The organism is Nonomuraea salmonea (genome assembly GCF_042428605.1).
Lineage (GTDB): Bacteria > Actinomycetota > Actinomycetes > Streptosporangiales > Streptosporangiaceae > Nonomuraea > Nonomuraea salmonea.
This window is the reverse complement of sequence record NZ_JBHMCF010000008.1, coordinates 385,939-496,185: the sequence shown is the minus strand read 5'-3', so window position 1 is coordinate 496,185 and position 110,247 is coordinate 385,939. Positions and strand designations below refer to the sequence as shown.

Sequence of the window (110,247 nt, the reverse complement as noted above, 5' to 3'; positions counted from 1 at the left end):
CCCGCCGAACATCATCATCGCCAGCCGTGCCGGGCTGAGCTTCAACGATTTCCTCGTTCACATGGCGCCGCTGGTCGTCGTCCTGATGATCGTTTTCATCGGGTTGTGCCGGGTCCTGTTCCGCAAGTACTTCCGCTACGACCCCGAGCGGGCGGCCGAGATCATGGCCCTGAACGAGCGGGAGGCGATCACCGACCGGCGGCTGCTGTGGCAGTCGCTCGTCGTGCTGGCCCTGGTCATGGTCGCGTTCGTGCTGCACCCGGTGTTGCACTATGAGCCGTCCGTGGTGGCGATCCTGGGCGCGGGCATCCTGGTGGCCGCCACCAAGGTCACCACCCAGGACGCGATCGCCGAGGTGGAGTGGCCGACCCTGGTGTTCTTCGCCGGGCTGTTCGTGATGGTCGGCGCGCTGGTGGAGACCGGCGTGATCGGCCAGATCTCGCAGGTCGCGGCCGAGGCGACGCAGGGGCAGCTCGGGCTGACCGCCATGGGCCTGTTGTGGGCCTCGGCCGGGCTTTCGGCGATCGTGGACAACATTCCCTACGTCGCCACCATGAGCCCGATCGTCGCCGAACTGGTCCAGGCGGCCGGCGGTAACGGTCCGGCCCAGGTGCTGTGGTGGGCGCTGGCGTTCGGCGCCGATCTCGGCGGCAACGCCACCGCCGTCGGCGCGGCCGCCAACGTGGTCATCCTCGGCATCGCCGCCCGTAACGGCACTCCGATCAGTTTCTGGCAGTTCACCAGGTACGGCCTGGTCGTCACGGCGGTCACCATCGCGCTGTGCGTGCCGTACCTGTGGCTGCGCTACCTGTGAGTCACGGCGGCCGAGGTCCGGCACGCCGCGCGGAGCCGCGAGGGGTTACGCCCCAGGGGTGCCGGCCCCGGGCTCCGGCTCATGGGTGCGTGGTGGGCGAGGGCAGATGCGGCGGCCGCCACCGCCAGGTGGCGTTGCCGTCGGCGGCGATGCCCTTGCGCCACAACGACGCGGGCATCAGCCGGATCATGGTCACCATCGCCCGGTAGGCGGCAGCCGAGGTGGTGCGCCGCCCGTCGGCGCGAGCGCCGCGAGCGGTGGCCTGGGTGCGGGGGCGGCGTTCGGCGTCGTAGCGGCGCAGCGCGGCCTCGATCGCGGGTTCGCCGGCGAGGGCGGCGGCGAGCACGACGGCGTCTTCGAGGGACTGCCCGGCACCCTGGCCTCGATCGGGGCTCATCGCGTGCGCGGCATCGCCGAGCAGCGCCACCCGGCCGCGGACGTAGGTGGGCAGCGGGGCCAGGTCGCGGATGTCGATATGGATCACCGCCTCGTCCGGGGTGGCCTCGATCAGCGCCGGGATCGGCTCGTGCCAGGTGGCGAGGCGGCGGGCCGCTTCGGTCTTCTCCTCCTCGTAGCGGATGCCCGGTCGGCCGGCGGTGGTGACGTAGGCCCAATACGCGCGGCCGCGGCTGATCGGATGGATGAGGACGTAGCCGCCGGGGCCGAGCGTGATGCTGCCCGGCAGGTCGGCCATCTCGGCGATGCCCAGCCAGGCGGTCCGGCCCAGGAAACGCGGCGGCGGCGCGTCCGTCCACAGCAGCCGGCGCACCGTGCTGTGGACGCCGTCGGCGGCGACGACCAGCTCGCCGCCGAGCTCGACGCCGCCGTAGGTCACTGTGACACCGCTGTCTTCCTGCCGGACCGCGGTGACCTCCGCCCCGGTGCGCACCCAGCCGTCCGGCAGCGCATCGAGCAGCACCTGGTGCAGGTCGGCACGGTGGAAGGCGAGCATGGCGGCCGCATCGTCCGGCCGGGCGCGCTGCAGGTAGCGGCCATCGGGCAGGCGCAGGTTGCCGGCCGCGTGGGTGGGTGCGCCGACGGCTCGGGCCTGGGCGCCGACGCCGAGCTCGTCCAGCGCGCGCATGGCGTTCGGGGCCTGGGACATGCCGGCGCCGATCTCGCGCAGCTCGGCTGCTCGCTCCAGCACGACGGCGTGCCACCCGATCCGGTGCATGGCCAGGGCGGCGGCCAGCCCGCCGATGCCGCCGCCGATCACGATCGCGTGTCTGCTCACGAGGTCACCTCATCGTCAAGATCGTTGGCAGGGTCGTCGTTGGCCGGATCGGGGCGCAAGGGTGGCGCGTTGTCGAAGATCGTGGCCATCCATTCGAAGGTGGCGTGCGCCTGGCGGATGCGCGCGGCCCGCGAATCGCCGGGGCCGACCAGGTCAAGGCCGTCACGGGTGATGTCGAGGAAGGAGGTGATGCCGGCGATCTGCCTGCGGACCACCACCGCCCAGGCGTCGTCGGCCATCCGGTAGAAGACGGTCCGCTCGCCTGGCCGGGTGCGCCAGGTGAGGAACCCCATGCTGGTCAGCAGCCGCAGATTGGAGGTGAGCGAGGCGCGGCTGGCACCGATGGCCTGGCTGATGTCCGCGGCGGACTGCTCCGGCGGATCGCACACCATCAGCCAGCCCAGCACCCGCCCGGCGATCGGCGGCACTCCGTCACGCGCCAAGTACATGGCTACCCGCTCCACCCATTCCAGCAGCGGATCCTGTTGCGTCATGCCGGTGTCATCCTCTCTTCCAGTTATTTCAGCATAAGCTAAAATAGCTGTACCACGCGAGAGGGGGCCGGGATGGTGACGGGAATGCCTGGCTCGCCGCGGAGGGCCGCGTGTCAGCCGATGATCACCTTCTCCTCCGGCAGTTCGTAGCGGCGGGTGCGCTGTTTCAGGGTGAGCGCCGAGCCCAGGGTGAGCAGCGCGGCGCGCGAGCAGTACAGGCCGGCCAGTGGGCTGCGCGACCGTGACCCGCTGCGACCCGCCTGATCACGACTGACGGCGCCGGCTTCCGTTTCTGCTGACCATATGGTTAGCATCCTGTCCATGCGATCAGCTGAGGATGATTTGACGGCGCGAGCCCGGATCAGGAACGCCGCGCTGGAGTTGTTCGGCGCCGAAGGGGTCGGCCGGGTGAGTCTTCGTGCGGTGGCCCAGCGGGCCGGCGTCTCGCACGCCCTGGTCCTGCATCACTTCGGCACCAAGGAAGGCCTGCGCCAGGCGTGTGACGACTACGTGATCTCGCTGGTGCGCGATGCTCCGGACGCCGACCTGGGCGACACGGCAGGACTGGCCGCCATGCTGGAGGCGGGCACAGCGGTACGCCGCTATTTGGGACGAGCGTTCCTGGACGGCACCCCGGAGGCGGCGGCGCTGTTCGACGAGCTCGTGGCCTCCACCGGTCAATGGCTGGAGCAGGGCGTGAGCGAGGGCTGGGTGCAGCCCAGCGACGACCCGCCCGCGCGGGCCGCGATGTACGTCACCTGGCTACTGGCACCGCTGGCGTTCGGCGAACATCTGGCGCGCTCACTGCGCGTGACGGACGTGCACGACATGCGGACCATGCTGCGCGTCTCCCGCGCCGGCATCGAGATCTTCACCCGCGGCGTGTTCGCCGACGACCGCGCCCTGGACGCATGGGACGCCACGCGTGACGAACGAGGGCCACAACGCGGCTCGCGGTGAGCGCCGCGCCTCCTGTCGAGAAAGGAAACATCCGTCATGAGCATCGCCGCCAGGGTGCTGGCCAAGAGGGCGAAACTGGCCCCGGCCGAAACCGAGAACGTGACCATCGACAAGGACCTGCCTGTCCCGATGCCGGACGGCGTCGTGCTGCTGGCCGACCACTACGCCCCCCAAGGACTCGGCGACCGGCCGACCGTGCTGATCCGCTCGGTCTACACCGACAGGACCAAAGGCGGCATGGTCAGCCGCCTGGTCGCCGAACGCGGCTTCCACGTCGTGGTCGTCAGCGGCCGGGGGACCTGCGGATCCGGAGGGACGCTCACCCCCTTCGTCTCCGAGCGCGACGACGGCCTGGCCGTCCTGGAGTGGCTACGGAAACAGCCGTGGTTCACCGGCGAACTGGGCACCCTGGGACAGAGCTACAACGGCTTCACGCAATGGGCGATCGCCGCCGGCGCCGGGCCCGAACTGCGAGCCATGAGCACCTCGCTGATCGGTTCCAACGTCTACGACCTGGTCTACCCGGGCGGGGCACTCGCTCTTGAGCTCTTCCTCGGCTGGATCAGCATGGTCGCCAATCAGGAGAAGCCGCTACCCGTCTACCTGTCCACCGTGGCGGCAGGCGGCAAGAAGCGGGCGCGAGCCGCTCGCCTCCTCCCGCTCGCCGAGGCCGACACCATCGCCGCCGGCACCGTGGCACCGTACTGGCGGGACTGGCTCGCACACCCCGACGCCGGCGACCCGTGGTGGTCGCCCGGCGACCACAGCCAGGCGGTCCCGGCGGTGTCCGCCCCCAACCACCTGGTCAGCGGCTGGGACGACATCGCGCTGCCCGGCCTGGTCCACGACTACCAGGCGCTGCGCAAGGCGGGGCGCGAGCCGTACCTCACCATCGGGCCATGGCGGCATTGGGACGCCGAGCTGTCGATGACGGCCCTGCGGGAGAGCCTCGTCTGGCTGCGCGCCCACCTGCTGAAAGACCGCAACGGGCTGCGCACGGCGCCGGTGCGCATCTACGTCAGGGGCGCCGAGGAGTGGCGCGACCTGCCGGCCTACCCGCCCGCCGAGGTACGACCGCAGCGCTTCTACCTGCACCCGAACGGCGGTCTGGGAGGTGAACTGCCTGCTGAGTCCACGCCTGACCGCTACCGTTTCGACCCCGCCGACCCGACCCCGGCGGTGACCCGGATGTCCCGCATGATCGGCATCTCGCGCAGGACCGGGGAGAGCGTGCTGGCCGGACGTGCCGACGTCCTGACCTACACCGGCGAGCCGTTGCCGGCCGATCGCGAGGTCATCGGCGTCCCGGCCGCCGAGCTGCACGTGACCTCCAGCCTGGCGCACACCGACTTCTACGTGCGCGTCAGCGACGTGGCGCCCTCGGGCGCGATCACGCACGTCTCCGACGCGCTGCGCCGGTGCGCCGCCGACCGGCCGATCGCCGGGATGGTCGAGATCGAGCTGGCGCCGGTGGCCCACCGGTTCAAGCGCGGCCACCGTATCCGGGTGCAGGTCGCCAGCGCCGCATATCCGCGCTGGGACCGTAACCTCGGCAACGGTGAGCCGCCCGCCACCGCGAGCGCGATGCGCGCAGCCGACCAGCAGGTTCATCACGACCCCTGCCGGCCCTCCGCGCTCATCCTGCCGGTCTGCTGACGGGAAAGGCGCCATCGTGTCGCGCCATCGCGGCAGCGGCCGGTGTCGCGCCACCGGCCGCTGCCGCGAGCGTGCGCCCCCTGTGCGCCTCGTTACCGCTGCGGGCGGGTGAGGCCGGTGGCGACGATGTCGATGAGCCTGTCCAGGATCTTCGGGTACAGGTCCGGACGGGCCAGCCGGTCGCGGTGCAGTGGCATCATGAGGACGGCCTGCAGGACGCCGATGATCACCTCTGGGTCGTCGCCGGCGAGGTCGTCGCTGTGCTCGGTGAGGTAGGCCGCCAGCGCGGTGACCGGGTTGTCCGGTGCGGAGGTCACCCGTTCCTGGTCGAGCTTCCTGACCACCGCCTCCATCTCCTCGGGGTGCGTCATCAGCCTGCCGTAGAGGGGGTTGCCGTCCAGTTCGGCCAGCGTGGCGTGCAGGAAGGCGCGCAGCCCGGCGCGGGTGTCGCTCTCCTCGCGCAGCGCTCCGTCGACGACCCTGCTCTTGACCTCGGCCATCTGGGTGAGCATCAGTTCAAGGTAGAGCGCCTCCTTGGAGTCGAAGAAGACGTAGAAGGTGCTCTTGGCGATGCCGGTCCCGGAGACCAGGTCTTCCAGGGAGGTCTTGCGCAGGCCCTGCGTGGTGAACAGCTTCAGGCCGTTGTCCAGGAGCAGCCGCGTGATGCGCGCCTTTTCCGTGGCCGAGAAGGCGGGAGGCATGAGGTGCACTTTCCGATGGGTCCGAACAGATCAATCGCATGTTTTCACGTGGAGCGGCGAGATCGGACCAGGTCCAGGACGCGCTGCTCCTGGGCCGGGTCGAACCACTGGGCCGGGGACGGGGTGTCAGGGCGGGGTACGGGATCACCTTCGCGCCGCAGCCAGGCCCAGGTGTCGGCCAGGGTCTCGCGCAGGGGCCGGACGGTGAGCCCGGCCGCCAGGGCGGCGCGGACGTCGGCGTCGTGCAGGCCCGTCGGGTGGGGGCTGCCGGGGTAGCGCAGCCCGAACTCCATGCCGAGCGGGAAGTTCTCCCGCTCCAGCAGCTCCGGGGACGCCCACACCAGCTCGGAGTCTGAGCCGATCACCTGCGCGGCCGTGGTGAGCAGGTCACCGATCGTGGTGTGCCCGGCCGGTCCGGCGACGTTGAACACCCCGCCGGTGCCGCGTTCGGCCGCCGCCAGCATCCAGGCCGCCAGGTCGATCGCGTCGATGTACTGCAGGGCCGCGTCGGCCGGTCCCGGGGCGAGCACGGGGCCGCCCCTTTCGAGCCGCCGCAGCCACCAGGGAATCCGCCCGACGTCCTCGTACGGGCCGAGGATCATGCCCGCCCTGGCCAGCAGCGCACGCTTCCCGAACGCCTCCAGCACGGCCAGCTCGCCGCCACGCTTGGCCGCGGCGTAGTCGGTGCCGTCCTGCATGCCGGGATCACCGGCCACGAGCGGCGCGCTCTCGTCGGCTCCGGCCGGCCAGGGCCTCGCGTAGACGGCGCGGCTGGAGACGTAACCGTAGTGCCCCGTCCGTCCGGCCAGCAGCCGGGCGCTGTCCCGGACCACGCTCGGTGCCCACGCCCAGGTGTCGATCACCGCGTCCCAGGAACGCTCGCCGAGCGCCTGTCGTACCGCGTCGGGGTCGGTGCGATCGGCGACCAGCGCTTCCACCCCTGGTGCGGGCGGGCGGGACAGCCCGCGATTGAGCGTGGTGACCGTGTCGCCGCGCCGCAGAGCGACCTCCACCACCGCGCGGCCGACGTGGTGGGTGCCGCCCATGACCAGTACACGCATTGCCGTCCCCTCAACCCGCCAGCTGGAAGCCGCGCTCGATGAGCCTGCGCACCGGCCCCCACGACGACAGCCGCAGGGGAAGCTGGGTCAGCTCCAGCACCAGCGGGTTGCGCGGGGCGTACACTTCCTTGACCCGGCGGCCGAGTTTCTGCTTCTTCTCCGCTTCCGGCCGTAGCTCGGCCTCCCAGTTCGCCAGCGCGGCCGGGACGTCGTGGCCGTGGCGTTCCAGGGCGGCGCCGAACTGGTCGGCGCCGCCGACTGCGAGTGAGGAGCCGTAGCCGGCGAACAGCGTCACGCACCACGCGGCGTCGCCGAGCAGCACGATCCTGCCTGTGCTCCACCGGTCGACCACGATCTGGCTGATGCTGTCGAAGTAGACCGAATCAGCCGTCTTCAGCCCTTCCAGGGCGTGGGGGACCAGCCACCCCATGTCGCCGTAGAGCTCGTGCAACTCCTCCAGCGACGCCCCTGCCCGGCCGCCGTCGGTGCGGTAGCCGAAGAAGGCGGCGGTACGGCCGTCGCCGACGCTCATCATCGCGAACGTGCGTCCGCCCGCGCTGATCGAGCCGGTCGTCTGGGCGGGCAGGTCGGCCGGCGGCTCCTTCAGTATGTAGACCGCGACCCGGTGTTCCAGGTCGAGCCGGTAGTCCTCTTCCGGGCCGAACGCCAGCGCGCGCGTCGCCGAGTGCAGCCCGTCGGCGCCGATCAGCAGGTCGGCGTGCTCGGTGCTCCCGTCGCTGAGCGTGACGTGCACCGCGTCGGCGTCCTGCTCGACGGCGGTGATCGTGGTGCCGAACCGGATCGTCGTGTGATCGGCGACGGCCTCGTACAGCACGGCCTCGATGTCGCCGCGCAGGATGGTGAACGACCTTTTGCCCATGGTGGCGGCGATCGTCGCGGCGTCGAGGGAGAAGCGGCGTGCCCCGTCGGGCTTGCGGTAGACCAGCTCGCGCGTCACGAACGCGCGCCGCCGCAACTCCGGCAGGACGCCCATCCGCTCGGCCCCGTCATAGCCGATGCCACCGAACGTCACTCCGTAGCCGCCACCACGACGCTGCGGCGCGCGCTCGATCACCAGCGTCTCCCAGCCCGCTTGATGCAGCCGCAGCGCCGCCGCCAGCCCGGCGATCCCCGCCCCGATGATGATGGCCCGCATGTCCCAGCTCCCCTTGTGTCTATAAAAACAAACCGGGAATATGTTCTCACGGTTTCTCGCGCACGTCGAGACCCGCTGGTCCCGGCCCGCGGGTCTCGACGTGCCTGCGCCATGCCCGCGGCAAGGTCGCCGCGAGCGTTGTGCCAGATCAGCGTTGACGCTCTGCCCTCCGGGCAGGGGCGCGGAGGACGGCGGCATCGCGGGCGGCCATCGCATCCAGCAGGCTGGTGCCGCGCCGTTGGAGCAGCCGTACGGTGAGCGCCGGCGTGGCGTACAGGACGGTGCCGGCCAGGAGGATCCCGGACAGGACGGTCACCCACGGCGAGCCGCCGGACACCGCGCCGATCACACCTGGCAGGAAGGCGGCCGGCAGGACCAGAGAGAAGATCGTCATCTGCGCTCCGGTCGGATCACCCGCCTGCTGCCCGGGATAGACGCGGTCGCGGGCATCGGTGCCAACGGCCGGCATCACGAGCGCGAGCAGCGGCGCCAGGGCGCAGGCGGCCGCCGCCGCGGCGATGGCGCCGCCGACGGCGGCACCACCCGCGGGCGAGCCGGTCGCGGCCCACAGCACGGCCGCGAGCGCCAGGGACGGGACCCCGAACAGCAACGCCCACGCGACCATGCGCCCGCGCACGTCAGCCCTGGCAGCGCCCGGTGTGGTGACAAGCTGCCACAGGGCGGTGCCGTCCAGGGCATAGGTGTTGATCGCGACCATCCCCCCGAACACCGCCGCCGACGGTCCCACGAAGGGCAACGCCCAGCTCCAGCCGGTGAGCGCGATGATGCCCGCCATCAGCAGCGGCGTCAGCCAGGCGCTGCGCAGTTCCACTCCGCGCGCCGGGTCGCGCAGCCAGGTGGCCAGCTCTCGCGACACGACCGCCGACACCTGCGGGCCGATGAACGGCAACGACAGCGGACGTCCCGGTACGGCCGGCCGCTGAGGTGCCGCCCGGCGGGGTGGGCGGCGCAGGGCGCGAGCCGTCAGCGCGATCCAGCCCAGGTGCAGCAGGGCCCCCGCGGCCAGCAGCGCCGCCAAGGGCAGAAGCGCCGTGCCGAAGCCGGCACCGTCGCGGGCGGCGAGCGCCGCGCGGTAACCCCAGCCCGTGGGCAGGGCGGCGAGCACGTCGATGACCTGAGCGGGCAGCCGGCCGAGGGTGATGGTGGTGTCTCCCTCGCCGAGACGCGGCGCCAGCCAGGCGGCGATCGGCACCCAACCGGCGAACGACACCGCGAGCATGATCGCGGTCTGCGTCGCCGCCATGGTCATCCCGGCCCGGGTCTGCAACAACCAGGCCATCAGCGCCGCCACCGTCTTGCCCGCCCAGACCAGCAGATACAGCTGCGCCACGAGAGCCCCGACGGCGCTCGCCACCGCCGCGGGGTCTCTCGGCGCGGCGAGGATGACCAGGGACGACAGGCACGCCAGCGTGATCAGCGGGCCGACGCCGAGCAGTTCGGTCCACGACAGCGCCCGCGCCAGCCGCCACGGCGGCAGTGGATAGCCGCGCAACCACTCGCGCGAGATGACCGATGGCTCGTGGCGAGGCTGGGCCAGAGGCCCGAACACCCACATACCTCCCCACACGGTGAGCGCCACGGCGATCCAGCCCTCGTCGATCACGCCGCGCGAGGCCGCCACCGAGCCCGCGGCCACCAAGGCGGCCAGGACCAGGCCGGCCGCCAGGCTGAAGGCGCGCTCGTTGTGCGGGCCGTTGCGGAACAGGCGCAGTTTGAGCGCGAACAGGGTGCCCGTCATCGCAGCCACTCCAGCGGGCGTACCGGGTCGGCGCCCACCAGCTCAACGAACCGCTCGTTCAGCGTCGAGCCCGCGGCCACCTCCTCCACCGGTCCCTCCGCCAGCACCCGTCCGCCGGCCACCACCGCCACCCGGCTGCAGTTGCGTTCGACGAAGTCCATGATGTGGCTGGACAGGAGCACGGTGCCGCCCGCGCCGACGTATTGCTTGAGCACCTGCTCGATGGCGTGGGCCGAGACCGGGTCGATGGCCTCGAACGGCTCGTCCAGCACCAGGACACGGGGCCGGTGCAGCAGCGCCAGCGCGAGGTTGATCTTCTTGCGCATGCCGGTGGAGTACTCCACGATCAGCGTGCGCGGGGCCGCGTCCAGCCGGAGGATCTCCAGGAGATCGCGCGCCCGTGCCTGCCAGCCGTCGTCCAGGCCACGCAGCCCGGCGCTGTAGCGCAGAACCTCGGTGGCGGTCAGCCGCTCGGGCAGGGACAGCCCGTCCATCATCATGCCGAGCTGGGCGAGGGCGGCCTCCCGGTCGGTTCGCAGATCATGGCCGGCGATCCTGATCGTCCCGGAGGTCGGCTCCCGTAGCCCGCATACGGCTGTCAGGGTCGTGGTCTTACCGGCGCCATTGGGGCCCACGATGCCGTAGAACATCCCCGGCGGGATGCTGAGGTTGAGCCGGTCGACGGCGAGCACGGTGCCGAAGCGCTGCGTCAGGTCCGTCACTTCGATGGCGGGGGTGCAGGGATCTGGCATCGAACGTCGTCACCTGGCCGTGTGCGTGAGGATGGCGGCGGCCAGCTCATCGTGAACCTCGGGTGGCAGGGTGTGGCCCATGCCCTGGACGATCATCAGGCGCGCGTCGGGGATCTGGTCGGCGATGAGCGCGCTGTGGCCCGGCTTGACCGGTTCGTGGCTGCCTTCGATGACCAGCGTGGGGGCCTTGACCTGGTGGAGCACGCCCACCGGCTCGAAGTTGGGTTCGGCGGCGGCGGCCAGCCGGTGGTTGGCCGTCGCGGTCAGGTCGCGGGCCCGGTCGTAGATGCGTTCTTGCAGGCGGCGGGCGGCTTCCTCGTCGAACGGCAGTCCGGTGCCGTGCAGCAGGCGCTGTTCGGCGATCATGGCGTCGATCTGCGCTCGGCGGCCGGCCGGGGGAGGGGTGGCCATCAGTGTGCGGTAGAAGGCGACGAACTCCGGTGTCGGTTCGGGCAGGCTGTCCTCGGGCTGAGGCTCGCCCATCAGCGCTCGCATGATCACCGCGCCTTCGCCGCCGCCCAGCGGGGAGGAGCCGATGACGGTCAACGAGCGCACCCGCTCGGGCGCTTCGACCGCGATGTACTGGCCGAGCAGGCCGCCCGCCGAATGGCACACCAGGTGGGCGCTGTCCAGGCCATGGGCGTCCATCACGCGGTAGACGTCATTCTTGATGTCGTCCCAGGTGTACGGCGTCTTCTCGAAGTCCACGGTGTCGGACCCGCCGGTGTCGCGGTGGTCGTACCGGATCACCCGGCGGCCCCCGGCGGTCAGCAGGCCGACGAACTCCTCCGGCCACAGCACGCCCTGCGACATCGAACCCATGATCAACAGGATCGGCTCGTCCGTGGCGGCGCCGAACTCCTCACTCCATATGTTCACGTTCTGCATGGCCCAAAGCATGCCGTAACCCGCTATGGAGGGCTTCCGTAGGACTACTGGCCGCGCCCGTACAGGCTCCGGCTACCACCGGGGCCGGCGCGGCACCCCTGCTGATAGGCGCTCATGCATGATCGAGAAGTTCATCCGTCTTCGTCACAGCTGAAGCGGTCTGCCCGCCCGGTCGTTCGGCGATCGGCGAGATGTGAGCGCTGAGTGATCTGCAAGGCGACCTGGTGGCCACCTTCACCACCAGCGTGCAGTCCTCGACCGCCTACGACCCGTTCGGCTCGGTCATTGCTCAGCCCGGCACCAATACCGGTCTCGGCTACCAGGCGAATACACCGACCCGGACACCGGCAAGCCGCCCTGGCGATCGGCCTTCTGTTCCTCCGGAGGCGCTTGTTGAGGACCGCACCGGCGGCAGACCGTCCTGCTCCCAGACCTTTCTGGCCCACCGGCCTCGACCCGTCAGCTCTGGCCCTCCTGGCCCCGCACGCGATGGACGCTGGCCAGGGACGAGTTACGACTCTTGTTCTTCCCGGCCGGGATGACCAGCCGTGGCGGCCACGCTCGCGTGCCGAGGCCTGGTCTGCGAGGGACCTCTCCCGGAGGTACTCCCGTCCCAGTTCCGCCATCCCGGCGAAGAACGCGAACAGCGCCGCCCCGTGCCCGCTCGGGTCGTACACCCCCTGCAGCGGCGCTCACCCGACGCCGATGCGGCGATGCAGGTCAATGCCTCCGTCGAGGCCACCGGAACTCGACCCGGTGGCCTTGTGGGTCCGCCTTGACCTTGACCCGAGGTCAAGGCGGATGCTGACCGCATGACGCATTCACACGCTTCCTCATGGACCGGCATGGTGGCTGTCGACGACACGGCCCTGGCGGTCACCGATACCCGCGGCCCCGGTCAAGCCGTCGTGTATCTCAACGGCTCCTATGCGAGCCAGCGCTCCTGGCGACGGGTGATCGCCGAACTCGGCCACCGGTGGCGACACCTCACCTACGACGAGCGCGCCCGCGGCAAGTCGAAGCGGTCGGCCGACTACTCCTTCGAGGGCTGTCTGCGCGACGTCGACGCGGTCATCGAGGCGACCGGGGTGGAGCGGCCGCTGCTGGTCGGCTGGTCCTATGGCGCGGCGCTGGCGGTGCACTGGGCCGATCGCAACCCCGGCCGGATCGCCGGCGTGGTCTCGGTCGACGGCGCGGTCCCCTGGGGGCTGACCGGCGAGGAGAACCGGGAGCGGATCCGGCGCGCGTTTCGCAACATGCGGCTGGGGCTGCCGCTCGCGCGCCCCTTCGGCCTGGCCGCCTCGATGAGTGCCGCTCAGCACGCCCAGGTCAACATCGAGATCAACGAGGTCTGCGCCGCTCTCGAACCCGTCCTGGACCGGTTGTCCTGCCCGGTGCGATACATTTTGGCCTTCGGAGCCAACCTCGGCGGCGGCGCGGAGGAGATGGAGCAGATGCGCGCCTCTCTCGATCCGGTGCTCCACCGCAACCCCAACCTGCGGGTCAGCGCCAAAGTCGAGAGCAACCACACCCAGATCCTGCGCAAGGACTTCCGAGCGATCGCCGCCGCGGTGCGGGAGACCGCCGCCGCCGCGCAGGCGCGAAAGGATCGCTGAGCCCATGGCCGCAGGGGTGACCATCGGCCAGGCGGCCGCGTTCGCCGGCATCACGATCAAAACGGTGCGGCACTACCACAAGCTCGGGCTGGTGGCGGAGCCTGCGCGCGACAGTTCGGGGTACCGGCGCTACGGCTCGGCCGAGCTGTTGAGACTGGTGCAGGTCAAAACGCTCGCCGGCGCCGGGGTGCCGCTGGCCGACATCGGACCGCTGCTGGACTGCGACGCCGCGCCGTTCGCCGCGGCGCTCGCCGACGTCGAGCAGCAGCTCACCGCCCGGATCGCCGCGCTGGCCGCACAGAGGGACATGCTCAACCGGCTCTCCAGCGGCGACCGGACCTTGCTGCCCGACCGCGCCGTGGCGATGCTGGAGGCAATGCCGACCCTCGGCTTCACACCGGAGGACGTACGCACCGCCCGGGAATCCTTCGTCCTGGCCAAGGCTCTGGTCCCCGAAGGCTTCGAGGACTACCTCGCCGACATCGAACACGCGCTGCGCAACCCCCGATTCGTGGAGCTGACCAAGCGCAGCGCCGAAGTCATCGGCTGGGCACCGGATGATCCCCGCGTTGTGGAGCTGGCCACCGACATGGCCGAGCACTACCTCGCCCATCCCGACCACCTCAGGATCGTGACCGGTCTGCAAGCCCATACCGAGACCGCGACCCGCTACCGGTTGATCGCCCACCACGGCGAAGAACGCGACTCCGCCGCGGCCCGCCTGGCCTCGCTCGTCGAAGCGAGACTCCGCGCCGGCGGTATCGACCTCCCCCGACCGGATCGAGGCTGAGACCGACAGGAGCCGCTGGCAAAGATCCCGGTCCCCGGGCAGTCGGGCGGTGGGCGGCGGGCCCTGCATGATCCTGATGCCGATGGCGCCGACGATGAGGATTGACGGGCGCCGCCGGAGGCGAACGGCCTGCTCCGGAGCGTGCGGGCGGGCACCATCGGGGGTGGGCCGGTTCCGGACGCCGACGCCCCTTCCATGCCGTCATTGTCGTAGCCGACGATCTTGAAGCCCCTGACCTCCTATAGGTCACGGTGCGTGAGGGCCGCCGTGGGGGGTAGGCGCATATGACTATCACCAGTACGACAAGGGAGGCGCCATGAGCGGCGTTCTTTCCTCCGCCACCAAGACGCCCGTTCAGATGGCGGCGCTCATCGTCGGCGCCGTGTTCCTCCTGATCGGCATTCTCGGGTTCATCCCCGGCATCACCACCAACTACGGTCAGATGCAGTTCGCCGGCCACGAGTCGGGCGCGATGCTGCTGGGCCTGTTCCAGGTGTCGGTCCTGCACAACATCGTCCACCTGGTGTTCGGGGTCGCCGGCGTCCTGCTGGCCAGGACGTGGGCGGCGGCACGCGGGTTCCTGCTCATCGGCGGCATCATCTACCTGGTGCTCTGGCTCTACGGGCTGTTCGTCCCGCACGGCGGCGGGGCCAACTTCGTCCCGTTCAACACGGCCGACAACTGGCTGCACCTGGTGCTGGGGGTCGTGATGATCGTGCTCGGAGCGGTAGCGACGCGTGCGCGGCTCCAGCACCGCCTGGACACTCGCTAGCCGAGCGTGGCGCGCGCGGCCCGGTACGCCGATCCACAGCTACCTGATCATGTGGGGCGCGACGCGATCGACAGGGGCTTGGCTGAGTACCCCGCCGAGCTCAGCGACTCGCCGCCTTCCGGGGCCGGCGGGCGGCCAGCTCGACCCGGGCGAACAGGAGGGCCAGCGCGGCCAGCACCGCAGAGGGGGCCAGGAGCCACAGCCAGCGCTGCGCCCACCAGCCGGCGGTCGGCTGCGCGAGCAGGGTGCCGCCCAGCCCTTCATAGGCCCAGAGCACCCCCAGGTACGCGGTCATGTGCCAGAGGAAGATGGTCAACGCGACCACGTTGAGGGCCACCACCGGCTTCCAGACGGCCGGCCGGCGTAGCAGGCGCTCGACGGCCGGCGTGATGAGGACGAGCAGCCCGAGCTGGAACACGGCCAGGGCGGCGATGGTGGCGTTGGTCGGGAAGATGTTGGATTCGGCCTCGCCGGCGGTGGACACCATCGAGAGGGGATAGCCCGCTCCCACGGTGAGTCCGGCCAGCGCGGCCAGACCTGCCGCGGCGATCGCGAGCCGCTGCGGCAACGGCCGGTGCCCGAGCTGCCAGGTGCGCCAGGCGTAGCCGAGCTGGTGGCAGAACACCCACACCAGGGCGGCGGTCGCCCAGCCCGCCCAGTCCAGGCCGGCGCCGCGGTGCGCCACGCTGCCGAAGGCGATCAGCAGCACGAGCGCTGCCAGGACCCGGGCCCCGTAGCGGGCGTGCAGGCTCGTGGTGATCGGCACCGCGGCGATCAGCAGGCCGTACACGCCCAGGAACCACAGCGGCGTCAGGTAGCCGGGAAACCACTCCCACATCCATCGGTGCGGGCCGGGCAGGGCAGCCGCGATCAGCTCACCGGCCAGCCAGAGCAGGGCCCAGGCGGCCGTCGGCCAGAACAGCCGGCGCAGCCGGTCCAGGACGAACTGGCCGGCGGTGGTCCCGCGCGCCCGGGCCCGCTGCCAGCCGACCAGGTTGGCGTACCCGCCGACCAGGAAGAACACCGGCATGATCTGCAGCAACCACGTGGCCAGCCAGCCGCCGGGCACGGTGTGGATCGGATTGGGCATGGACAGGCTGCCGTCGGCGGTGCGGTGGGTGACCGACAACGTCCAGTGCCAGAGGGTGACGACCACGATGCACAGCGCCCGGGCGGCGTCGACCACGCGGTCGCGGGACGCGGGCGTGGCCGAGACCAGCCGGTCGAGCGCCGATGGTGCGCCGCTCAGCGGTACAGCTCCTCGATGTCGGCCGCGAAGTCCTTGTGGACCAAGGCACGCTTGACCTTCAGGGTCGGGGTCAGATATCCGTTCTGCTCGGTCAGGTCCACCGGAAGGATCCGGATCCTGCGGATCGACTCGGCCCGGCTCACCGTCGTGTTGGCCTCGTCCACGGCCGTCTGCAGCCTGGCCAGCAGATCCGGGTCGTCGCGGAGGTCGGCCGGGCCGGCCTGCTCGGGCTTGCCGGTGGCCCGCTTCCACGACGCCAGCGCCGCGGCGTCCAGAGCGATCAGCGCGGCCGTGTACGGCCGCCGGTCGCCGACGACCACCGCCTGGCTGATGAGCGGATGGGTGCGCAGGCGGTCCTCCAGCGGCTCCGGTGCGAGGTTCTTGCCGCCGGCGGTGACGATGATCTCCTTCTTGCGGCCGGAGATCGTCAGGAACCCGTCCTCGTCCACGGCGCCGACGTCGCCGGTGCGCAGGAAACCGTCGGTGGTCAGGCTCTGCCTGGTCGTCTGCTCGTTGCGCCAGTAGCCCTGGAACACCATCGGGCCCTTGATCAGGATTTCGCCGTCGTCGGCGATCCGGAGGTCGACCCCGGGCAGGGGCGGCCCCACCGTGCCGATCTTCAGTGCGTGGGGCAGGTTCACGGTGGCGGCGGCACTGGTCTCGGTCAGTCCGTAGCCTTCCAGCACGGTGAGGCCGATCCCTCGGAAGAAGTGGCCCAGCCGGGTTCCCAGCGGCGCTCCGCCGGAGATGGCGTAGCCGACCCGGCCGCCGAGCGCGGCCCGCAGCCGCCGGTACACCAGCCGGTCGGCCAGGCGATGTGCCAGGCGCAGGCGCCGGCCCGGCCGCCCATCGTCCAGCGCCTGGCTGTAGGTCACGGCGGTCCGCTCGGCCCAGGCGAAGATCCTCTCCTTGCCCTGAGCCCGGGCCTGCTGCTGAGCGGCGTTGAAGACCCGCTCGAAAACCCTGGGCACCGCCAGCAGGAACGTCGGTTGCAGGGCGGCCAGGTCCTCGGTCAGCGTGGCCCGGTCGGCGTTGTGCGCCAGGCACACACCCCGCTCCACGCAGGCCACCTGGATCACCCTGGCGAAGACGTGCGCCAGCGGGAGGAACAGCAGGGTCGAGGCGTGCCGGCCGAAGATGCCCTCCAGGCTGTCGATCGCGGCGCGGGCCTCGTACAGCAGGTTGCCGTGACTCAGCATGCAGCCCTTCGGGCGGCCGGTGGTGCCCGAGGTGTAGATGATCGTCGCCAGGTCGTCGGCCGACACCATCCGGCGCCGCTCGCGCAGCTGAGCGTCGCTCACGCCGTGCCCGCCCTCGCGGAGCCGGTCCAGCCCGCCGCCGTCGATCTGCCACACCCGCGGCGGTCCGGACGAGAGGCCCGCGGCCGCCTCATCGACCAGGCGGCGCTGTGCCTCGTTCCCGGCCACCACGGCGACCGGGCCGGCGTCCTCCAGAACCCAGCGGACCTGCTCGGCCGAGGAGGTCTCGTAGATCGGGACCGGCAGCGCCGCCACCGCCCACAGGGCGTAGTCCACCACCGTCCACTCGTAGCTGGTGGCGGCCAGCAGCGCGACGCGGTCTCCTGGCTGGATCCCGGCGGCGAGGAAGCCGGCCGCCAGGCCGCGGACGTCGGCCGCGAACCGCCTGGCCGTCACCGGACTCCAGCCTCCGGCCGACCGGCGCTGGAACAGGACCATGTCACCGTTCACCCGGTCGTCGCTGAACACCATGTCGGCGAGCTGGGTGTCGGGGGCGATGGTCACCGGGGCCGGGGCCTCTTGGACACGCATCGTCCATCTCCCTGTGACGAAAAGGCCGAATGAGGCGGAATGCGGCGCCGGGCGCCGCGTGAATGGCGGCGATAAGCAGCCGAATGTGTTGTTTCCCCAGGTCAGCGGGCACAAACACGGAGATTCGTACGACGGTGCGACCGGGTTCATGCCGAACGTGCCCGGCACGGGCTCGTTGCCGGGGCGGGCCGAGCTGCCCGGACAAGGATCCCTCATCAACCGGGAGACATCCGACAAGTGGTCACAAAACGTCCATGGCCGGGGGCTACCTGATGGCAGAGCCCTTGGAGAACAACGCAAGAGCAATCAGATAAAGGTGATGAGGTCCCCACGGAGTCCTGGAGGTGGGGGAGTGGGCCGGGCAGGGCTGAGGGGCGCTCGCGTACGCCGCTGAACAGGGACTATGGGCGCCTCGGTTAAAATGGGGCAACCCCCTCCGCTGGTGCCCGTGCAGGGCGCCCAGCCTAAGGAGGTGAGCGTGCCATGGTGTTCGACCAGACAGATCTGCGCGAACTGGCCGCGTTCGGTGACGAGGTCGGTGTGCTGTCGCTCTACACCACGATGGAGCCCGGCACACAGGCCGGGCGGACCCGGCTGCGCAACGAGATCGCCGCGTTGCGCCAGGAACTGGCCGCAGGCCCCGACCAGGAACGGGCCAGGCTCGTGGGCCTCCGTCTGGACTTGCTGGAGCCGCGGATCGACGAACTGCTCGACCCGGCCGGTCCCGGTCTGGGACGTGCCCTGTTCGCGCAGGTGGCCGGTGACGAGGTGCGCACCGCGTGGCTTCAGCTCCCGGTGGGTGGCCTCGCCACAGTCAGGGAGCACGCCTACCTGCTGCCGCTCGTCGCCGCCGTACAGGCCGACAGGCCCGCAGGGATCGCCAGGGTGGGGCGTGACGGCGTGCGCCTGTTCGACAGCCGGTACGGCCTGGCCGACGAGCTGGAACCGGTGATGTTCCAGCTGGCGACCGCGGGCGGGTCCGCGCAGGGATCGGCGACGCTGCCGAGCCTCTCCCGGCGCGGCATCCACCCCGACCGCTTCGACCAGCGCATCGAGGAGCACCTGGCCAAGTACCTGCGCGAGGCGGCCCAGCACGTGGCGGGCCAGGCCCGGCGGCTGGGTTGGGAGACGCTGCTGCTGGTGGGCGACCCCCGCGACACCGCGGTTCTGGGTGAGGCGCTGCCGGCAGGCCCGGAGATCGCCCACATGGACGCCGTGCTCGACCCCGCCCTGTCGCCGTCGGAGGTGCTGGAGTTCGTCCGCCCCGCTCGCGAGGAGGCGCGGGCCAGGCATGACGCCGCCCTGGCCGTGCGCGCCCGGGACCTGGCCCTGTCGGGCGGCAACGGCGCGGTCGGCCTCGACGACATCCTCTCCCTGCTGCGGCAGGGCCGCGTCGAGCACCTGCTGCTCGACGAGGCGGGCCCGCGCAACACCGAGCCCGTGGGCGTCACCCCCGAGGAGCTGGAGGAGGAGATGATCGAGCTCACCTTCGAGCACGGAGGCGAGGTCACCGTGCTGGAGACCGGAGCGGCGGAGGAGCTCGCCGAGGCGGGCGGAGTGGCCGCGATGCTGCGCTGGTGAGCCCCACCCAGGTCGACGCCGGTTCTGCGGTGCTCCGCCGCGCTCAGGGGCCGGCGTCCGACCGGACAGACCGGTCCCGCGTCACGCGCAGAACGGCGGCGCCGCACAGGTACGCGAGCACCCCGCCCCACGGGAGACCCGTGGGGCCGTGGTAGCCGGGGCCGGCCACGGCGACGATCAGCAGCCCGGCCAGCACGGCGGCCGACCCGAGCACGGTCGCGCCGTCACGCCACGGACCGCGCTCGACGGAATGCGTCAGCGGCCGGCGCAGCTCGATGCGCGCGAACAGCGCGACCAGCACGATGAGGACGAGGGCGCAAGCCGCCAGCCATGGCACCCGCCACAGCAGCCACGCCGTCGAGTGCAGCGGGGGCTGCGGCAGAATCCCGGTCGGAACCAGCACGACGGCCGCGATCACCGCCGCCGCCATGTGCCACAGGAACACGGTGAGAATGACCGCGTTGGTCGCGATGACCGCACTCCACGGGCCGATCCGGCGAAGCCACCGGTTGGCCGCCGGCCGCAGCGCCAGGACCAGTCCGATCTGCGTGGTGGCCAGCGCCATCAGCGCCAGGCTCGGCGGCGCCGTGTTGTAGCCGACCATGCCGACCGGGTAGGGGCCCACCACGGTCAGCCCGATCAGGGCGGCCAGGCCGCCGGCCGCGACCGCGAGCGCTTGCCTGCGGCTCAGCCGCAGGAGCCCGTCCCGCCAGCAGAATCCGAACTGGTAGATCGCCATCCACGCGAACAGGTAGGTGCTCAGACCGACGACCGGCACGTGCAGGCCCCGCCCCAGCAGGTCGGCGACGGCGACGATGACCACCATCGCCACCGGGGCGGCAAGCCCCGCTCGGCGGTGCAGCGCGTACAACCACGGCGTGAGTACCACCAGGACGAGGTACGCCAGCAGGAACCACAGCGGGATGGAGGCGAGCCACGCCGCGTGGCCGAGTAGGTCGGTGTTCACCCCGGCCGCCACGATGACCAGCGAGGTCAGCGGCAGCACCAGGAACAGCGCGGTCGTCGGCCGGAGCAGCCGGTCGGTCCGCCTCAGCACCCAGCCGATGCCGTCGCCTCCGGAGGCGCGGTGCGAGGCCATCGAGGCGCCGCCGGCGTAGCCACCGACCAGGAAGAAGATCGGCATCACCTGGAACAGCCAGGTCACCGGGTCCATCCAGCTCAGGACGTCGAGCGCGTTGTACCCGGACAGCCGGCCGTTCCGGTAGGTCACGGCGACGACGAACCAGTGCCCGAACACCACCAGGCAGATGGCCAGTGCGCGCCACATGTCGGCGCTGCGCTCGCGGTTGCCGGGCGTACGCGCCGCCAGGTCGCGCACCATCGCCGCCAACCCGCGCATGACGTCAGCCCTCGCTCACCGTGGATCGTCCCGTGCCCCGTTCGCCCTCAGGTCGGAGGCCATGGTGACGCTGTCCCCAACCCGCAGCGATGTGAAACGGTGACGCCTGCCCGCCCCACCATGTGGGCCTGGCCGGCCAGGTGCCGGGCAGTCTGCCGGGCAGTCTGCAGGGCCTTCTCGGCGGCGCCGGCGATAGCCGACGCGGAACGCCCCGCGGACCGGGCGGCCGGCGGTGCCAGGCGGTCAGCGGTCGGGGCCACGTGCCGTATGGCCACGAGTGTCACCAGAGGGCGTTGGAAACGTACAGGCTCAGATCAAGCATCCACGATCCGCCTCAAGACAGGCGATCTCTGGGATCGTGGTCGGGCCGGAATTCGGCGGTCAGGTGGGCCATGAGCCGCCCAGGAGCGTCTTCTTGAAGGAGGTGGCCCGCGCCCTCGATCCAGTGCAACTCGGCGTGCGGGATGCGCTCGTGCAGCCATTCGCCGTACTCCGGGGGAAGGATGCGATCCTCGCGGCCCCAGATGAGACGGATCGGCAGCGACAACTCGCCCAGCAGGTGCTCGTACGCGAAGGTGTCGTTCTGCCTGATCTGGCGGTACTGACGGTAGAAAGCGGCCTGACCTGCCGTTCCCCGCCACGGTGCGAGGTATGCGTCGAGCACTCCCGGCCGGAGGCCGACGTGTGTGGCGTGGCGCAGGTGGCTGGCGACCAGTGCTTCGTGCGCATAGTCCGGAAGCTGCTGGAAGACCTCCGTGTGTTCCAGGATGAGCCGGAAGAGCCCTCGCTCCCACTCGCCTCCGCTCACCGCGTCGAAGAGGATCAGATCCCGGTAGCTTCTCCCCTCCAACAGCAGCGTTCGCAGCGCCACGGCCCCGCCGATGTCGTGGGCGACGACGCTTGGGGAGGAGAGTTCCCAGTGGTCGAGGAGCCGGGCGAAGTTCCTCGCGTGAGCCGCCAGGCTGAGGTCCTGGCCCTCGTGCTTGTCCGACTGGCCGAAGCCGAGATGGTCGAAGACGAAGACTGTGCGGGTACGGGCGAGCGCTGGAGCGATGTCCCGCCAGAGGAAGGAGGAGTACGGGGTGCCGTGCAGCAGCACGACCGGGTCCCCGCTGCCCATGCGGCTCCACCGGACATTTCCGTCAGGCGTCTCGAACACCTCGCTCAGTGTCCAGTTCACCTTCACCCCCCGTACCTGTCACCACCCTCTTGACGCTAGCAGGGCTGATGCGTTCTCAGCGGACGACAGGGCGGCCGGATGCCCCTGATCGTCATCCCTAGGACCTGACCGGCGCGCGGTGGGAGCTGATCGAGGGAGAAGCCGCCGGCGTCACCGAGACGCTCCTGATCGAGCTACGCATCTGGACCCGCAGACTGGCGGTAACACACCATATCCACACGATCACATAACGACATCACGGGTAGAGGCTCACGTAGGCACTCTCAGGGGCTCGAGGGCGGCCAGGACGAGGTCGAGGCCGAAGGTGAACTCCTCCGCCGGGTCGTAGCCGGCAGCGGCGAGCACCGCCGCGGACTCGTTGAGGTAGGGGAACTCGTCAGGAGGAAGCTGGGGAAGATAAACGTCCTCGGCCATGTCCGCGAACTCATCGGCGGTGTCGAACGGCAGGCTGGCTTCCTGCAGCGCGAAACCGTAGACATAGCTGTCGAGCAACCAGTTGGCGTGCGTCGCCATCATGACCGTGAAGCCGGCCTTTCGCAGGCAGGCGGTGACCGCTTCGCGGTGGCGGAGGTTCGCGGGCCCCGGCGATGTCCGCGACTCCATCAGGCCGATCGCCCACGGGTGGCGTGCGAGAACCTGCCGGGCGGATGCCGCCCGACGTCGCATCGCTGACTGCCAGTCGGTCTCTTCGGGCGGGAGCTCGATCTCCTCGAACACGACGTCGATCATCGCGTCCAGCAACTCCTCCTTGTTCGCTACGTAGTAGTAGAGCGACATCGCGCCCGCGCCGAGCGCGCCGGCCAGCCGGCGCATGCTCAGCCCTCCGACCCCCTCGCGGTCGGCGAGCCGGACCGCCTCGGCCACCACCCGTTGCTTGCTCAGCGCCGTGTGTGACGTCACCTGGCGTCTTTCCCTCGCAGACACGGGTCTCCTCTCGCTCGCTCGAGCCGCTTGACGATCGTTGAGCGCACATTCTTGGTACAGCGTACTAGTCGTAGTACATCGTACGACGTACGATGTACGAACCAGCGGCGGTCGCAGCTCGGACGTGAGGAGGCTGCTGCGGGAATCGAACAGCGATCGAGTGCCGGAGTACGCCTGGCGCCGGGGGCGAGTCCGCTGGGGCGACGACGATGCGGCCCGCCGACCAGCGCCGCTACGGCCTGCCCTCAGCGCTCGATTCATCCGAAGTCCGGGCTACCGCTGCCCGGTCGAGGCGATGTGCTCGTCCAGGTGGGCGCGGCCTCGGTACATCCCTGCCGCCACTCCGGCGGAGGGACCGCTCCTTTGGAAAGAAGAACCGATGACCAGCCGAACGAAAACCCCGAACCTGCTCGACAACCCGCCGGTCCCCGTGCAGACCAAGCTCGCCGCCGCATGGACCAGCTTCATGTTCCTCTACATCTACGTCGACTACTTCGCCCTCTACAAGCCCGGCGTCATCGACGGCCTCCGCGCCGGCGTCGTCTTCGAGTTCGACATCAGCCCGACGTTGTTAACCATGATGCTCGCGTCCGTGGCGATCCCGGCTCTGATGGTGATGGTCTCCATGACGCTGCCCGCCCGGGCGAACCGCGCCACGAACCTCGTCGTCGCATCGATCTGCATCCCCTACTCGGTGTTCAACGCGGCAGGGGAGTCCTGGAACTGGGCCTCCTTCTACGGCCTCTCCATCGGAATCGAGGTGCTGCTCCTGGCCTTCATCCTGCGCTCCGCCTGGACCTGGCCCCGAACCCCCGCCGTCCCAGCCGCTCCCGCCACGACCGGCCTTCGACAGTAGGTATCCGGGTGGTCGAGCTCGCGGAGCCGCTCCAGCTACAGCGACACAGACAGTCCCCGGTGCCCGCACGCCTTCACCATCCGCCCGGCATGGCACCCCCACCGTGCGTCCTTCCCGTTGCGAGATCGCAACGGGAAGGACGCACGCACGCACGTGCCGACGCCACAGAACCAGTCGCCCCGACCCGCCCGCCGGGTCGGGCGGTCGCCGCGTAGGTTGGGGGCATGGAGGTCGGGGAGCTGGTGGGTGCGGGACGCAGCGCCGACGTGTACGCGATCGGCGACGGACGGGTGCTGCGCCGCTACCGGGTGGACGCCGACGCCAGGCGTGAGCTGGAGATCATGGCGCACGTGGCGGCGCACGGGTTCCCCGTGCCGGAGGTCTTCCCCGGCGAGAGCACCGCCACCGACCTGGTGATGGCCCGGTTGTCCGGCCCGACGATGCTGCATGCCCTGCTGGCCGGGCGGATCGGGGCCGAGGAGACGGGGCGGACTCTCGCCGCGCTGCTGCGTCGGCTCCACCGGATCCCGGCCCGGCTGTCCCGCGAGCCCAGTGACCGGATTCTGCACCTGGACCTGCATCCCGACAACGTGATGCTGACGCCGGACGGGCCCGTGGTGATCGACTGGTGCAACGCCCGTGAGGGGCGGCCCGCGCTGGACTGCGCCCTGTCGGCACTGATCATCGCGCAGGCGGCGGTGGACGGTGAGAGCGAGCTGGCGCAGGCGGCGCGGGCCTTGCTCGCCGTCCTGGCGAGGGAGCTGGACGAAGACCTGGACGCGGGCGGCCCGCTCGACGACGCCAAGGCCCGGCGCGCCGCCGACCGAGGGCTCACCGCGCACGAGGTGAGCCTGCTGGACGAGGCGGTGGCGCTGATCAGGCGACTTGCCGGGCCGAGCTGAGACCGCTGGCGCCGTTGTGGTGTCTGCTCTCTGGCCGAGCCGCACGGCAGGGGCTCAGGACACGCCGCCCCGAGGAGGTGGCGCGTAGCAGTCCTTCCCTGCGACCAGAACGCTGTCGAAACCTGCCTGATCAGGATCCGTCGGGTGGCTCACTCCGGCAACCGCCAGTCCAGCGGCTCGGCCCCTGGCTCCTGGCCGGTCACAGGCCCAGGAAATGTGCGTCGAGGCAAAATTTAGCAAGAGATCACCCTGTATCGCGTTATCTGGGATGTCTCGCTATACATGCCCTGTTGTCCTGATTGATGGCCGAAGAGAAGAGGCCGGAAGAAACGGTGCAACAACGGGGGGACATCATGCGGAGCAGGCAATATCTCGGGCTACTCGGGGTGAGAGCCCCGTCGGTCCCGTATCCGGAGCCGCGCACGCCCAGCGGGAGCGGAACGGACAGCAGCCGTAGTTCGCGTCGCCGGAGGCGTCGCCGCTGACGTCGGTCACGACCTGGGCGGCGAGCACGGCGCCGAAACGCTGAACCAGATCCCTCACTTCGATGGCGGGGGTGCAGGGATCTGGCATCGAACGTCTTCACCCGGCCGTGTGCGTGAGGATGGCGTCGGCCAACTCCTCGTGCACCTCGGGTGGCAGGGTGTGGCCCATGCCCTGCACGATCATCAGCCGCGCGTCGGGGATCTGCTCGGCGATGAGCGCGCCGTGGCCCGGCTTGGCCGGCTCGTGGCTGCCTTCGATGACCAGCGTGGGGGCCTTGACCTGGTGGAGCACGCCCATCGGCTCGAAGTCGGGTTCGGCGGCGGCGGCCAGCCGGTGGTTGGCCACGGCGGTCAGGTCGCGGGCCCGGTCGTGGATGCGTTCTTGCAGGCGGCGGGCGGCTTCCTCGTCGAACGGCAGTCCGGTGCCGTGCAGGACGCGCTGTTCGGCGATCATGAGGTCGATCTGCGCGCGCCGGCCGGCAGGGGGTGGGGTGGTGATCAGTGTGCGGAAGAACGCCACGAAGTCGGGCGTGGGTTCCGGCAGGCTGCCTTCGGGCTGGGGCTCGCCCATGAGCGCCCGCATGATGACCGCGCCTTCGCCGCCGCCGAGCGGGGAGGAGCCGATGACGGTCAGCGAGCGCACCCGTTCGGGGGCCTCGGCCGCGATGTACTGGCCGAGCAGGCCGCCTGCGGAGTGGCAGACCAGGTGGGCGCTGTCGAGGCCGTGGGCGTCCATGACGCGGTAGACGTCGTTCTTGATGTCGGTCCAGGTGTAGGGGGTCTTCTCGAAGTCGACGGTGTCGGACCTGCCGGTGTCGCGGTGGTCGTAGCGGATGACCCGGCGGCCTCCGGCGGTCAGCAGGCCGACGAACTCCTCCGGCCACAGCACGCCCTGCGACATCGAGCCCATGATCAGCAGGATCGGCTCGTCGGTGGCGGCGCCGAACTCTTCACTCCAGATGTTCACGTTCTGCATGACTCACAGCTTGCCGTCGCCGGTTACAGGTGCCTTCCGTAGGACTACTGGCCTCATCCGTACGGGGCCCCGGCGCTCGAACTACCACCTGGGCGAGCTAATCCGCGTAGTAAATCTCCAGGTGGTAGTGCGACGAGGTGTGCGACCAGTGCGGGCCGTTGATCGCGCGGCACTGCCACGTCCCGCCCCACAGCTTGCCTGCGGATCTGCAGGATGCGGAGCCTGCCGACGTCAGCGGGTAGGACGCGACATACTCCCAGTGCCCCGCTGATTTGACCGTGGCGCCGACCGTACCCGGGACGAGGGCGGCGGCGATCACACCAGTCAGCGCGACGGCACCCAGACGCTTCGTAAGCATTCTCATGGTGCTCCTCGAAGAGAGGGGTTTCCCGCATTGTCGCGGATAAGAAGCGACCGGGGAACGCCGACCCGATGCCGGTGGTCCGCCCACTGCCAGGTCGTCGCTCCAGGCGGCCGAGGCGCTGAAGGTGCGGCTCGACGATGGACAGCTGGGGAACCGCCCCCAATGCCGCAAGCTTCTGGGGCAAGTCCGTCACCATGGGGATAGATATCGGGAAGGACCTCTTCGTCCGATGAAATGCCAGGTCGATCCCAACTCCAGCAGCGGGACCCGGACTCATACCCTACGCGAGTGGGACGATGGCGTGGAGAAGTCGATAAGCGTGCGCTTCCTCTCACCATCCACTGCAAGTAGCTCTGAGACCCCAGCCGAGCACTGGGATTACTGCTAAGTGGGTTTCTGGTTCAATTCGCCCTACGCGATCAAAGAGGATAACCCGGCGAGTGCCGGACCGCTCCGCCTTTCGTCTGTGCAACCGATCCGGTGCGATAGCGCCACATATATACGACTGCACCAGCAGGGTGGTTGTGTCTTCACGTGGGTCATTCCTCACTTCGGGATCAACTTTCATCAGCATTTCGCTGGCGATGAAGAGAGCATGGAAGAAGCGGCCGCGCTGGGAGTGAACATTCTCTGGAGACGTATGCAGGCGATTGCCTTGTCATCTCGCCCGCGAATGTTCGGCGAAAAGCGAATCGATGCCCTCCTGCATGTGCGTATGGCGCTTGGCGCCGAGTGGGATGACGCGGCGAGAAGAATGGTCGAAGCGTTGCCCTCGGCGTCGCCTGATCGCTCCACAGGATGAATGCGTAGAGTCTTGGCGTCGCGCGGATCGCTTCGGGTGAGGTACGACCGGAGCATGCGGTATGCGTCCGTGGGGCAGCAGCCACGGCTCTCGACCACAACCCTCCGCTTGAGCCGTCATGAAGGGCTCATCCGGTCGGCAGTGCGCTGGAGGTGTTCCATGGTGCGGACGAGGGCGAGGTTGGCCGCCGTCAGCGTACGGACCTGCTCTTCCAGGGCCGTCACCCGCTTCTTGAGCGCCAGTAGCTCCGTGTCCACGGGTACTTCCATGATCATGCGCCTGCCGGTCATGACGGCTCGCCTCCCCTGACAGTGATGCCCCCATGGTGGCGCGGCTCGTCTCCTGCGGACACCGGCGAACGGCCCCGCCGCCAGGGGCCAACGGCCCTGCTCGCGGTCGTCGCGCCGGCGGACGCTCAGGGGTGAAAGGAGGTGGCACGATGAGACTGACCTGGAAGGACGCCCTCACCACCGTGGTAGCGGGGGTGAACGTCGCCATCTACGTCGCCGCCACCCAAGGCGCGGACCTGCCGGTGGTCGGCGATGTCCGCGGTGCCGCCGGGGCCATTGTGCTGCTGGGGCTCGTGGGCGGTTGCGCGCTGTGTCCTGACACCGGGTCAGTACGGCGACAGCCCGCAGTTCCGGCGAGTGCTCGCCACCATCCGCATACCCCGGGTCGCGATCAGGGCTGGGATCTGCGCTGGTAGTGGCAGCGTCGGGCTGTGGTCTGGTGACGGCGGCGCCAATCTGACCAGTGCAGAACGTCCATGATCGAGCGGTGCCGGGTCAGCAAGAGTGCGGCCAGCAGCCGGGGCGGCCTCGGGCGCGACGGTGCGCAGGAAAAGGCTTCCTCCTCCTCCAGGTGGAGCTCGGCAGGCGGCACCCCGCTGTGGACGAGGACGGCGGCGACCTGCTGGATGAGCAGATCGGGGGCGTGCATCTAGGGAATTGGCCAGGGCCAGGCGCTGCAGTGCGCCCCTCGTCCGTCCGTCGGTGGTGATGAGGTTGGGCTCTTGGGGCGCGATCAGCCCAACGCTGCCGTTCGGCATGCCTCGCAGGGATGGTGAAAGCTTTCCGGCACATCGGGCAATCAGGGGTGACCGCCTTGTCGAATTTGGACGGAGAGCAGTGCGTGACCCAATCACGAATGCCAACGGGGCCGCTCGCATGAACGTTCCCACCCATCTGGGACTGGACCTGGATCAGATCTTCGATGCGCACTTCGCCGAGATCCATCGCTACATCGCTCAGCGGCTTTCCAGAGACGACGCCGACGACCTGGCGGGCGAGGTCTTTCTCATCGCTGCCGGAGGGGGATATGAATCCTCGCGCGGTGAGGTCAGACCTTGGCTGTACGGCATCGCCACGAAGCTCATCTCGAGACACCGCCGTAGCGAGATCCGCAGATGGAGAGCGCTGAGCCGGACATCCGAACGCGAGGCACAAAGCCACGAGGACACGACGCTCACGCGTGTCACGGCTGGAAGGCTCACTGGCAGGCTCGCGGGGGCGCTTGCCGGTCTGAACAGCGGCGACCGGGACGTGGTGCTGCTGGTGGCGCTGGGCGAATTGACCCACCGGGAAGTCGCAGCCGCCCTGAAAATCCCCTATGGCACCGTCGCGTCCCGGCTCAACCGGGCACGCAAGCAGCTTCGCAAGGCACTAGGCGACGTCAACCCGCTAAAGGAGGCGCACGATGGATGAGATCACGCTGCTCGCCCAGGCGATCCCGGATGAACCGCCGCCTTCAGCCGAGACCGTGGCCAGGGCCCGTGCGCGGCTGATCGCCCGCAGGGCTGCGGTACGTCAGCCCCGCCCGCGCCGGCAATGGGGCTGGGGCTGGACGGCGGGCGCCGCCGTCGTCACCGCGGCGGTCGTCATGACAGTGGCCATGCTGGTGTCGAACCTGATCGGCATTCCCGAACCCGCGCCGCTGGCCCCGCCCGCGACCCCGCCGGCCTTCGAAGAGCCACCACGCTCCTATAAGGGGCTGAACCGTCTATCGGCAACGACGGTGCCGCGGTCGGCGACAAAAGAGCGCCTCCGCTTCCGTCCCACGAGCGAAAACATCAAGATCGTGATCTTCTGCCAGAAGCCGGGCTCGATTTTCTTCACCAATGAGGGAACGAGCAGCGCCGGCGGCATATGTGGCCCGGACGGCGGGCTCAGCATGCTCGCGGACAAGGCGCACGAGCCGGGTTGGCTCGGCCGCGATCACCAAATCACTATCTGGGTCTTCCCCCCAGATGCCCCCGTCGCGCGCGGACGCGGTTCGTGCCCACGCAAGGATGCATGCAAGGGGAGGTACGACCTTTCCGACCCGAAGACAGCCGACCGGCTGGCCGCCAAACTCGGCAAGCGTCCCGGGGCTTGGTCGATCGCGGCGTACGACGCCCCGGCCGCGCCCACGGTTTCATCCGTGGATTAAGGGCTGTTTCTCAGAACCTTCCGGCCCAGGCGCCGAAACCGGCCTTGCTGATGTTCATGTCCCCAATGTTCACGACCGGCACTTTGTCGCCCCGATGATCGGGCACCCAGTGGTCGGCGCTGCCTAGGACTCCATTGACACTTAGCGATCTTGGGCTTTGAGGTGGCATGAAGACGGCCACCACGTGATCACTCGGAGTTTGTGAAGACATCTGAAGATCGCGTGATGGCCGTGGCCGACAGCGTAGACCCTGAAGGCTGGATGGTCACCTTCAACGACTTGATGAGCCGGATCGCCGTCCACTTCGGACGAGTCGAACCCCGGCGCACGGCCACCGCATACGTGCGCGGCCTGCTGGCCGACATCGACCGCAAGAACTGCTGGAACCTGGCCGAGCACGCCGGACTGACCGGCCCGCAGGCCATGCAGCGCCTGCTGCGCAGCGCCCGCTGGGACGCCGACGCCGTCCGCGATGACGTACGCGCCTACGTCATCGACCAACTCGGCCACGACGGCGTGCTCATCGTGGATGAGACCGGCTTCCTGAAGAAGGGCGCCGGCTCGGCCGAGGTGCAGCGGCAGTACACCGGCACCGCGGGACGGATCGAAAACAGTCAGGTCGGCGTGTTCCTGGCCTACGCCACCCCGCGGGGCCGCGCGCTGCTTGACCGGCGGCTCTACCTGTCCGAACACCCCTGGCTGGCCGACCCCGACCGCTGCCGGTCGGCCGGAGTGCCCGACGAGGCCACCTTCGCCACCAAGCCCACCCTGGCCGCCGCAATGATCGCCGCCGCGTTGGAGGCCGGATTGTCGACCCGCTGGGTGAGCGGTGACGAAGTTTACGGCCAAGATCCTCATCTGCGCCTTCTGCTGGAACAGCGCCAGGTCGGCTACGTACTGGCCATCGCCGGCAACCGGAGCGCGTCAACCTGGACGGGATCGATCACAGCCCGGCCCAGATCGCCGCCGGCGTGGCCGATCGGCACTGGCACCGCTACCGCGCCGGCCAAGGCGCCAAAGGTCCGCGCTGGTACGCCTGGGCCTGGGCGCGCATCGACGAAGCCACCGCCGAGGGGTACCGGTGGCTGCTGATCCGCCGCAACCTGAGCACCGGCGAGCTGGCTTTCTACCGCTGCTACGCGCCCACGCCCATGCCCCGCATGGCTCTGGTGAAGATCGCCGGTATCCGCTGGGCCGTGGAGGAGTCCTTCCAAGCGTCCAAGGGCCAGGTCGGGCTGGACCATTACCAGGTGCGCACCTGGACTGCCTGGCACCGGCACATCACCCTGGCCATGCTCGCCCTTGCCTTCCTCGCTGACCTCGCAGCGCTCCAACCTCCCTGCGGCGATGAGCACATCCCCCTGACCATGCCCGAGATCCGCCGGCTGCTGGCCGCCCTCATCCTCACCCGGCACCGCCCCGTCCACCATGTCCTGCACTGGTCACAGTGGCGCCGCCGCCATCAAGCCACCGCCCGACGCTGCCACTACCAGCGCAGATCCCAGCCCTGATCGGGACTGTAAGAACAACGGCTCTGTCCCGTAATCGGTGGTGGCGTTGGACGCTTTGGGCCGGCGACCTCGAGAACGCGGTGGCGGGGCTGACACAACTCCTCGATCATTGCCGGTCGACTGGGGTGATCGGGCTGCTGCCCCGGGTTTGTCTGCACCTCGGCCGAGGTCACCTCCTTCTTGGCGGCACCGCGATGCGCGGGCCGCCTCCGAAGAAGGGCTCAAGATCGCTGAGGATACCGATCGGCCACACTTCGCGGCACATCTGTCGGGGCTGCTGGCGTGCGTGGCGGCGATCGAAGGGGACGAGGCCGGCTGCCGGGAGGCGATCGGTGATGTGCTCGTCGGCGAGCCGACCGAGCGCGGTATTGAGTCCCGATACGCGATGGACCTGCTCGATCTGGGATTCGGCCGATACGAGGCCGTGGTGCGTCGGATGGCGGAGACACTGCACGATCCCGCCATGTATCTGACGAATACGCTGGTCAACCAGGTCGAAGCGGCGGTGCATGCCGGTCGGCGGGACCTGGCGAAGAATGCCGCCGCCCGCTTCGGTGCCTGGGCCGAGGTCGCCGGCCGCCCCTGTGCCGAGGCCATGGAGTTGCGCTGCCGGGCTCTTCTGGCCGATGGTGCCGAGGCCGGACGTTTGTACGCGCGAGCCGTACAACTACATCGCGAGGACCGGGCGCAGCCGTTCGAGCGGGCGCGCACCGAGTTGCTTTATGAGACGTGGCTGCGACGGGACCGGCGCCGCAACGACGCGCGTGAGCCACTGCACTCGGCCCTGGAAATCTTCGAACGGCTCCGGGCCAAACCATGGGCCGAGCGGGCGGGAGCAGAGCTGCGGGCCGCGGGCGAGGCGCGCCAGGCCCAAGCTGCCGCTCCGGATCTCCTCGACCGCCTCACCCCGCAGGAGCTCAACGTCGTGCGGCTGGCCGCGAAGGGGCTGTCCAACCGGGACATCGGCGCCCGGTTGTTCGTCAGCCCGCGGACCGTCGGCTATCACCTCTACAACGCGTATCCCAAGCTCGGCGTGGCCTCCCGGACCGAAATCCGGCGGCAGCTCGAACTGCCGCGTCGTGAGCTTGAAGTACTTCGCGCTGTCGGCGGGCTGGAACGTGTCGCTCGACACCGAAAAGCGGGGGATCCTCACCCGCACCACACCACCGCCGACGACCACCTGTGTGTTCGGATCCTGCGCGGTATGCTCGCCGCCCGTTGGGACCGGCAGGCTGACCGTCCTCCACAGAGCGGGGTCCAGGTCCGGCCCGTTGAACTCGTCATAGGTCACGAAATCATCGCGGTCCGCCTGTGTCACTGCTTCCACCTCCGGGCGGATCGGGCAGGGCACCTTGCCATGATCAGCCTCCTTTTCGTTGCCGGGATCGGCATTGCTCTGTTCGATGGACGCTATGAGCCTTTGGCTCAATCCGGCATCTGCCGCGTGACTGGGTGCTCTCGGAAAGGCGACGACTGTGCGGGGCTGGTCGCGGAGAAGATGATGCCCGGCACAGGAAGGGGCACCGGTCATTTCGCGGTGGCCCATCCGGTGGTCGTAATACCACAGCAGCGCCGGCCGCGTCCGAATGCCGGGCAGCACCTCCACGCTCACCTCACGCTGGATGATCTCGTAACGGTCGGCCGAGCGGGAACTGCGCCGGCGCATCGTCACCGGCGCCTTGCTGTCCGCCGGGACCCACGTGGAGATGCTCGCACCCGCCGAGCCGGCACAGGACGGCGTGCTGACCGGTATGTCCGGGGCGGCCGGGCAGGCGACCGGCGGGGCACGGGTGATCCGCGAACCGGCCGGCGGTGAATCCTTGACTGGTCAATGGCGTAGGCATCCCTAGGAATCGGGCATCGCGCATCGGGGGGTGGCGATGCCGACGATGGAACAGGTGCTGCGGCTGGTGTCGCAGGGACACGACGACACGGGGAGCGCCGCGGCGCTCGGTATCCCCGCCGGACAGGCGTACCTCATCGTGACCGGCGTGGCCGCGGACGGCTGGGACGGCTCAGACGGCGTGGACGGCGGGGACGGCGGGGACACCGTCACCCGGGCTGAGCGCCAACGTCTAGACATGTTGCCCTCGCGCGACTTTGCCTGCACCGTCGAAGCGCGGCGTGCGCGGCTCGCCTGCGAGAAGAACCCGCAGGGACGGTGAGCCCCGTCGAGCCGGTCGAGGACCCGCGATGGATCTGAAGCCCGTCATCGAGATGGCCGGACAGGCGGTCGATCTGGCCGGCGTCGCCGCCATCGTGGTGGGGGCGCTGGCGGCGACCTGCCGGTTCGGCTACCGGCTGCTGCTGCGGCATCCCGCTCACGACGCCTACCAGAGGTATCGCAAGGGGCTCGGGCGGGCCATCCTCCTGGGGCTTGAGTTCCTCGTCGCGGCGGACATCATCCGGACGGTCGCGATCTCCCCGACGTTCGCGAGCGTCGGCGTCCTCGCGGTGATCGTCTTGGTGCGGACGTTTCTCAGCTTCTCTCTGGAGGTGGAGCTGGAGGGCCGCTGGCCGTGGCAGCAGGGGCCTCCGGCCGCGCGGAGGAGGCAGGCATGAGGTGGGGATCCTGGCGCCGTGCTCACCGGCCGGGCAGCTCACGGGCGGAGTTGTGGACGTGGCCGGTCACCGGGGCCATTCCGGGACGACGAGCAGGGCGAGGAGATCGGACGCCAGGTGGGCCACATCGTCGCCGAGATCCCGTCGTCCACCCCTGGCCACGACGTCGAGCCGATCCACGACGTGGCGGAACGCGTTCGGCTGGTCCTGGCCGGACGGGTGTCAGGCGGGAAACGGTGGTCGACGTGGGCCTCACCAGGGGATGTATCGGATCTGATACGTTGAGCGCTGTCTCTGTCCTTGGCAAATAGTGCCGTACAGAAAGGCGGAATGTGCGCGCCGACAATCAGATCTCTGACCAGAAACTGATGAAGGCCGACTTCAACGACATCTACCACCAGCCAGATCCCCGCCCCTACTACGATCGCCTCGGCAGCCTCGACTATGCCGTCCCCCACCATGGACAACGCGTCTTCCGCAAGGTACTCGACGCCCTCGACGTCGACACCCCGACCGTGGTGGACCTGTGCTGCTCCTACGGAGTGAATGCGGCTCTGCTGAAATGCGATCTCACACTCGACCACCTCTACGACCACTACCGCGACGAGGACATGGCCTGCCTGGCGAGCGAGGAACTCGCCGATGCGGACCGCGCCTTCTACGAGGACCGGCGCCGGCGCACTCCTCCCCGGGTGGTCGGCATCGACACCTCCGCACCGGCCGTCGAGTACGGCCTCCAGGTCGGCCTGCTGGACGAAGGTTTGATCGAGAACATGGAGTGCGACGACCCGTCACCCGAACTGGCCGCGGCTGTGAGCGAGGCCGACCTGATCACGGTCACCGGCGGCATCGGCTACATCACTGACCGGTCGATCGACCGGCTGCTCGACTGCACCCTGCCCGGCCAGCGCCCGTGGTTCGCCGCACTGTGCCTGCGGACCGTCGATTTCACTCCCGTGGCCGACACACTGGCCCGCCACGGGCTCGTCACCGAACAGCTGCACGACACCACCTTCCCCCAGCGAAGATTCGCCGACGACCGCGAACGCGACTTCGCCCTGGACAGCCTCGCCGCGCAAGGGCTCGACCCCGCCGGCAAGGAGGACGCCGGCGAGTACCACGTCAACGTGTTCCTTGCCAGGCCCAGCGAACACATCGCCGCCGCACCCATCGACACCGTCCTCGACGACATGACCTCCAGCTCGTCAGGCAGCCCTTTGCCCGGGTGAGCCGAACTTTCGGACCTTCCGGGGCCGGCGTACAGGGCCGGCCTCGGAAGGTCCCGCTCTCGCCTGGCAGACCTGGTGCCAGAAGTGCTGGACCGTCTGCCACAACGCCACAGCGTCACGGACGTTCGTGCGTGGCACAGAACGCCTGCCACCACCATTCCAAGCGAGCCACGCACGGCTGCCCGTTCAGGGTTGCCGGTCCTGCCGGATGAAGCACTCGGCCAGCCGCTCCGCCGGCCGAACGCGGCCGGCGAGGACAGCCCGCACACGACCTGGTTTCCTCGGCGTTTTCAGCGCTGTTCCGGAGGCGGGGGTCAGGGCGGGGTGAGGATGCCGCGGGCGATGGCGGTGGTGACGGCGGCGGTGCGGTCGGTGACGCCGAGCTTGTCGAAGATGCGCATCATGTGGCTCTTCACGGTCGCCTCGCTGATGAACAGCTCCCGGCCCGTCTCCGGGTTCGACAGGCCCCGGGCGGCGCACTCCAGCACCTGGATCTCCCGGCTGGTGAGGGAGGGAACGTCGCCGCGCATGCGGGTGGCCAGCTTGGCGGCGACCGGGGCGGCGAGCACGGTGCCGCCCGTCGCGGCCGTGCGGATGCCGGCGACCAGTTGTTCCGCCGAGGTGTCCTTCAGCAGGTAGCCGGTCGCACCCGCGGCGACGGCGCGCAGGATGTCGCCGTCGGAGTCGTAGGTGGTGAGGACGACGATCGCCTTCGCGGTCCCGGCCGCGACGATCCGCCGGGTCGCCTCGACGCCGCCCATGCCGGGCAGCCGCAGGTCCATCAGCACCACGTCGGGCTCGACGGCCGCCGCCAGCGCGACCGCCTCCTCGCCGGTGCCACACTCGGCGACCACCGAGAGGCCCTGCTGGGCGGCCAGCACGGCGCACAGGCCCTGCCGGACGATGGGGTGGTCGTCGACGATGAGGACGCGTACGGTCACGACGGCAGCTCCACCTGCACGAGCGTTCCCGAGGGCCGGTTGGGGCCGACGGTCAGCGTGCCGCCGATCTCGGTGACGCGCTCGCGCATGCCGCCGATGCCGTACCCGGCGCCGGGTGCGCGGTGGTCGAAGCCGTGGCCGTCGTCGCCGATGCTCAGGGTCACGTCCGTGTCCTCGTACGTCAGCATGCCCTCCACCCGGGCCGCGCCGGAGGCGTGCTTGCGGACGTTGGCCAGGGCTTCCTGGGTGACGCGTAACAGCACCACTTCCTCGTTGGGGGTGAGCCGGCGGGGTGTGCCGGTCACCGTGAAGGCGGCGTCGAGCGCCGTCTCCGCCGCGAACCGCTCGATGAGCCCGCGCAGCGCGTCCGGGAGCGAGGAGTCGCGGAGCTGGGGCGGTGGCAGCGCGGCGACCAGGGCCCTGGCCTCGGCCAGGTTGTCCATGGCGGTGCGGCGGGCCTGGTCGAGGTGGCCGCGGGCGGCCTGGTCGCGTTCGCAGGTGCCGGCCTTGGCGGCTTCGATCAGGAGCAGCACGCTGGTGAAGCCCTGCGCGAGTGTGTCGTGGATCTCCCTGGCCAGCCGCTCCCGCTCGGCCAGCACCCCGGCCTCCCTGCTGACCTCGGCCAGCTCCGTCCGCGCCGCGGCCAGCTCTTCGACGAGCCTGGCCCGCTGCCGGCTCTGCTCGATGATCCGGGTGATCCAGACACCGAGGACGAGTGCGGTCAGCAGCGCCACCGCCGCCATCAGGAGCACCGAGGCCGGCTCCTGCCCGTACGCGTCGCTGCGGACGATCATGACGGCGGCCATCGACGTCACGCTCGCGACCGTCACGGGGATGGCCCTGCGCAGCGGCAGCAGCGCCCAGATGTGCGGGTACAGCATGAACGACATCAGCGGGCCGGACGGCGCCGCCGCCCACAGCGCCGCCGACAGGGGGAGGGCGCCGCACAGGTAGACGACGCCCAGCCGGCCGTGGGTGCGGTGGAGTGCGCGGGCGCCGGTGACGGCGTACCAGCCGCACAGCAGCGCGAGGATGACCAGGGCGGCGGGCCGCTCGACGGTGGGCGGACCGGCGTCGCCGATGATGATGAGACCGGCGGTGAGCAGGGCGAACACGGCGAAGGCGAGATGCCAGCCGGGAACGGTCCGGTGCCAGTCGTCCCGTCCGGGATCGACCGGAGCTGTGAGCGTGCCGCCAGCCATCCCGCCAGTATGGACCGGCGATGCCTCCGCCGGGTATCCGACTGTCGTCGGAATCGGGGTCCCGTCCTCCGGTGACTGTCCGCGTGCCGTCGTGCTCGGGAAGACTCACCGGCCATGAACGCGAAACTCTCCGCACGGATCCTCGTCGCCCTGTCCGTGGTCTACGGCCTGACCGTCGGCCTGCTGGCCCTGCTCGGCGTCGCCCAGACGGCCATGATGACCTTCCTCATCGCCGGCGCCGTGGTGCTCGGCGGCCTATGGGTCGTGCGCGGCCTGTTCACCGGCCGCGGATAGCGGCTCCCCCCGCCCACCTCAGCCGCCCGCGGTCATAGCGGGGCACGGGCACGGCGATCGAGCGTCGCATTGGGGGTGCCCACCGGCCAGCGGTCACCAGGGCAGATAACTGAAGGCGGGGCAGCGGGTCAAACGTTTCGGGCCTGATAGGCCTCTCGGCTGGCCTCGATGTGCGGGACGTGTTCGATGGCCCAGCCGGCGAGGGCCAGTGCGGGCGGAATGAGGCTCTTTCCGGTGGGGGTCAGCGCGTATTCGACCCGTGGCGGAACCTCGGCGTGCACCGTCCGCGATACCAGGCCATCGCGTTCGAGGTTCCGGAGTGTGAGGGTCAGCATCCGCTGGGAGATCCCCGGGATTTGCTGGTGCAGGTCGGTGAAGCGCAGGCTTCCCTGGTCCAGGGTCGCCACGATCAGCAACGTCCACTTGTTGCAGATGCGGTCGAGGATGGCGCGGATGGTCCGTCCTCCGTCCCCTCGGATCATGCAGGTGTGCTCGTACTCCGACATGACAGCCCCCTGTGCGCAACGCACACGTATGTGCCTTTTGTAAGGCATCCAATAGTGACGCATCATGAGGCTACTTACGACTGGTAACCATCCTGAGCCAGCCCTGCGTCACCCTATTCCGAGGTGCCTTCATGGAGATTTCCTACACGATCGTCGCAGTCCTTCTGGCCCTCTTCTACCTCTACGCCGGAGGCAAGAAGGTCGTGCAGAGCCAGGAGCGACTTCAGCCGATGATGGGCTGGGTCGACACCGTTCCCATGCCGCTCGTCCGCCTGATCGGAGTGCTGGAAGCCCTCGGCGCGGCCGGGCTGATCCTGCCGCCGCTGACCGGGATCGCGTCCTGGCTTGCCATCGCCGCAGCGGTCGGCCTGGTCCTGATCCAGGTCGGTGGCATCGCAGTCCACCTGACCCGCGGCGAGGCCCGGCTGATCGGACTCAACGTCGTCCTCCTGGCAGCCGCTGCGGCAACCGCCTGGCTCGGCACAACGTGGCTCTGAACCGTCCGCCCGGTCCCGGCCCGACCTCGTCGAGCGCTTGCGCCGCATGAGGAGAGCTGGTCACGGGAGGTCCAGGGCCAGACAGAGGTGGCGCGCTCGTGTGGGCTGACCGGCCCCCCGCCACGCCGTCGACCCTACCGAGACGTCAGGAACGTTCGGCGAGGGCGGCGCGGGTCAGGAAGGCGACCGCGACGAGGGGGATGGCACTCAGGCCCTGCATGGTGGCGTACCAGGGCGGGCAGAGGCCGGGGATCAGGTCCACGCCGACGATCGCGATCGGCATGATCGTGGTGATGGTGCGTACGCGTTCCAAGCTCGTTCGCGAGCCTCCCTCAGCCCGGGTGAGGAGGCGGTGCAGGAGCGGGGCCACGGCGAGGAGGATGACCGCGCGTACCCACATGAAGGTGCTGGCGGTGTCGCCGACGATCGTCAGTACGGCGACCGTCACGAGGGTGAGGGCGCTGAACACGCCGTAGATGTAGATGCACTTGAAGGCGTTCTTCGTCATGCCGGCGACGTTACGGACGGTGAGGGTGTGTCCGGTATGAGGCTGTGCGTACGGCCGGGTGGGGCCAGACCCACTCCCTAGAGCCCGTGGATGCGGCGGCCGGTGACCTGGTGGGGGACGATGCGGATGTAGAGGTGGCGTTCGCCGCCCGCCCACGGGGTGACGTCGGCGTCGATCGGGGCCTCGTCGTCGGTGACGTGGTGGGCGGGGCCCTGGACGAGGACGCTCCAGCCCTCGCGGCGCGCCTCGTCGATCCTGTCCACCTCGAAACCGATCTTGATCTCCACGCCTTTCAGGCCGGTGCGCAGGTCCTGGTCCATGGGGCCGCCGTGCTGGGTGCGGAAGACGATCGCGCCGTCGTGCACCGTGTAGTTCACCGGCAGCACCGTCGGGCCGTGCGAGCCGTTGAACGCCACCCGACCGATGCCACCGGGCGCGATCAGGCGCAGGCACTCCCCGGGCTCCAGCCGCTCCAGCTCGGGCTGCCCGGCGGTGGCGCCCCGGCCGGGCGGGCGGTCGAAGCCGCCGCCCAGCAGGTCCTCGGGCGTGGTCTCCAGCGCCTTGGCCAGCCGGGTCACCGTATCCCTGTCGGGGGTGCCCAGGTGGTCCTCCAGGTACTGGACGTATCCGGGCGACATGTCCGCGCGACCGGCCACCTCCTCCAGCGTGAAGCTCAGCTTGGTGCGGTGGTGGGTGATGCGACGTCCGAAATCGCCAGGATTCTTCATAAGGCTCTCCATACGTCAGAAGTTACCGATCCGTACGGCGCGGCCGACAGGGCCTTTGGTCCCTGATCGCCGGCCGGACCGGAGGGACTTCCGGCCCTGTTCGCCGGCCTCGCGCTGGGGTCGGATGGCGGTGAACCCGAGCACCCCATCGAGAAGAGGACTGTGCTCATGACCCCAGTCATGGAGCTGCTGGCCGCGCCGGAGGAGAAAGAGGCCGAGCAGCTGGACCCCTCGTGGCGGGCGGCCAACGGCCGGTGATCGTGCTCCGATCGCCCAAGGGCTGAGCTGTTCGACGGCACCGGCGCGCCCGCCGAGACCGTACGAGCGCTCCCGCCGGAGCTCAGTCAGCCACGCGCTGCTGCACCACGCGCCGTGCCCGCTCGCCTTCGTCAGGGTCCCGCGATGACCCCGCGCGGTGCCTGGACGAGCAGACAGGCGGCTCGGAGACTGAGGGTCACCGAACGACGTCGAAGGGTGAGGGCGAGATGACGGAGACCGGCGGACGGCAGGCGATGCTCATGCTGTCCCTCGCGACCGTGGGGTTCGCGGTGAACTTCTGGGCCTGGGCCCTGCTCAGCCCGCTGGGCCCGCGTTTCAAGGAGCTGCTCGGCCTCTCGGCGCCGCAGCAGGCGCTCCTGGTGGCGGTGCCGGTGATCGTGGGCTCGCTGGGCCGGATCCCGGTGGGCGCGCTGACCGACCGGTACGGCGGACGGGTGATGTTCCCCCTGGTGTCGGCCGTCACCATCGTCCCTGTGCTGTTCATCGGCCTGGCGGGCCAGACGTCTTTCGCGGCGCTGCTGGCCGGCGGGTTCTTCCTCGGCATCGCGGGCACCGCGTTCGCCGTCGGCGTGCCGTTCGTCAACGCGTGGTTCCCGCCACAGCGGCGCGGCCTCGCCGTGGGGATCTTCGGCGCGGGCATGGGCGGCACCGCCGTCAGCGCCCTGACCACGGTCGGGCTGGTCGAGTGGGGTGGCGCGGCGGCTCCGTTCGTCATCACGGCGGTCGTGCTGGCGATCTACGCGGTCGTGTCGTGGCTGGTGCTACGGGACGCGCCGGGCCGCAGCATCCCCGGGCAGCCGCTGATGACGCGCCTGGCGGCCACCGCGCGGCTGCCGATCACGTGGCAGGCCTGCCTGCTGTACGCGGTCGCGTTCGGCGGCTACGTCGCCTTCTCCGTCTACCTGCCCGCCTACCTGCAGACCGGGTACGGCCTGGAGCAGGCGGACGCCGCGTACCGGATGGCCGGGTTCGTCGTGCTGGCGGTGCTGATGCGGCCGCTCGGCGGCTGGCTGTCGGACCGGATCGGCCCCGTCCGCGTCCTGGCCGGGGTGTTCGCCGTGGTCGCCGTCATGGCCGCGATCCAGGCCCTGACGCCGCCGCTGCTGCCGGTGGGCACGGTCGCGTTCCTGTCGATGGCGGCGGCGCTCGGCGCGGGCAGCGGCGCCACGTTCGCGCTCGTCGCCCAGGTCGCCCCGGCCGACAAGGTCGGCTCGGTCACCGGGCTGGTGGGGGCGGCCGGCGGGCTGGGCGGGTTCGTGCCGCCGCTGGTCATGGGCTTCATCTACGGCCGGCTCGGCTCGTACGGACTCGGCCTCGCCCTGCTGGCCGTCACCGCCGCGCTCGCCGTCGTCCTGACCCTGACCGCGGTACGGGCCCACGCGTGAGCGTCAGCGCGACGGCTCCCAGCCGCGCCGGGGCCGCCCCTCGTCCCTGCTGCGATAGACGATGTACGGCCGGGTCAGGTAGCCGACCGGCGCGGTGAGCATGTGCACCAGCCGGGTGAACGGCCAGATCGCGAACAGCACCAGCGCGCTCAGTGCGTGCAGCTGGAACAGCAGGGGCACGCCCGCCATCAGGGCGGGTTCCGGCTGGAAGGAGAAGATCGACCGGAACCAGGGCGAGACGGTCGTCCGGTAGTCGTAGCCGCCGCCGGTGATGTTGGCCAGGACGGTGGCGGCCAGGCCGAGGGCGATGGTGAGGGCGAGGACGGCGTACATGAGCTTGTCGTTGCGGGTGGTGGCGGTGAAGACGGGGCCGACCGTGCGGCGGCGGTAGATGAGGATGGCCAGGCCGCCCACGGTCGCGACGCCCGCGATCGTGCCCAGGACGACGGCGAGCAGGTGGTAGAGCCCTTCCCCGATGCCGACGGCCTCGGTCCAGCTCTTGGGGATCACCAGGCCGCCGACGTGGCCGAGCGCCACGACCAGGATACCGAAGTGGAACAGCGGGCTGCCGACGCGCAACAGCCGCGACTCGTACAGCTGGGACGAGCGCGTCGTCCAGCCGAACTTGTCGTAGCGGTAGCGCCACACGTGCCCGAGCACGAACACGGTCAGCGCCACGTACGGCAGCACCACCCACAGCAGGACGCTCATCGGCCCGCCTCCATGATCGCGTACGGTTCCAGGCCGACCGCCTCGGCGGGCGGGCCCTCGGCGGCCAGCCGCAGCGCGGCCTCCCGCTCGCGCGCGCCCGCCGGCGGCAGCGTGGCCAGCACGGCGGCCACCACGTCCGCGTACGGCGAACCCTCCTCGCGCAGCGCCGCGTGCAGCACCTCCACGCCCGCCCGGTGCTCCAGCAGCAGCCGGCGGGCCTCGCGGACGGCGCCGCGCGCCGACAGCTCGCACACCACGGCCAGGTGGTCGGGCAGCTCGCCGTCGGCGAGCTCGAAGCCGGCTGTTTTCAGCGCGTGCTGGAAGCGCAGCAGCGCGGCGCCGCGCTTGCGGGTGTCGCCGTAGGCGTAATAGGTGAGGTAAGGGCAACAGCGCCGCTTCATGTCGAACGTGGCCACGTAGTGCGCGGCCAGGGCGGCCTGGCCGGTGGCGGCCACGTGGCCGAGGAAGGCGGACAGCCGCTCGCGTGCCTCACCGGCCGGCAGCCCGCCGACCGCTTCGCGCAGCACGGCGAGCCCGTCGTGCAGCCGGTCGTCGGGGTAGCCGAGCAGCACAGAGGCGACCATGTGGACGGTCCGCACGCTCACTTCTTCCTCCTCGGGAACAGGCCGTCTGGGACGCCCTTGCCGTCCCAGTTGAGTAGGTTGACCCGGCCGCGCAGCTCGTCGGCGTCGTCCAGGTCGTCGCCGGTCTGGCGCTCGCGCAGGGCGTGGAAGTTCTCCACCGCGACCGGCGCGGGCCGCCCGGACGCCTCGCCGAACGGGCCGTTCATGCCGGGGCCGCCCTCGTAGTCCAGGCTGCAGCCCAGCTCCTCCAACTGGGCGGCCTGCTCGGCGTGGGCCTTGGGGATGACGTACCGCTCGCCGTAGGGGGCGAGCGCGAGCAGCCGGTGCATGGCCTCGACCTGCGCGCCGCTCATTCCGACCGCCTGCGCGATCGACGTGTCGGGCTCCTGGCCGAGGTTGAGCCGGCGCATGTACGAGCGCATCGCGGCCAGCCGGCGCAACACCGCCCGCACCGGCTCGGGGTCGCCGGCCGTGAACAGCTCGGCGAGGTAGCCGATCGGGATGCGCAGCGCGTCGATCGCGCCGAACAGGTTGCCCGCGTCCTCGCCGTCGTGCCCGGTGCCCGCCAGCACGTCCACCACGGGGGACAGGGGCGGGATGTACCAGACCATCGGCATCGTCCGGTACTCCGGGTGCAGCGGCAGCGCGACACCGTACTCGAAGATCAGCCGGTGGATCGGGGAGTCACGGGCGGCGTCCAGCCAGTCGTCGGGGATGCCCTCGGCGCGGGCGGCGGCGATCACGCCGGGGTCGCGCGGGTCGAGTAGCACGCCCTTCTGCGCCGCGAACAGATCCCGCTCGTCCGGCACTGAGGCGGCCTCGGCGACGCGGTCGGCGTCGTACAGGACGAGGCCGATGTAGCGCAGCCGGCCCACGCACGTCTCCGAGCAGACCGTCGGGATGCCCACCTCGACGCGCGGGAAGCAAAACGTGCACTTCTCCGCCTTGCCGGTGCGATGGTTGAAGTACACCTTCTTGTACGGGCACCCCGTCACGCACATCCGCCATCCCCGGCAGCGGTCCTGGTCCACCAGCACGATGCCGTCCTCCGACCGCTTGTACAGCGCGCCGGACGGGCAGGAGGCCACGCAGGAGGGGTTGAGGCAGTGCTCGCAGATGCGCGGCAGGTAGAACATGAACGCCCGCTCGAACTCCAGCCTGACCTGCTCCGACAGCTTCCGCAGCACCGGGTCGGGCGAGGGGTCGCCGGCCAGGTCGTCGTCCCAGTTCGCGCTCCAGCCGATCTTCATGGGGCGTCCGGTGATGAGCGAGCGGGGCCGGGCCACCGGGGTGTCGGCCTGCATGGGGGCGGAGAAGAGCCGGTCGTAGTCGTACGTCCAGGGCTCGTAGTAGTCCTGGATGGACGGCATGAGCGGATTGGCGAAGATCGTCAGCAGCTTCCTGAGCCGGCCGCCGGCCTTCAGCGTGAGCCGGCCGCGCCGGTTCAGCTCCCAGCCGCCCTGCCACTTCTCCTGGTCCTGGTAGCCGCGGGGGTAGCCCTGGCCCGGGCGGGTCTCGACGTTGTTGAACCAGACGTACTCGGTGCCCGCCCGGTTGGTCCACGCCTGCTTGCAGGTGACGGAACAGGTGTGGCAGCCGATGCACTTGTCCAGGTTCATCACCATGGCGAGCTGTGCCATCACGCGCATCAGTAGTCGACCTCCTGGCTGCGGCGGCGGATCACGGTGACCTCGTCGCGCTGGTTGCCGGTCGGGCCCAGATAGTTGAAGGCGAAGCTGAGCTGGGCGTACCCGCCGATCAGATGGGTGGGTTTGACCAGGAGGCGGGTGAGCGAGTTGTGGATGCCGCCACGCAGGCCGGAGATCTCGCTCTTGGGCACGTCCACCACCCGCTCCTGGGCGTGGTACATGAACACCGTGCCCTCCGGCATGCGGTGCGAGACGACCGCGCGGGCCACCACGACGCCGTTGCGGTTGACCGCCTCCACCCAGTCGTTGTCGCCGACGCCGGCCTTCGCGGCGTCGGCCGGGCTCATCCAGATCGTCGGCCCGCCCCGCGACAGGGTCAGCATGAGCAGGTTGTCCTGGTACTCGGAGTGGATGGACCACTTCGAGTGCGGGGTGAGGTAGCGCACGACCACGCCCTGCTCGCTCGCACCCAAGGCCGGTTCGCCGAACATCGCGGTCATGTTCAGCGGCGGCCGGTAGACCGGCAGCGCCTCGCCCGCCTCGTGGATCCAGTCGTGATCGAGGTAGAAGTGCTGGCGGCCGGTGAGCGTGTGCCAGGGCTTGAGGTGCTCGACGTTGATCGTGAACGGCGCGTAGCGCCGCCCGTCGCTCTCGCTGCCCGACCACTCCGGCGAGGTGATCACCGGCACCGGCCTGGCCTGGGTGTCGGCGAAGGTGATCTGCCGGTGCTCGTCGGCCAGCCCGTCGAACGACGTGCCGGTCCGCCGGCCCAGCGTGGCGAACCCCTGCGCGGCCAGGCGCCCGTTCGTGGTGCCCGACAGCGCCAGGATGGCCTCGCACAGGTCGCTGTCGCGGGCCAGCGACGGGCGGCCGTCCCGCGTGCCGTTGAGCCGGGACAGCCGGTCGATCTCGCCCGACACGTCGTACGTCAGGCCCTTGGTGGTCGCGCCGAGCCGCTCCAGCAGCGGGCCGAGCGCGGCCATCTTCTCCGCCACCGCCGCGTAGTCGCGCTCCACCACGACCACCTTCGGGAAGTCGCGGCCCGGTGTGGGGCGCCTGTTGAGCGCGCGCCAGTCGTGCACGCGGCCGTGCGGGGTGGCCAGCTCGTCGGGGGTGTCGTGCAGCAGCGGCACGGCGACCAGGTCCTTGCGCGTGCCGAGGTAAGTGCGGGCCAGGTCGCTGAACGCGCGGGCGATGGCGTGGAAGGCGGCGAAGTCCGTGCGGGTCTGCCACGGCGGGTCGATGGCCGGGGTGAAGGCGTGCACGAACGGGTGCATGTCGGTCGAGGACAGGTCGTGCTTCTCGTACCAGGTGGCGGCCGGCAGCACGATGTCGGAGAACAGCGTCGTGGACGTCATCCGGAAGTCCAGCGACAGCAGCAGGTCGAGCTTGCCGCGCGGCGCCTCCTCCGGCCAGGCCACGCCCTCGGGACGGCTTTCGGGCGGGGCCTGCTGGGCGCGGACGGCCGAGTCGGCGCCGAGCAGGTGGCGCAGGAAGTACTCGTTGCCCTTGGCCGAGGAGCCCAGCAGGTTGGCCCGCCACACGGTCAGCACGCGCGGCCAGTTCGCGGGGGCGTCGGGGTCCTCGCAGGCGAAGCCGAGCCGCCCGGTGGCGACCTGCCCCGCCACGTACGCGGCCGGGTCGTCGCCCGCCTCGTCGGCCAGGTCGAGCGGGTTGCGGTCGAACGTCGGATACGACGGCATCCACCCCAGCCGGGCCGACTGCGCCAGCAGGTCCGCGGTGGCCTTCCCGGCGAAGACGCCCTCGGCGAGCGGTGAGGAGACGACGTCGGCGCTGTAGGTGTCGTAGCGCCACTGGTCGGTGTGCAGATACCAGTACGCGGTGCCGATCATCTGCCGGGGCGGCCGCAGCCAGTCCAGCCCGAACGCCAGCTGCGCCCACCCGGTGATCGGCCGGCACTTCTCCTGCCCGACGTAGTGGGCCCAGCCGCCGCCGTTGACGCCCTGGCAGCCGGTCAGCGTGGTCAGCGCCAGCATCGCCCGGTAGATGGCGTCGGAGTGGAACCAGTGGTTCGTCCCCGCCCCCATGATGATCATCGAACGGCCGCCCGACTCCTCCGCGCTGGCGGCGAACTCCCTGGCGATCCTCGCCACCGCCTGCGCCGGGACGCCGGTGATCGCCTCCTGCCAGGCCGGCGTGCACGGCTCGTTCTCCGATGCTCCCCGCAGCCCGTCGCGCGCCACCCCGTACTGGGCGAGCATCAGGTCGTACACCGTCGTGACCAGGTGGCCGCCGACCCGCCGCACCGGCACGCCGCGCTCCAGCACGCCCTCGCTGTCGAAGCGGGGCAGCGCGACCGTCACCGCCTCCGCTCCCATGCAGGTCAGCAGCGGGTCCACGCCGTCCAGGTCGAGGTTCCAGCGGCCCTGCCCCTGCTCGCCGTAGCGGAAGGCGAGCGAGCCGTTCGGCACGACCGGCTCGCCGGTGCGCGCGTCCAGCAGCACCGTCGCGAACGCCCCCTCCGGCCTGCCGAGATCGGCCGCCGTGAGGAACTTGTCCGGCACGTACGACCCGCCGCGCTCCCGCAGCCGCACCAGGAACGGCAGGTCCGTGAAGCGCTTGACGTAGCCGGTGAAGGCGGGCGTCTCGCGATCGACGAAGAACTCCTTGAGGATCACGTGCCCCATCGCCATCGCCAGTGCGCCGTCCGTGCCCGGGTGCGGGGCCAGCCACTCGTCGGCGAACTTGGCGGCGTCGTTGTAGTCGGGCGCCAGCACCACCACCTTCTGCCCGCGGTAGCGCGCCTCGGCCATGTAGTGGGCGTCCGGCGTGCGGGTGACCGGCACGTTCGAGCCCCACAGCATCAGGTACGCCGCGTCCCACCAGTCGGCCGACTCCGGCACGTCCGTCTGGTCGCCGAACACCTGGGGCGAGGCGACCGGCAGGTCGGCGTACCAGTCGTAGAAGGACAGCATCGCGCCGCCGATCAGCGAGACGAACCGGGCGCCGACCGCGTGCGAGGCCATCGACATGGCCGGGATGGGGGAGAAGCCCGCCACCCGGTCGGGGCCGTAGGTCCTGATGGTGTGCACGTGCGCGGCGGCGATGATCTCGCATGCCTCGTCCCAGCTGATGCGGACGAGCCCGCCCTTGCCCCGCGCCGACTGGTAGCCGGCCCGTTTGCCCGGGTCAGAGGTGACCTCCGCCCACGCCGCCACCGGATCACCCAGCCGCGCCTTCGCCTCCCGGTACAGCTCCACCAGGACGCCGCGCGCGTACGGGTAGCGGACGCGGGTGGGGGAGTAGGTGTACCAGGAGAAGGCCGCGCCACGAGGACAGCCGCGCGGCTCGTACTCCGGCCGGTCGCCCCCGACGCTCGGATAGTCGGTCTGCTGCGCCTCCCACGTGATGATGCCGTCCTTGACGTACACCTTCCACGAGCACGAGCCGGTGCAGTTCACGCCGTGCGTGGAGCGGACCACCTTGTCGTGGCTCCACCGGTCCCGGTAGAAGGCGTCCGCCCGCCGGCCGCCCACCTGGTGGAGCGCCCTGAGGTCCGGCGAGACCGTGCCGGGCCGCAGGTGCCGTCCCAGCCTCAGCAGCGCGTCGCTGACCGCTCCGTCCATGTCACTCGCCCCTGCCGTCGTCGGTGGTGGGGGAGAAAAAGTGCCCGCCCCCGCCGCCCACCCTTCCTGATCAGGGCGGCGGGAACGGGGGCCGAAAGGCACCCGCGCGAAGGACCAAGGTCCTTCGCAGAAGTCAGTCCTTGCGGTCGGCGTGCAGCCGTGCCGCCAGCGCCGCGGCCTGCGTGCGGCGCTGCATGTCGAGCTTCGACAGCAGGTTGGAGACGTAGTTCTTGACCGTCTTCTCGGCCAGGAACATGCGCTCGCCGATCTGCCGGTTGGTCAGCCCCTCGCCGATGAGCTCGAGGATGTGACGCTCCTGCTCGGTCAGCGCCGCCAGCGGGTCCTTCCTGGCGGCCTGGTCGCGCAGCCGCTGCAGCATGGCCGCCGTGGTCTGCGGGTCGAGCAGCGACTGCCCCGAGGCCACCGTACGGACCGCGCCCACCAGGTCGGAGCCGTGGATCTGCTTGAGCACGTATCCCGCCGCGCCCGCCATCACGGCGTCGAACAGCGCGTCGTCGTCGGCGAACGACGTCAGCATCAGGCACGCCAGCCCCGGCACCCGGGAGCGCACCTCGCGGCAGACGTCCACGCCGTTGCCGTCGGGCAGCCGGACGTCGAGCACCGCCACGTCGGGGGTGAGCGCCGGGATGCGTGCGATCGCCGACTCGGCGGTGCCCGCCTCGCCGATCACCTCGATGTCGTCCTCCGAGTCGAGCAGCGCGGCGACACCTCGGCGCACGACCTCGTGGTCGTCGAGGAGGAACACACGAATCATGTCTGTGACGCTACCGAAGCGGCGCTCCCGCCGAAAGGACGAAAGTCCCTTGCCCGACCGCCGAAGGTCCACTGCCGCACGGCTTCCCGCACGCTCGGGCAGGCGCGCCGCTCGGCGTGTCAGCCGAAACGGTGCGCGGGCGCGCCGGCCTACCAGGTGTGGACGTACCGGGTGTTTCGCCGCCGCCGGACCGCGACTCCGTGAGGAGTCCCTCGCCTGAGCTACCGCCGGCGGCTTTCGTCAGCCGCAGTGGACTCCGAACGCGGCATCGCCGGTGCGGTACCAGTCGCCGTTGTAGGTCAGTTGCCCCTCGGCGTAGACGCACTTGTGCTTCAGGTACAGCTTGACCGGGCCCGCGTAGTAGCGGTAGTTGGCGCTGCTGCCGATCGGTGGGTCACTGACGGTGCGCGAGCCGCCGTCGCTCAGGAAGACCCTGATGTGGTGCGCCACGCCGTCCCACGCGGCCTTGGCCCGGGCGATGGCGCAGTTGTAGCCGTTGGAGGGGTTGTAGTAGAGGTCCAGGCTGCCGCCGACGGCGTCGCCGTAACGCAGCGGGTACGACGACAGGAAGTTGTACCCGGATCCGCAGCTGCCGCCGGTGGCGGAGGCGGGCTGCGCCGTTACCGCCGACAGCGGGATGGTCACGACGCACGCCGCCAGGACGGCGGCCAGCTTGCTACGCAGGGACATGTGGGGGGCCTTTCGCGCAAATGATCACAAACTCGCGCGATCTTACTCCATAACGTCCCCAGCGCGTCCGACGCCCTCGACGACCTCCTGCCGGCGCATGATCAGGCGCTGTGGGTTTCTTGAGTGTTCGCTTGCCCTGATCGACGCCGGACGTGGGCATGACCGCCGGATGGCACGCCTTCCCTTGCACGACCGCGCGGACTTCGACGCCGCCGAGCGCGGCTTCATCGCGAGCCTGTCACCCGCCCTGATCACGGCGGCCGACGGCGAGGTCGTCTGGGACAACGACGCGTACGCCTTCCTCGACGGCGACTGCCCAGGCACCGCGCACCCCAGCCTCTGGCGGCAGGCGCAACTGTGCGCCAAGCAGGGCCTGTTCGAGGTCACCGAGGGTGTCTACCAGGTACGCGGCCTCGACCTGTCGAACATGACCCTCGTCGAGGGCGAGCGCGGCGTCATCGTCATCGACCCGCTCGTCTCCACCGAATGCGCCGCCGCCGCGCTCGAGCTCTACCGCGGCCATCGCGGCGACCGCCCGGTCACCGGCCTGATCTACACCCACCCCCACGTCGACCACTTCGGCGGCGCCCGCGGCGTCACCGGCGGCGACGCCATTCCCGTGCTCGCGCCCGCCCACTTCATGGAGCACGCCGTCGCCGAGAGCGTCTACGCCGGCACCGCCAGGAACCGCCGCGAGGCCTACATGTACGGCCAGCACCTGCCCCGCGGCCCGGAGGGCCAGCTCGGCTGCGGCCTCGGCATGGGCAGCTCCGCCGGCACCGTCTCGCTCGTCCCGCCCACCCTGGACGTCACCCGCACCGGCCAGGAGGAGACGGTGGACGGCGTACGCATCGTCTTCCAGCTCACGCCCGGCACCGAGGCGCCCGCCGAGATGAACGTCCTCTTCCCCGACCGGCGCGCCCTGTGCATGGCCGAGAACGCCACGCACAACCTGCACAACGTCCTGACCCTGCGCGGCGCGCCGGTCCGCGAACCCCGCGTCTGGTCCCGCTACCTGGCCGAGGCCATCGCGCTGTTCGCCGGCCAGGCGGACGTGGCCTTCGCCTCCCACCACTGGCCCACCTGGGGCCGCGAGCACATCGTCACCTTCCTGTCCCAGCAGCGCGACCTGTACGCCTACCTGCACGACCGGTCAGCCACAACGTCAAGGCGATCTACCAGCGCTACCTGGGCTGGTTCGACGGCAACCCCGCCCACCTGTGGGAGCACCCCCCGGCCGAGCTGGCCAGGCGCTACGTCGAGCTGCTCGGCGGCGCCTCCGCCGTGGTCGCCCTGGCCGGCCGCTACATGCGGGAGAACGACCTGCGCTTCGCCGCGACCCTGCTCAACCACGCCGTCTTCGCCGACCCTGGCGACTCCGCCGCCCGCGGCCTGCTGGCGCAGGTCTACACCCGCCTGGGCCACGGCGCCGAGAACGCCACCTGGCGCAACTTCTACCTGACCGGCGCCCAGGAGCTGACCGGCTCGCCGTCGAAGCCCGCGGCCGGCACCATCTCACCGGACCTGCTCAGCGCCCTGACCGCCGAGCAGGTCTTCGACTCGCTGGCCATCCGCGTCAACGGCCCCGGAGCCTGGAACGAGCGCTTCGCCATCGACTGGCACCTCACCGACACCGGCGAGCACCATCGCACCACGATGTCCAACGGCGCCCTGATCCACGAGCGCAACCCGTGCGGGAACGGCGCCGACCTGACGCTACGGCTGACCAAGGAGCGCCTGATGAGCCTGATCACCGGCGACACCGGCGGTGACGGCCTCGCCCACGACGGAGACCTGACCGTCCTGCGACGGCTGACCGCGGTCCTGGAGCAGCCCACCCCGGACTTCGCCATCGTCACACCCTGAACAGGTGCGTGGCCGGAGACCGATGAGGCTCTGGTCAGGACGAGCCGGTCGCGGTGAAGTCGATCTCCTTGAGCTCGGGGTTGAACGCCTCGGCCTCCAGCAGGCCCTCTGACCTGCGGGTTGCGTCTTTGGCGCCTACTTGGTCCGCCCTTCCGGCGAGGGCTTTCGGGCGAGCAGTCCCGCGAGCATGGTGCCCAGCATCTCGCCGTACATGGTGGCGAAGTCCACCCGTGAGCTGGCGAGCCGGGGATCGGCCGTGGCCTCGACGACGGCCGGGGACGGATTGCCGAATGGCCACAGACCCACCAGCACGACGACGGCGTAGTCCGTCAGCCTGATCGCGTCCTCCTCGGCAAGGGCCGGCACCCGCTCGCCGACCGCCTTCGCCAGCCTGGCGCGGTGTTCCTGGTAGGAGAGCTTGTACGTGTGCACGGCCTCGGACGAGACGTTCCGCTCCAGAACGCTCGGCAGCAGGCTCCACAGCTGGCACAGGACCGGCCGGGCGGCGAGGGAGTCGGCCCAGGCCCGTATGACCTGTCCCGGCTCGCAGGGAGGAGCGGGCCATTCGCCGGCCAGGGCTTCGATCCAGGCGAGCCGCATCCGTTCCAGAAGCCCCAGGAAGACGCCATCGCGGGTCTCGAAGTAGCGCACCACGTGCGTCTTGGACACGCCCAGCCGCCGCGCGAGCTCGCGGAGGCTGATCTTCTCGGCCGGCATCTCGCCCAGCAGCGCCTCGGCGGCGACGAGGATCTCCTGCCGGCGAAGCTCCCGCTGCTCAGGCCGCCTGGCCCGCTGGAAGGCCGGCGGCTCCGGGTCGTCCATCGCATCTCCTCGCGGTGCAGGTGGCACGGAAGATCCAGCTTAGCGGTCCGCCGGACATTTACTTCGTGTCCACTGGACACCTAAACTGATAAGAGTCCACTGGACACCAATGCAATGAGGAGCAACATGCAGAAGGCCCGCATCACTCTTGGGCACAGCGACATCTCCGTCCGGCCGATCGGCCTGGGCTGCATGGGGATGTCCCAGTTCTACGGAGACGCCGACGACAAGGAGTCCGTCGCCGCGATCCACGCCGCGATCGACGCCGGCATCGACTTCTTCGACACCTCCGACATCTACGGCGCGGCAGGGGCGGTCGTCGGCCGGCGGCAGAGAAGTTTCGGGCACAACGAAGAGCTGTTGGGCCGTGCCGTGCGCGGGATGCGCGACCAGGTGGTCCTGGCCACCAAGTTCGGCGCGCGGCTCGCCCCGGAGGGCGGGGTGGTCTTCGACGGGCATCCCGACTACGTGACCGCCGCCTGCGACGCCAGCCTGCGCCGCCTCGGCGTCGACCACATCGACCTCTATTACTGCCACCGCCATGACACCTCCGTGCCGATCGAGGACACCGTCGGCGCGATGGCCGCTCTGGTGACGGCGGGCAAGGTGCGCGCTATCGGGCTCAGCGCGGTCGGGCCGGACGTGCTTCACCGGGCGTCCGCCGTGGCGCCCCTCTCGGCCCTCCAGAGCGAGTACTCGCTGTGGGCCCGCGAGGTGGAGCAGGAGGTGCTGCCCACCTGCCGCGAGCTGGGCATCACCTTCGTCCCCTACAGCCCGCTGGGGCGAGCCGCACTCGCCGGCCGCTTCACCACCGGCACGTCGTTGTCCGCCGACGACTTCCGCTCCAGCCTGCCGAAGTTCGAGGGGGAGAACTTCGCGCACAACCTCCGCCTCATCGACGGGCTCAAGACGTTCGCCAGCGAACGGGGATACGCGCCCGGGCAGGTCGCCCTGGCCTGGCTGCTGGCCCAGCCGTATGACATCGTGCCCATTCCCGGCACGAAGCGGGCGGCGTACGCGCGTCAGAACATCGCCGCCACGTCCGTGCCGCTCAGCGCGGACGACCTCGCCTTGCTGGCGGACCTGTTCGACCCGGCGCGTGTACGAGGCGGCCAGTACGGCGCGCTCAACCAGCGCTCGCAGCACCGCACGCCGTCCGGAAAGACAGCGGAGGCCGGTAGCCCTCGCGGTAGTACTGCTCCCTGAACTCCTCCTTGCGCAGCAGGCCGGCCTCCGGCACCATGCCGAGTACCTGCCGGTCGTCGTCGATGACCGGAACGGCGCTGACGCCGGCCGCGATGAGCGTCTCCGCGATCTCTTTGAACGGGGTTGCGGCGGATACGGCGATGACCTTCTCCGTCGTCACGTCCGCGACGGTCATGCGCATGATGTCCTCCTTGTCGGCTACCCCCATCACACGCTTCAGAGGTGCCCCGGCTTGGAGGCGAAGGTCCCCGTCGGGGCGGTCGTTGGTCAGCGCGGCCGCCGCAGCAGCGCCTGCGGCGGCGGTACGCAGGGTGCTCCAGCCGCTGGTGAAGAACCGGAGACAGGCCGGGCGTTCCGAGGACCGCTCCGCCAGCTCGTGTAAGGGTTCTGCCCGTCCACGCTGGTCCGACTTATCGTGAAATAAGATGCTCGCATTCCTCCTGGAAAGGGGGCAGGATGCGCGACTTCTATGCGACGGTGGCGCAGGTGCTTCCCGTCGTATTACTGGCGTTCGTCTGGGACTCGAAGTATTTCGACGGCCTCTCCGAGCGGCAGCGAAATGTCCGGTTCTGGACGCTTAAGCGGGTCCGTATCTATGCCTTATCCGTGGCCACGGTCATCATCGCGGACCTGGCGGTCTGCCTGCTCGTCCTCGCCGGGACGGTGCCGGATTCGGCGGGGCTGCGAGGCGTCGTCATCGCCGGAGTGGCCCTCGGGCTGGTCAGCCTGCTGTACCGCATCTTCGCCACGATCATCACGAACACTCGCCCGGTGGATCGGGAGGGATGAAGGTGCGACTCAGGCACGTCGTGGTGATCGTTCCGGGTATTCTCGGGAGCGTCCTGTGTGACGAACGCGGCACGCGCGTATGGGGCGGGCTCCCGGAAGGGGTTCGCCGGCTGCTCCAGCCGGGCGCACTCGACATCGACGTTCCGCTTGAACCGGTGACGCTGATGCCGACGATCAGACTCATCGGGAAAACGCTGGCACCGGGATACGACAATCTGGTCAAACGCCTCCAGAACGCCTTCTCGAACGCGAAGGTCGCCACGATCGTGCCGGGCGGAGGTGGTGGCTCGTCCGGAAATATCCTGCTTTTTCCGTACGACTTCCGCGCGGGGGTCGCGACTGCCGCCGAACACCTGGCCCGGGCGATACGGGACCGTCTCGGCCCGCCGGAGCACAACCGGCGGCGCGTGATCGTCATCGGGCACTCGATGGGCGGTCTCGTCGCCCGCTACTGGCTGGGGCCGCTCAGCGGCGCGCCCTACTGCGCGTCCCTGATCACGGCCGGAACACCGCACCGGGGAGCGCCGAAAGCTCTGGACTGGCTGTGGAACGGCGTCGGCGCCGGAGCCGTACGCGACCCGCGGCTCACAAAGATCATGCGGCGCTGGCCGTCGGCGTACGACCTGCTGCCCCGCTACCGGACCGTCCTGGCCGGGAAGCTGACCCCCGGGCTGGAACCGGGCGCCGACCCGGCAGCGCTCTACCCGGCCGACCTGCCGTGGCCTGACCGGGCCCAGGCCGAGCACGCGCGCCGCGCGTACGCCATGCACGAAGACATCGGCACCGCCTGGGAAGAGCTCGGCGAGCACGCGCCCGATCTCCTGCCGCTGTTCGCGCCCGGCCACGCCACGCTCGGCCGCAGCACGCTCAAGGACGGCCGCCTCAGGGTGGAGAAGGTCAACGCCGAATGGCTCCCGGAGCCCGAGCGCGGCGGCGACGGGACGGTGCCGTGGTTCTCGGCCGTGCCCATCGAGCTGGACGCGCAGCGGTCGCGGTGGCGGCCCGTCCGGGACCGGCACCTGCCGATGGCGTCCAGCCCGGCGATCCTCCAGGCGCTCGCACTCCTGTCCGGCGCCTCGACCTCCGCAACGCGCGGGGACACGCCCGAAGGGCCGTGGCTGGGACTCGACCTGGACGAGACGGTCCCGGCCGGGACACCGGTGCCGCTACGCGCACGCTGGCACGGCGCGGCCGTCGCGGAAGAAACCGTCGTGGAAGCCCGCGTCGCCGGTCAGGCCGTGCCCGGTGTGGCGACGGACGAGGGCGTCTGGGAGTTCGGCCTCCCGCCCCTGCCGCCGGGCGAGCATCGCGTCGAGGTCATCGCCCACACGCCCGGCCGGGACCCGGTGAGCTGCGCCGACGTCATCGGAGCCGTCGAACAGGAGACCTGAGCCATGAGCGGATGGCTGCGCTGGTCGAGGGACTCCGCGCCCGGGCTGCTCGCCGCGTACGTGCAGCGGGGCGTCGTCGGCAAGATGCTCGGCGACGACCGCCCGGCCCCCGGCGCGGGCGCGCGACTGGACCGGGCGCGAGTACTCTACGAGGCCTTCGCCCGGCGAGACATCACGTACGCGCACGAGGACCCGGCGAGCGACACGGCCGGCCAGATGATCAGGACCCCGGGGGAGGTGCTGCTGTATCACCGCCACGCCACCTGCCTCGACATCGCCGTCACGTACGCGGGCGGCTGCCTGGACGCCGGCCTGCATCCCCTCATCGTCATCGCCGAACCTGCCACGGCCGGGGGAGCGTTCCATGCGTTCGTCGTCGTGTGGCTCGGCGGGGAGTACCAGCGTCCCGCGTCGTTCGACTATCCGCTGACGTCTCTCGTCCACCAGGAGATGCCTGCGGAGGTCGCGCTCGTCCAGGAGACGAACGGGACATTCCTCGCCATCGACGTCACCGGCGCGGCACACGGATACGGCGGACGAGCCGATCCACTGCCCTGGGCAGACGCCGTCACAGCGGGCACAGAGCTGTGCGGACGCTGGAGCTTCGCGGTCGACATCGGGCTCTACGAGGGGGACGTCCTCCCGCAACCGGCGACACCCACGAACGACCCGCTCACGTTCCCGTACTACAAGGCGCGGACGAGGGCAGGACCCCTCGCCGAACTCCAGGCACGCAGAGGACGCATCCCGTTCGCGCCGCGCGAAGAACTCGACCTGCTCATCGATTGGTGCGAGGTCGCCGACCCGCAGAACCGTACGAAGATCACGATCCTGCACGGCCTCGGCGGAGCCGGCAAGACCCACCTGGCAGCCGAACTCGCCGCCACCATGGCCAACCAGGGCTGGCACACCGGCTTCCTCATCCGCAAACCCGACGACGTCCAACTCGCCTGGCTCGGCCGCCTCGTCTCACCCCTGCTCGTCGTCATCGACTACGCCGAAGCAGTGAAAGCGGAGGACGTCAACGCGCTGCTCCGCGCCGTCCGGGGCCGAGCCGCTCCCACGCGCGTCGTCCTGACCGCACGCCTGGTGGGCGACTGGTGGACCGACCTCGAGGGCCTGCTGTCCGTCGACGACCACGACGTAGCCGTATCGCCCCGTCCCATCGAACCCCTGCACCCGGCACCCTTGCGCGTCTTCCTGCTCGCCTACCGCGCCTTCACCGGCCACGACCTCACCGTCCCCTCACCGGCGGACCTCCCGCAACCGGCCCAATGGACGACGCTCGACCTCGTCCTGCACGCCTGGCTCGCCGCCGAGGGTGTCCGTGACCTGCCGCGCGGCCACGCCCACCTCTACGAAGAGGTCATGCGGCGGGAGTTCCAGTACTGGCAGAAGACATACAGGGAGCGGCACGCGAGCGACGCGCCGCCGAAGCACACGTTCTGGTCGCTGGGAGCCTGCCTGGCGTTGCTGTCCCCACGCAAGGAACGCATCCCGGAACTGGTCACCGCGGTCCTGGACATCGACGATCGGCTCGTACGGGACCATCTGGCCGACCTCATCGAAGAGATGCTCCACACCGACCCCGAGGCCGGCACCGTCTCCATCCGCCCCGACCCGATCGGCGCCCACCTCCTCGTACGTCCCCATCCCCGCGACCCCGACCTGCTCGACCGCTGCATCCAGGCAGCGACCGATACGGAAGCGGCCCACGCATGCCTGGCGATCTCCCGCGCCGCCCAGAACGACACGGCGAAGGCGCGCGACCTCGCATCCGCAGCGCTCGGGCGCCGGCGAAATCTGTGGCAGGTCGCCTATATCGTCGCCGCAGCTCAAGGGGGCCCGTTCGTACCTGCCCTCGAAGCCCTGGCCCGCGAGCCCGATACACCGCTGCCGCTCGCGTCCCTCGCCGGACAGATCCCGATCCGGCACAGTGCGCTGGGCGGGCTAGCGCTGATCGCCGCAAAAGCCCAGGTATCGAGGGAGGCCGCAGCCGACGAAGAGGCGCTGGCCAGGCAAGCCTGGGCCCTCAATACTCTTGCCGTCCGGCAATCCGACGTCGGAGACCGGTCCGCCGCCCTGGCCACCATCCAGCAAGCCGTCGCACACTACCGCACCTTGACTGAGGCGAACCAGGAGGACTTCCTGCCCGATCTGGCCGGATCGCTGCAGAACCTGTCGAATCAGCAGGCCAAGGCCGGTGATCGGGAGGGTGCGCTGGAGTCGGTTCGGGAAGCCGTCGCCATTCACAGAGCCTTGGTCGAGGCGGACCAGGCTGCCTTCTTGCCGGACTTGGCCATGTCCTTGAGCAATCTTTCGGTCCATCAGTCCGCAACTGGGGATCAGAAGGGTGCCCTGGAGTCGGCCAGAGAAGCTGTCACCATCCACCGGGCTTTGATCGGGACGAACCATGTCGCCTCCCTGCCGGGCCTGGCCGGTTCGCTGCAGAACCTGTCGAATCAGCAGGCCGAGGCCGGGGATCGGGAGGGTGCGCTGAAGTCGGTTCGGGAAGCCGTTGCCATCCACAGGGCCTTGAGCAGCACGAACCCTGCTGGAGTCTTGCCGGACCTGGCCCAGTCGTTGGGCAACCTCTCCCTTCGGCAGGCTCAGTGTGGCGATCGGGAGGGTGCGCTGGGGTCGATCCAGGAGGCCGTCGTTCATCACCGCACCTTGGCCCAAGCCAACCCCACCGTCTTCCTGCCGGACCTGGCCATGTCGCTGCACAACCTGGCGCTTCGGCTGGCTGAGTGCGGGAATCGGGTGGCTGCGCTGGAGCCGGCCCAGGAAGCAGTGGCTCACTACCGCGCCTTGATCACGGCGAATGGTGCCCTATATCTGGACATGTTGGCCGCCGCGTTGCACACCCTATCGGTCCGGCAGTCCGAGACCGGGGATCGGGAAGGTGCGCTGAAGTCGATTCGGGAAGGCGTCGCCATCCGCCAGACCCTGGTCAAGGCGGACTCTGCTGCCTTCCTGCCCGGCCTGGCCGGCTCGCTGAACACCTTTTCCCTTCAACAGGCCGAGTGTGGGGACCGTCAGGGTGCGCTGAAGTCCAGCCATGAAGCGGTGGCTCATCACCGCACCTTGGCCGAGGTCAACCCCGGCGCCTTCCTGACGGACCTGCTCATGTCGCTGAACACCTTCGCTGACCTGCTGGAGAAGCTGGAGCGGGCGGGCAAGGTGGCCGGTGTTTGGTCGGAGATCGCATCCGGGCTTCGGCCGGGAGCACAAGCGGAGTGCCTGGCGCATCTCGTGGCCCGGCAGTTCGCCGACGGGCGTCGCTCGGCTGCGGTGAAGACGCTCACCCGGGCCATACAGTGCGCCGATGCGGACGAGGACCCGCAGTGGCGCGGCCGAGCGCGGCGAGCCCTGCAACGCGTCGGAGCCCAGCTGGCCGCAGAGGAGAAGAAACCGGAGAAGTGGCCGTACTGGGTCGTGTGCGACCTGAGCGACGAGGAGATGGAACGCCTCAACCGCTGGCTGACAGCGGCCGACTGGGAGACGAAGGCCGCGTACCTCCGCGCCGAATACACCGCGCTGTCCGGAGAAGACGGTCGATCCGCTCTCGACCTGGCCCAAGCCTGGTACCCGGAGTTCCACGGGCTGCAAGAGCTCTCCGGCCTGTTGGACGCCATCGAGGAGGGCGGCCTCGACCAGGTGATCGACCTCCTGACCGCCCACAACAGGCGCGTGCTCCTGACCCGTGCCTGGCTGAACAGTCCGGACTGGGATCAGTCGCGGGCGTTCCTCCGCGAGAACATCGAAGAACTGGCGCACCCGGAAACGGTGGCGCTGCTCAAGAGCACCGAGGACGAGATCGCCCACCAGCACGCGGCCATCCTGGAACTCCTGGAATCATTGGAGCTGGACGAGGTCTTCGACGCCGTGACGGACGTGACCGTGGCGGCTGATCACGGGTACCGGTTCCTGGAAGCCGGCGCCTGGATTAAACTCGCCCCCTTGTCACGAGCAGTTCCGCACCTGATGACGACGCCGTTCGTGTCGCCGTTCCTGGCAGCCGTGGCCGCGGTCCTCAGGGGTACACCCGAGGACGGATCCGACCCGGAGGCGTGGATGCGTACCGCCGCCGAGGCCGCCACGGACACGCAGCGCCGGGCGGGCGTCGCCCGTTTACGGCGGATGACCCGCCGCTTTCCCGAGCACGCCGCAGCGTTGGAACGGCTCATAGAGCTGCTGGAGGCGGAGCCCGCCGAAACCTGAGCGGCGGCGACCACGGCGTGGCAGCCTGGGAAGGCGGTATGGCTCCGAGAGGAGATCGTCGAAGCGGTCAGGACTCGCCCGCGCCGGGCTGGCGCGATAACGGAAGGCTTCCCCGGTGTCGGCGCGGTCGCGGGGCCGGACAACCTATGGGTGATCTTCCACTGGCGGCGGGATCCGAACGTATACGCCGTCGAGGTCGACTCCCCGACCGAATTCGAAAGCCCGTGGACCGGCCTACTCGTGACCTCGGCCGACGAACGGGACCGCCGAGGCCCTGTCCCACCTCGCCGAGGACCTCGCGACCGGCTTGGTGAGCCGCGGCCGCCGGAAGATCCGCGACGGCTATGTCGTGCTGGACACCGCGACGCCCCAGACATCTTCCCCCCTGGGTTCTACCTCAGCGAGGTCCCCCTCGTAGGCGTGCGTTCCTGCTCGCGGCACCCGCCTGGGACCTACGTCACCTGGGGATCTCCAGGGGATCTGGTCCCCGCGTCCGAGACCTGATCATGGCTGGCCGATGCTGGCATGGACGTGAGCGTCCCCCGCCGCCTGATCGCCGAGGACCGGCTCGCCTGCCGGCTGCAGGCGTACGCGGACTCCTCCTCGCGGCCGTCCTTATGTCGGCCACGCGGCCGCGTCCTGGGAGGATGCGCGACACACCACCGCATGTCTCGAGGTGGTCCACACCCAGCCCGGCGTCCCTATGGAGGTACGCGGCGCGCTGGCGCGGTTCGCGGTTCGCACGGTGATCGAGAACTGCGCTCTGCACGCGGTCATCACCATCGACGTCCCCGAACTCCACGAACTAGGCTTCCGGTCCGCCCCGAGGGCGGACGCACACTCAACACCATCGACACCGATGCGCCGGATTTGACGTGACGAGCGCGAAACTAATCCTTCAAACGCTCAAGCCCAGCCGGTTCGACGATGAAGAATCCGTCATGGGCGGTACAGGGCCTGTTGTCCCGGGTTGAGCAGCCGCCAGGCGGAGCCGATGGCCTTGCGGTGCCGTCGGATGAGGCCGGCGACGTAGTTCAGGATTGAGTGCGACAAATCGACGGCAGCACGATAGAACAGCATCCGAGACCCCTGGTTGTGACGGACGTGATTGTGGTGATCAACCCGTCTCCAGGGTTTTGCCATGATTGAGGCGGCTTCGGCGAGCTTTCCGAAGATGTCCATCATGTTGATGAGAGCGAGGGTGCAGGCGATGTGTTCGCACGCCATGAGAGCCTGCCCGCCGTGGCGTCTGGCAACAATGGCCACGACACCAGCCTTGGCCGCTACTGGTCCTGGAGGATGCGGCCGCGCAGCATCGTCTCCATGACCTTCATGAAGCGCTGCGTCCTGGCGGGGCCGATGATGAACGGGTTCTTCGTGGCTCCCGCGCGGAGTTGCTCGATGCGGGTCAGGCCGTAGTCGGCGCCGCCGTGGTTGTTCAGCTCGACGTCCACGCCGGCCCTGCGCATCGTGACGGCGGCCTCACGTACGGACGTCAGGTTCGTGCGCTTGGCCTCCGTCGTGGCGGGTGGGTTGGTGCCGCCCCACAGGATGGCGGTGTGGCGGCGGCCCTTCCAGCGGACTGGGAAGATGGGCGAGACGGTGCCGGGGGTGTGGCCCGGCGTGTGGTGGAAGACGATCGTGGTGTCGCCGAGGGTCAGCTTCTGGCCGTCGCTGATCTCCAGGTCGCGCTTGGGGGCGTGCTCGGGGCGCTCGGCGGCGATGAGGTCCCAGTCGGCCTTGTGCATCATGACGCGGGCGCCGTACGTGTCCGCGAGGTACTGCGCGCCGCCGAAGTGGTCGTCGTGACCGTGGGCGGCCACCACGTACTTGATGTGGGCGGGGTTCACGCCCACATCACGCAGACCAGGGACGATGATCTTTTTGGCGTCGTCCGGTGAGCCCATCGCGTCGATGAGGACGACGCCCTTCGACGTGAGCAGCGCCGTGGCCTGGACGAACGTGGTGCCGACCACCGCGACGTCGTCGAAGATCTTGAACGGCTTGACGGGCTGCACAGCCGGCATCTGGAGGCCGGGGGAGAGCGCCTTGACCAGGGCCTTCAGTACGGGGTCGTCGCCGGCGAGCTTGGCCGCGCGGTCGTAATAGTCCTGCGCGGTCTTGGGCGCGGTCTTGGGCGCGGTCTTGAGCGCGGCCGACGCCGGGCGCGCGCCTCCCGCCAGCGGTAGCAGAGTGGCAGCGGCCAGCACGGTACGGCGGGACGGCATGAACGGATACCTGCTTTCTCGAAGGCCCTTGTGACGTCCGGACAGCGAAGCAGACCTCGTTTCCGCATGTCCAATAGCGATCTTCATCGCCGACCGATAAGGGAGTCGATATCGCACCAGATCAGACGTGATCTCCACCCCAGGGTGGAGATCACACGCACTCATGCCTCGGGTTGAGGACACCCGGGCAGGGCGCCACTAGCGTCACCCGACGTGATCCAGGAGGTGCCACGCACATGGACAAACGTCAGCTCATCAAGGACCTGCTGTGGGACGTCGGCCTGCCCACGGTGGTCTTCTACCTCTGCCGCGCACTCGGTCTCGAGGCCCTCCCCGCCCTGGCCGTGGGCGGGCTCGCCGCCCTGGCGAGGGTGGGTTACGTCGCCGTCGTACGCCGCAGGCTGAACGGCCTCGCCGCCCTCGTCAGCGCCACCTTCGTCCTGCTGCTCGCCGCGTCGCTGCTCACCGGCGACCCCAGGATCCTGCTGGCCAAGGAGTCGATCCTGGCTGGCGCGGCGGGCCTGCTCCTCGTGGGCTCCTGCGTCGTGGGGAGACCCATCGTGTACGCCGTCATCCGCCGCCTCGACGACGCCGAGCGCTGGGAGGAGCGGTGGCGTACCGAGCCCGCGCTCCGCCGCCACTTCACCACGCTGAGCCTCGTCATGGGAACGGGGCTGCTCCTCGACGCCGTCGTCCGGGGGGTGCTCATCTGTCTGCTGCCCATCGACACCATGGCGGGCTTGTCGATGGCGTTGCACGTCGCCACCCTCGCCCTGCTCGCGGTCTGGGTGCTCTGGTACCGCGGCCGCCGGGTCACCAGGTGACGGGCAGGCTCTTGACGCCGTAGATGTCGGCCATCTCCGGCCGCAGGGCGACCTCCTCGGAGGGTACGGCCAGGCGCAGCGTCGGGAAGCGGTTGAACAGTGCGGGGAAGGCGACCCGCAGCTCCACGCGGGCGAGCTGCTGCCCCAGGCACTGGTGGATGCCGTGGCTGAAGGCGAGGTGGCCGCCGTCCTGGCGGCGCAGGTCGAGGGTGTGGGGGTCGGGGAAGCGGTCGGGGTCGCGGTTGGCGGTGCTGAGGGACAGGATGACCGTCGTGCCGGCCTCGATGGTGTGGCCGGCCAGCTCCACGTCCTCCAGCGCGACCCGGAAGAACTGCTTGGCCACCGACAGATACCTCAGGAGCTCCTCGACGGCCGAGGCGGGGTCGGCGTGCAGGGCGGCGACCTGGCCGGGGTTGCGCAGCAGGGCGAACGTGCCGAGGGCCAGCATGTTGGCGGTGGTGTCGAAGCCGGCCGACAGCAGGATCAGGGCCATGCCCTGCAGCTCCTCGTCGGTCAGGTCGCCGTCGAGGAGGTCGCTGAGCACGTCGTCGGTGGGGTGGGCGCGCTTGGCGGCAACCAGCTCGGCGAGGTACTGCTGGGTCGCGGCGTAGGCGGCGATCAGCTCGTCGTCGCCGGCCTCGCCGCCGAGGAACGCGTCGATGTTCTCCTGGAAGCGGTCCCGGTCCTCGTACGGGACGCCCAGCAGCTCGCAGATCACCATGGCGGGGATGGGCTTGGCGAACGCGGTCACCAGGTCGGCTCCAGGACCGGCCTGCTCCATGGCGTCGAGGTGTTCGGCGGTGATCTGCTCGACGCGTTCGGTGAGCTGCCGCATCCTGCGCACGGTGAACTTGCCGACCAGGGGCTTGCGGTAGCGGCCGTGCCGCGGCTCGTCCATGAGCAGGAACTCGCCGGGCGGCGCCTCGGGCACCTCGATGTCGCCGTAGTCGATGAGCGGGTGGTGGCGCATGAGCTCCCTGCGGGAGCTGAACCGGGAGTCGGCCAGGATCTGCCGGGCCAGGTCGAAACCGGTGACCAGCCACCCCTGGTGCCCGTCGGGGAAAGGGAGCCGGCTGATCGGGCCGTGCTCGCGGGCTTCGAGCAGCTCCCTGGGCGGGTCGAACGGGCACCCTGACGGGCGTTCGGTGGGCATCGACGGCAATGTGTGCATGATCGTCCTTAGAAAGGTACTTCGTGTTGCTAGGTACTGCTAGAAAGTAACACTGACTACCGCTACTTAGCAACAGCGAATAGCTGGGACGGGCCGCCCGGACTTGCGCCGAATCGCCGTAGTATCGGGCTATGACTTCTGGCCCCCCGGAACCCGTCCGCCGTGCCGACTGGCGCGTCTCGCATGACGAGCGCGAAGCGGTGGTGGAACGGCTGAACAATGCGGCGGCCGAGGGCCGGATCGACCTCGAAGAGCTGGACGTGCGGCTGAGCGCGGCCCTGAACGCCAAGACGTACGGCGATCTCGAGCGCCTCACCGCCGACCTGCCGCCGGAGGTCCCGGTCGATCAGGAGCCGCTGGTCCTCAAGGGCGGCATGCACGGCGTCACCCGCACCGGGCGCTGGGACGTGCCGGGCCGCATCATCGTGTACGGCGGCATGGGCGCCGCCAAGCTCGACTTCACCCAGACCGAGTGCCGGCTGCCCGAGATCCAGATCGAGGTGCACGGCGAGATGGCCGGCGTCACGATCGTCATCCCCGACGGCTGGATCGCGGAGACCTCGCGCATGAACCCGGGTCTGGGCGGCTTCAGAGACAAGACCACGCCCGACCGGCTGCCCAGGACCCCGCTGATCCGCCTGGCCGGCAGCGGCGGCGCCGGGGGAGTGGTCATCCGCCACGCCAACAGCTGGGAACGCCGCAAACTGCGCCGCCTCCAGGAGCGCTGAGCCCCGCACCCGTACGCCGTGCGCTCGCCAATCCAAGCCGGGCGCGGTCGTCTCAGGCCGGCGGGTGCGCCCACTCGGCCGCGACCCCCGCCAGGTGATCACACACCTGACCGGCCCAGGGCGCGTCCCGCCCCCGCAACAGCGAGCCCAGCTCCCGCCAGGAGGAGGGGTCGTCCGGCGCGAGCACGACGGCCTGCTCGGGCGAGAGCCGCTCCCGCAGCCCGTCCGGCCCGGGCAGCATGGACGCCGTGCGGTGGCCGGGCTCGCGCCAGCCGTCCGTCAAGGGCTCGTCCAGCAGGAAGCGCGGGATGAGCAGCGCCTCCCGGGCGAACCGGTCCCCGCTCACGTCGCCCTTGGCCCGGAAGACCTCGGCCAGCCCACGGCTGTGCCTGACGACCGACTCCATGACGGGCGCACGCGCCACCCGCAGGCTCGCCACCATCCCGCTGTAATGCGCGTCCAGCTCCGACAGCTGCCCGTGCACGGCCCGCAGTCCCAGCGGCATGCGGGGCATGCTCCACTGCAGGACGTACAGGGTGACCTGGATGACGCTCTCGGCCCTGGTCAGTGCCATGAACCAGGAGTCGAACCCATCGGTCCGCCGAGCCTCCTCCAGCAGGCGGAACGCCCGCTCCACCAGCATCCCGACCAGTGAGGACGCCTCGGAGGAAAGGGGCCGCGGCTCTGGGTCGGCCTGCGCGTACGGGGTGGTCATCCACTCGTGGAAGCTGCCCGGCAGCCGCCCGTCGAAGAAGGTCCGGACCATCTCCTCGGCCGTCCCGCCCCCGGACCGCACCCGCAGCAGCAGGGTGATGGCCCGAGCCGCCCCTTTGACGTCCCGGCACAACCCGCACTCCACCACGTCCACGACATAACGGACGGCCGCTGACGGATCGCCCGTCCGAAGTGCATGGAAGAGGGCCGCCCGCAGCAGGCGGGCCGACTCCAGGACGCGGCTGTTGCCATCGCGGGCGTCCGCGGCCCAGGACCTTCTGACCGAGTCGTGCGCCTCCCACCGGGCCAGCAGATCGATGGCCCAGTGGGAGGGCGGGAAACCGAAGGAGGCGGGCAGGTAACCGCCCGGCTCGCCCCCACCCCGCCGCGCCAGCCACAGGAACGGGATGCGCATGGACGGGGCGAACTCCAGCCCGATCGCCCGCTCCAGCGCCTCGGCCAGCCGGACCGTCACGATGTGCCGGGGGACGCGGCCCTGGAGGTCACCGCCCGGGAAGCGCGACGGGCCGAGCACGGCATCGCAGGTGCCGGCGAACAACGCCTCCTGCATCAACTCGCCGAGGACGCCCATGAGCGTCTCGGCGCCGGGCGGCGTCTCCCGGGCCTGCCACTGGATGTCGATCATCCCATCAGTCCGATCGTGCCGACGATGTCGCCGTAGTGCTCTCTCGCCGTGCGGAAGCCCTCGATCAGCCATTCGCGTACGGGTCTTCGGCCGGTCCGCTCGTACGCCAGCCCGCGCCGCGTCCACACTACGCCGAGGTCGTCGAGGAGCCTGCCGGGCTTGCCGGTGGTGGCGAGGTGGTCGATGTCGGCGAACGCCTCGCGCAGGAACGTCCGTACCTCATGCTCCGACGCCAAATGCCCCAGCGGCAGATAGAACCCTTCGGTGTCCTCGGACAGATCGAGGAAGACGGCGAGACCCGGCAATGGCGGCACCCGAGAACCGGCGAAAAGCGTGCGAATCATGTGATTCGCCGGATTAGCCCCTCTATCCAGCTCCGCCCACTGCCCGAACGCGTCCGACCCGAGCGGGACCGCGATCGGCGCGGGCCGGTCGAGCGTGAACAGGACGAGCACGTCGGGCCCGCTGTCATCGGCCATCGTGCCGGAACGTACGTAGTCGGCGACGGCGGCGTCCCCGGTGGGATGAAAGGCCAGAAAACAGAAGACCGCCGAATGCTCCCGCAACTGCCGCATGTTCTCCGGCCGCAGCAAATCGGGCAGATGCCGGACATTTCCCGTATTGAAGCGCCCGACCGCCAGCGCCTCCTCCAAAATGGCCTGCAGAGAAATGACCAGCATGCCGTGCACGCTAATGCGCGAAACCGTGCTCCGCCGCAAGTTGCGGGAAATCACCTGAGCCGGATTCGGCGCTCCGATGCGCGAGAAGCCGCAGGGCGTCGGCGGACCCGGGGTCGTTCGGCGTGTAGACCTCGAGCCGGTGATCGGGACTGTCGGGCTGCAACCACACCTGATAGCTGACGCCGGCCGCACCGACGGTGGGGTGCCGCAGGTGCATGGTGCCGACCGTGCAGTCGGCCACCTCACCCTCGGCCCACAGCGTCGCGAACTCGGCACTCCGCATCGTCAGCTCACCGATCAGCTTCGCCAGCAGCGCGTCCGTGGGGAACCGCCCCGCCGTGAGCCGCAGGTAGGCGACGTGGACGCGGGCCAGCTCGTCCCAGTTGCGATGCAGGTCGCGGGTGAACGGGTCGAGGAAGAACATCCGGGGAACGGACGGGCGCCGCGCCGCCTCCTGCGGCGCCTCGAACGGGACGTGCTCGGCCAGGAGCGCGTGACCGGTACGGTTCCAGGCGAGCACGTCGCCCCGCCGGCCGAGCACGATCGCCGGCATCGCCTCGCTCAGAGACTCCAGGAGCGCGACGACCCGGGGATGCGGCTCCTCGGCAGGAGGCTCGGACAGGCCGGGGTTGCCAGGTTGCCGGGCGAGGTTGTGCAGGTGGACGGCCTCGATCGGGTCGAGCCGCAGCACCCGCGCGAGGGCGTCCAGCACCTGCTCGGACGCGCTCTCCGCCTGCCCCTGCTCCAGCCGGATGTAGTAACCGACGCTCACTCCCGCGAGCTGGGCCAGCTCCTCTCGCCGCAGGCCGGGGACGCGGCGCGTGGTCCCGTACGTACGCAGCCCGGCCATCTCCGGCGTGACCAGATCACGCCGGCGCTTGAGGAACGCCCCCAGACTCTCCATGCGACCGATCGTAGGCGGCCGGGCGCCCACGTGGGTGACCCTGTCAGGTGCACCCATGGCAGGGGGATGGCTGACGATCCGGCCCCGGCCCGACAGTCAGGGACATGTCGCAACAGCACACTGCACCGGGGCTGCGCGCCTGGCTCGGCCTCACCGTGGTCCTCGGGCCCGTCCTGCTCGTCTCCATGGACGGATCCATCCTCTTCCTGGCGATGCCCAGGATCAGCCAGGCCCTCCTGCCCACCGCCGACCAGGCCCTCTGGATCCTGGACGGCTACGGCTTCGCCGTCGGCTCCCTGCTGATCGCGTCCGGCAACCTCGGCGACCGGTACGGCCGGCTGAAGCTGCTCATGATCGGCGCCACGGTCTTCGGCATCGGCTCCGCCCTGGCGGCCTACGCGCCGAACGCCGAGCTCCTCATCGCCGCTCGCGCGCTGATGGGAGTGGCGGGCGCGACCCTCCTCCCGTCGGCGCTGGCGGTGCTGAGCGAGCTGTTCGCCGACCCGCGACGCCGGGCGCAGGCGATCGGCGTCTTCGCCGCTGCGTTCGCCGCCGGGTTCGCCATCGGCCCGGTGGTGGGCGGTCTCGCCCTGGAGCGGTTCTGGTGGGGCTCGGTCTTTCTCGTCAACGTGCCGGTCGTCGCCCTGTTCCTGCTCCTCGCTCCCGGCCTGCTCCGCGAGGTGCGCACGAAGCGCGCAGGCAGGATCGACGCGCTCAGCGTCGTGACCTCCGCCCTCGGTCTTTTGCTTGTGATCTACGCTGTAAAGGCGGCCGCCACTGAGGGCCTGTCGGGCAGCACGATGATCGCCGGCGTCGCCGGGGCGGCGCTCCTGGCCTGGTTCGCCCGCAGGCAACTGAGCCTCCGGCAGCCCCTGATGGACTTCTCGCTCTTCCGCGACCGGCTCTTCTCGCTGGCGATCGTCACCGGGCTGCTGCCGCTGGCGGCGTGGTCGGCGACCGCGTACCTGGCGGGCGTCTACCTGCAGTCCGTCCTCGGCCTGAGCGTCCTGCACGCGGCCCTGCTCGCGATCCCCGGCGCCGTCGTCCTGACCATCACGTGCGTCGTCACGCCCTCCGTGGTCGACCGCATCGGCAAGCGCACCGCCCTGATCGCCTGCCACTTCTCCATCGCGGGCGGCCTGCTGTTCCTGCTCCCCACGGCGATCACCGGCGGCATCGGCTGGTACGTCACCGCCACGGTCGTCACCGGAATCGGCTACGGCATCAGCTTCAGCGTCGTCGCCGACACCGCCGTCGGCGCCGTCCCCGTCGAGCGCGCGGGCGCGGCGGGCGCGATCGCGGAGACCAGCAACGAGCTGGGCAACGCCCTCGGCATCGCCCTGCTCGGCTCACTCGCCGCCCTGGTCTTCCGCCTCCAGGGCCCGGACCTGGCCCCCACCCTCGACGAGACGCTCCACCTGCGCGACCTGGCGCCCGCCCTGGCCACGGAGGCGAAGACGGCCTTCGTCACCGGCCTCCACGTGGTCGCCGCGGTGGCGAGCGCTCTGCACGTCGTGCTCGGCGTCGTGGCCGTCGCTACCCGAAGAGGTGGCGGTGGGCCCGGCTCCAGGCCAGTCGTTGCCGCAGGTCGTCGAGGTGGCCGCCGGCGACCCAGCGGACCTGCGGCTGGTGCCCGGCGCCGGCCAGCCGGCGAACCTGCTCGATCCCGTCCTGCTGAACGGCGATGACCGCGTCGGCCAGGCCCTCGGTAGAGGTCAGGCCGTAGGCGGCGGCGAAGAGCTCCAGGCGGTGGCGCCGGTCGGGGGGCTCGGGACAGCGGAGCCAGCGCAGGCATTCGGCGTCGTCGCGGAACGGCGCGACGTACTCCAGCGCGTGGGCGACATCGTGCAGCCGGGGCCCGGACCGGGCGTAGTCCCAGTCCAGGATCCCCACGGGCCGTTCGCCTCGCCAGACGATGTTCCACGGGCCGAAGTCGCCGTGGCAGATCACCTCGTCGTCGCGCGCGTCCGTCGTGAACCAGCGCATGCCGTCGGGCAGGCGGAAGCCCGCGATCGCGTCGTGGTAGTCGCGGAGGAGGCGGGCGAAGGAGGTCAGGCCCGTGTCGCCGGTGACCTTGGCCCAGCCCTGCGGGCCGGACTCGCCGTCCAGGTAGGTGAGGATCTCGCGGCCCTCGCCGTCGATTCCCAGCACCCGCGGGGAGTGCGGGAAGCCCACGTCCTCCAGGTGCCGGAGCAGGGCGTGGACGGCGGGCGTCCACGGGTGGGTGGGCCGGCGGACGGTGTCCCCGATGCGTACGACCCTGCGATGGGCAGAGTCCTGCAGGATCTCCACGGGTTCCGACCCTAGCGCGCAGGGCCGGAATCACGGTCAGTGCTTGCGCTTGGCGGTACGGCCGAGGCGGAAGGCGGAGATGAGGAAGAAGATGCCGCCCGGGATGGCGTAACCGGCGGCGTTGGCCAGCGTCGGGTTGGGGGCGGCGGCGCCGAGGATGAACGAGGCGCCGGCGAGCACCGAGATGCCGCCGCTGAGGATCATCGGCCACTGGCCGCCCATCTTGCGCCGGGGCACGGCCACGATGAGCTGCACCGCACCGGCCACGATGGCCCAGGCGCCCCAGACGCGCAGCACCGCGGGGATGCCGGAGGCGCACGCGATGGCCACGCCGATGGCGGTGATCGAGCTGACGGCGACGTTCACGTACAGGAGGGCAGGGGAGCCGGTCGCGCGCGAGGAGCGGGCGTCCACGATGGCGGCGCCGACGTCGAAGAGCGGATAGAGCACCAGCAGGGTGGCCGCGAGCGGGCCCAGGTTCGCGGCCGTCGTGAACATCACGAGGGCCCAGACGATGGCGAAGGCGAACCGGACGAAGTACAGCCGCCGCAGTGCGGACGCGGTCCCGGAAAGGCTGGGGAGGCGGCGATGGAGCTCATGGTGGTCCTTTACACAGCGAGAAGGTGACGAGGAGGCCGCGCATGCGGGGTCGACTCGCCAGAACAGAACGTTCGGTCTTGCCTAGACTCCTCTCTGTTTGGCAAACTGTCAAGACCGAACGGTCTACCCACTAGGATGGTCACATGCGCACCGAAACCGAAGGCCGGCCGTCCGAAGCGCGGTCCCGGCTCCTCGACACGGCCACCCGGCTCTTCTACACGGAGGGCATCCACTCCGTCGGTATCGATCGCATCGTCGGAGAGGCCCAGGTCACCAGGGCCACCCTCTACCGGCACTTCCCCGGCAAGGAGGAGCTCGTCCTCGCCTACCTGGGCGGGGTCGATCGCGCCATCCGGGCACCCGCGGAAGAGGCCGCCGCCGGCCTGCCGCCCGCCGAGGCGATCCTCGCCATCAGCCGCTCCATCGCCCAGGGCATCCAGTCGGAGGGCTTTCGCGGCTGCGCGTTCCTCAACGCCGCCGCCGAATACCCCGACCCCGAGTCGCCGGTGCGCAAGGCCGTGATCGCCCACCGCCAGTGGTTCCTCGACACCGTCACGGGCCTGCTGGCCCAGATCCGCGAGGATGGCGCCGAGCCCGCCGGACGCCACTTCGTCATGATGCGCGACGGCGCCATGGCGGCCGGCTGCCTGTTCGACCCCGAGCTGATCAGCGACACGTTCCTGCACGGCGTCGAACGCCTGCTGGAGGTCTACACGACCAGCGGCGGCACCACCTCGGCCGGCGCCTGACGTCATCGGGTCCTCCCGCGTGGCGACCGCGCCGGGCGGGAGGACCCGATGAATACTGGACGCCATGCGCGTCGACTTCGACCCCGAAGAGCTGGGCGGGGACGCCTTCTACCGGTTCCTGACCTCCGTGGTCGTGCCACGGCCGATCGCCTGGATCTCGACCATCACCCCCGACGGAGCCGTCGAGAACCTCGCCCCGCACTCCTTCTTCAGCATCGCCAGCACCGACCCGCCGATCGTGCAGTTCACCTCGATCGGCCGCAAGGACTCGCTGCGCAACGTCGAGGACACGCCGGAGTTCGTCGTCAACTTCAGCTCCGAGCCGCTGATGCGCCAGATCCGCGACACCGCCACCGACGTCCCGCGCACGGTCGGCGAGTTCGACATGGTGGGCATCGAACGCGAGCCCAGCCGCCTCGTCCGCCCGCCCCGGGTGGCCGCCTCGCCCGTCGTCCTGGAGTGCCGCTCCCACACGACGCTGCGCATGGGCAACTCCACCCTGGTCTTCGGCCGCGTCTTCCTCGCCGCCGTGCACCAGGAGTACCTCGTGGACGGCCGCCCGAACGCCGAACGCCTCCGCCCCCTGACCAAGCTGGGCGGCGACCAGTGGGGCACGCTCGGCGAGGTGCTGCACCTGGCGCGCATCCCGTACGAGGAGCCCGCCCGCTGAGCGCCCCTATGTGCGGTCCTCGACGGGAACGGGCTCCGGCAGCATGAGGCGGTGCTGTTCGCGCACCCGGCCAGCCCCGCAGTTGCGGGCGAAGACGCGGACGCGACGCATGCGGCAAGCACCCGCGCGTCAAGTACGGACGACGCGGTGACGGCCTGCGCCGGCCCCATCACCAGACGCGGGCCGACCAGCGGGCGCAGCCGTTGACCGGCAGCAGAGCGAGGTCTGCCGACGGCTGCTCCAGGGGGTGTCGCTCCTCATGCGTGCCGTCAACGTGCCGCCGTAGACGGCAACGTCGCCGCTGTTCGTCAGCGTGCGAGGCGTGGTGCCCGATGCCCCTGCTAAGGCGCGGCTACATCGCTGCACCCCTGCTCAGCATGACGGCGAATCCGTCGAGATGTCGTGCCAGGATGTAGTCGAACATCCCGTCCAGGTCCGACACCGTCTCCTCGGGGAGCATGGCCAGGAGCGGGAATCGTCCAGTGCTGAGGAGTTCCTCGGCCCGCTTGCGCTGGAGCAGCCGCCACCCATCGAGCGTCACGCCGGTCTCCTGCTCGGCTTCGGCCTCCTCCGCCATGGACAGCGCCACGGTGTGGACCAGCGCGGGCAGCGTGAGCGCCTCGCGGATCCGGGTCTCCATGGGCAACTCGAGCTCGTCGAGCGCGCGCAGGGTCCACTCGGTGTGGGCCATCATGTTGGGTACCAGCAAGGGGCGGGTGAACGAGACGGCTCTGGGCAGCCATAGGTGTCGCCGGGACAGCTCCCATTGCCGGCGGGCGATCAGCTCGAGCTTGGCCCGCCACCCTTCCGGCCCCGGGAAGGGCGGTTCGGCTTCGCCGAAGACCTCGTCGGCCATCTGCGTCACCAGGTCGTCCTTGCCCGTCACGTGCCGGTACAGCGACATCGGGCCCACGCCGAGTTCGGCCGCCAGCCGCCGCATGGACACCGCGCCGAGCCCTTCGGCGTCGGCGATCGCGATGGCGGTGCGCAGGACGTGCTTGCGGTTCAGCGAGCCCTTGGGGACGCCGGCCCGCCGCGCCGCCGACAGCACAGCCGGAACGGACGACCGCTCTTTTCGGCTCGCGCGTGCGCTGACCACCGTACCGGCGCCGACCTTCGGCTCGACCAGCCCTTCGTCACGCAGGGCCGCCACAACCTTGGTCGCGGTCGCGACGGCGACACCCCATCGTTGGGCGATCTGCCGGATGGACGGTACGCGATCGCCTGGCCGCAGGTCACCGGCCAAGATCCGGGTGCGGAACTCCTCGACGATGCGCCGGTAGGGCGGGTCCGGACGTTGCGTGGCCGATGTCATGAGTGCCTTCCGATCCTTTGGCGATTGTCGCGCGCTTGCCGCAAGTGTACTAGTTCACCAGTTGGTATACTAGTGCACTTTATCGCCCCGATGAGCGTTACTTTCGCCTTCCCGGCAAGGTGCTCCCATACGATGTACACATGACATCAGATACGCCGTACGCAAGCCGGTCGGCAAGCCGGCTTTCCCTCTCGTATGCCGAAGTACGGTCGTGGCACCGGCCGCTCATGATCATGGTGGCGGCCATGTCCGCGTTAGTCGTCGTCGCGAGCGTCGGGCTCTTCGCCGACGGTCGCCAGCTCCTGCAGGAGTCGGTCTGGGCCAAGCCGCTGAAATTCGGGGCGTCGTTCGTCATGTATGGCGCGACGCTCGCCTGGCTGATACCGAAACTGCGCCGGGCACGGCGCACGATGTGGTTCGTCGGAACGGTCTTCGCCGTCGCCGGCCTGATCGACGTCGGTTTCATCGCGGTGCAGGCCGCCCGCGGGACCTTCAGCCACTTCAACGCCGGCACCGACACGTTCAACCTAATAGGGCAGCGGATCTTCTCCACAGGTGTGTTCGGGCTGTTCGGGGCGAGCCTGATCGTCGCCGTCATGCTGCTGTTCCAGCGCGTCGGTGACGCGGCACTCACCTGGGCCCTGCGTGCCGGGCTCGGGCTGGCCGTCCTCGGCATGGCGCTGGCGTCCTTCATCACCGGGTGGACCTCGTTGGCCGCGCCCCGTACGGTCCAGGACGCCTACGGCAGCCCGGTTACGCTGGTGGGCGGACACGGGGTCGGGGCGCCGGACGGTGGCGGCATGCCGATCACGAATTGGAGCACCACAGGCGGCGACCTGCGCGTCCCCCACTTCATCGGCCTGCACTCCATCCAGGTATTCGTGCTGACGGTGCTGGTTCTCACCGCCCTCGCGACCCGGATCGGCCGGCTACGCCACGAACGCGTACGCGCCCAGCTCACCGGCGTCGCCATCCTGGGCTACGGCGCGCTGTTCACCATCACGGCCTGGCAGGCGCTGCGCGGTCAGTCGCTAATCCACCCCGACGCGGCGACCTGGACCGCGCTCGCGGCGACGGCCGTCCTGACCGCGCTGGCGGCCCTGATCGTCACGGTGGCCCATCGCAACGAGCCGGGCCGTCGCGCCGAGACGGTGATGCCACGAGAGCTGGCCCTCCGCAGGAAGGCGGCGCACCGCAACGGGCTCGCGCGGGGCGAGACGAGGGCGCCCGCCGGCTCCCTGGATGAGGATTCGCGCCACAGCGTGGCAAGCGCGCCGGCCCGTTCTCCTGATCTCGGTGCCAGATGATAGCCGGGACAGGCCGATGAACGCTTCCGGCGGTCAGTTCGGCTGCGAGGAGCAACATCGTACGGCGGTCCATTCGTCCATCCAGCCCTTCAACGCCGCAAGCGTCGTTCGGCCGGCGCAAGCCGATGACTACTGGGGCTTCCCCCATGAACGTGGACACCGATTTCAGGAGGCGGACTTCAGGGTATCTGTCGTCTTCTCGTAGTCGATCGGGCTGAGCTGGCCGCAGCGGGAGTGCCGTCGGATCCTGTTGTAGCGGGTGATCCAGCGGAAGACGGCCAGGCGGGCGGTGCGGGCGTCAGGCCAGCCGTGTGTGCCCTGCAGCGTCTCGCGTTTCAGATTCGCGTTGAAGGACTCGGCCGCCGCGTTGTCGGCGCTGGTGCCAACCGCGTCACGCGAGCGCGTAACACCGAGCCGGCGACAAGCCCGAGCGAACCTCCCGCGAGCAGTACTGCGCCCCGTTGTCGCTGTGAAACAGCGAGCCGTCCAGGCGGCCGCCCCGGGTATGCGCCGCGGCCTGCAGCGCGTCGACAACGAGCTCGGTGCGCATGTGATCGGCGATCGACCAGCTCACCAGCCGACGCGAATACAGATCCACGACCGTGGCCAGGTAGAGAACCGGCCACCGCTGACGGGCAGGTAGGTGATGTCGCCGACATAGCGGGTGCTCGGCTGCTCGGCCGTGAACTCACGCTGGAGCAGGTCCGGCACGAGTGCGGCGTCCGGCTCCGGAATCGTGGTGCGGACCTTCTTACGCAGATGCAGCCCAGCGATGCCGTGCTCGCGCTCACACTCGTCCTCCGGCCGCTCCCGAGCCCGCTCGTCGCCGTGCCCGCGCTGCTCACGGTCTCGGCCATGTCACTCGTCTGGTGGCCGAAGCACGCCCCTCCTTGCGGCGATCACGGCGACCACTGGTGCGGCCGGCGCGATGTGCACGCTCGTCTGGCTGGCCCATCCGGGCATCCCCGGCGGCCCATCGACCTACGTCCACACGATCGCCGTGCGCACGCTCATCACGCTGACCGTGCGCTGGTCCGCCGCACGGCAGGCAGCCCCGGCGGTAGGAGCGGCCGCATCTCCGAAGCGCTGCTGGGGCTCCAGATCACCCAGCCGCCGCCCTCGGGTCTCGACGCGGTCGCCCTCACCCTCTTTTGGTCCATCGGCACGGCGGGCGCGGTCGGTCCCGGCGCCTATCTGCGCACCCTCGACCGGCACCGGGTGGAGGCGGTCACCCCCCCCGCGTTCGCGGACCTCCCGGCAGGGTTCAAGGAGCGGATCGCCGCCCAGGTGCCCATCGGGCGGCTCGGTGAGGGGGCGGAGACCGCCACCGCCGCGCTCTTCCTCGCCTGCGCCGACTCGAGCTTCGTCACCGGCATCGGCCTTCCCGTGGACGGCGGTATCGGCCAGGTGTGATCGCGAGTACAGTGCTCCTTCGACCCCGAGGTGAAGGAGCCGCCGATGTACCCCGATGACACGATGGCCCGCATTGGCGAGGGGGTCGAGCTGCACCACCGGCGTGGTGAGCGTGACGCGGCCCGTGAGCTGTTCGCGCGGATCTGGGCGGACATCGGGGGCGAGCAGGGTGATCCGCTGCACGTCTGCGTGCTCGCTCACTCCATGGCCGATGTGCAGGACGACGTGCACGAGGAGCTGACGTGGGACCTGCGGGCGCTGGCCGCGGCCGATCGCGTCACCGATGAGCGGGTGGCGGGGGCAGGGGTGCCGCTGTCGGTGGCCGGCCTTTATCCGTCGCTGCACCTCAACCTGAGCGAGTGCTACCGCAAGCTGGGCGATCTCGACGGCGCCCGCGAGCACCTGCAGCGGGCGCGGGATGAGATCCACGTGCTCGGCGACGACGACTACGGCCGGCTCATCAAAGACGGCCTGGAGCGGATCGCCAAGCAGCTCGACGAAGCGACCTGAGGGGCCGGCTGCCAAGGTGCAGGGAGCCGGGTGGCGCCTTTAGACGGCGTGGCCGTTCTTCAAGCGCAGGAAGTCGGCGCGGGGCGCATTGACGGTCGGCCGCCGGTCGGCGGGGATCCGTCGATGACCACCGAGCGGTAGGCGATGGAGGCGGCGCGGATGCCGGCCAGAGATCGTGGCGAGCATGACGGCGGGCGCGATCAAGGGGTGGGCGGCTCCTCCAGCTTGGCGGCGATGGCCTCCAGGGCGGACAGGTCCGCGGGGGAGAGGCGGTCGATCACGTGGCGGCGCACCGACTCGAGGTGGGCCGGGGCGGCGTCCTCCAGGGTGCGCAATCCGTGCTCGGTGAGGACGAGGTAGCAGCCCCTGCCGTCGTCGGGATCGGGCTCGCGCCGCACCAGGCCGCGCTCCTCCATACGGGTGGCGTGCCGGGACAGGCGGCTGCGTGACCAGCCCATCTTGGCGGCCTGCTCGCGCAGCGTGGCGGTGTGGCCGGGCCGCTCCGACAGTGTGCTGAGCACCTCGTAGTCGGGCTCGGACAGGCCGATCTCGGCCAGGTCGTGGGCGGTGCGCGTCTGGATCGCGATCATCATGCGGCGCAGGGCGCGCCAGGCGCGCTCCTCGTCGGCGTCGAGCCAGCGCACCGTTCTCGTTGACATGTAAACAAGGTACCAGCTACGGTCGTTTCCATGTCAACGAAATCCCTGCGGATCCTCGTCCTCACGTGTAGCACCCGTCCCGGCGCCCTCGGCCCCGTCGTGAGCGGGTGGCTGACCGGCACGCTCGCGGCGCGGGCCGCCGAGCTGGGCGCCGAGCTCGTACCCGTCGCCCTGAGCGACCTCGACCTGCCGTTCCTCGACGAGGAGGACGAACCCGCATCCGGCCGCTACCGCAACGAGCACACCAAGCGGTGGAGCGCCATGGTGGACGCCGCCGACGGCTTCATCGCCGTCACCCCCGAGTACAACTACGGCATGCCCGCCGCCTTCAAGAACGCCCTCGACTACCTGGGCCGCGAGTGGGCGTGGAAGCCCATGGGCTTCGTCAGCTACGGCAACACCTCGGCCGGCACCCGGTCGGTCCAGCACGCCAAGCAGGTCGTCACCACGCTGCGGCTGGTCCCGCTGGGCGCCACCGTCGCCCTGCGCATCGCCGACGCCATTTCCGGCGGGACCCTCCGCCCGGATGCCGGACGTGACCAGGCCGCCGCCGGCGTCCTGGACGAGCTCGTCCGCCTCGCCCACGCCCTGCGGCCGATGCGCGAGCGCACGCGTCCCGGCGCACGACCGGACCTGCTGCCTGGCGCGTACGCCAGGACGCTGACCCCCGACGACGCCCCCGACGTCCTGGTGCTTCAGCGCTGCTGCTGGGTGGAGGAGGCGCTGGCCAACGACACCCTGGACATCCCCGCGCTGGGGGAGTCGCTGGACGACGTGCGCGCCTGGCTGGCGACCTGGAACGTCACCGGCCTGTGGCGGGACGGCCGGCTGCTCGGCATGGTGCGCACCCGCCGCGTGGACGACGACTGGCACATCGGCCGCCTCGCCGTCGTGCCCGACCTGCGCGGCCAGGGCGTGGGACGCCGTCTCCTGCACGACGCCGAGTCCGCCGCCGAAGCCGGCTGCCGCCGCATGGTCCTGTCCACCGGCGCCCGAAGCGCCCGCAACCTCCGCATCTACCAGGCCCAGGGCTACCGGCTGGAGTCGTCCGACGGCGACACCGCCACGCTGGTCAAGCCCGTGCCCGCGTACGCGATGGCGGGCTGACTAGACCAGCCCCAGTTCACGGGCCCGGACGCCCGCCTGGAAACGGGACTCCGCGCCGAGCGCGTCCATCAGCTCGGCCACCCGCCGCCGGTAGGTCCGCACGCCCAGCCCCAGCCTGCGGGCCGCGGTCTCGTCCTTGACCCCCTGGCCGAGCAGGTCGAGCACGGCGGGCGCGAGCTGCCGGATCTCGGCGACCTGCGCGTCGTAGACGGCGAGGTCGGTCGCCGACCGCCAGGCCGTCTCGAACAGCGACATCACGCCCTGCACGATCTCCGGCTGCGAGATCACGCTGTAGCCGCGCCGACCGGCCCTGAGGTCGCCCGCCAGGATCACCACCCGGCGGTCGAGGATGATCGTCTCGTTGAGCTCCTCTTTGCTGATGCGGATCTCCGCGCCGAGGCTGTCGCGCCGCCGGGCCAGCTCGCGCGCGGACACCGAGTCGAGCAGCAGCCCGGGCCGGTAGAGCTTGCGGACGCGGAGGTCGCCGGGGTAGCCATCGGGCATGGGCGGCATCTCGGGCGAATGGTCGTAGGCCCAGGTGGCGAGGTCGTTGGCGGCGCAGGCCAGGTCGGTGACGGCGGCGAACAGGTGAGCGGTCCTGCGGAACAGCTCCTCCTCGCCGTACACGACCGCGACCGCTTCGCTCACGCGGGTCAGTCCGTTGCTCACCCCTCGATTCTGCGCCATGCTCCCACGGTACGGGCAGGTCGGCAGCTTGTTGCCAGACCGCGGCTCATGGCGAGCCCGGCCTGCAGGCTGAGCCCCATGACGACTCACCTGAACACCACCCCTGACGCCGCCGCCGCGGGCACCTGGCGGCTCGGCGACCGTACCGTCAATCGGATCGGCTACGGCACGATGCGCGTGGCGGGCACGCCGACCGATCCCAAGCCCAAGGACCGCGCCGAGTCGATTGCCGTGCTGCGCCACGCCGTCGAGCTGGGCGTGAACCACATCGACACCGCCGCCTTCTACTTCCTGCCCACCCGCTCGGTCAACGAGCTGATCAGCACGGCGCTCCAGCCGTACGCCGAGGACCTGGTCATCGCCACGAAGGTCGGGCCTGGCCGGTCGCGGGACGGCGGCTTCGAGGAGTACGCCAGGCCCGAGGAGCTGCGCGCCCAGGTCGAGGAGAACCTGCGCCAGCTCGGACGCGACCACCTCGACCTGGTCAACCTGCGCTGGGGCGCCGGCCTCGAGCGCGTGCCCGGCTCCCTGGCCGAGCACTTCGGCTCCCTGGCCGCGCTGCGCGAGGCCGGGCTGATTCGCGACCTCGGCGTCTCCAACGTCACCGAGGAGCAGCTCGTGGAGGCAATGGAGATCGCTCCGGTGGTGTCCGTGCAGAACCGGTACGGCCTGACCGAGCGCGAGGACGACGCGCTGGTGGAGACGTGCGGGCGGCACGGCATCGCTTTCGTGCCGTTCTTCTCCGTCGCCGCCGCCATCCCCGGCGCCCTTCCGCACGGCGACCACCACGAGGCGGGCCAGGCGGAGGTCGCCGAGGTCGCGCAGGCCCACGGCGCCACCCCCGCGCAGGTCCGCCTCGCCTGGACCCTGCACCGCGGCGACCACGTCCTCGCCATCCCCGGCACCGGCGACCTCGCCCACCTGGAGGAGAACATCGCCGCCGGCGCCCTCCGGCTGACCGCCGACGAGATGGCCCTGCTCGACGGCATCGCCGAACTGTCATAGCCCGCTGACATACTCGGCGCATGCGAAGCGTGTACGAGGCGGCGGGCGGCGACGAGGGCCTGCTCCGCCTGGCCGGGGCGTGGCATGCCAGGGTGATGGCCGACGACGTCGTCGCCCACGCCTTCAGCCAGGGGTTCCACCCCCGGCACAGCGAACGGCTGGCCGCCTACTGGGCCGAGGCCCTCGGCGGGCCCGCCACCTACTCCGCCTCCCACGGCGACGAGACGCAGGTCGTCCGCCTGCACAGCGGCAACGGCCCGCACGAGGAGATGGACCGCCGCGCGATCGCCTGCTTCGACCAGGCGCTCGACGACGCCGGCCTCGGGGCGGACGAGCGGCTGCGGCAGGTGCTCCACGACTACTTCACCTGGGCCACCACCACGGCGATGGCCCGCTACCCCGACTCGCCCGACGACGTTCCCAAGGGCATGACCATTCCCCGGTGGTCGTGGGACGGCTTACAACGCTGAACCCCTCGACGCATACCGCCGACATACCCCGGCTCCGTAGCATCGCTTTCATCCAGTCAAGGAACGAAAGGGTCATGCTGCTGTCGATCGGAATCAGCGCCCTGGCCATAGCCGCCGGACTGCTCGCGGGCGTCCAGCCCGCTCAGGCCGCCGGCGCCATGGCGTGTCACGTCAGCCCGGGCATTCCGTACAAGGGCGGCGGCTTCACCGACATCAGCGAGAAGACCACCTGCTGATCCGCATGAGCCGGGCGGCGTGACCGGGCAGGTGCTCGGTCGCGCGGATCCGGATCAGCTCGTTCCAGGGCAGGCCCTGGTCGGGGGCGGGCGTTCCGGTCCGGGTGACCAGATGGAGGCGCACGGGGGCGTCTCCATCGAGGCCGGTGATCGCGGTGATGAGGTCGGTGGCGTGGTGGCGGGCCTTGAGCGCGGTGGTGTCCATGGCCAGGCCTCCAGGGAGCGATCACGGCCGCCGCCGGGACCAGCAGGAAGGTGACCGAGGCGTGATCTCGTTCGGCTGCCCTCCGGCCGTCGCCTGACCGGGCAGGGACGAGCTCACCCCTTTGTGCGATGTGCGCGACGGCATGTGGCGGGAGCCTTCCGTAGACAGGACCGAGATACGCCGAAAGGCGCATCATGAGCAGCGAGCTTCTAGGGCCATGTCTGCAGGTACAGGGCAGACATCAGCCCATTCCAGCCGGGTACGCCGGTGGTTGTGAGGAAGTGTCCGCAGAGCGGTGGCCGGTGGGTGGAGCTGCGCGAATGCCTGACCTGCGGCCATGTGCGCTGCTGCGATTCCTCACCCGGCCGGCACGCGGCCGCCCACTGGGCTTCGACCGGCCATCCGGCGACCGCTTCTCTGGAGCCTGGGGATCGGTGGGGGATTCGGCGTCCGTGGCGCGGCCGCGACCGGTGCTGCATGTGTTCACCAGCGCGAGGAGACTCTGATGTCCAGCGAGATCACTGTTCCCGACACCAAGCTCGCCACCGAGGCGACGTCGTTGGTACGGGAGTCGACCAGCGACCTGATCTACCACCACTCCCGGCGTGTCTACTTCTGGGGCGCGTTGCAGGGCCGCAACCGCGGGTTGAGCTTCGACCCGGAGCTGCTCTACATCGGCGCGATGTTTCACGATCTCGGGTTGAACGAGGAGCATCGCGGCAGCGGCCGCCGGTTCGAGGTGGACAGCGCCGACGCGGCCCGCCGCTTCCTCCAGGAGCACCACGTGCCGGAGGACAGCGTGCGCCGGGTGTGGACGGCCATCGCCCTGCACACCACGCCGGGCATCCCCGAGTTCATGGAGCCGGAGGTGGCCCTGGTCACGGCGGGGGTGGAGTACGACGTGCTGGGCATCGGCTACCACGACCTCACCGAGGAGCAGCGGGCCGAGATCACCGCGCTGCATCCGCGGCCGGACTTCAAGCACCAGATCCTGCAGGCGTTCGCCGACGGCATCGCACCCAAGCCGGAGACCACCTTCGGCAACGTCAAGGCGGACGTGCTCGAACGCTACGTGCCCGGTTTCCGGCGCGGCAACTTCGTCGACACCATCCTGCAATCGCCCTGGCCCGAGTAGGCGATGTTCATCACGCGGTGTCGTGTTCGAGGACAAGCCGCGTGAGCTCGACGCGGGAGCTGATGCCGAGCTTGGTGAAGGCGTGCCACAGGTGGGTGCCGACCGTGTGCGGTGACAGGAAGAGCTGGTCGGCGACCTGCTTGTTGGTGGCTCCGCCGGCGACAAGCCGGACGATCCGCAACTCGGAGGCGGTGAGGCTGTCCCAGCCTTCAGCTGGCCTGCCGGGAACGGCCCGTGACCGGCGCCGGCGGGCAGGTGCAGCCCGGCCAGCGCGGCACGCACGTCGGGGGTGAGCGGGCCGGTCCGCGCCGAGAGGATCCACGCGATGGGGTGCATGGACAGCCGCTGGGGCAGCGTACGCAAGGCCAGAAGGGCGCCTTCGTCGCACCATTGGACGTCGTCGATGACGATCACCAGTGGTGCGATCAGCGCGGCGCGTTCCAAGCGCTCGCGAAGCTCTTGGAGCAGCCAGTACCGTGCGGCCGAGGTGGCTGGGACGGTCTGTACCGCGGCCCGGGGCAGGATCGGGCCGGAGCTGGAGTACAGGGCCCGAGCAGCGCACCGAAGGGAATGCTCTGCCCTTCCGGGTCTCCGCCGCCGTGCGGGACGCGACGGCCCGTCTCCTCGGCCGCACCGATGGGCCGCCTGCCTCGCCGTAGCAGCGACCTCATCCTGCGCGGAATCCGGCGGCAGAAAACAGTGGGAGAATTTCGAGGGTGACGGCAAGACCTGGTGACATCGACAGCGCGGCCATCGACAGCGGAGCCATCGACAGCAGAGCCATCGACAGGGCGGCCGAGGTGCTGCGCGGTGGAGGTCTGGTGGCCTTCCCGACCGAGACCGTTTACGGCCTGGGTGCCAACGCCGCCGACGGCGCCGCCGTCGCGCGCGTCTTCCAGGTCAAGGCCCGCCCGCCGTCCCACCCGCTGATCGTCCACCTCGGCGGCGCGGAGCACCTGGACGACTGGGCGGCGGAGGTTCCCGCCGCCGCGCGGCTGCTGGCCGAGCGTTTCTGGCCCGGGCCGCTGACGCTGGTGCTGCGGCGCGGCCGCCGGGTGCCGCTGGAGACGACCGGCGGCCTGGAGACGGTGGCCGTGCGGGTGCCCGCCCATCCTGTCGCGCTCGCGCTGCTTGAGGCCTTCGGCGGCGGCATCGCGGCACCGTCGGCCAACCGCTTCGGCTCGGTCAGCCCTACCACGGCCGGCCACGTCCGCGCCGAACTCGGTGACGCCGTCGACGTCGTGCTGGACGGCGGGCCCTGCCCGGTAGGCGTCGAGTCGACCATCGTCGATGCCATGGGCGAGGTCGTGAGCATCCTCCGGCCCGGCGGCGTGACGCGTGAAGACCTCGAAGCGGCGCTGGGCCGCCCGCTCGCGGCTCCCGCCACGAGCCCGGTACGGGTGCCAGGCCAGCATCCTTCGCACTACGCGCCGCGGGCCCAGGTCGTGCTCGTCGAGCCCGAGGAGGTGATCGCCGAGGCGGAACGGGTGCAGGAGTCGGGCCACCAGGTGGGCGTGCTGCTTCCCCCTGCCTTCGCCGGCGCCGAGGTGAAGGCGCACGCCGTGGTGGCGCTGCCGGCTTCGATGGCCGCCTACGCGCAACGGCTGTACGCCTTCCTGCGCGAACTCGACCAGCGCGGCTGCGACCTCATCGTCGCGTCCCTGCCGCCGGAGCAGGGGCTGGGAGCCGCGATCGCCAACCGGCTGCGCCGCGCCGCAGGGCCTCGACCCACCGCGTGATCGGCACCGACGCCGGTCACGCCGCTGCATGACGTCTGCCCCGGGCGCGGGGGATCACGGCCCGCGCAGCGCTCCTTCCAGATTCGCCACGGCGCCGACCACGTCGGGGAAGGTGTCGATGAACGCGTCGACACGACAGCCGGCGAAGTGCTGAGGCCGGCGGATGCCGCTGTGCAGGCAGGCGATGAAGTGTAAGCCGGCGCCGTTGGCCGCTTGCCCGTCGCTCGGGGAATCTCCCACGTACACGCATTCGTCCGGCCGCAGCCCGGTGTCGGCGAGGAGCGGGGTGAAGGCGCGGGGGTCTGGTTTGCTGAAGGGCGTGTTGTCTGCGTGGTAGGCCGCGGTGAGCCGGTCGGCGAGCACGTGTTCCGGAGCGAGAAGATGCTCCATCTCGGCTTCGGTACGCGAGGTCAGCAGCATGAGGCGACGTCCCTCCGCCAGCAGGACGTCGAGCGCGGCGAGATTCTCCGGCGTGATGACGTCCAGGCGGCCAGATCGGACGTAGTCGCCAAGCACGAGACGGTATGCCGCCGTGAAGTCCTGCAGGTCCAGGCCGGGGGAGCGCTCGAGCATGGCATCAAGCAAGGGCATGCCCCAGGTCGACAGGTGCACGGCCCGCGACATCGGCCGCCGGCCGATGCGTCTCAGCACCTCGTTCTCCAGCTCGAAACACACCGCCTCGGTGAGGCACAGCGTGTCGTCCACGTCGATGACCACGGCCCTGATCACAGCAGCCAAAGGTAACGTAGCCGTGCCCCGGACGGGCGCGAAGGTCATTCGCCCGCCTCGCTTGCCGTCGGTGACCGCGGCGGCTGGAGCTGGGGCGGGATGGTGGCCTGCCCGGTGCCACGTCGTACCGGCTGACACCCGTTCAGACCGGCGTTCGGCGCCGCGCCTCTGAAGAGCACCGGCAGGGGGCAGTGATGCCCGCCGGCCGCTCAGGCACCGCGCCATGAACCGGAAGGGAATGGTGCCCCGTCCGTACCGGAGGATGGGGATGTCGCGCAGCCGGTTGCGCCGCTCGGTGAGCAGTTCCAGTGAGCGAGCGTCGCTGAAGAGTTCGCCGTCAAGCAGGGCCCGCTGCGGGCGATTCTTATGTTCCGCTCACATCTAGAAGCCTAAAGTACTAGGAGTCTAGATAAATGGAGAAAAGCCGGGACGGCTGATCGGAGGACATGGCGTGACTTCCGTCGTGCAAGCCCAGGGTCTGGGCAGGAGATACGGCAGGCGCTGGGCGTTGCGCGAGTGCACGCTCGACATCCCCGCCGGCCACGTCGCCGGCCTGGTCGGCCCCAACGGAGCCGGTAAGTCCACATTGCTGAAGCTGGCCTGTGGCCAGCTCGAGCCGACGGCGGGCGGCATCACGGTGCTCGGCGGGCGGCCCGCGAGCACGCCCGCGCAACTGGCCAGGGTCGGGTTCGTCGCCCAGGACACTCCCGTGTACGCCGGGCTGACCGTCGCCGATCATCTGCGGCTGGGCGCGCGGCTCAACCCTCGCTGGGACGCGGCCATGGCGCGTGACCGCATCGGGCGGCTCGGGCTCGACCCCGTTCACCGGGCGGGCAGGCTGTCGGGCGGCCAGCGTGCCCAGCTCGCCCTCACCCTGGGCCTGGCCAAGCGGCCCGAGCTGCTGATCCTGGACGAACCCGTCGCCTCGCTCGACCCGCTGGCCCGCCGGGAGTTCCTGCAGCATCTCATGGAGGCCGTCGTCGAGCACGAGGTCAGCGTCGTGCTCTCCTCGCACCTGGTCTCCGACCTGGAACGCACCTGCGACTACCTGATCGTGCTGGTGGAATCGCGCGTGCGGGTCGCCGGGGAGGTGGACGCGCTGCTGGCCACCCATCACCGGCTCACCGGCCCGCGCCGCGACCCCGGCCGGCTACCCGCAGGGCAGCACGTCGTCTCGGCGCGCCACACCGAGCGGCAGAGCACGTACGTGATCCGCACCGACTCCCCGGTCCACGACCCCGCGTGGACGGTCAGCCGGCTCGGCCTGGAAGACCTCGTCCTGGCGTACATGGACAAAAGCACCGCTGAGCACCCGCACGTCGCCCTGGAGGTGCAGCGATGATCTGGCTGACCTGGCGCCAGTTACGCGGCCCGGCCGCGATGATGGCCGCCCTGCTGGTCGTCCTCGCCATCGTCCTGGCCGTGACCGGCCCCGGCCTGGCCTCCGAGTACGCCGCCGGCATCGCCGCCTGCACCCAGGACGACACCTGCGGCCGCTTCTACGACCGCTTCTTCGACACCTACGACATGCCCTTCATGGCCGTCAGCCTCATCACGCTGCTCCTGCCCGCCGTGGTCGGGCTGTTCTGGGGCGCCCCGATGATCAGCCGCGAGCTGGAGACCGGCACGCACCTGCTGGTGTGGAACCAGAGCATCACCCGCACCCGCTGGCTGGCCGTCAAGCTCGGCCTCACGGGGCTGGTGGCGATCGCCGCCGCCGGCCTGTGCGGGCTCGTGGTGACCTGGTGGTCCGGCCCCCTGGACAGGTCGGCCACGGACGAGCTGGCGCTGATGGCGCCGCTGGCGTTCGGGGCGCGGGGCATCGCACCGATGGGGTACGCGGCGTTCGCCTTCGTGCTGGGCGTGTCCGTGGGCATGCTGGTACGCCGCACCCTGCCCGCCATGGCGCTCACCCTGGCGATCTTCGCCGCGCTCCAGCTCGCCATGCCGCTGCTGGTACGGCCCTACCTGATGTCCCCGGTCACGGGCACGTTCGAGCTCAGCCAGGCGAACGTGGACGGAGTAGGGATAAATCGCGATAAAGGCGGACAAATCGAGATAAGTCTGAACGCGGCCGTGCCGGGATACGCCGGGGCCTGGGTCCTGTCCAGTGAGCTCGTAGATCCGTCCGGACGTACGATCACCGGCTCCGAGTCGGGCATGGCTGTCGTCAAGGTCTCGACGACGTCCGGACCATGCGCGCCCTCCGGATCACCGGTCCTGGGCGCGTGCATGGCCGAGGTCAACCGGCTCGGCTACCGGCAGAGGGCGACGTACCACCCCTTGGAGCGCTTCTGGCCGTTCCAGTGGATGGAGACCGGCATGTACGCCCTGCTCACCCTCGTCCTGGCATGGGTGTCCTTCTGGTGGATCCGCAGGCGCCCGTCATGACGGTGAGGATGGTGACGGCCGTGGTGGCCGTGGTGGCCGTCCTGCTGGCGGCGGGCTGCTCGGCCCCCACGCCGCCGCGCAGCCAGGCGAGCCGAACGGCCGGCACGGTCTGCTCCGCCCCGAAGGGACCGCCCGCCGCGGAGACCCCCACCACGATCGACGTCGTCGAGCAGGCCTACTTCTGCATACTCGGCACCTACTACAGCGGCCCCACCCTGGACGCCCGCACGCTGCTCACCGCCGGATTCGCCGCCCTGGCCCAGGAGCTGAACCGCAACGGCAAGGACGTACCGGAAGCCGTCATGCCGCCGCTGACCGGCGACCGCGCCACCGACTGGACCGCCTTCGAGACCACCTACCGCAAGGTCGCCGACCAGGTGCCGGACCTGCGGGAGAGGCTGGCCGCCGTGACCCTTGAGGCCGTCGTGGCCGCACTCGGCGACAACCACGCCCGCTGGGCGCACGGCGGCGCACGGCCGCCCGGCTATTACGACGGCGACGGCTACGGCCTGGGCCTCGAGGCGAACGCCCGCAACCCGGACGCCGCCCTCCCGCCGCTGTTCGTCACCGCCGTGCAGGGCGGCGCGGCGCGGGCCGCCGGTCTCCGGCCCGGCGACGTCATCGAGGAGATCAACGGCTCGGCGCCCTTCATCGGCGGGAAGGCCAGTCCGGCGATCGAGGAGCTGTATCCGCGGTACCCGGAGGCACGGCCCGTCCTGCTGCGGCTGCTGCGCGAGAACCGTCGCTGGAGCGTGACGCTCAAGCCCGGCCTCTTCCAGCGGGACCTGGCCACGCTTCAGGTGGTGCAGTCGAAGCCGCTGGACGACATCGCCTATGTCCGGATGCGCGGCTTCCCACCGGACTCCGCGGACCGGGTCCTGCGGGCGATCTCCCGGCTGCGCAAGGGCCGGACGTTGTCAGGCGTCGTGCTGGACCTGCGCGGCAACGGCGGCGGCAGCCCGCTGGAGGCGACCAGGCTGGTGAGCGCGTTCGTCCATGGCGAGGCCACCGCCTACCAGTGCACGGTGGCCGGTAAGTGCGAGACCTCACGGACCGACGACACCGTCGAACTGGTCGGCCTCCCGCTGGCCGTGCTCACCGACCGCGGCTGCGCCTCGGCGTGCGAGCACTTCAGCTCCGCGATCAAGGATCTGCGGGCCGGCCTGCTGATCGGCACCAGGACGGCCGGCGTGATCTCGGGCCCCGCGCAGCCGTACCTGCTGAGCAACAACACCCTGCTGAGCTTCCCCACCAGGCACCACCTGGGGCCGAACCGCGAGGTGATCGACCGCATCGGCGTGCCCCCCGACCACCACGTCCCCCTGACCGCGCAGGACGCCGCCGCAGGACGCGACCCCGCCCTCGACAAGGCCCTGACCCTGCTGCACAAGTGAACGGACCTCTCCCATGAGACCTCTCCTGGCCGTCGCCGCAGGACTGGCCGTCCTCACCGCCTGCTCCCCGCCCGCCCCGCCCCGCTCCGCCGCACCCTCGCCCACCCCGGCAGGCCCCGCCGCCCTGCCCGCCCCGACGGGCCCCCACCCGGTCGGCACCACCGCACTCCACCTCAAGGACACCTCCCGCCCCGACCCCTGGAACCTCGACGCGAACGCCAGGGAACTCAAGGTCACGTTGTGGTACCCGGCCGCGCGCAAGGACGGCCCGCCGGCGCCGTACATGACGCGGCAGGAGGCGGAGCTCCTGCTGGCGGGCAAGCGGATCGCGGGCGTGCCGCCCGGCGCCCTGAGCAGCACCCGAACGCACGCCGTCAAGAACGCCCGGCCCACCGGAGGAGAGTTCCCGCTGGTGGTGCTCTCGCCCGGCTTCACCAACCCCGTCAGCACGCTCACCTCCCTGGCCGAGGACCTGGCCAGCAGGGGGTACGTGGTGGCCGGTATCGACCACCCCTACGAGAGCCACGCCACGACCCTGGCCGGCGGCCGGATCGCCGAATGCCTCGCCTGCGACAGCGACAACGACCCGGGCTTCGGTACGGGTGCCGTCGCCGTCAGGGCGGCCGACGTCTCCTTCGTCCTCGACCACCTGCCCGCGAAGTGGGCCAGGATCGACCGCTCCGAGATCGCCATGGTGGGCCAGTCGCTGGGCGGGGCGAGCGCGCTGGCGGCCATGGTCCAGGACCCCCGGGTACGGGCCGGCATCGACATGGACGGCACCACCTACGCCCGCATCCCTCGAAGCGGGCTCTCCCGCCCGTTCCTGTTCCTGGGCTCGGCCCAGCACGTCCCCGGCGGCCCCGACACCTCGTGGGACCGCGACTGGAAGCTGCTGACCGGCTGGAAACGCTGGATCGTCCTGACCGGCGCCGACCACCAGTCCTTCACCGACTCCCCGCTGCTGGCGAGCGCCCTCGGCCTCACGCCGGCGTACGGCACGCTGCCCGGGGCCCGCGCCGCCGAGCTGACCCGCACGTACGTGGCGGCCTTCCTCGACCAGCACCTGAAGTCCAAGCCCCAGCCTCTCCTGAACGAACCCCGCGACCCCGAGGCCAAGCTCTGCCCCACGGCCTGCGGCCAGTGACAGCAGGTGGCGGACGTCAGACCGTCGCGAGGCGGCGGCTGATCGCTACGACCGCGGCGGTGAGATCGGGCAGGGGCCGGTTCTCGTCCCGGCGCCAGTGGCGGACCTGCTCGGCGGTCAGGGCCGCGAGCAGCGTGTCGGCACGGATCTGAGGATCCGGGACGCCGGCGGCGGTGAGCAGGATCGCACAGTGGTGCTGCCACAACCGGTGCGAGCCCGTACGGAGCCGCGCCCCGGCGCTCGCGGTCTGGGACAGCGTCACGAGGTCGAGGTGGGCGTCGACGTAGGCGAGGTAGGCGGCGGCGAAGGCGGCGAGCCGGTCGGCGGGTGGCGCACCCGGGCCCAGCGGGGGCGGCCCGCTCAGCATCGCGGTCTGCAGTTCGGACTCGCGTTCGTCGAGGAGCGCCGCCGCGAGGCCGGACTTGTCGCCGAAGCGCCGGTAGAGCGTGCCCTTGCCGACGCCGGCGGCCGCGGCGACGTCGTCCATGCTCACCGCGGCCACCCCAAGGGTGTCGAACAGCCGCTCCGCTGCGGCGAGCACCTTGATCCGGTTGCGAGCCGCGTCCGCCCGCTCCTGCGGCACCCCGCCGGACAGCAGGGGCAGATCCCTTCGATGCGATGCGACGGCGTCGTTCATGGGTCCGACTGTAGTCCAGTTCGAAGCCCGTTGGTTGACGTAATCGGACTAGAGTCCGTATATTTCCGGGCATCAAGCGGACTGCAGTCCGCATTCACTTCTGGAGGTAGTTCCATGAGCAAGCTGCTGCACCTCTCCGCCTCGCCACGTGACGAGGCGTCGGAGTCGCTGCGGATCGCACGAGTGTTCACGGAGGCGTACCAGGACTCCCATCCCGGCGATGAGGTCGAGCACTGGGATCTGTGGGACGGCTCGCTGCCGGACTTCGCCGTCGGCGCCAAGGCGAAGATGACGGTGTTCGGCGGGAACGAGCCGCGGGGTGCCGAGGCCGACGCCTGGGCGAAGGCGCGGCGGACGTTCGAAAGGTTCGACTCCGCGGACCGGCTGCTGTTCAGCGTGCCGATGTGGAACGCGTCGGTGCCGTACGTGCTCAAGCAGTTCGTCGACGTGGTCAGCCAGCCGGGCTGGATCTTCACGGTCGACCCCGTGACCGGCTACGGCCCCCGGCTCGCGGGACGTGGCAAGAGGGTCGCCGTCATCTACACGAGCGCGGTCTGGGGGCCGCGGCTCGGCCCGGAGTTCGGCACCGACCATCAGTCGACGTTCTTCGGCGACTGGCTGCGCTGGACCGGCCTGACCGACATCCAGGAGGTACGGTTCCACCCCACCCTCACCGGCGACTGGGACGACGCGCGCTGCGCCGCCGACGCGCGAGCCAGGGACATCGCCAAGGTCTTCTGACGACTCTTTCCGAGGAGAAGGGGATGCTGGCCGGGCGGAGACACCAGCATCACCAGAGGTTTCACTCTCGGTGACCGCAAGAATACTGAGAGCGTACGGCTGGTTGCCTCAGGTAACCGGCGTGACGGTCGCCGACGGAAGGCAGGACATGCGGACCCTGGAACTGATGACCCGCAAGATCGACACCTGTTTCGGGCATCTCGACGTCGACGGCAACGGCACGGTCGAACGCGACGACCTGCTCGGGCTCGGCTCGCGCCTGGTCGCCCAGTTCGGCGAGTCGCCGACCTCGCCGAAGGCGACCGCCATGGCCGCCGGGATGGTCCGGTTCTGGGAGGCGCTGTGCTCGGCCGCCGACGTCAACGGCGACGGACGGCTCACTCCGCAGGAATACCGCACGGGCATGACGCGAGCGTTCGTCGAGGATCCCACCGGCTTCGACCGGGCGTTCCTGCCCATGGCCGAGGCGCTGTGCGGGCTCCTGGACACCGATGGAGACGGCACGGTGAGCCGCCCGGAGTTCGCCGCGTTTCACCAAATCATGCGCACCTCCGTGGAGAACGCCGACCTGGCCTTCGGCAAGCTCGACACCGATGGCAGCGGCTCCCTGAGCGTGACCGAACTGCTGGCCGCCATGCGCGACTACTACAGCAACCCCGACGAGAACGCCGACGCGCTCGGCCACTGGCTGTTCGGGAGGGTTTAGGGCGTGCTGCGCAGCTACCGGTCGCTGGTCGGGGGTCACCCGGCGGACGGCGTCGGATGGGTGCACTGGGTACGGGTCGGCGACATGCTGGAGGCGCCGTACGACATGGCGGCGCTGAAGGCGACGCTGGACACCGGCGAGGCCGGCCCCGACGCGCTCACCCACCCGTCCCTGGTCGGCAGGGTCGCCTTGAGCAGCCCCGGCCAGCGGCGCCAGGCCCTGGCCGCCGCCCGCGCGCATCAGCCGGCCTGGGGCAGGGTGCCCATGGCCGAGCGCGTGGGCTTCGTGACCGCCTTCCACCGGGTGCTGCGCGCCCGGCGGCATGAGCTGCTGGACCTTCTGGTCGCGGAGGGCCATCCGGTACGCGTCGCGCGGATGGAGATCGCCACCATGCTGGCGGCGGTGCACCCCAGGACCGTCACCGTCGCGGCCGGGTCGATGAGCTGCGACCACCGGGTCAACGGCCGCAGGATCGAGCTGGTACGCAAGCCGGACGGCGTGGTCGGCCTGATCCCGGCCCGCAACGCGGCCGCCGCCACCCTGGTGTTCTCCGCGGTGATGACCTTGGCGGCGGGCAACGCGGTCGTGGTCGATCTGCCGCCCAGCGCCCCGCTCAGCGCGGCGTTCGTCTGCCATGAGCTGATCGCGCCCTTGCTGGCCGGCCATGACCGGGTGTTCAGCGCGTTGTGCGCTCCCGTGCGGGAGGTGGTGCCGGAGTGGCTGGCCAGCCCGGACCTCGACGACATCTACTACTTCGGCCCGTCCGGCCGGGGGCTGGAGCTGGCCGCGGAGTGCTTGCGGCACGGTAAGAAGGCGGTCCTGGAACTGTCGGCGAACGACACCGTGGTGGTGTGGCGGGACGCTCGCGTGGACCTGGCGATCAGGGCCATGCTGGAGGCCTTCTACGCCTCCGGACAGATCTGCCTGACTCCCAACCGCGCCGTGCTGCACCCCGAGATCGCCGATGAGGCGCTCAAGGGGCTGCAGAGGGAGATCGAACGGCTGCCCGTGGGGCGCCCGGAACGTCCTGACGTCATCCTCAGCCCGGTCGTGCGGCGCGCGGAGTTCACCGAGGTCGTCGTGGAGGCGGTCGGTGCGGGCGCGACGCTGGTGACCGGCGGGGAGTTCGTCGACGTCCACGGAGTGCCGCGCGCGCGAGGGCCGTTCATCCGGCCCGCCCTGCTGAAGGTGGACGGGCTGGAGCAGGCACGAACGCTGCGCGCGGCACGCGAGGAGACCTTCTGCCCCTTGCTGACCGCGGTGATCGCCGACCCTCCCCATGTCGCCGACGTGATCGCCTTCCTCAACGCCAACCGCTACGGGCTGCGCAACTCCCTATGGGCCACCGATCCCGCCGTCATCGCCGCCTTCGCGACGGAGGTGCGCAACGGGGGCACCTTGAAGGTCAACGACAGCCATCTCGGCCCCGTCCCGGTGCTGCCCGTCGACGGCGGCACCGGGCGCACCGGCGGTCCCGATGGTGAGGCCAATCTGCCGATGCTGCGTACCACTCATCTGCAAGCGATCAGCACCGCGACGGACGTGCCGGACGACCTGCTCTTCGACTACTCCTCCGCGGTGGCCGACGGTCCGCCCGTGGGGTGACGCGGCAACCGGCTGTCACAGGCGACCCGGCCATCTCGTCCTGAAGGAGAGGCGCCCGTCCCTCGGAGGCACACGCCGCCGGCTGTGGGCGGGCACCACGACTTCACGTACGGAAGGACCCTGGTCATGCGTATCGCAGTCTTCGGTGCCAACGGCCCCACCGGCCGGCTCCTCACCGGCCGGGCGCTCGCCGCCGGACACCACGTCGCCGCGATCACCCGGCAGCCACGCTCGTTTCCCCTGCGCCATGAACGGCTCGACGTCATCGGCGCCGACGTGCACGATCCAGAGGCCGTCGACGCCGCCGTGGCGGAGCGGGATGCGGTGCTGTCGACGCTCGGAGTGCCGCTGGGGAAGAAACCGATCACCACCTACTCACAAGGTGCGGCCAACATCATCGCCGCCATGCGACGGCACCGGTTGCGCCGGCTCGCCGTGGTGAGCTCCAGCGGGGTCGATCCGCGGCCGTACTCGGAGGGCGGGTTCCTGTTCAACCGCGTGGTGCTGCCCTATGTGACGCGAGTGCTGGGCAGGCCGCTGTACGACGACATGCGGCGGATGGAGGAGCTGGTCCGCGCCAGCGATCTCGACTGGACGATCCTGCGTCCCAGCGGGCTCTACCATCTGCCGTCGGTGACCGACTACATCCTCGCTGAGGGCCACGTCGACGCCAGGTTCACCTCCCGGACGGACCTGGCCGCGAGCATGCTGGCCCTCCTGGACGACGACCGCTACGTCCGTACCACCCTCAGCGTCATCACCACGGTCGGCAACCCCACGTTCCTCCGGTGGTTCCGCCGCGAGGCGTTCGCCAAGAACTGACGGGTCACTCCCGGCGCTCGCGATGGGCGGCCAGGAGCGGAAGGAACACCTGGTCGGTGACCGCGACCAGGTCGGCATCCGACGGCCGGACCCCGAAGACGACGAAGTCGTCCCGCAGCAGGCTCATCGGCAGCGTGATCACGCGTCGCGGCCAGGGGCCCGGCGGGATCTGGCCACGCTCGGCCGCGCGCTCCAGAACGGTGGACATGGCGTCCGACAGGGCCGAACCGGCGATGAGGTCACGCAGCCGCTGTTCCAGCCGCGGATCGTGCACCGTGTCCGCGATCAGTCCGGTGACCGTGTCGCGGCTGGTGCCGGCGAGGGTGGCCCGCGCCTGGCGCAACAGGGCCAGGACGTCGTCGCGCAGATCGCCGGTGTCGGGCACCGGCACGTCCGCGAACCGCCTCCCCAGCGTGTCGAGCACCAGCTCGGCCAGGCTGCTCCAGCGGCGGTACAGGACGGGTTTGCTGGTGCCGGCCCGGTTCGCGATGCCGCTCATCGTGGACTTCGCGTATCCCAGTTGGGCCAGTTCGTCGCGGGCCGCGTCGAGGATGGCGTCTTCGAGCGCGGCGCCCCGGCGGCGCGACATGGTCTCGGCGGCGGACGGGTCCGTCCTCGGTGTGTTCGGCATCACGGCTCCCCAAGAAACCTTGCGTTTCTTGGTCGCCGAGCTTATCGTCTGGACAAGAAACCAAGGGTTTCTTATTTCGAGAGGTGACATCATGACGAGCTCCACCGCTCAGACCGCCCCCGCATACCCGATGCCGCGCTCGTGCCCGTTCGGCCCGCCGCCGCAGTACGCACACCTCAGGCAGGAGGCGCCGATCTCGCGGGTGACCCTGCAGGACGGCACGCAGGCGTGGCTGATCACCGGGCACGCACTCGCGCGGGCGTTCCTGTCCAGCGACAAGATCAGCTCCAACCGCGCGAACCCCGGTTTCCCGCAGCTGGTTCCCGGGGTGGCCTCGGTGCCGCTCAAGGGCACGATCGTGGCCATGGACCCGCCGGAGCACTCACGGCACCGGCGCATGGTCACCAACGAGTTCACGGTCAGGCGGGTCAAGCAGATGCGGCCGGAGATCCAGCGCATCACCGACCGGGCCATCGACGAGATGCTGGCAGGACCGCGGCCGGCCGATCTGGTGGAGGCCGTGTCGCTCCCCGTGCCCTCGCTGGTGATCTGCGAACTGCTGGGAGTGCCCTACGCCGACCGCGGCCAGTTCCAGAGCAGAACCACGATCATCCTCAGCCGCAACTCGACGAGCGAGCAGCGACGCGACACCGCCTTGTGGTTGCGCGGGTACATCAGCGACCTGGTCGCGGGCAAGGAGGCCAGGCCGGGCGACGACCTGCTGAGCCGGCTGATCGCGAAATACCGCGACATCGACGCCTATGACCGCGAGACCCTGACAGGAATCGGTCTCCTGCTGCTGGTCGGAGGCCACGAGACCACCGCCAACATGATCTCGCTGAGCGTGGCCTCGCTGCTGGACGATCCCCCCATCCTGGCCGGGTTGCGGGAGCGGCCTGAACAGACCCCGCAACTGGTGGAAGAGCTGCTGCGCTTCCACTCCGTCGTCGACAACGCCACCTCCCGGGTGGTCGTCGAGGACTTCGAACTGGACGGCATCGCCTTCCGCGCCGGCGACGGCGTCATCGTGGCGGCCGCGGCCGCCGGCCACGACCCGGACGTGTTCGCGCGGCCGGACCGGATCGACGTCGACCGCGGCGCCCGCCACCATCTGGCCTTCGGCTTCGGAATCCACCAGTGCCTCGGGCAGAACCTGGCCCGGCTCGAGCTGGAGATCGTGCTGAACACGCTGTTCGCCCGCGTACCGACCCTCGCACTGGCGGAGCCCGTGGAGCGCCTGCCGTTCAAGACCGACGCGCTCGTCTACGGCATCCACCGCCTACCGGTGACCTGGTGACCTGGTGACCTGGTGACCCGAACGGGCCCCCGCGTGGCCGACGATGTTGCTGATCAGGTGGGCGCGGTCGGTGTCCGAGAGGACGTTCTCCCACAGGGCCCGGGGCTGGCTGTGGTCGTCGTCCTCGGCGTGCTTGTGGTAAGCCGAGCGGATGATCTCAATGCTGTGGCGTGCCAGGTCACTGCCTTTGGGGAAGTACCGACGTAGCAGCCCGCTGGTGTTCTCGTCCGTGCCGCGTTGCCAGGGCGAGTGTGGGTCGCAGAAGTAGATGTCGAACCCGGTGAGCGCGGCGATCTCCTCGTGCAGCGTCAGGGCGGTAGCCGCTCATCCTTCAGAAGAGACCCGAGGCCGTCACGGCTCCCGTCAGCGGGACGTCCATCACGGTACGCCCTTGCGCGTCCTTTACGACGATCCACGCATGTTGCCCTCGCGCAGCGCTCCTCCGATACGTCAACCCCGACGCGGAATCACGCGTCCTGCTCGTCCCGCCAGCCGCCGGGGTCGGGATGGTAGCCGTAGGCGGCGGCGCGTACCGTGTCCTCGTCCTCCAGTCCGGAGCCGATCGTGCCACCGACGGTGGCCAGCGAGCTGATGATCCAGGTCAGGTTCAGGTAGTCGGTGAGATGGACCGGCCGCTTCAGGCTATCCGCCAGCACGGATGTCTCGATGAGCAGTGCCGTGACAAGTATCGTTCCGGCGAACAGCACCAGATAGGACACCGCGGCGGCCAGGGTGAGGGTGAAGATCGTGGCCAGGTTGAACAGCCGGGCCAGCCCGGCCGGTGTCTCGCGGTCGGGTTTCTCCCACAGGTGGTGCGCGACGATCAGCCAGGTCACCAGCGCGGTCAGCGCGAGGAGCATGATGATGGTGAGACGGAGTCCGCCCAGCGCGTCGCCCATCTCCCAGACGGTGCTGGAGGTGAGGGAGATCGCGGCCGTGGCGAAGGCGCCGGCCAGCAGTTTGGACAGGCCGAGCAGGGCGCGCCCGGGGCGGTTGGCCCGGACCATTCCGCTTAGCAGCCGCATACGTCCGACCAGCGGCGAGGCGACGTAACCCAGCTCCCCGGCGTCGGCCTCGCCGACCACCCCCTGGACGGCGGTGACCTGGCTGGTCAGTCCGGTCGCTGTGCCGGGCAGCGGCGTCCACTCCTGGGAGACGTCGGGGAGGAGCCGGCCCACGAGATCCGGGAGGACGACGCGGAGCGCCGGCAGCTGGCGCAGCCCCAGTGCGGGCAGGGACACCGCCGCAACCCGGCGCTGGGCGGACGTCTGCGCGACGAGCGGCTGCCGCTCGGTGTGCAGCGGTAGGTCGGTCAGGCAGATCGCCACGTCCCACCGGGCGTCGGCGCGCCGGCGGGCGACGTCTTCCAGCAGTGCCTCAACGCCGCCGTCGCGCCGCGGCGCCATGTCACCCCAGCCTTGCCGGATGGTCCACCGCACGTTCGGATTGACCCGCTCGGCGAGCCGGTCGGCCAGTTCGGTGGCGAGCCGGGCGACGACCTCCGCCGCGTAGTCCGGCGGGGTCGCCACAAGCCCGACGATGACCTCCGGCCGATGCCGCTCATTGATGGCCATGGGTGCTCCTCGCCGGCAGCCGGTGGATCCCGGAACCGAATACCCGCAGTCGTGCGGCACATGCGTCGTCGAGCCCGGCGTGGACGCTGGCCGATGCCTGAGTCCGCTGGTGTCATCCGTTTTGTCAGGGGCAAGGGACGGAGCACGCGGGGGCATCAGCAGACCGGGGGCCGCCTGCGGCGTACTTACGTACCCATCACAACCTGCGTTAGGACGCATGATGACCGACAGATTCGCCCGTGCGCTCGGGTGGACCAGCCTTGCTCTGGGCGCGGCGCAACTGGTGGCGCCCAGGGCCGTGACCCGCTTGTGCGGCGTCGACGACGCGCCGAGACCCACGGCTGTCGCCAGACTCGTCGGCGGGCGCGAGCTTCTGCACGCCGCGCTGCTGCTCGGCGCCAAGAACCCCGCCAAGTGGGCGTGGACCAGGGTCGCCGGTGACGCGATGGACCTGAGCGTCCTGGGCAGGGCCGCCGCCAACCGCACCGGCGCCCGGCGCACCCGCGTGCTCGCCGCGCTCGGCGCCGTCGCAGGGCTCACCGCCCTGGACGCCGTCTGCGCCCGGGGCGGCACCGCTAAGGCCAAGAGCCCACTTCAGGTGCGCGCCTCCATCACCATCAACAAGCCGCGCGAGGAGGCTTACCGCTTCTGGCATGAGCTGGAGAACTTGCCCACGTTCATGATTCACCTGGACTCGGTGCGCACCATCGATCAGCGCCGCTCCCGCTGGAAGGCCAAGGGGCCGATCGTCGATCTGGAATGGGAGGCCGAGATCATCGACGAGCGGGCCGGCAACCTGATCGCCTGGCGCTCGGTGCCCGGCACCGGCATCGCCACCGCCGGCCTGGTCAGCTTCACGGACGGTCCCGGCGGGCGTGGCACCGTCGTGGACGTCTCGCTGGAGTACGGCGCTCCCGGCCACCGCCGGCTCGCCGCCGCCGTCGCCCGGTTGCTCGGCGAGCACCCCGAGCAGCAGGTCCGCGACGACCTGCGCCGCTTCAAGCAGGTCATGGAGACCGGCGAGGTGATGCGCTCCGAGGGCAGCCCGGAGGGCCACCGCGCCCGGCGCCAGCTCCACCAGCGTCCCGCACAACCAGTCGGAGGGCGGGCATGAAGGCCAACGTGTGGGCGGGCCGCAACCGCCTGGAGATCCAAGACGTTCCGGACCCGCGGATCCTCAACGCGCGCGACGCGATCCTCCGCGTCACCTCCACCGCGATCTGCGGCTCCGACCTGCACCTCTTGGACGGCTACATCCCGACCGTCAAGAAGGGGGACATCCTCGGCCACGAGTTCATGGGCGAGGTCGTCGAGGTCGGCCCCCGCGTGCACAACCTGCGCACCGGAGACCGCGTGGTGGTGCCGTTCCCGATCGCCTGCGGCGCCTGCTTCGCCTGCCAGGACGGCCTGTACTCGGTGTGCGAGAACTCCAATCCCAACGCCGGGATGGCTGAGAAGCTGATGGGCCACTCGCCCGCCGCCATCTTCGGCTACTCCCACATGCTGGGCGGCTTCCCCGGCGGGCAGGCCGAGTACGTGCGGGTGCCGTTCGCCGACGTCGGCCCCATCAAGATCGAGGACGACCTGCCGGACGAGAAGGTGCTGTTCCTGTCTGACATCTTCCCCACCGGCTTCATGGGTGCGGAAATGTGCGACATCAAGCCCGGCCAGACGATCGCTGTCTGGGGCGCGGGGCCGGTCGGGCAGCTCGCCGCGGCCAGCGCGTTCCTGCTCGGCGCCGACCGGGTCATCGTCATCGACCGCTTCCCCTACCGGCTGCAGCGGGTCCTGCGCACCGGCGCCGAGGTCCTCAACTACGAGAAGGTGAACGTGCTGGACGCGCTGCGCGACATGACCGGCGGACGCGGCCCCGACGCCTGTATCGACGCCGTCGGCATGGAGGCTCACCACCCGACCCCGGCCATGTATGCCTACGACCGCGCCAAGCAGGCTGCCCGGCTGGAGACCGAACGCCCGTACGCGCTGCGCGAAGCCATCATGGCCTGCCGCAATGGCGGCGTGGTCTCCGTCATCGGTGTCTACGGCGGATTCGTCGACAAGTTCCCGATGGGCAGTGTCATGAACCGGTCCCTGACCATCCGCACCGGCCAGTGCCACGTGCACCGCTATACGGAGCCGCTGCTGCAGCGGATCCGCGCGGACGAGATCGATCCCAGTTTCGTCATCTCGCACCGTATGCCGCTCAGCGAGGCGCCACACGCGTTCGAGCTGTTCAAGCACAAGCAAGACGAGTGCAACAAGGTGGTTCTCACGGTGTGAGCCCGCCTCGCGACCCAGAGCCGGTCCCCCTTAGCCACCGCACCGGTGGCTACCCAAGTGGACGTGGGTAACCGGCTCTGGAAGCCAATGCTTTGGTCACAACAGCAGGTCGAAGAGCCTGGTCACCCGCTCCCACTGCTCGGTGGCCGGGTTCTTCAGCGTGGGGTGAACGATGGTGAGCGCCTTGGCGAGCGCCACGGAGACCCCGCCCGCTACGGACGGCAACCGCGACTCGGTCTCCTCGCTGAGCGACAGGTCGAGCGGCGGCAGCGCGCTCAGCTCGGCCAGGATCGGGGCCAGCTCCAGCTCCTCGTTCAGATCGCGGAAGTCGTGCATGCTCTCCTGCAGGCCCTTGGTGATGGGCAGGTCCCAGAATTCGATGATGTCGCGCCGATTCGACTTCGCCGCTGCCTCGGCGACGACGAGCATGTCATACAGCTTCCGGTTGACGAAGTCGCTGTATCGCTTGAGGTCCGACTTGTCGACGTCCAGCCCCGCGGCGGCGCGGAAGAAGTGCTCGAACCTCGAAATCGCGATCACCGGCATCGGGATCACCATCCTCCCTGTCGATTCCCTGTCTTGGTGAACCTTTCGTGCACCAGGCGTACCGCCATGGCGCCCTCCCCGACCGCGGACGCGACCCGTTTGACCGACCCGCTGCGGACGTCTCCCACGGCGAAGACGCCGGGCCGCCCGGTCTCCAGGGGAAGGGCCTCCCATCGCGACGATCCTTTCCCTGTGACGACGAAGCCCCGGTCGTCCAGTGCGACGGCGCCCGCGAGCCAGCCGGTGTGCGGATCAGCGCCGATGAACACGAACATCGCGTTGATCTCGATCTCGACGGACTGCTTCGTCCTGGCGTTCTGGGCGCGGACGGCCCGCAGAAAGCCGTCTCCGAGCAGTTCGCGTACCTCGGTGTGGAACATGATCTCGATACTGGGCGTCCGGCCGATCGCGTCGATGAGGTAGCGGGACATGCTCTCGCCGAGATCGCCGCCACGGACGAGCATGCGCACCGACGAGGCGTTCCTGGCCAGGTAAAGCGCCGCCTGGCCCGCGGAGTTGCCGCCGCCGACGATGACCACCGGCGCCTGCCGGCACGTGCGCAGCTCGAACGGCGTCGCCGCGTAGTAGACGCCGCACCCTTCGTACTTCTCCAGGTCGGGAACATCGAGTTTGCGGTAGCGAGCACCGGTGGCGATGAGCACCGCGTGGCCCCGCACGGCGGGTCTGCCCTCGACGAGCACGCTGTAGTGGCCGTTGTCGGACTCCAGCCCGTTCGCCTCGGCAGGTACGGTCAGCCGGGCGCCGAATTTGGTCGCCTGGATGACGGCGCGTTCGGCGAGCTCGGCGCCCGAGATGCCCGAAGGGAAGCCGAGATAGTTCTCGATGCGGGAGGAGGTGCTGGCCTGGCCGCCCATGGCGACCGCGTCGAGCACGACCGTGGTCAGGCCCTCCGAGGCTCCGTACACGCTCGCGGCCAAGCCCGCGGGGCCCGCACCCACGACGATCAGGTCGCACACGCCGTCGCCGCGCCGTGGTGCGGGCAGGCCGACGGTCTTGGCCAGCGTGGCAAGGGTGGGGTTGCGCAGCACCTGGTCTCCGCGCCAGATCACGACCGGCGTCTCCTGCGGGGAGATACCGAGCTGGCGCAGCAGCGCCTCCGCATCCTCGTCTTCCTCGAGGTCGATCCACCGGTGCGGAAGCCTGTTACGGGCGGCGAACTCGCGCAGCCGGCGGGCGTCGGGGGAGTAGCGGGAGCCGATGATACGGAACCCGGCGTCCATGCCGATCAGCAGCGTACGGCGGGTCAGGTAGGCGCGCAGGACGAGGTCACCGAACGCGGGGTCACCGGCCACCAGCGTGCGCACCTGGTGGGCCTGGACGGCCAGGATCTCGCCGGCCTCCCGCACGACAGCGGTCAGGAACCCGACCTGGTGGGTGAGCAGGCCCAGCTCGCCGAGGAAACGCCCGGGACCGTGAACGGCGATCGTCCGCTCCTCCGCGGTGCCGTATCCCTCGACCGTGGCCACCTTGCCCCGCAGGATCACGATGAACTCACGGGCAGGTTCGTTCTCCCGGTAGAGGATCTCGCCGGGTGAGACGGGCCTGCGCTCGCCGCACCGCGACAGGTCCGCGATGCGCTGCTCGTCCAGCCGGGGATAGGCCCCGTGCAGGTCCGGTGTCTCGAGCAGGGTGGCCGGCGACCGGGTCATGACGGCGTCCTCAGCGTGTCTTCGACCCATTCGCGTAGCTGGGGTGCCGGGGCCGCGCCGACGCGTTGCGCCACGACGCGGCCCTCGTTGAGCATCATGAGCGTCGGGACGCCCGTGATCGTGAAGCGCTGCGAGAGGGCGGGGGACCGGTCCACGTCGATCTTGACGAGCTTCATTCGTCCCGCCAGCCCCTGGGCGAGTTGTTCGAGCGCGGGTGTGACCATCCGGCACGGCCCGCACCATTCCGCCCAGAAGTCGACGAGTACCGGCAGGTCCGCCCGTTCAGCGACCTCCGCGAAGGTGTCGTCGCCGGCCTCGGCGATCCATGGCAGCGGCTGGTGGCAGTTGCCGCAGCGGGGCGTTCCCGAGGCCGCGTCGGGAACCCGGTTCGGCCGTCCGCAGCCGGCGCAGCGCGCAGTGTGCATGTCAGCTCTCCGGAGCGTAGAAGGTGACGTTCAGCTCGCCCTTGTCGGCGCCGACCACGATGGTCGCGCCGTCGGGGACGTCTCCGGCGAGCAGAGCCCGGCCGATCCTGGTCTCGACCTCACGCGCGATGAACCGGCGCAGCGGCCGGGCACCGTAGACCGGGTCGTACCCCTGATTGGCGATGAGCTTGCGGGCCTCCTCGGTGACCTCCAGGGTGAGCCGCCGGTCGGCCAGCCGCTGCCTGATGTCGGTGAACATCAGCTCGACGATCCGCTCGATCTCCGCCTCGGTCAGCGGCTTGAACAGCACGATGTCGTCGATCCTGTTGAGGAACTCGGGCCGGAAGTGCCGGCGCAGCTCTGCCATCACGCCTTCGTGCGCCTCGGGCTTGATCTCGCCGTCGGAGGTGATCCCGTCGAGCAGGTGCTGGGAACCGATGTTCGAGGTCATGATGATCACGGCGTTGCGGAAGTCGACCGTGCGGCCCTGCGCGTCCGTCAGCCGGCCGTCGTCCAGGACCTGCAGCAGCGCGTTGAAGACGTCCGCGTGGGCCTTCTCGATCTCGTCGAAGAGCACCACCGAGTACGGCTTGCGCCGCACCGCCTCCGTGAGCTGCCCGCCCTCCTCGTAGCCGACATAGCCGGGAGGTGCGCCGACGAGGCGGCTGACCGTGTGGCGTTCCTGGTACTCGCTCATGTCGATGCGGACCATGTTGTCCTCGGTGTCGAACAGGGCCTCCGCGAGGGACCTGGCCAGTTCGGTCTTGCCGACGCCGGTCGGCCCGAGGAACAGGAACGACCCGATGGGACGCTTGGGGTCCTTGATGCCCGAGCGGGCGCGGATGATGGCGTCGGCCACGAGCCGCACGGCCTCCTCCTGGCCGACGACGCGCTCGTGCAGGATCTGGTCGAGCTTGAGCAGCTTGTCCCGCTCGGCCTCCTGCAGCCGGGCCACTGGGATGCCGGTCCAGCGGGAGACGATGTCCGCGATCTCCCTCTCGGTCACCACCTCGCGCAGCAGCCGGTGGCCGTTCTGCCGGGTGCCCAGCCGCTCCTCCTCGGCGCGCAGCCGGCGCTCCAGCTCGGGCAGGCGGCCGTGACGCAGTTCGGCGGCGCGGTTGAGGTCGTAGTCGCGTTCGGCCTGCTCGGCCTCCCGCCGCACGGTCTCGATCTCCTTCCGCAGGCTCTGGACCTTGCGCAGGGCGGAGCGCTCGGCCTCCCACTGCGCCCGCATCGCCTCAGCCTCGGTCCGCGTGGCAGCCAGTTCCTCGCGCAGCTCGGCGAGACGCTCCCCGCTGGCCGCGTCGTCCTCCTTGGCCAGCGCGGCTTCCTCGATCTCCAGCCGCCGTACCCGCCTGGTCAGGGCGTCCAGCTCGGCCGGCATGGAGTCGATCTCCGTCCGGATCATCGCGCACGCCTCGTCCACCAGGTCGATCGCCTTGTCCGGTAGGAACCGGTCGGAGACGTAGCGGTGACTCAGCGTCACGGCGGCGACGAGCGCGCTGTCCTGGATCTTCACGCCGTGGAAGACCTCCAGACGCTCCCGCAGGCCACGCAGGATCGAGATGGCGTCCTCCATCGAGGGCTCGTCGATCAGCACCGGCTGGAACCTGCGCTCCAGAGCGGCGTCCTTCTCGATGTGCTTGCGGTATTCGTCCACCGTGGTCGCGCCGATCATGTGCAGCTCGCCGCGCGCCAGCATCGGCTTGAGCATGTTGCCGGCGTCCATGGCGCCCTCGGTCGCCCCGGCTCCGACCACCGTGTGGAGCTCGTCCACGAACAGCAGGATCTGTCCCTCGGCCGCCTTCACCTCGTTCAGTACGGCCTTGAGGCGCTCCTCGAACTCCCCGCGGTACTTGGCGCCGGCCACGAGCGAGCCCATGTCCAGGCTGAAGATGGTCTTGTCGCGCAGTCCCTCGGGGACGTCGCCGCGGACGATGCGCTGAGCCAGGCCCTCGACGACGGCCGTCTTACCGACGCCGGGATCACCGATCAGCACCGGGTTGTTCTTGGTCTTGCGGGACAGGATCTGGATCACCCGCCGGATCTCCCCGTCGCGGCCGATCACCGGATCGAGCTTGTCCGCCCGAGCGTCGGCGACCAGGTCGCGCCCATACTTTTCCAGCGCCTCGTAGGCCACCTCCGGCATGGCCGAGGTGACACGCTGATTGCCCCGCACGGAGGTGAGCGCCTCCAGGAAGCGATCCCTGCTCAGGCCCTGACCGTGCATGACACGTCCGGACGCGGTCGTGGATCCCTCCTCGATGAGCGCCAGCAGCAGGTGCTCGACGGAAACGTACTCGTCCTTGAGCCGGCGTGCCTCCCGGTCGGCGGCGTCGAGCAGCCGCGACAGGCGCTGGGTGACGAACACCTGGCCGGGCGCGGCGCCCGGGCCGCTGACCCTGGGCCGTCGCGACAGCTCGTCCTCCACATCGGTCCGCAGGCGGCGCGGGTCGGCGCCGGCCTGCTCCAGCAGCCTGGGCGCCAGCCCTTCCGGCTGGTCGAGCAGGGCAAGCAGGAGGTGCTCGCCGTCGACTTCGGTGTGCCCGAAGCGCAAGGCCTTGGTCTGGGCGTCGTGCAGGGCTTCCTGCGACTTCTGGGTCATCCTGTTCGGGTCCACTCCAGCCCCCTAGCGCTGTCGTGGGAGGTCGCGCAGGGCGGCCTCCAGCTCCCCGATCCGGTCGAGGAGGTCGATCACCACGCCGATCGCGGCGTAGTTGATGGACAGTCCTTCGTGCAACCGCTGGATGCGGGCCGCCTCCGTCACCTGGGCGGGCGTGAAGCACAGCTCCCCCCTGGCGTTCCTGACCGGTTCCAGCAGGCCGAGCGCCACCAGCCGGCGCACGGCCTGCGGGTGCAGGCCGGTGGCCCGCGCGTAAGTCTCCAGGTCGAGCCACACCTGGCGAACGAGCGCGTAGCTCATGAGCGCCTCCTGGGGTCGAAGGTCGAGACGACGGCGAGCTGCTCGAACAGGCGCCGCTCCTCGTCGGTGGGCCTGGGCGGCACCATGATCCGTGACTCCGCGTAGAAGTCGCCCGCGGCCCCGCGCGGACCGGGCATGCCGCGGCCTTTCAGACGCAGACGGCGGCCCGTGGACGTGCCCGGCGGCACCTTCACCTTCGCCTCGCCGCCCGGCGTATCGATCGCGACCGTGGCGCCAAGCGCCGCCTCCCAGGCGGTCAACGGCAGCGGCGCGTGGATGTCGCGGCCCTCCACGCGATAGCGAGGATGGTCGGCGATCCGCACGACCAGGTAGAGGTCGCCTGGCTGGGCTCCACCAATGCCGCGCCCGCCCTGGCCGGCGAGCCTGATCCGCTGCCCGTTCGTGACGCCGGGCGGGATCGTGACGTCCAGCCGCCTGCCGCCGGGCAGCGTGATGCTGCGGCTCCCGCCGCGATACGCCTCCTCCACGGTCAGCGTCAGCTCCGCCTCCTGGTCGGCGCCGGGCACCGGCCCCCACTGGCGTCTGCCCCGGCCACCGAACATGCCACCGAGCAGGTCCTCCAGATCGATGCCCTCCTCCGTGCCGAAGCCGAAGCCCTCGGCGCCGGTCGAGCGCCACGGGCCACCCCCGCCCCCCGCACCCGCACCCGCCCCTGCCCGGCTGCGGGCGCGGGCCCAGTCCGCGGGATCGACGTCGGGCGGCACCTGGCGGAAATCGTGCCCGAACGCGTCGTAGCGGCGACGCTGCTCGGGGTCGGAGAGCACACTGTAGGCCTCCGAGATCTCCTTGAACCTGTCCTCGGCGCCGGGATCCTTATTGACGTCGGGGTGGTAGGCGCGCACGAGCTTGCGGTAGGCCCGCTGGATCTCGTCGGCGTCGGCGTTCCGGTCGACGCCGAGCACCTCGTAGAAGTCCCGGCGTTCGGCCATCACTCCACCTTCTTCGCGACGGCCACGATCGCCGGCCTGAGCTGCCGCTCGCCGTCGCCGTACCCGGGCCTGAGCACCTCCACCACGGTGCCAGGATCGACGTCGTCCCGTTCGACTGTTGTCACCGCCTCATGACGGGTGGGGTCGAAGGGCACACCGGTCTCGTCGTGACGGGGGTAGCCGAGCTTCTCCAGCAGAGTGACCGCCTGGTCCCGTACCGCTCGAACCCCTTCAAGGACGGCGCCCGCGCCATCGCCGCCATGGACCGCGTGGCTGAGCGCGAGCTCCAGGTTGTCCAGGACGGACAGCCACTCGGCCGCCACCTTGGACCGCTCTTCAGCCCTGATCCGCTCCGCGTCGCGTGCGATGCGCTTACGCAGGTTGTCCAGCTCCGCGACCGCCCGCAGCCACCGGTCCTCCAGCTCGGCGAGCTTGGCGTCGGTCTCCGCGGGCGCAGCGGCCTCCACGGGTGCCTGCTCGCCCCGCGTGGCGTCCGTGCCGGCCTGGTCCTGGGCGTCGGATGTGTGATCGTTCATGTCACTCGGGCTCCGAGGTCGTGAATTCGGCGTCGATCACGTCCTCGTCACTGGCCGGGGCCTGTTCCGTCCTGCCCTGCGGCGGCACGCTCGGCCCGCCGCCCGCGGCGGCCGCGAATCCGTGATAAACCTGCTGCAGCTCCTGGCTGAGCGAGCGCAGCCGGTCCACCGGCGCCTCTTCCTTGATCGCCTGCCTGGCGTCCTGGACGAGTTGCTCCGCCCGCGCCTTCTCGTGCACGGCTACGGCGTCGCCGAGCTCCTCCAGACGGCGTTCCACCTGGTAGGCGACCGAGTCCAGCTCGTTGCGCGCGTCGATGGCCTCCCGGATCCCGGCGTCCTCCGCACGATGCCGCTCGGCATCGGCGACCATCCGCTCGATCTCCTGTTTGTCCAAGTTGGAGCTCTCGCTGATGGTGATCCGCTGCTCGGCACCGGTGTCCTTGTCCCGGGCCGAGACGTTGAGGATGCCGTTGGCGTCGATGTCGAAGGTGACCTCGATCTGCGGCACCCCTCGCGGCGCAGGCCGGATGTTCTCCAGCCGGAAGCGCCCGAGCACCCGGTTGTCGGCCGCGCGCTCCCGCTCTCCTTGCAGGATGACGACGTCGACGGCGTTCTGGTTGTCCTCGGCCGTGCTGAAGACCTCGGTACGGCGCGCCGGGATCGTCGTGTTGCGCTCGATGACCTTGGTCATCAGGCCGCCAAGGGTCTCGACGCCCAGTGACAGAGGCGTCACGTCGAGCAGGACGACATCCTGAACCTCGCCCTTGATGATCCCGGCCTGGACCGCCGCGCCGATGGCGACGACCTCGTCCGGGTTCACCGTCATGTTGGGGTCCTTGCCGTCGGTCAGCCGACGCACGAGATTCTGCACGGCGGGCATGCGGGTCGACCCGCCGACGAGAATCACCTCGTCGATGTCGGCGGGCCTGAGCTTGGCGTCCTCCATCGCCTGCTTGACGGGAGTGATGCAGCGCTCGACCAGATCGGCCGTGATCTGCTCGAACGTGGAGCGCATGAGCGTGGTGTTGAGGTGCTTCGGCCCCGAGGCGTCCGCCGTGACGAACGGCAGGCTGATCGTGGTCTGGGTGACCTCGGAGAGCTCGGCCTTGGCCTTCTCCGCCGCTTCGAACAGGCGCTGCAGAGCCTGTGAGTCGTTGCGTAGGTCGATGCCCTGGTCCCGCTGGAACTCGTCGGCCAGGTGGTCGACGATCCGGCGGTCGAAGTCGTCGCCGCCGAGATGCCCGTCCCCGGAGGTGGCGCGGACCTCGACCACGCCTTCACCGATGTCCAGGATGCTCACGTCGAAGGTGCCGCCGCCCAGGTCGAAGACCAGTACGGTCTCGTTGGACTTCTTGTCCAGCCCGTACGCCAGCGCCGCTGCCGTAGGCTCGTTGATGATCCGCAGGACCTCGAGCCCCGCGATGCGTCCCGCGTCCTTGGTCGCCTGGCGCTGGGCGTCGTTGAAGTACGCCGGCACGGTGATGACCGCCTCGGTCACCTTCTCGCCCAGGTACTTCGCCGCGTCCGCGACGAGTTTGCGAAGGACGAGGGCCGAGACCTCCTCCGGCGCGTACTGCTTGTCCCCGATCTGGAAGCGCACGGCTCCCTGGGGCCCCTCCACGACGTCGAAGGAGACGGCGTGCTGCTCGCTCTGGATCTCGTCGTAGCGGCGGCCGATGAAGCGTTTGGCGGAATAGATGGTTCCCTTCGGGTTGAGTATGGCCTGGCGGCGTGCCAACTGGCCGACCAGCCGTTCGCCCTGGTCGGTGAATGCCACCACGGACGGCGTCGTCCGGGAGCCTTCGGCGTTGGGTATCACCGTGGGGTGTCCGTCCTCTGTGGCGGCGATCACCGAGTTGGTGGTACCGAGATCGATGCCGACTGCCTTCGCCATTTTGCGCTTCCCCCTTGCACTCCCTTTCGGGCTCTATCTGCTCATTCCTCGGAGCAGTTCATGGGCCTGGGCCGCGTGCTCTGAGTCGACGAGGACGTCGTACCTGTCGGCGACGAGGGCGCTCTCGGAGATGAAGTCCCGCTGACCGCGCAACATCGCGTGCGAGATCACGCCGAAAATCGCTCCAGCCACCGCACCCCACAGCAGCCCCCACAGCACCAGGGGCAATCCGGCCGCGGCCGTGGTGGAGAAGATCGCCAGGAACAAGCCGATGAGGACTCCGAACCATGCTCCGCCCGCCGCGCCCCAGCCGGCCGCCCGCAGATGGGTCATGCGCGCGAGCACCCGCTCCATCGAGTGCAGGCCGCTGCCGACGATCAGCGTTCCGCTTACCGGGAACCCGTGATCAGACAGGTGGTCGACGACCTTCTGCGCCTCCTCGTAGCTGCTGTAACTTCCGATCAGTTCGCGTTTGGTCATGATGGGCCCTGACGGCGCGACCGACACGGCTCCTCCTTCCCCCCAGGCTGAGGCTGCGCCTTGGGCACGGTAATGGTGCTCTGCTCCTCCTTGCTTTCGAGCCTTCCGCACGCTTTTCGCGACCACATCCCCCAGGTGGGTAGTCATCGTCGTGCTCATTGGTGCGGCTCACGCGCGCCTTCCGCCTGACGGCGGATCGGAGCCGTTCTGTGTCTGCTCCGTCGCGAGCCGCGCGAGCTCGACCCGGGATCTGATGCTCAGCTTGCGGAAGATCTGCCTCAGGTGAAACGCGACCGTGTGGACGCTGATGAACATCTGTTCGGCGATCTGCGGGTTGGTCCAGCCGTCCGCCGCGAGCAACGTGACAGCGTGCTCGGTCTCGGTCAGGCTGCCCCAGCCGGAGACCGGCCGTTCGGCGTAGTTCCAGTGCCGGTGGCGTACCCCCATGCCGCGCAGCCTCCGGCGGATGCGCGCGGCGTCCCTCACCGAGCCGATGTCGTCGTACGTGCCCAGGGCGCGCTCCAGGCTCTCTGTGGCGTCCACGCGCCGTCCGGCGGCGGCGAGCATCTTGCCGAGGTCCTCCTCGGCGGAGGCCCGCGCCCACACGTCCTCGGCCCGCCCGGCGGCCAGCGCGAGCGCTTCGCGGTCCTCATCGAGCAGGCCCCGGGCATGCGCCGCGGCGGCGCACAACGCAGGAAACTCATGATTGGCCCCGGCGAGTGCCTCTGCGGCGGCGACTACGGACTCGGCCGCGGCCCGGTCGTCCGTGCCCAGAGCGAGCCGGACCATCCAGGGGCCGGCCCCGGGCTCCAGAGTGAGCAGCAGCGGGCAGGGCAGCTCGGCGAGCAGGCTCATCGCGCTGCCCGGCCCGTCGCGGGCCTCCGCGAGCTGCGCTGCCAGCAGGGCGTGCCGCAAGCGGGCCTCGGCCGCTCCCTCGGACTTCTCCCCAAGATGATGCGCCGCTCCCTGCAGGTCGCCGCGTCGCAGCGCGACGGCGGCGAGAACCGCACAGGCAGCCGCGACCGACAGCGGCGTGTTGAGCGCGCCGGCCAGGTCCAAGGCCCGCCTCGCCTCGGTGACCGCGTCGTCGAGACGGCCCGCGAGCAGCTCCAGGCGAGCCTCCAGCGCCGATGCGTCCGCGGCCCAGGCCAGATGGCCCTCCCCGAACATGTCCTTGCGCGCCTGGCGGAGCATCGCCCGTCCCTCGTCGAACCGGTGGACGTCGACGAGCACACCGGCTGCGATCAGGCAGGCCTCGTGGCGGCGTTCCGTCGGAGCGCCGGCACCGGCGGGCCGGCAGGCGCTCTCCGACAGGGCCAGCGCACGGGAAAGCCTGCCCTCGCGCCGCTCCGCTATGGCCAGGGCGACCAGCGCGGCACTCCTGGCCCCGGGA

Annotated in this window: 105 protein-coding genes and 7 pseudogenes (2 of these 112 cut by a window edge); 52 read left to right on the top strand and 60 right to left on the bottom strand. The window is 70.2% G+C overall.

Annotated elements, in window-relative coordinates:
- Positions 1-814: the 3' portion of an ArsB/NhaD family transporter gene (locus ACFFR3_RS09915; RefSeq protein ID WP_379482982.1), read on the top strand. The gene continues 476 nt to the left of window position 1, outside the view; 814 of the gene's 1,290 nt are visible here — the last part of the coding sequence; the start codon falls outside the window, past its left edge; the stop codon is at positions 812-814.
- 79 nt (positions 815-893) lie between these two features.
- Here the strand turns inward: ACFFR3_RS09915 and ACFFR3_RS09910 are convergent, their stop codons facing one another.
- The 3 genes from ACFFR3_RS09910 to ACFFR3_RS09900 all read right to left on the bottom strand — a co-directional run bounded on the left by ACFFR3_RS09910 (position 894) and on the right by ACFFR3_RS09900 (position 2,865).
- Complete coding sequence (locus ACFFR3_RS09910; RefSeq protein WP_345408113.1) at positions 894-2,048, bottom strand: FAD-dependent monooxygenase; 1,155 nt, start codon at positions 2,046-2,048, stop codon at positions 894-896.
- Positions 2,045-2,542: a GbsR/MarR family transcriptional regulator gene (locus tag ACFFR3_RS09905; protein WP_379482981.1), complete on the bottom strand. Its 498-nt coding sequence runs from the start codon at positions 2,540-2,542 to the stop codon at positions 2,045-2,047. Before ACFFR3_RS09905 ends, ACFFR3_RS09910 begins: the two co-directional genes overlap by 4 nt.
- A 113-nt stretch (positions 2,543-2,655) precedes the next feature.
- Positions 2,656-2,865, bottom strand: coding sequence for a hypothetical protein (locus ACFFR3_RS09900; protein ID WP_345408109.1), 210 nt, complete (start codon positions 2,863-2,865; stop codon positions 2,656-2,658).
- On the opposite strand from ACFFR3_RS09900, the gene ACFFR3_RS09895 reads away from it, so the two are divergent.
- Both ACFFR3_RS09895 and ACFFR3_RS09890 read left to right on the top strand, forming a co-directional pair.
- Positions 2,864-3,502, top strand: coding sequence for a TetR/AcrR family transcriptional regulator (locus ACFFR3_RS09895; RefSeq protein WP_345408107.1), 639 nt, complete (start codon positions 2,864-2,866; stop codon positions 3,500-3,502). The two genes, ACFFR3_RS09900 and ACFFR3_RS09895, sit on opposite strands and share 2 nt — an antisense overlap.
- A 36-nt stretch (positions 3,503-3,538) precedes the next feature.
- Positions 3,539-5,158 carry a CocE/NonD family hydrolase gene (locus ACFFR3_RS09890; RefSeq protein ID WP_379482980.1) on the top strand — a complete coding sequence of 540 codons (1,620 nt, stop codon included), beginning with the start codon at positions 3,539-3,541 and terminating at the stop codon, positions 5,156-5,158.
- A 92-nt stretch (positions 5,159-5,250) separates the two neighbouring features.
- On the opposite strand, the gene ACFFR3_RS09885 is transcribed toward ACFFR3_RS09890, so the two are convergent.
- The 6 genes from ACFFR3_RS09885 to ACFFR3_RS09860 all read right to left on the bottom strand — a co-directional run bounded on the left by ACFFR3_RS09885 (position 5,251) and on the right by ACFFR3_RS09860 (position 11,475).
- Positions 5,251-5,859: a TetR/AcrR family transcriptional regulator gene (locus ACFFR3_RS09885; RefSeq protein WP_345408105.1), complete on the bottom strand. Its 609-nt coding sequence runs from the start codon at positions 5,857-5,859 to the stop codon at positions 5,251-5,253.
- A 44-nt stretch (positions 5,860-5,903) separates the two neighbouring features.
- The gene (locus tag ACFFR3_RS09880; RefSeq protein WP_379482979.1) at positions 5,904-6,920 is read right to left on the bottom strand and encodes an NAD-dependent epimerase/dehydratase family protein; all 1,017 of its coding nucleotides are present in this window, start codon (positions 6,918-6,920) and stop codon (positions 5,904-5,906) included.
- 10 nt (positions 6,921-6,930) lie between these two features.
- Positions 6,931-8,076, bottom strand: a complete 1,146-nt coding sequence (locus tag ACFFR3_RS09875; protein WP_379482978.1) for an FAD-dependent oxidoreductase — start codon at positions 8,074-8,076, stop codon at positions 6,931-6,933.
- 148 nt (positions 8,077-8,224) lie between these two features.
- Entirely contained in the window at positions 8,225-9,835 is a 1,611-nt protein-coding gene (locus ACFFR3_RS09870; RefSeq protein ID WP_379482977.1) for a hypothetical protein, read from the bottom strand.
- Positions 9,832-10,587, bottom strand: coding sequence for an ABC transporter ATP-binding protein (locus ACFFR3_RS09865; protein WP_345408097.1), 756 nt, complete (start codon positions 10,585-10,587; stop codon positions 9,832-9,834). Before ACFFR3_RS09865 ends, ACFFR3_RS09870 begins: the two co-directional genes overlap by 4 nt.
- A gap of 9 nt (positions 10,588-10,596) precedes the next feature.
- Entirely contained in the window at positions 10,597-11,475 is an 879-nt protein-coding gene (locus ACFFR3_RS09860) for an alpha/beta fold hydrolase (RefSeq protein WP_379482976.1), read from the bottom strand.
- Positions 11,476-12,320: 845 nt separating this feature from the next.
- Between ACFFR3_RS09860 and ACFFR3_RS09855 the strand changes: the two genes are divergently transcribed.
- The 3 genes from ACFFR3_RS09855 to ACFFR3_RS09845 all read left to right on the top strand — a co-directional run bounded on the left by ACFFR3_RS09855 (position 12,321) and on the right by ACFFR3_RS09845 (position 14,653).
- A complete protein-coding gene (locus ACFFR3_RS09855; RefSeq protein WP_379482975.1) occupies positions 12,321-13,091 on the top strand; it encodes an alpha/beta fold hydrolase in 771 nt (256 codons plus the stop codon).
- Between the two features lie 4 nt (positions 13,092-13,095).
- Complete coding sequence (locus tag ACFFR3_RS09850; protein ID WP_379482974.1) at positions 13,096-13,881, top strand: MerR family transcriptional regulator; 786 nt, start codon at positions 13,096-13,098, stop codon at positions 13,879-13,881.
- A 316-nt stretch (positions 13,882-14,197) separates the two neighbouring features.
- Positions 14,198-14,653 carry a DUF4383 domain-containing protein gene (locus ACFFR3_RS09845; RefSeq protein ID WP_379482973.1) on the top strand — a complete coding sequence of 152 codons (456 nt, stop codon included), beginning with the start codon at positions 14,198-14,200 and terminating at the stop codon, positions 14,651-14,653.
- Positions 14,654-14,753: 100 nt separating this feature from the next.
- Here the strand turns inward: ACFFR3_RS09845 and ACFFR3_RS09840 are convergent, their stop codons facing one another.
- Complete coding sequence (locus ACFFR3_RS09840; RefSeq protein ID WP_345408089.1) at positions 14,754-15,839, bottom strand: acyltransferase family protein; 1,086 nt, start codon at positions 15,837-15,839, stop codon at positions 14,754-14,756.
- Between the two features lie 59 nt (positions 15,840-15,898).
- A complete protein-coding gene (locus tag ACFFR3_RS09835; RefSeq protein WP_379482972.1) occupies positions 15,899-17,692 on the bottom strand; it encodes an AMP-dependent synthetase/ligase in 1,794 nt (597 codons plus the stop codon).
- 483 nt (positions 17,693-18,175) lie between these two features.
- On the opposite strand from ACFFR3_RS09835, the gene ACFFR3_RS09830 reads away from it, so the two are divergent.
- The gene (locus ACFFR3_RS09830; RefSeq protein WP_345408085.1) at positions 18,176-19,273 is read left to right on the top strand and encodes a VLRF1 family aeRF1-type release factor; all 1,098 of its coding nucleotides are present in this window, start codon (positions 18,176-18,178) and stop codon (positions 19,271-19,273) included.
- Positions 19,274-19,316: 43 nt separating this feature from the next.
- On the opposite strand, the gene ACFFR3_RS09825 is transcribed toward ACFFR3_RS09830, so the two are convergent.
- From ACFFR3_RS09825 to ACFFR3_RS09815, 3 genes are all read right to left on the bottom strand, one after another.
- Positions 19,317-20,633, bottom strand: a complete 1,317-nt coding sequence (locus ACFFR3_RS09825) for an acyltransferase family protein (RefSeq protein ID WP_345408083.1) — start codon at positions 20,631-20,633, stop codon at positions 19,317-19,319.
- A gap of 334 nt (positions 20,634-20,967) precedes the next feature.
- The gene (locus ACFFR3_RS09820; protein ID WP_364379042.1) at positions 20,968-21,813 is read right to left on the bottom strand and encodes an alpha/beta fold hydrolase; all 846 of its coding nucleotides are present in this window, start codon (positions 21,811-21,813) and stop codon (positions 20,968-20,970) included.
- 249 nt (positions 21,814-22,062) lie between these two features.
- On the bottom strand, positions 22,063-22,713 hold the full coding sequence (locus ACFFR3_RS09815) for a TetR/AcrR family transcriptional regulator (protein ID WP_364379045.1): 651 nt from the start codon (positions 22,711-22,713) through the stop codon (positions 22,063-22,065).
- A gap of 403 nt (positions 22,714-23,116) precedes the next feature.
- Between ACFFR3_RS09815 and ACFFR3_RS09810 the strand changes: the two genes are divergently transcribed.
- Together ACFFR3_RS09810 and ACFFR3_RS09805 are read left to right on the top strand one after the other, a co-directional pair.
- Positions 23,117-23,593 (top strand): DUF6326 family protein, encoded by a 477-nt coding sequence (locus ACFFR3_RS09810; protein WP_345408077.1) that lies wholly within the window; start codon positions 23,117-23,119, stop codon positions 23,591-23,593.
- Positions 23,594-23,817: 224 nt separating this feature from the next.
- The gene (locus ACFFR3_RS09805; RefSeq protein ID WP_345408075.1) at positions 23,818-24,495 is read left to right on the top strand and encodes a phosphotransferase; all 678 of its coding nucleotides are present in this window, start codon (positions 23,818-23,820) and stop codon (positions 24,493-24,495) included.
- 582 nt (positions 24,496-25,077) lie between these two features.
- Here the strand turns inward: ACFFR3_RS09805 and ACFFR3_RS09800 are convergent.
- A complete protein-coding gene (locus ACFFR3_RS09800) occupies positions 25,078-25,956 on the bottom strand; it encodes an alpha/beta fold hydrolase (protein ID WP_379482971.1) in 879 nt (292 codons plus the stop codon).
- A 97-nt stretch (positions 25,957-26,053) separates the two neighbouring features.
- Positions 26,054-26,314 carry a hypothetical protein gene (locus ACFFR3_RS09795; protein ID WP_345408073.1) on the bottom strand — a complete coding sequence of 87 codons (261 nt, stop codon included), beginning with the start codon at positions 26,312-26,314 and terminating at the stop codon, positions 26,054-26,056.
- 394 nt (positions 26,315-26,708) lie between these two features.
- Here ACFFR3_RS09795 and ACFFR3_RS09790 point away from each other — a divergent pair, with 394 nt between their 5' ends.
- Entirely contained in the window at positions 26,709-27,122 is a 414-nt protein-coding gene (locus ACFFR3_RS09790; RefSeq protein ID WP_379482970.1) for a hypothetical protein, read from the top strand.
- A gap of 116 nt (positions 27,123-27,238) precedes the next feature.
- Here the strand turns inward: ACFFR3_RS09790 and ACFFR3_RS09785 are convergent, their stop codons facing one another.
- Positions 27,239-27,379 (bottom strand): hypothetical protein, encoded by a 141-nt coding sequence (locus ACFFR3_RS09785; protein WP_345408071.1) that lies wholly within the window; start codon positions 27,377-27,379, stop codon positions 27,239-27,241.
- Positions 27,380-27,561: 182 nt separating this feature from the next.
- Between ACFFR3_RS09785 and ACFFR3_RS09780 the strand changes: the two genes are divergently transcribed.
- Positions 27,562-27,828: a hypothetical protein gene (locus tag ACFFR3_RS09780; RefSeq protein WP_345408069.1), complete on the top strand. Its 267-nt coding sequence runs from the start codon at positions 27,562-27,564 to the stop codon at positions 27,826-27,828.
- Here ACFFR3_RS09780 and ACFFR3_RS50240 read toward each other — a convergent pair.
- Positions 27,804-27,944 (bottom strand): annotated as a pseudogene (locus ACFFR3_RS50240) (IS701 family transposase); the annotation flags it as partial. The gene ACFFR3_RS09780 and the pseudogene ACFFR3_RS50240 overlap by 25 nt on opposite strands.
- Before the next feature lie 344 nt (positions 27,945-28,288).
- On the opposite strand from ACFFR3_RS50240, the gene ACFFR3_RS09770 reads away from it, so the two are divergent.
- The 7 genes and pseudogenes from ACFFR3_RS09770 to ACFFR3_RS09740 all read left to right on the top strand — a co-directional run bounded on the left by ACFFR3_RS09770 (position 28,289) and on the right by ACFFR3_RS09740 (position 34,851).
- Positions 28,289-28,825, top strand: coding sequence for an RNA polymerase sigma factor (locus ACFFR3_RS09770; protein ID WP_364379069.1), 537 nt, complete (start codon positions 28,289-28,291; stop codon positions 28,823-28,825).
- Complete coding sequence (locus tag ACFFR3_RS09765; protein WP_379482969.1) at positions 28,818-29,549, top strand: hypothetical protein; 732 nt, start codon at positions 28,818-28,820, stop codon at positions 29,547-29,549. The genes ACFFR3_RS09770 and ACFFR3_RS09765 overlap by 8 nt, the downstream gene beginning before the upstream one ends.
- A gap of 282 nt (positions 29,550-29,831) precedes the next feature.
- A pseudogene (locus ACFFR3_RS09760) lies at positions 29,832-31,060 on the top strand (IS701 family transposase).
- 286 nt (positions 31,061-31,346) lie between these two features.
- Positions 31,347-32,876 carry a helix-turn-helix transcriptional regulator gene (locus ACFFR3_RS09755; protein ID WP_379482968.1) on the top strand — a complete coding sequence of 510 codons (1,530 nt, stop codon included), beginning with the start codon at positions 31,347-31,349 and terminating at the stop codon, positions 32,874-32,876.
- Between the two features lie 73 nt (positions 32,877-32,949).
- On the top strand, positions 32,950-33,225 hold the full coding sequence (locus ACFFR3_RS09750; RefSeq protein WP_345408061.1) for a hypothetical protein: 276 nt from the start codon (positions 32,950-32,952) through the stop codon (positions 33,223-33,225).
- Between the two features lie 28 nt (positions 33,226-33,253).
- A complete protein-coding gene (locus ACFFR3_RS09745; RefSeq protein WP_379482967.1) occupies positions 33,254-33,622 on the top strand; it encodes a DUF1622 domain-containing protein in 369 nt (122 codons plus the stop codon).
- A gap of 368 nt (positions 33,623-33,990) precedes the next feature.
- Complete coding sequence (locus ACFFR3_RS09740; RefSeq protein ID WP_379482966.1) at positions 33,991-34,851, top strand: class I SAM-dependent methyltransferase; 861 nt, start codon at positions 33,991-33,993, stop codon at positions 34,849-34,851.
- A 314-nt stretch (positions 34,852-35,165) separates the two neighbouring features.
- Here the strand turns inward: ACFFR3_RS09740 and ACFFR3_RS09735 are convergent, their stop codons facing one another.
- Positions 35,166-35,792: a response regulator gene (locus ACFFR3_RS09735; protein ID WP_345408055.1), complete on the bottom strand. Its 627-nt coding sequence runs from the start codon at positions 35,790-35,792 to the stop codon at positions 35,166-35,168.
- Positions 35,789-36,994: a sensor histidine kinase gene (locus ACFFR3_RS09730; RefSeq protein ID WP_345408053.1), complete on the bottom strand. Its 1,206-nt coding sequence runs from the start codon at positions 36,992-36,994 to the stop codon at positions 35,789-35,791. The genes ACFFR3_RS09735 and ACFFR3_RS09730 overlap by 4 nt, the downstream gene beginning before the upstream one ends.
- A 114-nt stretch (positions 36,995-37,108) precedes the next feature.
- Between ACFFR3_RS09730 and ACFFR3_RS09725 the strand changes: the two genes are divergently transcribed.
- Positions 37,109-37,288 carry a hypothetical protein gene (locus tag ACFFR3_RS09725; RefSeq protein ID WP_345408051.1) on the top strand — a complete coding sequence of 60 codons (180 nt, stop codon included), beginning with the start codon at positions 37,109-37,111 and terminating at the stop codon, positions 37,286-37,288.
- A 128-nt stretch (positions 37,289-37,416) separates the two neighbouring features.
- Here ACFFR3_RS09725 and ACFFR3_RS09720 read toward each other — a convergent pair whose 3' ends face one another.
- Positions 37,417-37,794 (bottom strand): winged helix-turn-helix transcriptional regulator, encoded by a 378-nt coding sequence (locus ACFFR3_RS09720; protein ID WP_364379090.1) that lies wholly within the window; start codon positions 37,792-37,794, stop codon positions 37,417-37,419.
- A 131-nt stretch (positions 37,795-37,925) separates the two neighbouring features.
- On the opposite strand from ACFFR3_RS09720, the gene ACFFR3_RS09715 reads away from it, so the two are divergent.
- Positions 37,926-38,291 carry a DoxX family protein gene (locus ACFFR3_RS09715; protein WP_345408049.1) on the top strand — a complete coding sequence of 122 codons (366 nt, stop codon included), beginning with the start codon at positions 37,926-37,928 and terminating at the stop codon, positions 38,289-38,291.
- Between the two features lie 145 nt (positions 38,292-38,436).
- Here the strand turns inward: ACFFR3_RS09715 and ACFFR3_RS09710 are convergent, their stop codons facing one another.
- The gene (locus tag ACFFR3_RS09710) at positions 38,437-38,799 is read right to left on the bottom strand and encodes a hypothetical protein (RefSeq protein WP_379482965.1); all 363 of its coding nucleotides are present in this window, start codon (positions 38,797-38,799) and stop codon (positions 38,437-38,439) included.
- A 77-nt stretch (positions 38,800-38,876) separates the two neighbouring features.
- Complete coding sequence (locus tag ACFFR3_RS09705; RefSeq protein ID WP_364379099.1) at positions 38,877-39,527, bottom strand: helix-turn-helix domain-containing protein; 651 nt, start codon at positions 39,525-39,527, stop codon at positions 38,877-38,879.
- Between the two features lie 485 nt (positions 39,528-40,012).
- On the opposite strand from ACFFR3_RS09705, the gene ACFFR3_RS09700 reads away from it, so the two are divergent.
- A complete protein-coding gene (locus tag ACFFR3_RS09700) occupies positions 40,013-41,191 on the top strand; it encodes an MFS transporter (protein ID WP_364379102.1) in 1,179 nt (392 codons plus the stop codon).
- 3 nt (positions 41,192-41,194) lie between these two features.
- Here ACFFR3_RS09700 and narI read toward each other — a convergent pair whose 3' ends face one another.
- From narI to ACFFR3_RS09670, 6 genes are all read right to left on the bottom strand, one after another.
- Positions 41,195-41,902 (bottom strand): respiratory nitrate reductase subunit gamma, encoded by a 708-nt coding sequence (narI, locus tag ACFFR3_RS09695; RefSeq protein ID WP_345408041.1) that lies wholly within the window; start codon positions 41,900-41,902, stop codon positions 41,195-41,197.
- Positions 41,899-42,507 (bottom strand): nitrate reductase molybdenum cofactor assembly chaperone, encoded by a 609-nt coding sequence (narJ, locus tag ACFFR3_RS09690; RefSeq protein WP_364379108.1) that lies wholly within the window; start codon positions 42,505-42,507, stop codon positions 41,899-41,901. Before narJ ends, narI begins: the two co-directional genes overlap by 4 nt.
- Positions 42,504-44,135: a nitrate reductase subunit beta gene (narH, locus tag ACFFR3_RS09685; protein WP_364379111.1), complete on the bottom strand. Its 1,632-nt coding sequence runs from the start codon at positions 44,133-44,135 to the stop codon at positions 42,504-42,506. The genes narJ and narH overlap by 4 nt, the downstream gene beginning before the upstream one ends.
- A complete protein-coding gene (locus tag ACFFR3_RS09680) occupies positions 44,135-47,722 on the bottom strand; it encodes a nitrate reductase subunit alpha (RefSeq protein WP_364379114.1) in 3,588 nt (1,195 codons plus the stop codon). The genes narH and ACFFR3_RS09680 overlap by 1 nt, the downstream gene beginning before the upstream one ends.
- 133 nt (positions 47,723-47,855) lie before the next feature.
- Positions 47,856-48,497, bottom strand: coding sequence for a response regulator transcription factor (locus tag ACFFR3_RS09675; protein WP_345408039.1), 642 nt, complete (start codon positions 48,495-48,497; stop codon positions 47,856-47,858).
- A gap of 240 nt (positions 48,498-48,737) precedes the next feature.
- Positions 48,738-49,187: a hypothetical protein gene (locus ACFFR3_RS09670; RefSeq protein ID WP_345408038.1), complete on the bottom strand. Its 450-nt coding sequence runs from the start codon at positions 49,185-49,187 to the stop codon at positions 48,738-48,740.
- 169 nt (positions 49,188-49,356) lie between these two features.
- Here ACFFR3_RS09670 and ACFFR3_RS09665 point away from each other — a divergent pair.
- Positions 49,357-51,053, top strand: a pseudogene (locus ACFFR3_RS09665) (alkyl/aryl-sulfatase).
- A gap of 135 nt (positions 51,054-51,188) precedes the next feature.
- Here ACFFR3_RS09665 and ACFFR3_RS09660 read toward each other — a convergent pair.
- On the bottom strand, positions 51,189-51,875 hold the full coding sequence (locus ACFFR3_RS09660) for a TetR/AcrR family transcriptional regulator (protein ID WP_345408037.1): 687 nt from the start codon (positions 51,873-51,875) through the stop codon (positions 51,189-51,191).
- A gap of 126 nt (positions 51,876-52,001) precedes the next feature.
- Here ACFFR3_RS09660 and ACFFR3_RS09655 point away from each other — a divergent pair, with 126 nt between their 5' ends.
- On the top strand, positions 52,002-53,081 hold the full coding sequence (locus ACFFR3_RS09655; RefSeq protein WP_345408036.1) for an aldo/keto reductase: 1,080 nt from the start codon (positions 52,002-52,004) through the stop codon (positions 53,079-53,081).
- Here ACFFR3_RS09655 and ACFFR3_RS09650 read toward each other — a convergent pair.
- A complete protein-coding gene (locus ACFFR3_RS09650; protein ID WP_345408034.1) occupies positions 53,002-53,262 on the bottom strand; it encodes a CBS domain-containing protein in 261 nt (86 codons plus the stop codon). The genes ACFFR3_RS09655 and ACFFR3_RS09650 overlap by 80 nt on opposite strands.
- A 275-nt stretch (positions 53,263-53,537) precedes the next feature.
- Here ACFFR3_RS09650 and ACFFR3_RS09645 point away from each other — a divergent pair, with 275 nt between their 5' ends.
- From ACFFR3_RS09645 to ACFFR3_RS09635, 3 genes are all read left to right on the top strand, one after another.
- Positions 53,538-53,870 (top strand): hypothetical protein, encoded by a 333-nt coding sequence (locus ACFFR3_RS09645; protein ID WP_345408032.1) that lies wholly within the window; start codon positions 53,538-53,540, stop codon positions 53,868-53,870.
- 164 nt (positions 53,871-54,034) lie between these two features.
- Positions 54,035-55,261, top strand: coding sequence for an alpha/beta hydrolase (locus ACFFR3_RS09640; RefSeq protein WP_379482964.1), 1,227 nt, complete (start codon positions 54,035-54,037; stop codon positions 55,259-55,261).
- Between the two features lie 3 nt (positions 55,262-55,264).
- Entirely contained in the window at positions 55,265-59,485 is a 4,221-nt protein-coding gene (locus tag ACFFR3_RS09635) for a tetratricopeptide repeat protein (RefSeq protein ID WP_379482963.1), read from the top strand.
- A 939-nt stretch (positions 59,486-60,424) separates the two neighbouring features.
- Here ACFFR3_RS09635 and ACFFR3_RS09630 read toward each other — a convergent pair.
- Complete coding sequence (locus ACFFR3_RS09630) at positions 60,425-60,751, bottom strand: hypothetical protein (RefSeq protein WP_379482962.1); 327 nt, start codon at positions 60,749-60,751, stop codon at positions 60,425-60,427.
- A 17-nt stretch (positions 60,752-60,768) separates the two neighbouring features.
- Positions 60,769-61,713 carry an MBL fold metallo-hydrolase gene (locus ACFFR3_RS09625; RefSeq protein ID WP_379482961.1) on the bottom strand — a complete coding sequence of 315 codons (945 nt, stop codon included), beginning with the start codon at positions 61,711-61,713 and terminating at the stop codon, positions 60,769-60,771.
- Positions 61,714-61,949: 236 nt separating this feature from the next.
- Here ACFFR3_RS09625 and ACFFR3_RS09620 point away from each other — a divergent pair, with 236 nt between their 5' ends.
- Positions 61,950-62,537 carry a VC0807 family protein gene (locus ACFFR3_RS09620; RefSeq protein ID WP_379482960.1) on the top strand — a complete coding sequence of 196 codons (588 nt, stop codon included), beginning with the start codon at positions 61,950-61,952 and terminating at the stop codon, positions 62,535-62,537.
- Here the strand turns inward: ACFFR3_RS09620 and ACFFR3_RS09615 are convergent.
- Positions 62,527-63,690, bottom strand: coding sequence for a cytochrome P450 (locus ACFFR3_RS09615; RefSeq protein WP_379482959.1), 1,164 nt, complete (start codon positions 63,688-63,690; stop codon positions 62,527-62,529). The two genes, ACFFR3_RS09620 and ACFFR3_RS09615, sit on opposite strands and share 11 nt — an antisense overlap.
- Positions 63,691-63,839: 149 nt before the next feature.
- On the opposite strand from ACFFR3_RS09615, the gene ACFFR3_RS09610 reads away from it, so the two are divergent.
- Positions 63,840-64,436, top strand: coding sequence for a DUF1707 SHOCT-like domain-containing protein (locus ACFFR3_RS09610; RefSeq protein WP_364379137.1), 597 nt, complete (start codon positions 63,840-63,842; stop codon positions 64,434-64,436).
- A gap of 52 nt (positions 64,437-64,488) precedes the next feature.
- Here ACFFR3_RS09610 and ACFFR3_RS09605 read toward each other — a convergent pair whose 3' ends face one another.
- The 3 genes from ACFFR3_RS09605 to ACFFR3_RS09595 are packed head-to-tail and all read right to left on the bottom strand — an operon-like array spanning position 64,489 to position 67,380.
- Positions 64,489-65,796 (bottom strand): hypothetical protein, encoded by a 1,308-nt coding sequence (locus ACFFR3_RS09605; protein ID WP_379482958.1) that lies wholly within the window; start codon positions 65,794-65,796, stop codon positions 64,489-64,491.
- Positions 65,793-66,476, bottom strand: coding sequence for a hypothetical protein (locus tag ACFFR3_RS09600; RefSeq protein WP_379482957.1), 684 nt, complete (start codon positions 66,474-66,476; stop codon positions 65,793-65,795). The genes ACFFR3_RS09605 and ACFFR3_RS09600 overlap by 4 nt, the downstream gene beginning before the upstream one ends.
- Positions 66,477-66,486: 10 nt before the next feature.
- Positions 66,487-67,380 (bottom strand): helix-turn-helix domain-containing protein, encoded by an 894-nt coding sequence (locus ACFFR3_RS09595; protein WP_364379146.1) that lies wholly within the window; start codon positions 67,378-67,380, stop codon positions 66,487-66,489.
- 104 nt (positions 67,381-67,484) lie between these two features.
- Here ACFFR3_RS09595 and ACFFR3_RS09590 point away from each other — a divergent pair, with 104 nt between their 5' ends.
- Entirely contained in the window at positions 67,485-69,068 is a 1,584-nt protein-coding gene (locus ACFFR3_RS09590; RefSeq protein WP_379482956.1) for an MFS transporter, read from the top strand.
- 115 nt (positions 69,069-69,183) lie between these two features.
- Here the strand turns inward: ACFFR3_RS09590 and ACFFR3_RS09585 are convergent.
- Positions 69,184-69,366, bottom strand: a pseudogene (locus ACFFR3_RS09585) (phosphotransferase); the annotation flags it as partial.
- A 342-nt stretch (positions 69,367-69,708) separates the two neighbouring features.
- Positions 69,709-70,170 carry a DUF308 domain-containing protein gene (locus ACFFR3_RS09580; protein WP_345409906.1) on the bottom strand — a complete coding sequence of 154 codons (462 nt, stop codon included), beginning with the start codon at positions 70,168-70,170 and terminating at the stop codon, positions 69,709-69,711.
- Between the two features lie 245 nt (positions 70,171-70,415).
- On the opposite strand from ACFFR3_RS09580, the gene ACFFR3_RS09575 reads away from it, so the two are divergent.
- Together ACFFR3_RS09575 and ACFFR3_RS09570 are read left to right on the top strand one after the other, a co-directional pair.
- Positions 70,416-71,021, top strand: coding sequence for a TetR/AcrR family transcriptional regulator (locus tag ACFFR3_RS09575; protein ID WP_345408008.1), 606 nt, complete (start codon positions 70,416-70,418; stop codon positions 71,019-71,021).
- A 64-nt stretch (positions 71,022-71,085) separates the two neighbouring features.
- Positions 71,086-71,691 carry a flavin reductase family protein gene (locus ACFFR3_RS09570; RefSeq protein ID WP_379482955.1) on the top strand — a complete coding sequence of 202 codons (606 nt, stop codon included), beginning with the start codon at positions 71,086-71,088 and terminating at the stop codon, positions 71,689-71,691.
- Positions 71,692-72,043: 352 nt separating this feature from the next.
- Here the strand turns inward: ACFFR3_RS09570 and ACFFR3_RS09565 are convergent, their stop codons facing one another.
- Positions 72,044-73,006 (bottom strand): GntR family transcriptional regulator, encoded by a 963-nt coding sequence (locus tag ACFFR3_RS09565; RefSeq protein ID WP_345408006.1) that lies wholly within the window; start codon positions 73,004-73,006, stop codon positions 72,044-72,046.
- A 140-nt stretch (positions 73,007-73,146) separates the two neighbouring features.
- On the opposite strand from ACFFR3_RS09565, the gene ACFFR3_RS09560 reads away from it, so the two are divergent.
- Complete coding sequence (locus tag ACFFR3_RS09560; protein WP_379482954.1) at positions 73,147-74,313, top strand: hypothetical protein; 1,167 nt, start codon at positions 73,147-73,149, stop codon at positions 74,311-74,313.
- Positions 74,314-74,478: 165 nt separating this feature from the next.
- Here ACFFR3_RS09560 and ACFFR3_RS09555 read toward each other — a convergent pair.
- A pseudogene (locus ACFFR3_RS09555) lies at positions 74,479-75,156 on the bottom strand (IS3 family transposase); the annotation flags it as partial.
- Here ACFFR3_RS09555 and ACFFR3_RS09550 point away from each other — a divergent pair.
- Together ACFFR3_RS09550 and ACFFR3_RS09545 are read left to right on the top strand one after the other, a co-directional pair.
- Positions 75,073-75,726, top strand: a complete 654-nt coding sequence (locus tag ACFFR3_RS09550) for an SDR family oxidoreductase (RefSeq protein ID WP_379482953.1) — start codon at positions 75,073-75,075, stop codon at positions 75,724-75,726. The pseudogene ACFFR3_RS09555 and the gene ACFFR3_RS09550 sit on opposite strands and share 84 nt — an antisense overlap.
- Positions 75,727-75,771: 45 nt before the next feature.
- Positions 75,772-76,236, top strand: a complete 465-nt coding sequence (locus ACFFR3_RS09545) for a hypothetical protein (protein WP_379482952.1) — start codon at positions 75,772-75,774, stop codon at positions 76,234-76,236.
- A gap of 200 nt (positions 76,237-76,436) precedes the next feature.
- Here ACFFR3_RS09545 and ACFFR3_RS09540 read toward each other — a convergent pair whose 3' ends face one another.
- Positions 76,437-76,895, bottom strand: coding sequence for a MarR family winged helix-turn-helix transcriptional regulator (locus ACFFR3_RS09540; RefSeq protein ID WP_345407992.1), 459 nt, complete (start codon positions 76,893-76,895; stop codon positions 76,437-76,439).
- A 30-nt stretch (positions 76,896-76,925) separates the two neighbouring features.
- Between ACFFR3_RS09540 and ACFFR3_RS09535 the strand changes: the two genes are divergently transcribed.
- Complete coding sequence (locus ACFFR3_RS09535) at positions 76,926-78,002, top strand: GNAT family N-acetyltransferase (RefSeq protein WP_364379173.1); 1,077 nt, start codon at positions 76,926-76,928, stop codon at positions 78,000-78,002.
- On the opposite strand, the gene ACFFR3_RS09530 is transcribed toward ACFFR3_RS09535, so the two are convergent.
- Positions 78,003-78,689, bottom strand: a complete 687-nt coding sequence (locus ACFFR3_RS09530; protein ID WP_364379181.1) for a DNA-binding response regulator — start codon at positions 78,687-78,689, stop codon at positions 78,003-78,005.
- A 78-nt stretch (positions 78,690-78,767) separates the two neighbouring features.
- Between ACFFR3_RS09530 and ACFFR3_RS09525 the strand changes: the two genes are divergently transcribed.
- The 3 genes from ACFFR3_RS09525 to ACFFR3_RS09515 all read left to right on the top strand — a co-directional run bounded on the left by ACFFR3_RS09525 (position 78,768) and on the right by ACFFR3_RS09515 (position 80,400).
- Entirely contained in the window at positions 78,768-79,694 is a 927-nt protein-coding gene (locus ACFFR3_RS09525; RefSeq protein ID WP_345407986.1) for an oxidoreductase, read from the top strand.
- Between the two features lie 20 nt (positions 79,695-79,714).
- Positions 79,715-80,164: a group II truncated hemoglobin gene (locus ACFFR3_RS09520; RefSeq protein WP_345407984.1), complete on the top strand. Its 450-nt coding sequence runs from the start codon at positions 79,715-79,717 to the stop codon at positions 80,162-80,164.
- A 74-nt stretch (positions 80,165-80,238) separates the two neighbouring features.
- Positions 80,239-80,400 (top strand): hypothetical protein, encoded by a 162-nt coding sequence (locus ACFFR3_RS09515; RefSeq protein ID WP_345407982.1) that lies wholly within the window; start codon positions 80,239-80,241, stop codon positions 80,398-80,400.
- Here ACFFR3_RS09515 and ACFFR3_RS09510 read toward each other — a convergent pair.
- Positions 80,378-80,605 (bottom strand): hypothetical protein, encoded by a 228-nt coding sequence (locus ACFFR3_RS09510; protein WP_345407980.1) that lies wholly within the window; start codon positions 80,603-80,605, stop codon positions 80,378-80,380. The genes ACFFR3_RS09515 and ACFFR3_RS09510 overlap by 23 nt on opposite strands.
- 267 nt (positions 80,606-80,872) lie before the next feature.
- On the opposite strand from ACFFR3_RS09510, the pseudogene ACFFR3_RS09505 reads away from it, so the two are divergent.
- Positions 80,873-81,031, top strand: a pseudogene (locus ACFFR3_RS09505) (UBP-type zinc finger domain-containing protein); the annotation flags it as partial.
- Positions 81,032-81,110: 79 nt separating this feature from the next.
- The gene (locus tag ACFFR3_RS09500) at positions 81,111-81,740 is read left to right on the top strand and encodes an HD domain-containing protein (protein ID WP_345407978.1); all 630 of its coding nucleotides are present in this window, start codon (positions 81,111-81,113) and stop codon (positions 81,738-81,740) included.
- Between the two features lie 10 nt (positions 81,741-81,750).
- Here the strand turns inward: ACFFR3_RS09500 and ACFFR3_RS09495 are convergent, their stop codons facing one another.
- The gene (locus tag ACFFR3_RS09495; RefSeq protein ID WP_345407976.1) at positions 81,751-82,131 is read right to left on the bottom strand and encodes a helix-turn-helix transcriptional regulator; all 381 of its coding nucleotides are present in this window, start codon (positions 82,129-82,131) and stop codon (positions 81,751-81,753) included.
- 325 nt (positions 82,132-82,456) lie between these two features.
- Here ACFFR3_RS09495 and ACFFR3_RS09490 point away from each other — a divergent pair, with 325 nt between their 5' ends.
- Entirely contained in the window at positions 82,457-83,479 is a 1,023-nt protein-coding gene (locus ACFFR3_RS09490) for an L-threonylcarbamoyladenylate synthase (RefSeq protein ID WP_345407974.1), read from the top strand.
- Between the two features lie 54 nt (positions 83,480-83,533).
- Here ACFFR3_RS09490 and ACFFR3_RS09485 read toward each other — a convergent pair whose 3' ends face one another.
- Complete coding sequence (locus ACFFR3_RS09485) at positions 83,534-84,196, bottom strand: HAD family hydrolase (protein WP_345407972.1); 663 nt, start codon at positions 84,194-84,196, stop codon at positions 83,534-83,536.
- Between the two features lie 463 nt (positions 84,197-84,659).
- Here ACFFR3_RS09485 and ACFFR3_RS09480 point away from each other — a divergent pair, with 463 nt between their 5' ends.
- Genes ACFFR3_RS09480 through ACFFR3_RS09465 form a run of 4 tightly spaced genes read left to right on the top strand, consistent with a single transcriptional unit; the run spans position 84,660 to position 89,137 of the window.
- Positions 84,660-85,550 carry an ABC transporter ATP-binding protein gene (locus ACFFR3_RS09480; protein WP_345407970.1) on the top strand — a complete coding sequence of 297 codons (891 nt, stop codon included), beginning with the start codon at positions 84,660-84,662 and terminating at the stop codon, positions 85,548-85,550.
- Positions 85,547-86,599: an ABC-2 membrane transporter-related protein gene (locus ACFFR3_RS09475; protein WP_345407968.1), complete on the top strand. Its 1,053-nt coding sequence runs from the start codon at positions 85,547-85,549 to the stop codon at positions 86,597-86,599. Before ACFFR3_RS09480 ends, ACFFR3_RS09475 begins: the two co-directional genes overlap by 4 nt.
- Positions 86,560-87,993: a S41 family peptidase gene (locus ACFFR3_RS09470; protein ID WP_379482951.1), complete on the top strand. Its 1,434-nt coding sequence runs from the start codon at positions 86,560-86,562 to the stop codon at positions 87,991-87,993. Before ACFFR3_RS09475 ends, ACFFR3_RS09470 begins: the two co-directional genes overlap by 40 nt.
- A gap of 13 nt (positions 87,994-88,006) precedes the next feature.
- Positions 88,007-89,137, top strand: a complete 1,131-nt coding sequence (locus ACFFR3_RS09465; protein WP_379482950.1) for an alpha/beta hydrolase family protein — start codon at positions 88,007-88,009, stop codon at positions 89,135-89,137.
- A gap of 16 nt (positions 89,138-89,153) precedes the next feature.
- Here the strand turns inward: ACFFR3_RS09465 and ACFFR3_RS09460 are convergent, their stop codons facing one another.
- On the bottom strand, positions 89,154-89,774 hold the full coding sequence (locus tag ACFFR3_RS09460) for a TetR/AcrR family transcriptional regulator (RefSeq protein ID WP_345407962.1): 621 nt from the start codon (positions 89,772-89,774) through the stop codon (positions 89,154-89,156).
- 114 nt (positions 89,775-89,888) lie between these two features.
- On the opposite strand from ACFFR3_RS09460, the gene ACFFR3_RS09455 reads away from it, so the two are divergent.
- From ACFFR3_RS09455 to ACFFR3_RS09440, 4 genes are all read left to right on the top strand, one after another.
- Positions 89,889-90,515: an FMN-dependent NADH-azoreductase gene (locus ACFFR3_RS09455; RefSeq protein ID WP_379482949.1), complete on the top strand. Its 627-nt coding sequence runs from the start codon at positions 89,889-89,891 to the stop codon at positions 90,513-90,515.
- A gap of 148 nt (positions 90,516-90,663) precedes the next feature.
- Positions 90,664-91,221 (top strand): EF-hand domain-containing protein, encoded by a 558-nt coding sequence (locus ACFFR3_RS09450; RefSeq protein ID WP_345407958.1) that lies wholly within the window; start codon positions 90,664-90,666, stop codon positions 91,219-91,221.
- A 3-nt stretch (positions 91,222-91,224) separates the two neighbouring features.
- A complete protein-coding gene (locus ACFFR3_RS09445; protein WP_379482948.1) occupies positions 91,225-92,826 on the top strand; it encodes an aldehyde dehydrogenase family protein in 1,602 nt (533 codons plus the stop codon).
- Between the two features lie 126 nt (positions 92,827-92,952).
- Positions 92,953-93,648: an NAD(P)-dependent oxidoreductase gene (locus ACFFR3_RS09440; RefSeq protein WP_345407952.1), complete on the top strand. Its 696-nt coding sequence runs from the start codon at positions 92,953-92,955 to the stop codon at positions 93,646-93,648.
- 4 nt (positions 93,649-93,652) lie between these two features.
- Here ACFFR3_RS09440 and ACFFR3_RS09435 read toward each other — a convergent pair whose 3' ends face one another.
- On the bottom strand, positions 93,653-94,279 hold the full coding sequence (locus tag ACFFR3_RS09435; protein ID WP_364379231.1) for a TetR/AcrR family transcriptional regulator: 627 nt from the start codon (positions 94,277-94,279) through the stop codon (positions 93,653-93,655).
- Positions 94,280-94,370: 91 nt separating this feature from the next.
- Here ACFFR3_RS09435 and ACFFR3_RS09430 point away from each other — a divergent pair, with 91 nt between their 5' ends.
- Positions 94,371-95,576: a cytochrome P450 gene (locus ACFFR3_RS09430; protein ID WP_379482947.1), complete on the top strand. Its 1,206-nt coding sequence runs from the start codon at positions 94,371-94,373 to the stop codon at positions 95,574-95,576.
- Here ACFFR3_RS09430 and ACFFR3_RS50235 read toward each other — a convergent pair.
- A pseudogene (locus tag ACFFR3_RS50235) lies at positions 95,559-95,879 on the bottom strand (catalase-related domain-containing protein); the annotation flags it as partial. The gene ACFFR3_RS09430 and the pseudogene ACFFR3_RS50235 sit on opposite strands and share 18 nt — an antisense overlap.
- Before the next feature lie 164 nt (positions 95,880-96,043).
- The gene (locus ACFFR3_RS09415) at positions 96,044-97,150 is read right to left on the bottom strand and encodes a DUF2267 domain-containing protein (RefSeq protein ID WP_345407944.1); all 1,107 of its coding nucleotides are present in this window, start codon (positions 97,148-97,150) and stop codon (positions 96,044-96,046) included.
- A 217-nt stretch (positions 97,151-97,367) separates the two neighbouring features.
- Here ACFFR3_RS09415 and ACFFR3_RS09410 point away from each other — a divergent pair, with 217 nt between their 5' ends.
- Complete coding sequence (locus tag ACFFR3_RS09410) at positions 97,368-98,264, top strand: SRPBCC family protein (RefSeq protein WP_345407942.1); 897 nt, start codon at positions 97,368-97,370, stop codon at positions 98,262-98,264.
- A complete protein-coding gene (locus ACFFR3_RS09405) occupies positions 98,261-99,430 on the top strand; it encodes a zinc-dependent alcohol dehydrogenase (RefSeq protein WP_379482946.1) in 1,170 nt (389 codons plus the stop codon). The genes ACFFR3_RS09410 and ACFFR3_RS09405 overlap by 4 nt, the downstream gene beginning before the upstream one ends.
- 96 nt (positions 99,431-99,526) lie before the next feature.
- Here ACFFR3_RS09405 and ACFFR3_RS09400 read toward each other — a convergent pair whose 3' ends face one another.
- The 10 genes from ACFFR3_RS09400 to ACFFR3_RS09355 all read right to left on the bottom strand — a co-directional run.
- Entirely contained in the window at positions 99,527-99,976 is a 450-nt protein-coding gene (locus ACFFR3_RS09400) for a DUF1931 family protein (protein ID WP_345407938.1), read from the bottom strand.
- Between the two features lie 5 nt (positions 99,977-99,981).
- Positions 99,982-101,646 carry an FAD-dependent oxidoreductase gene (locus ACFFR3_RS09395; RefSeq protein ID WP_345407936.1) on the bottom strand — a complete coding sequence of 555 codons (1,665 nt, stop codon included), beginning with the start codon at positions 101,644-101,646 and terminating at the stop codon, positions 99,982-99,984.
- Entirely contained in the window at positions 101,643-102,071 is a 429-nt protein-coding gene (gene trxA, locus ACFFR3_RS09390; protein ID WP_345407934.1) for a thioredoxin, read from the bottom strand. Before trxA ends, ACFFR3_RS09395 begins: the two co-directional genes overlap by 4 nt.
- A 1-nt stretch (position 102,072) precedes the next feature.
- The gene (gene clpB / locus ACFFR3_RS09385; protein ID WP_379482945.1) at positions 102,073-104,676 is read right to left on the bottom strand and encodes an ATP-dependent chaperone ClpB; all 2,604 of its coding nucleotides are present in this window, start codon (positions 104,674-104,676) and stop codon (positions 102,073-102,075) included.
- A 24-nt stretch (positions 104,677-104,700) separates the two neighbouring features.
- Positions 104,701-104,994, bottom strand: coding sequence for a chaperone modulator CbpM (locus ACFFR3_RS09380; RefSeq protein WP_345407932.1), 294 nt, complete (start codon positions 104,992-104,994; stop codon positions 104,701-104,703).
- Positions 104,991-105,944 carry a DnaJ C-terminal domain-containing protein gene (locus ACFFR3_RS09375; protein WP_345407930.1) on the bottom strand — a complete coding sequence of 318 codons (954 nt, stop codon included), beginning with the start codon at positions 105,942-105,944 and terminating at the stop codon, positions 104,991-104,993. The genes ACFFR3_RS09380 and ACFFR3_RS09375 overlap by 4 nt, the downstream gene beginning before the upstream one ends.
- On the bottom strand, positions 105,944-106,480 hold the full coding sequence (locus ACFFR3_RS09370) for a nucleotide exchange factor GrpE (RefSeq protein WP_345407928.1): 537 nt from the start codon (positions 106,478-106,480) through the stop codon (positions 105,944-105,946). Before ACFFR3_RS09370 ends, ACFFR3_RS09375 begins: the two co-directional genes overlap by 1 nt.
- 1 nt (position 106,481) lies before the next feature.
- Entirely contained in the window at positions 106,482-108,374 is a 1,893-nt protein-coding gene (gene dnaK / locus ACFFR3_RS09365) for a molecular chaperone DnaK (protein WP_345407926.1), read from the bottom strand.
- A gap of 33 nt (positions 108,375-108,407) precedes the next feature.
- The gene (locus ACFFR3_RS09360; protein ID WP_379482944.1) at positions 108,408-108,881 is read right to left on the bottom strand and encodes a YflT domain-containing protein; all 474 of its coding nucleotides are present in this window, start codon (positions 108,879-108,881) and stop codon (positions 108,408-108,410) included.
- Between the two features lie 141 nt (positions 108,882-109,022).
- A protein-coding gene (locus ACFFR3_RS09355; RefSeq protein ID WP_379482943.1) for an AAA family ATPase crosses the window boundary here: on the bottom strand, positions 109,023-110,247 show its end. The gene runs 1,355 nt beyond the window's last position; 1,225 of the gene's 2,580 nt are visible here — the last part of the coding sequence; its start codon lies beyond the right edge, outside the window; its stop codon occupies positions 109,023-109,025.

Bases quoted from the DNA above. Each gene is read 5' to 3' on its own strand.
- ACFFR3_RS09560 (WP_379482954.1), top strand. From the start codon at position 73,147: ATGACATCAGATACGCCGTACGCAAGCCGGTCGGCAAGCCGGCTTTCC.
- ACFFR3_RS09470 (WP_379482951.1), top strand. From the start codon at position 86,560: ATGGGTGTCCTTCTGGTGGATCCGCAGGCGCCCGTCATGACGGTGAGG.
- ACFFR3_RS09880 (WP_379482979.1), bottom strand. From the start codon at position 6,920: ATGCGTGTACTGGTCATGGGCGGCACCCACCACGTCGGCCGCGCGGTG.
- ACFFR3_RS09805 (WP_345408075.1), top strand. From the start codon at position 23,818: ATGGAGGTCGGGGAGCTGGTGGGTGCGGGACGCAGCGCCGACGTGTAC.
- ACFFR3_RS09835 (WP_379482972.1), bottom strand. From the start codon at position 17,692: ATGCGTGTCCAAGAGGCCCCGGCCCCGGTGACCATCGCCCCCGACACC.
- ACFFR3_RS09700 (WP_364379102.1), top strand. From the start codon at position 40,013: ATGACGGAGACCGGCGGACGGCAGGCGATGCTCATGCTGTCCCTCGCG.
- ACFFR3_RS09770 (WP_364379069.1), top strand. From the start codon at position 28,289: ATGAACGTTCCCACCCATCTGGGACTGGACCTGGATCAGATCTTCGAT.
- ACFFR3_RS09905 (WP_379482981.1), bottom strand. From the start codon at position 2,542: ATGACGCAACAGGATCCGCTGCTGGAATGGGTGGAGCGGGTAGCCATG.
- ACFFR3_RS09440 (WP_345407952.1), top strand. From the start codon at position 92,953: ATGCGTATCGCAGTCTTCGGTGCCAACGGCCCCACCGGCCGGCTCCTC.
- ACFFR3_RS09625 (WP_379482961.1), bottom strand. From the start codon at position 61,713: ATGCCGTCCCGCCGTACCGTGCTGGCCGCTGCCACTCTGCTACCGCTG.
- ACFFR3_RS09605 (WP_379482958.1), bottom strand. From the start codon at position 65,796: ATGATCGACATCCAGTGGCAGGCCCGGGAGACGCCGCCCGGCGCCGAG.
- ACFFR3_RS09895 (WP_345408107.1), top strand. From the start codon at position 2,864: ATGCGATCAGCTGAGGATGATTTGACGGCGCGAGCCCGGATCAGGAAC.
- ACFFR3_RS09715 (WP_345408049.1), top strand. From the start codon at position 37,926: ATGGAGATTTCCTACACGATCGTCGCAGTCCTTCTGGCCCTCTTCTAC.
- ACFFR3_RS09720 (WP_364379090.1), bottom strand. From the start codon at position 37,794: ATGTCGGAGTACGAGCACACCTGCATGATCCGAGGGGACGGAGGACGG.
- ACFFR3_RS09550 (WP_379482953.1), top strand. From the start codon at position 75,073: ATGCAGCCCAGCGATGCCGTGCTCGCGCTCACACTCGTCCTCCGGCCG.
- ACFFR3_RS09855 (WP_379482975.1), top strand. From the start codon at position 12,321: ATGGTGGCTGTCGACGACACGGCCCTGGCGGTCACCGATACCCGCGGC.
- ACFFR3_RS09675 (WP_345408039.1), bottom strand. From the start codon at position 48,497: ATGATTCGTGTGTTCCTCCTCGACGACCACGAGGTCGTGCGCCGAGGT.
- ACFFR3_RS09415 (WP_345407944.1), bottom strand. From the start codon at position 97,150: ATGGCCATCAATGAGCGGCATCGGCCGGAGGTCATCGTCGGGCTTGTG.
- ACFFR3_RS09570 (WP_379482955.1), top strand. From the start codon at position 71,086: ATGCGCGTCGACTTCGACCCCGAAGAGCTGGGCGGGGACGCCTTCTAC.
- trxA (WP_345407934.1), bottom strand. From the start codon at position 102,071: ATGCACACTGCGCGCTGCGCCGGCTGCGGACGGCCGAACCGGGTTCCC.
- ACFFR3_RS09900 (WP_345408109.1), bottom strand. From the start codon at position 2,865: ATGGACAGGATGCTAACCATATGGTCAGCAGAAACGGAAGCCGGCGCC.
- ACFFR3_RS09875 (WP_379482978.1), bottom strand. From the start codon at position 8,076: ATGCGGGCCATCATCATCGGGGCGGGGATCGCCGGGCTGGCGGCGGCG.
- ACFFR3_RS09750 (WP_345408061.1), top strand. From the start codon at position 32,950: ATGGAACAGGTGCTGCGGCTGGTGTCGCAGGGACACGACGACACGGGG.
- ACFFR3_RS09405 (WP_379482946.1), top strand. From the start codon at position 98,261: ATGAAGGCCAACGTGTGGGCGGGCCGCAACCGCCTGGAGATCCAAGAC.
- ACFFR3_RS09870 (WP_379482977.1), bottom strand. From the start codon at position 9,835: ATGACGGGCACCCTGTTCGCGCTCAAACTGCGCCTGTTCCGCAACGGC.
- ACFFR3_RS09410 (WP_345407942.1), top strand. From the start codon at position 97,368: ATGATGACCGACAGATTCGCCCGTGCGCTCGGGTGGACCAGCCTTGCT.
- ACFFR3_RS09765 (WP_379482969.1), top strand. From the start codon at position 28,818: ATGGATGAGATCACGCTGCTCGCCCAGGCGATCCCGGATGAACCGCCG.
- ACFFR3_RS09890 (WP_379482980.1), top strand. From the start codon at position 3,539: ATGAGCATCGCCGCCAGGGTGCTGGCCAAGAGGGCGAAACTGGCCCCG.
- ACFFR3_RS09510 (WP_345407980.1), bottom strand. From the start codon at position 80,605: ATGGACACCACCGCGCTCAAGGCCCGCCACCACGCCACCGACCTCATC.
- ACFFR3_RS09595 (WP_364379146.1), bottom strand. From the start codon at position 67,380: ATGGAGAGTCTGGGGGCGTTCCTCAAGCGCCGGCGTGATCTGGTCACG.
- ACFFR3_RS09865 (WP_345408097.1), bottom strand. From the start codon at position 10,587: ATGCCAGATCCCTGCACCCCCGCCATCGAAGTGACGGACCTGACGCAG.
- ACFFR3_RS09520 (WP_345407984.1), top strand. From the start codon at position 79,715: ATGCGAAGCGTGTACGAGGCGGCGGGCGGCGACGAGGGCCTGCTCCGC.
- ACFFR3_RS09475 (WP_345407968.1), top strand. From the start codon at position 85,547: ATGATCTGGCTGACCTGGCGCCAGTTACGCGGCCCGGCCGCGATGATG.
- ACFFR3_RS09705 (WP_364379099.1), bottom strand. From the start codon at position 39,527: ATGAAGAATCCTGGCGATTTCGGACGTCGCATCACCCACCACCGCACC.
- ACFFR3_RS09710 (WP_379482965.1), bottom strand. From the start codon at position 38,799: ATGACGAAGAACGCCTTCAAGTGCATCTACATCTACGGCGTGTTCAGC.
- ACFFR3_RS09730 (WP_345408053.1), bottom strand. From the start codon at position 36,994: ATGGCTGGCGGCACGCTCACAGCTCCGGTCGATCCCGGACGGGACGAC.
- clpB (WP_379482945.1), bottom strand. From the start codon at position 104,676: ATGACCCAGAAGTCGCAGGAAGCCCTGCACGACGCCCAGACCAAGGCC.
- ACFFR3_RS09670 (WP_345408038.1), bottom strand. From the start codon at position 49,187: ATGTCCCTGCGTAGCAAGCTGGCCGCCGTCCTGGCGGCGTGCGTCGTG.
- ACFFR3_RS09460 (WP_345407962.1), bottom strand. From the start codon at position 89,774: ATGAACGACGCCGTCGCATCGCATCGAAGGGATCTGCCCCTGCTGTCC.
- ACFFR3_RS09615 (WP_379482959.1), bottom strand. From the start codon at position 63,690: ATGCCCACCGAACGCCCGTCAGGGTGCCCGTTCGACCCGCCCAGGGAG.
- ACFFR3_RS09725 (WP_345408051.1), top strand. From the start codon at position 37,109: ATGAACGCGAAACTCTCCGCACGGATCCTCGTCGCCCTGTCCGTGGTC.
- ACFFR3_RS09400 (WP_345407938.1), bottom strand. From the start codon at position 99,976: ATGCCGGTGATCGCGATTTCGAGGTTCGAGCACTTCTTCCGCGCCGCC.
- ACFFR3_RS09450 (WP_345407958.1), top strand. From the start codon at position 90,664: ATGCGGACCCTGGAACTGATGACCCGCAAGATCGACACCTGTTTCGGG.
- ACFFR3_RS09370 (WP_345407928.1), bottom strand. From the start codon at position 106,480: ATGAACGATCACACATCCGACGCCCAGGACCAGGCCGGCACGGACGCC.
- ACFFR3_RS09845 (WP_379482973.1), top strand. From the start codon at position 14,198: ATGAGCGGCGTTCTTTCCTCCGCCACCAAGACGCCCGTTCAGATGGCG.
- ACFFR3_RS09810 (WP_345408077.1), top strand. From the start codon at position 23,117: ATGACCAGCCGAACGAAAACCCCGAACCTGCTCGACAACCCGCCGGTC.
- ACFFR3_RS09455 (WP_379482949.1), top strand. From the start codon at position 89,889: ATGAGCAAGCTGCTGCACCTCTCCGCCTCGCCACGTGACGAGGCGTCG.
- ACFFR3_RS09885 (WP_345408105.1), bottom strand. From the start codon at position 5,859: ATGCCTCCCGCCTTCTCGGCCACGGAAAAGGCGCGCATCACGCGGCTG.
- ACFFR3_RS09850 (WP_379482974.1), top strand. From the start codon at position 13,096: ATGGCCGCAGGGGTGACCATCGGCCAGGCGGCCGCGTTCGCCGGCATC.
- ACFFR3_RS09745 (WP_379482967.1), top strand. From the start codon at position 33,254: ATGGATCTGAAGCCCGTCATCGAGATGGCCGGACAGGCGGTCGATCTG.
- ACFFR3_RS09645 (WP_345408032.1), top strand. From the start codon at position 53,538: ATGCGCGACTTCTATGCGACGGTGGCGCAGGTGCTTCCCGTCGTATTA.
- ACFFR3_RS09395 (WP_345407936.1), bottom strand. From the start codon at position 101,646: ATGACCCGGTCGCCGGCCACCCTGCTCGAGACACCGGACCTGCACGGG.
- ACFFR3_RS09525 (WP_345407986.1), top strand. From the start codon at position 78,768: ATGACGACTCACCTGAACACCACCCCTGACGCCGCCGCCGCGGGCACC.
- ACFFR3_RS09575 (WP_345408008.1), top strand. From the start codon at position 70,416: ATGCGCACCGAAACCGAAGGCCGGCCGTCCGAAGCGCGGTCCCGGCTC.
- ACFFR3_RS09610 (WP_364379137.1), top strand. From the start codon at position 63,840: ATGACTTCTGGCCCCCCGGAACCCGTCCGCCGTGCCGACTGGCGCGTC.
- ACFFR3_RS09430 (WP_379482947.1), top strand. From the start codon at position 94,371: ATGACGAGCTCCACCGCTCAGACCGCCCCCGCATACCCGATGCCGCGC.
- ACFFR3_RS09795 (WP_345408073.1), bottom strand. From the start codon at position 26,314: ATGCTTACGAAGCGTCTGGGTGCCGTCGCGCTGACTGGTGTGATCGCC.
- ACFFR3_RS09590 (WP_379482956.1), top strand. From the start codon at position 67,485: ATGTCGCAACAGCACACTGCACCGGGGCTGCGCGCCTGGCTCGGCCTC.
- ACFFR3_RS09620 (WP_379482960.1), top strand. From the start codon at position 61,950: ATGGACAAACGTCAGCTCATCAAGGACCTGCTGTGGGACGTCGGCCTG.
- ACFFR3_RS09825 (WP_345408083.1), bottom strand. From the start codon at position 20,633: ATGCGCGGGTTGGCGGCGATGGTGCGCGACCTGGCGGCGCGTACGCCC.
- ACFFR3_RS09600 (WP_379482957.1), bottom strand. From the start codon at position 66,476: ATGCTGGTCATTTCTCTGCAGGCCATTTTGGAGGAGGCGCTGGCGGTC.
- ACFFR3_RS09860 (WP_379482976.1), bottom strand. From the start codon at position 11,475: ATGCAGAACGTGAACATATGGAGTGAGGAGTTCGGCGCCGCCACGGAC.
- ACFFR3_RS09580 (WP_345409906.1), bottom strand. From the start codon at position 70,170: ATGTTCACGACGGCCGCGAACCTGGGCCCGCTCGCGGCCACCCTGCTG.
- ACFFR3_RS09435 (WP_364379231.1), bottom strand. From the start codon at position 94,279: ATGCCGAACACACCGAGGACGGACCCGTCCGCCGCCGAGACCATGTCG.
- ACFFR3_RS09495 (WP_345407976.1), bottom strand. From the start codon at position 82,131: ATGGTGCGACGAAGGCGCCCTTCTGGCCTTGCGTACGCTGCCCCAGCG.
- ACFFR3_RS09465 (WP_379482950.1), top strand. From the start codon at position 88,007: ATGAGACCTCTCCTGGCCGTCGCCGCAGGACTGGCCGTCCTCACCGCC.
- dnaK (WP_345407926.1), bottom strand. From the start codon at position 108,374: ATGGCGAAGGCAGTCGGCATCGATCTCGGTACCACCAACTCGGTGATC.
- ACFFR3_RS09545 (WP_379482952.1), top strand. From the start codon at position 75,772: ATGTACCCCGATGACACGATGGCCCGCATTGGCGAGGGGGTCGAGCTG.
- narH (WP_364379111.1), bottom strand. From the start codon at position 44,135: ATGCGCGTGATGGCACAGCTCGCCATGGTGATGAACCTGGACAAGTGC.
- ACFFR3_RS09830 (WP_345408085.1), top strand. From the start codon at position 18,176: ATGGTGTTCGACCAGACAGATCTGCGCGAACTGGCCGCGTTCGGTGAC.
- ACFFR3_RS09535 (WP_364379173.1), top strand. From the start codon at position 76,926: ATGTCAACGAAATCCCTGCGGATCCTCGTCCTCACGTGTAGCACCCGT.
- ACFFR3_RS09540 (WP_345407992.1), bottom strand. From the start codon at position 76,895: ATGTCAACGAGAACGGTGCGCTGGCTCGACGCCGACGAGGAGCGCGCC.
- ACFFR3_RS09680 (WP_364379114.1), bottom strand. From the start codon at position 47,722: ATGGACGGAGCGGTCAGCGACGCGCTGCTGAGGCTGGGACGGCACCTG.
- ACFFR3_RS09780 (WP_345408069.1), top strand. From the start codon at position 27,562: ATGAGACTGACCTGGAAGGACGCCCTCACCACCGTGGTAGCGGGGGTG.
- ACFFR3_RS09800 (WP_379482971.1), bottom strand. From the start codon at position 25,956: ATGCAGAACGTGAACATCTGGAGTGAAGAGTTCGGCGCCGCCACCGAC.
- ACFFR3_RS09740 (WP_379482966.1), top strand. From the start codon at position 33,991: ATGAAGGCCGACTTCAACGACATCTACCACCAGCCAGATCCCCGCCCC.
- ACFFR3_RS09530 (WP_364379181.1), bottom strand. From the start codon at position 78,689: ATGGCGCAGAATCGAGGGGTGAGCAACGGACTGACCCGCGTGAGCGAA.
- ACFFR3_RS09515 (WP_345407982.1), top strand. From the start codon at position 80,239: ATGCTGCTGTCGATCGGAATCAGCGCCCTGGCCATAGCCGCCGGACTG.
- narI (WP_345408041.1), bottom strand. From the start codon at position 41,902: ATGAGCGTCCTGCTGTGGGTGGTGCTGCCGTACGTGGCGCTGACCGTG.
- ACFFR3_RS09565 (WP_345408006.1), bottom strand. From the start codon at position 73,006: ATGACATCGGCCACGCAACGTCCGGACCCGCCCTACCGGCGCATCGTC.
- ACFFR3_RS09500 (WP_345407978.1), top strand. From the start codon at position 81,111: ATGTCCAGCGAGATCACTGTTCCCGACACCAAGCTCGCCACCGAGGCG.
- ACFFR3_RS09375 (WP_345407930.1), bottom strand. From the start codon at position 105,944: ATGGCCGAACGCCGGGACTTCTACGAGGTGCTCGGCGTCGACCGGAAC.
- ACFFR3_RS09650 (WP_345408034.1), bottom strand. From the start codon at position 53,262: ATGCGCATGACCGTCGCGGACGTGACGACGGAGAAGGTCATCGCCGTA.
- ACFFR3_RS09640 (WP_379482964.1), top strand. From the start codon at position 54,035: ATGCCGACGATCAGACTCATCGGGAAAACGCTGGCACCGGGATACGAC.
- ACFFR3_RS09635 (WP_379482963.1), top strand. From the start codon at position 55,265: ATGAGCGGATGGCTGCGCTGGTCGAGGGACTCCGCGCCCGGGCTGCTC.
- ACFFR3_RS09655 (WP_345408036.1), top strand. From the start codon at position 52,002: ATGCAGAAGGCCCGCATCACTCTTGGGCACAGCGACATCTCCGTCCGG.
- ACFFR3_RS09380 (WP_345407932.1), bottom strand. From the start codon at position 104,994: ATGAGCTACGCGCTCGTTCGCCAGGTGTGGCTCGACCTGGAGACTTAC.
- ACFFR3_RS09660 (WP_345408037.1), bottom strand. From the start codon at position 51,875: ATGGACGACCCGGAGCCGCCGGCCTTCCAGCGGGCCAGGCGGCCTGAG.